Annotated in this window: 112 protein-coding genes and 5 tRNA genes (2 of these 117 cut by a window edge); 84 read left to right on the forward strand and 33 right to left on the reverse strand. The window is 59.7% G+C overall.

Going from position 1 to position 113,030, the window contains the following annotated elements:
* A protein-coding gene (locus D1222_RS10495; RefSeq protein WP_182481951.1) for a protein-L-isoaspartate(D-aspartate) O-methyltransferase crosses the window boundary here: on the forward strand, positions 1-490 show its 3' portion. The gene continues 155 nt to the left of window position 1, outside the view; only the last 490 of its 645 coding nucleotides appear in the window; its start codon lies off the left edge, out of view; it ends in the stop codon at positions 488-490.
* A gap of 8 nt (positions 491-498) precedes the next feature.
* On the opposite strand, the gene D1222_RS10500 is transcribed toward D1222_RS10495, so the two are convergent.
* Positions 499-852, reverse strand: a complete 354-nt coding sequence (locus D1222_RS10500) for a Kazal-type serine protease inhibitor family protein (RefSeq protein ID WP_119454223.1) — start codon at positions 850-852, stop codon at positions 499-501.
* Positions 853-955: 103 nt separating this feature from the next.
* On the reverse strand, positions 956-1,873 hold the full coding sequence (locus D1222_RS10505; protein WP_119454224.1) for an SDR family NAD(P)-dependent oxidoreductase: 918 nt from the start codon (positions 1,871-1,873) through the stop codon (positions 956-958).
* Between the two features lie 146 nt (positions 1,874-2,019).
* Here D1222_RS10505 and D1222_RS10510 point away from each other — a divergent pair, with 146 nt between their 5' ends.
* Positions 2,020-2,388 (forward strand): VOC family protein, encoded by a 369-nt coding sequence (locus D1222_RS10510; protein WP_119454225.1) that lies wholly within the window; start codon positions 2,020-2,022, stop codon positions 2,386-2,388.
* Positions 2,389-2,470: 82 nt separating this feature from the next.
* On the opposite strand, the gene D1222_RS10515 is transcribed toward D1222_RS10510, so the two are convergent.
* Positions 2,471-2,740 carry a hypothetical protein gene (locus D1222_RS10515; protein WP_119454226.1) on the reverse strand — a complete coding sequence of 90 codons (270 nt, stop codon included), beginning with the start codon at positions 2,738-2,740 and terminating at the stop codon, positions 2,471-2,473.
* A gap of 151 nt (positions 2,741-2,891) precedes the next feature.
* Between D1222_RS10515 and D1222_RS10520 the strand changes: the two genes are divergently transcribed.
* From D1222_RS10520 to D1222_RS10530, 3 genes are all read left to right on the forward strand, one after another.
* Positions 2,892-4,175: a NupC/NupG family nucleoside CNT transporter gene (locus D1222_RS10520; RefSeq protein ID WP_119454227.1), complete on the forward strand. Its 1,284-nt coding sequence runs from the start codon at positions 2,892-2,894 to the stop codon at positions 4,173-4,175.
* A 242-nt stretch (positions 4,176-4,417) separates the two neighbouring features.
* The gene (locus D1222_RS10525; protein ID WP_267896091.1) at positions 4,418-6,370 is read left to right on the forward strand and encodes a TonB-dependent receptor; all 1,953 of its coding nucleotides are present in this window, start codon (positions 4,418-4,420) and stop codon (positions 6,368-6,370) included.
* Between the two features lie 158 nt (positions 6,371-6,528).
* Positions 6,529-7,137, forward strand: a complete 609-nt coding sequence (locus tag D1222_RS10530; RefSeq protein ID WP_119454229.1) for a glutathione S-transferase family protein — start codon at positions 6,529-6,531, stop codon at positions 7,135-7,137.
* Positions 7,138-7,295: 158 nt separating this feature from the next.
* On the opposite strand, the gene D1222_RS10535 is transcribed toward D1222_RS10530, so the two are convergent.
* From D1222_RS10535 to trmFO, 3 genes are read right to left on the reverse strand one after another with little or no spacing between them, the layout of a single operon-like run.
* On the reverse strand, positions 7,296-8,039 hold the full coding sequence (locus D1222_RS10535) for a class I SAM-dependent methyltransferase (RefSeq protein ID WP_233348680.1): 744 nt from the start codon (positions 8,037-8,039) through the stop codon (positions 7,296-7,298).
* Between the two features lie 16 nt (positions 8,040-8,055).
* A complete protein-coding gene (locus D1222_RS10540) occupies positions 8,056-9,027 on the reverse strand; it encodes an NAD-dependent epimerase/dehydratase family protein (RefSeq protein ID WP_119454230.1) in 972 nt (323 codons plus the stop codon).
* A 6-nt stretch (positions 9,028-9,033) separates the two neighbouring features.
* Positions 9,034-10,446, reverse strand: a complete 1,413-nt coding sequence (gene trmFO / locus D1222_RS10545; protein WP_119454231.1) for a methylenetetrahydrofolate--tRNA-(uracil(54)-C(5))-methyltransferase (FADH(2)-oxidizing) TrmFO — start codon at positions 10,444-10,446, stop codon at positions 9,034-9,036.
* Between the two features lie 139 nt (positions 10,447-10,585).
* Between trmFO and D1222_RS10550 the strand changes: the two genes are divergently transcribed.
* The 5 genes from D1222_RS10550 to D1222_RS10570 all read left to right on the forward strand — a co-directional run bounded on the left by D1222_RS10550 (position 10,586) and on the right by D1222_RS10570 (position 17,763).
* Complete coding sequence (locus D1222_RS10550; RefSeq protein WP_182481952.1) at positions 10,586-11,953, forward strand: MATE family efflux transporter; 1,368 nt, start codon at positions 10,586-10,588, stop codon at positions 11,951-11,953.
* A gap of 45 nt (positions 11,954-11,998) precedes the next feature.
* Positions 11,999-13,462, forward strand: a complete 1,464-nt coding sequence (locus D1222_RS10555) for a pyridoxal phosphate-dependent decarboxylase family protein (RefSeq protein WP_233348682.1) — start codon at positions 11,999-12,001, stop codon at positions 13,460-13,462.
* An 84-nt stretch (positions 13,463-13,546) separates the two neighbouring features.
* The gene (locus D1222_RS10560; protein WP_119454233.1) at positions 13,547-14,896 is read left to right on the forward strand and encodes a TldD/PmbA family protein; all 1,350 of its coding nucleotides are present in this window, start codon (positions 13,547-13,549) and stop codon (positions 14,894-14,896) included.
* Positions 14,883-16,001: an inositol monophosphatase family protein gene (locus tag D1222_RS10565; RefSeq protein WP_119454234.1), complete on the forward strand. Its 1,119-nt coding sequence runs from the start codon at positions 14,883-14,885 to the stop codon at positions 15,999-16,001. The genes D1222_RS10560 and D1222_RS10565 overlap by 14 nt, the downstream gene beginning before the upstream one ends.
* Position 16,002: 1 nt before the next feature.
* Complete coding sequence (locus D1222_RS10570; protein ID WP_119454235.1) at positions 16,003-17,763, forward strand: ABC transporter ATP-binding protein; 1,761 nt, start codon at positions 16,003-16,005, stop codon at positions 17,761-17,763.
* Here D1222_RS10570 and D1222_RS10575 read toward each other — a convergent pair.
* Genes D1222_RS10575 through D1222_RS10585 form a run of 3 tightly spaced genes read right to left on the reverse strand, consistent with a single transcriptional unit; the run spans position 17,760 to position 20,842 of the window.
* Positions 17,760-18,428: a DsbA family oxidoreductase gene (locus tag D1222_RS10575; RefSeq protein WP_119454236.1), complete on the reverse strand. Its 669-nt coding sequence runs from the start codon at positions 18,426-18,428 to the stop codon at positions 17,760-17,762. The genes D1222_RS10570 and D1222_RS10575 overlap by 4 nt on opposite strands.
* A 27-nt stretch (positions 18,429-18,455) precedes the next feature.
* Positions 18,456-19,451: a 4-hydroxybenzoate octaprenyltransferase gene (locus tag D1222_RS10580; protein WP_119454237.1), complete on the reverse strand. Its 996-nt coding sequence runs from the start codon at positions 19,449-19,451 to the stop codon at positions 18,456-18,458.
* Between the two features lie 26 nt (positions 19,452-19,477).
* Positions 19,478-20,842: an NAD-dependent succinate-semialdehyde dehydrogenase gene (locus tag D1222_RS10585; protein ID WP_119454238.1), complete on the reverse strand. Its 1,365-nt coding sequence runs from the start codon at positions 20,840-20,842 to the stop codon at positions 19,478-19,480.
* A 58-nt stretch (positions 20,843-20,900) separates the two neighbouring features.
* On the opposite strand from D1222_RS10585, the gene D1222_RS10590 reads away from it, so the two are divergent.
* From D1222_RS10590 to D1222_RS15975, 5 genes are all read left to right on the forward strand, one after another.
* On the forward strand, positions 20,901-21,662 hold the full coding sequence (locus D1222_RS10590) for a 16S rRNA (uracil(1498)-N(3))-methyltransferase (protein WP_233348684.1): 762 nt from the start codon (positions 20,901-20,903) through the stop codon (positions 21,660-21,662).
* A 10-nt stretch (positions 21,663-21,672) separates the two neighbouring features.
* Complete coding sequence (locus tag D1222_RS10595) at positions 21,673-23,052, forward strand: glutamate--cysteine ligase (RefSeq protein WP_119454240.1); 1,380 nt, start codon at positions 21,673-21,675, stop codon at positions 23,050-23,052.
* A 123-nt stretch (positions 23,053-23,175) separates the two neighbouring features.
* Positions 23,176-25,002: a peptide MFS transporter gene (locus D1222_RS10600; protein ID WP_119454241.1), complete on the forward strand. Its 1,827-nt coding sequence runs from the start codon at positions 23,176-23,178 to the stop codon at positions 25,000-25,002.
* 142 nt (positions 25,003-25,144) lie between these two features.
* Positions 25,145-25,564, forward strand: coding sequence for an energy transducer TonB (locus D1222_RS10605; RefSeq protein ID WP_119454242.1), 420 nt, complete (start codon positions 25,145-25,147; stop codon positions 25,562-25,564).
* 62 nt (positions 25,565-25,626) lie between these two features.
* On the forward strand, positions 25,627-26,013 hold the full coding sequence (locus D1222_RS15975) for an energy transducer TonB (protein WP_182481953.1): 387 nt from the start codon (positions 25,627-25,629) through the stop codon (positions 26,011-26,013).
* On the opposite strand, the gene tldD is transcribed toward D1222_RS15975, so the two are convergent.
* Positions 26,010-27,413 carry a metalloprotease TldD gene (gene tldD / locus D1222_RS10615; RefSeq protein WP_119454244.1) on the reverse strand — a complete coding sequence of 468 codons (1,404 nt, stop codon included), beginning with the start codon at positions 27,411-27,413 and terminating at the stop codon, positions 26,010-26,012. The two genes, D1222_RS15975 and tldD, sit on opposite strands and share 4 nt — an antisense overlap.
* Before the next feature lie 50 nt (positions 27,414-27,463).
* Positions 27,464-28,015, reverse strand: a complete 552-nt coding sequence (locus D1222_RS10620; protein WP_233348686.1) for a tetratricopeptide repeat protein — start codon at positions 28,013-28,015, stop codon at positions 27,464-27,466.
* Between the two features lie 153 nt (positions 28,016-28,168).
* Between D1222_RS10620 and coxB the strand changes: the two genes are divergently transcribed.
* The 9 genes from coxB (at position 28,169) to D1222_RS10665 (ending at position 36,931) form a co-directional block, all read left to right on the forward strand.
* Positions 28,169-29,119, forward strand: a complete 951-nt coding sequence (coxB, locus tag D1222_RS10625; RefSeq protein WP_119454246.1) for a cytochrome c oxidase subunit II — start codon at positions 28,169-28,171, stop codon at positions 29,117-29,119.
* Between the two features lie 20 nt (positions 29,120-29,139).
* Positions 29,140-30,819, forward strand: coding sequence for a cytochrome c oxidase subunit I (gene ctaD / locus D1222_RS10630; RefSeq protein WP_233348688.1), 1,680 nt, complete (start codon positions 29,140-29,142; stop codon positions 30,817-30,819).
* Positions 30,820-30,906: 87 nt separating this feature from the next.
* Positions 30,907-31,872 (forward strand): heme o synthase, encoded by a 966-nt coding sequence (locus tag D1222_RS10635; protein ID WP_119454247.1) that lies wholly within the window; start codon positions 30,907-30,909, stop codon positions 31,870-31,872.
* Entirely contained in the window at positions 31,872-32,135 is a 264-nt protein-coding gene (locus D1222_RS10640; RefSeq protein ID WP_119454248.1) for a hypothetical protein, read from the forward strand. The genes D1222_RS10635 and D1222_RS10640 overlap by 1 nt, the downstream gene beginning before the upstream one ends.
* Complete coding sequence (locus D1222_RS10645; RefSeq protein WP_119454249.1) at positions 32,132-32,680, forward strand: cytochrome c oxidase assembly protein; 549 nt, start codon at positions 32,132-32,134, stop codon at positions 32,678-32,680. The genes D1222_RS10640 and D1222_RS10645 overlap by 4 nt, the downstream gene beginning before the upstream one ends.
* A gap of 71 nt (positions 32,681-32,751) precedes the next feature.
* Positions 32,752-33,627, forward strand: coding sequence for a cytochrome c oxidase subunit 3 (locus D1222_RS10650; RefSeq protein ID WP_119454250.1), 876 nt, complete (start codon positions 32,752-32,754; stop codon positions 33,625-33,627).
* 161 nt (positions 33,628-33,788) lie between these two features.
* Positions 33,789-34,484, forward strand: a complete 696-nt coding sequence (locus D1222_RS10655) for an SURF1 family protein (RefSeq protein WP_119454251.1) — start codon at positions 33,789-33,791, stop codon at positions 34,482-34,484.
* Positions 34,481-35,866, forward strand: coding sequence for a threonine synthase (thrC, locus tag D1222_RS10660; RefSeq protein WP_119454252.1), 1,386 nt, complete (start codon positions 34,481-34,483; stop codon positions 35,864-35,866). The genes D1222_RS10655 and thrC overlap by 4 nt, the downstream gene beginning before the upstream one ends.
* Positions 35,867-35,905: 39 nt before the next feature.
* A complete protein-coding gene (locus tag D1222_RS10665; protein ID WP_119454253.1) occupies positions 35,906-36,931 on the forward strand; it encodes an EAL domain-containing protein in 1,026 nt (341 codons plus the stop codon).
* Positions 36,932-36,935: 4 nt separating this feature from the next.
* Here D1222_RS10665 and D1222_RS10670 read toward each other — a convergent pair whose 3' ends face one another.
* Positions 36,936-37,496 carry a YqgE/AlgH family protein gene (locus tag D1222_RS10670; RefSeq protein ID WP_119454254.1) on the reverse strand — a complete coding sequence of 187 codons (561 nt, stop codon included), beginning with the start codon at positions 37,494-37,496 and terminating at the stop codon, positions 36,936-36,938.
* Between the two features lie 117 nt (positions 37,497-37,613).
* Between D1222_RS10670 and D1222_RS10675 the strand changes: the two genes are divergently transcribed.
* The 3 genes from D1222_RS10675 (at position 37,614) to D1222_RS10685 (ending at position 39,686) form a co-directional block, all read left to right on the forward strand.
* The gene (locus D1222_RS10675; protein WP_119454255.1) at positions 37,614-38,096 is read left to right on the forward strand and encodes a peroxiredoxin; all 483 of its coding nucleotides are present in this window, start codon (positions 37,614-37,616) and stop codon (positions 38,094-38,096) included.
* A 142-nt stretch (positions 38,097-38,238) separates the two neighbouring features.
* Positions 38,239-39,204 (forward strand): SPFH domain-containing protein, encoded by a 966-nt coding sequence (locus D1222_RS10680; protein WP_119454256.1) that lies wholly within the window; start codon positions 38,239-38,241, stop codon positions 39,202-39,204.
* A 2-nt stretch (positions 39,205-39,206) separates the two neighbouring features.
* The gene (locus tag D1222_RS10685; protein WP_119454257.1) at positions 39,207-39,686 is read left to right on the forward strand and encodes an NfeD family protein; all 480 of its coding nucleotides are present in this window, start codon (positions 39,207-39,209) and stop codon (positions 39,684-39,686) included.
* Between the two features lie 3 nt (positions 39,687-39,689).
* On the opposite strand, the gene xseA is transcribed toward D1222_RS10685, so the two are convergent.
* Entirely contained in the window at positions 39,690-41,129 is a 1,440-nt protein-coding gene (gene xseA / locus D1222_RS10690; RefSeq protein WP_119454258.1) for an exodeoxyribonuclease VII large subunit, read from the reverse strand.
* Between the two features lie 6 nt (positions 41,130-41,135).
* Positions 41,136-41,588 (reverse strand): hypothetical protein, encoded by a 453-nt coding sequence (locus tag D1222_RS10695; protein WP_119454259.1) that lies wholly within the window; start codon positions 41,586-41,588, stop codon positions 41,136-41,138.
* Between the two features lie 155 nt (positions 41,589-41,743).
* On the opposite strand from D1222_RS10695, the gene purD reads away from it, so the two are divergent.
* The 4 genes from purD to D1222_RS10715 all read left to right on the forward strand — a co-directional run bounded on the left by purD (position 41,744) and on the right by D1222_RS10715 (position 45,708).
* Positions 41,744-43,033: a phosphoribosylamine--glycine ligase gene (gene purD, locus D1222_RS10700; RefSeq protein ID WP_119454639.1), complete on the forward strand. Its 1,290-nt coding sequence runs from the start codon at positions 41,744-41,746 to the stop codon at positions 43,031-43,033.
* Between the two features lie 79 nt (positions 43,034-43,112).
* The gene (locus tag D1222_RS10705; RefSeq protein ID WP_119454260.1) at positions 43,113-43,544 is read left to right on the forward strand and encodes a PA2169 family four-helix-bundle protein; all 432 of its coding nucleotides are present in this window, start codon (positions 43,113-43,115) and stop codon (positions 43,542-43,544) included.
* Positions 43,545-43,708: 164 nt separating this feature from the next.
* A complete protein-coding gene (locus D1222_RS10710) occupies positions 43,709-44,797 on the forward strand; it encodes a phosphotransferase family protein (RefSeq protein ID WP_119454261.1) in 1,089 nt (362 codons plus the stop codon).
* A gap of 8 nt (positions 44,798-44,805) precedes the next feature.
* The gene (locus tag D1222_RS10715; protein WP_119454262.1) at positions 44,806-45,708 is read left to right on the forward strand and encodes a hypothetical protein; all 903 of its coding nucleotides are present in this window, start codon (positions 44,806-44,808) and stop codon (positions 45,706-45,708) included.
* 6 nt (positions 45,709-45,714) lie between these two features.
* Here D1222_RS10715 and D1222_RS10720 read toward each other — a convergent pair whose 3' ends face one another.
* On the reverse strand, positions 45,715-46,566 hold the full coding sequence (locus D1222_RS10720) for a hypothetical protein (protein WP_119454263.1): 852 nt from the start codon (positions 46,564-46,566) through the stop codon (positions 45,715-45,717).
* 54 nt (positions 46,567-46,620) lie between these two features.
* Between D1222_RS10720 and D1222_RS10725 the strand changes: the two genes are divergently transcribed.
* Complete coding sequence (locus D1222_RS10725; RefSeq protein WP_119454264.1) at positions 46,621-47,508, forward strand: OmpA family protein; 888 nt, start codon at positions 46,621-46,623, stop codon at positions 47,506-47,508.
* Here the strand turns inward: D1222_RS10725 and D1222_RS10730 are convergent.
* The 8 genes from D1222_RS10730 to D1222_RS10765 form a co-directional block, all read right to left on the reverse strand.
* Positions 47,505-48,842, reverse strand: a complete 1,338-nt coding sequence (locus D1222_RS10730) for a cytochrome P450 (protein WP_119454265.1) — start codon at positions 48,840-48,842, stop codon at positions 47,505-47,507. The two genes, D1222_RS10725 and D1222_RS10730, sit on opposite strands and share 4 nt — an antisense overlap.
* 47 nt (positions 48,843-48,889) lie before the next feature.
* The gene (locus D1222_RS10735; RefSeq protein WP_119454266.1) at positions 48,890-49,768 is read right to left on the reverse strand and encodes a pseudouridine synthase; all 879 of its coding nucleotides are present in this window, start codon (positions 49,766-49,768) and stop codon (positions 48,890-48,892) included.
* Positions 49,769-49,790: 22 nt separating this feature from the next.
* Positions 49,791-50,195 (reverse strand): DUF4345 family protein, encoded by a 405-nt coding sequence (locus D1222_RS10740; RefSeq protein WP_119454267.1) that lies wholly within the window; start codon positions 50,193-50,195, stop codon positions 49,791-49,793.
* Between the two features lie 54 nt (positions 50,196-50,249).
* Positions 50,250-51,206 (reverse strand): lysophospholipid acyltransferase family protein, encoded by a 957-nt coding sequence (locus tag D1222_RS10745; RefSeq protein WP_119454268.1) that lies wholly within the window; start codon positions 51,204-51,206, stop codon positions 50,250-50,252.
* Positions 51,203-52,207 carry a tetraacyldisaccharide 4'-kinase gene (gene lpxK / locus D1222_RS10750; RefSeq protein WP_119454269.1) on the reverse strand — a complete coding sequence of 335 codons (1,005 nt, stop codon included), beginning with the start codon at positions 52,205-52,207 and terminating at the stop codon, positions 51,203-51,205. The genes D1222_RS10745 and lpxK overlap by 4 nt, the downstream gene beginning before the upstream one ends.
* A complete protein-coding gene (locus D1222_RS10755) occupies positions 52,204-53,475 on the reverse strand; it encodes a 3-deoxy-D-manno-octulosonic acid transferase (protein ID WP_119454270.1) in 1,272 nt (423 codons plus the stop codon). Before D1222_RS10755 ends, lpxK begins: the two co-directional genes overlap by 4 nt.
* Before the next feature lie 46 nt (positions 53,476-53,521).
* Positions 53,522-54,226: a lysophospholipid acyltransferase family protein gene (locus D1222_RS10760; protein ID WP_119454271.1), complete on the reverse strand. Its 705-nt coding sequence runs from the start codon at positions 54,224-54,226 to the stop codon at positions 53,522-53,524.
* A 40-nt stretch (positions 54,227-54,266) separates the two neighbouring features.
* Positions 54,267-54,341, reverse strand: a tRNA-Val gene (locus D1222_RS10765).
* A gap of 502 nt (positions 54,342-54,843) precedes the next feature.
* Between D1222_RS10765 and D1222_RS10770 the strand changes: the two genes are divergently transcribed.
* Positions 54,844-55,092, forward strand: coding sequence for a hypothetical protein (locus D1222_RS10770; protein WP_119454272.1), 249 nt, complete (start codon positions 54,844-54,846; stop codon positions 55,090-55,092).
* On the opposite strand, the gene D1222_RS10775 is transcribed toward D1222_RS10770, so the two are convergent.
* Positions 55,089-55,775 (reverse strand): HAD hydrolase-like protein, encoded by a 687-nt coding sequence (locus tag D1222_RS10775; protein ID WP_119454273.1) that lies wholly within the window; start codon positions 55,773-55,775, stop codon positions 55,089-55,091. The genes D1222_RS10770 and D1222_RS10775 overlap by 4 nt on opposite strands.
* Positions 55,776-55,854: 79 nt before the next feature.
* Here D1222_RS10775 and glmU point away from each other — a divergent pair, with 79 nt between their 5' ends.
* The 5 genes from glmU to D1222_RS10800 all read left to right on the forward strand — a co-directional run bounded on the left by glmU (position 55,855) and on the right by D1222_RS10800 (position 62,291).
* Positions 55,855-57,207 (forward strand): bifunctional UDP-N-acetylglucosamine diphosphorylase/glucosamine-1-phosphate N-acetyltransferase GlmU, encoded by a 1,353-nt coding sequence (glmU, locus tag D1222_RS10780; RefSeq protein WP_119454640.1) that lies wholly within the window; start codon positions 55,855-55,857, stop codon positions 57,205-57,207.
* Positions 57,208-57,217: 10 nt separating this feature from the next.
* The gene (gene rpiA, locus D1222_RS10785) at positions 57,218-57,916 is read left to right on the forward strand and encodes a ribose-5-phosphate isomerase RpiA (protein WP_119454274.1); all 699 of its coding nucleotides are present in this window, start codon (positions 57,218-57,220) and stop codon (positions 57,914-57,916) included.
* A 55-nt stretch (positions 57,917-57,971) separates the two neighbouring features.
* On the forward strand, positions 57,972-59,372 hold the full coding sequence (gene gor / locus D1222_RS10790; protein WP_119454275.1) for a glutathione-disulfide reductase: 1,401 nt from the start codon (positions 57,972-57,974) through the stop codon (positions 59,370-59,372).
* A 134-nt stretch (positions 59,373-59,506) separates the two neighbouring features.
* Positions 59,507-60,892 (forward strand): class II 3-deoxy-7-phosphoheptulonate synthase, encoded by a 1,386-nt coding sequence (locus D1222_RS10795; protein ID WP_407646744.1) that lies wholly within the window; start codon positions 59,507-59,509, stop codon positions 60,890-60,892.
* A 73-nt stretch (positions 60,893-60,965) separates the two neighbouring features.
* On the forward strand, positions 60,966-62,291 hold the full coding sequence (locus tag D1222_RS10800; RefSeq protein ID WP_233348691.1) for an MATE family efflux transporter: 1,326 nt from the start codon (positions 60,966-60,968) through the stop codon (positions 62,289-62,291).
* A 14-nt stretch (positions 62,292-62,305) separates the two neighbouring features.
* Here D1222_RS10800 and D1222_RS10805 read toward each other — a convergent pair whose 3' ends face one another.
* The 3 genes from D1222_RS10805 to D1222_RS10815 form a co-directional block, all read right to left on the reverse strand.
* Positions 62,306-62,572, reverse strand: a complete 267-nt coding sequence (locus D1222_RS10805) for an HU family DNA-binding protein (RefSeq protein WP_119454277.1) — start codon at positions 62,570-62,572, stop codon at positions 62,306-62,308.
* 95 nt (positions 62,573-62,667) lie between these two features.
* A complete protein-coding gene (locus tag D1222_RS10810; protein WP_119454278.1) occupies positions 62,668-63,576 on the reverse strand; it encodes a hypothetical protein in 909 nt (302 codons plus the stop codon).
* Between the two features lie 24 nt (positions 63,577-63,600).
* A complete protein-coding gene (locus D1222_RS10815; RefSeq protein ID WP_119454279.1) occupies positions 63,601-64,623 on the reverse strand; it encodes an NADP-dependent oxidoreductase in 1,023 nt (340 codons plus the stop codon).
* Positions 64,624-64,798: 175 nt separating this feature from the next.
* Between D1222_RS10815 and D1222_RS10820 the strand changes: the two genes are divergently transcribed.
* The 4 genes from D1222_RS10820 to gltX are packed head-to-tail and all read left to right on the forward strand — an operon-like array spanning position 64,799 to position 69,913.
* Complete coding sequence (locus tag D1222_RS10820) at positions 64,799-65,716, forward strand: Gfo/Idh/MocA family protein (protein WP_119454280.1); 918 nt, start codon at positions 64,799-64,801, stop codon at positions 65,714-65,716.
* A 3-nt stretch (positions 65,717-65,719) separates the two neighbouring features.
* Positions 65,720-66,877, forward strand: coding sequence for a DegT/DnrJ/EryC1/StrS family aminotransferase (locus tag D1222_RS10825; RefSeq protein WP_119454281.1), 1,158 nt, complete (start codon positions 65,720-65,722; stop codon positions 66,875-66,877).
* Positions 66,878-66,899: 22 nt separating this feature from the next.
* Positions 66,900-68,558 (forward strand): NAD+ synthase, encoded by a 1,659-nt coding sequence (locus D1222_RS10830; protein ID WP_119454282.1) that lies wholly within the window; start codon positions 66,900-66,902, stop codon positions 68,556-68,558.
* Positions 68,558-69,913 carry a glutamate--tRNA ligase gene (gene gltX / locus D1222_RS10835; RefSeq protein WP_119454283.1) on the forward strand — a complete coding sequence of 452 codons (1,356 nt, stop codon included), beginning with the start codon at positions 68,558-68,560 and terminating at the stop codon, positions 69,911-69,913. The genes D1222_RS10830 and gltX overlap by 1 nt, the downstream gene beginning before the upstream one ends.
* 12 nt (positions 69,914-69,925) lie before the next feature.
* Here gltX and D1222_RS10840 read toward each other — a convergent pair whose 3' ends face one another.
* Positions 69,926-70,486 carry an LOG family protein gene (locus D1222_RS10840; RefSeq protein WP_119454284.1) on the reverse strand — a complete coding sequence of 187 codons (561 nt, stop codon included), beginning with the start codon at positions 70,484-70,486 and terminating at the stop codon, positions 69,926-69,928.
* Between the two features lie 97 nt (positions 70,487-70,583).
* Here D1222_RS10840 and D1222_RS10845 point away from each other — a divergent pair, with 97 nt between their 5' ends.
* Positions 70,584-72,425, forward strand: a complete 1,842-nt coding sequence (locus tag D1222_RS10845; RefSeq protein ID WP_233348693.1) for an ABCB family ABC transporter ATP-binding protein/permease — start codon at positions 70,584-70,586, stop codon at positions 72,423-72,425.
* Between the two features lie 11 nt (positions 72,426-72,436).
* Positions 72,437-73,603 carry a phosphatidylserine decarboxylase gene (locus tag D1222_RS10850; protein ID WP_119454286.1) on the forward strand — a complete coding sequence of 389 codons (1,167 nt, stop codon included), beginning with the start codon at positions 72,437-72,439 and terminating at the stop codon, positions 73,601-73,603.
* Here the strand turns inward: D1222_RS10850 and D1222_RS10855 are convergent.
* Positions 73,600-73,800, reverse strand: coding sequence for a DUF2842 domain-containing protein (locus D1222_RS10855; RefSeq protein ID WP_182481954.1), 201 nt, complete (start codon positions 73,798-73,800; stop codon positions 73,600-73,602). The two genes, D1222_RS10850 and D1222_RS10855, sit on opposite strands and share 4 nt — an antisense overlap.
* Positions 73,801-73,891: 91 nt before the next feature.
* On the opposite strand from D1222_RS10855, the gene D1222_RS10860 reads away from it, so the two are divergent.
* The gene (locus tag D1222_RS10860; protein ID WP_119454288.1) at positions 73,892-74,932 is read left to right on the forward strand and encodes a COX15/CtaA family protein; all 1,041 of its coding nucleotides are present in this window, start codon (positions 73,892-73,894) and stop codon (positions 74,930-74,932) included.
* Here D1222_RS10860 and D1222_RS10865 read toward each other — a convergent pair.
* Positions 74,892-75,914 (reverse strand): hypothetical protein, encoded by a 1,023-nt coding sequence (locus D1222_RS10865; RefSeq protein WP_119454289.1) that lies wholly within the window; start codon positions 75,912-75,914, stop codon positions 74,892-74,894. The two genes, D1222_RS10860 and D1222_RS10865, sit on opposite strands and share 41 nt — an antisense overlap.
* Before the next feature lie 36 nt (positions 75,915-75,950).
* On the opposite strand from D1222_RS10865, the gene rplM reads away from it, so the two are divergent.
* The 3 genes from rplM to argC all read left to right on the forward strand — a co-directional run bounded on the left by rplM (position 75,951) and on the right by argC (position 78,037).
* Positions 75,951-76,415 (forward strand): 50S ribosomal protein L13, encoded by a 465-nt coding sequence (rplM, locus tag D1222_RS10870; protein ID WP_119454290.1) that lies wholly within the window; start codon positions 75,951-75,953, stop codon positions 76,413-76,415.
* Positions 76,416-76,419: 4 nt separating this feature from the next.
* Entirely contained in the window at positions 76,420-76,905 is a 486-nt protein-coding gene (gene rpsI / locus D1222_RS10875) for a 30S ribosomal protein S9 (protein ID WP_119454291.1), read from the forward strand.
* 88 nt (positions 76,906-76,993) lie between these two features.
* Positions 76,994-78,037 carry an N-acetyl-gamma-glutamyl-phosphate reductase gene (gene argC, locus D1222_RS10880; RefSeq protein ID WP_119454292.1) on the forward strand — a complete coding sequence of 348 codons (1,044 nt, stop codon included), beginning with the start codon at positions 76,994-76,996 and terminating at the stop codon, positions 78,035-78,037.
* On the opposite strand, the gene D1222_RS10885 is transcribed toward argC, so the two are convergent.
* Positions 77,995-80,019, reverse strand: a complete 2,025-nt coding sequence (locus tag D1222_RS10885) for a PHA/PHB synthase family protein (protein ID WP_233348695.1) — start codon at positions 80,017-80,019, stop codon at positions 77,995-77,997. The genes argC and D1222_RS10885 overlap by 43 nt on opposite strands.
* Positions 80,020-80,112: 93 nt before the next feature.
* Between D1222_RS10885 and D1222_RS10890 the strand changes: the two genes are divergently transcribed.
* The 14 genes from D1222_RS10890 to D1222_RS10955 all read left to right on the forward strand — a co-directional run bounded on the left by D1222_RS10890 (position 80,113) and on the right by D1222_RS10955 (position 89,674).
* The gene (locus D1222_RS10890; RefSeq protein ID WP_119454294.1) at positions 80,113-80,544 is read left to right on the forward strand and encodes a hypothetical protein; all 432 of its coding nucleotides are present in this window, start codon (positions 80,113-80,115) and stop codon (positions 80,542-80,544) included.
* 47 nt (positions 80,545-80,591) lie between these two features.
* Entirely contained in the window at positions 80,592-81,821 is a 1,230-nt protein-coding gene (locus D1222_RS10895; protein WP_119454295.1) for an LL-diaminopimelate aminotransferase, read from the forward strand.
* Positions 81,818-83,104: a homoserine dehydrogenase gene (locus D1222_RS10900; RefSeq protein WP_119454296.1), complete on the forward strand. Its 1,287-nt coding sequence runs from the start codon at positions 81,818-81,820 to the stop codon at positions 83,102-83,104. Before D1222_RS10895 ends, D1222_RS10900 begins: the two co-directional genes overlap by 4 nt.
* A 36-nt stretch (positions 83,105-83,140) precedes the next feature.
* Positions 83,141-84,097: a class II fructose-bisphosphatase gene (gene glpX, locus D1222_RS10905; RefSeq protein WP_119454297.1), complete on the forward strand. Its 957-nt coding sequence runs from the start codon at positions 83,141-83,143 to the stop codon at positions 84,095-84,097.
* A 3-nt stretch (positions 84,098-84,100) separates the two neighbouring features.
* The gene (gene recJ / locus D1222_RS10910; protein WP_119454298.1) at positions 84,101-85,885 is read left to right on the forward strand and encodes a single-stranded-DNA-specific exonuclease RecJ; all 1,785 of its coding nucleotides are present in this window, start codon (positions 84,101-84,103) and stop codon (positions 85,883-85,885) included.
* Positions 85,886-86,030: 145 nt separating this feature from the next.
* Positions 86,031-86,105, forward strand: a tRNA-Glu gene (locus tag D1222_RS10915).
* 99 nt (positions 86,106-86,204) lie between these two features.
* On the forward strand, positions 86,205-86,723 hold the full coding sequence (locus D1222_RS10920) for a cold-shock protein (protein ID WP_233348697.1): 519 nt from the start codon (positions 86,205-86,207) through the stop codon (positions 86,721-86,723).
* 61 nt (positions 86,724-86,784) lie between these two features.
* Positions 86,785-87,270: a DUF192 domain-containing protein gene (locus tag D1222_RS10925; protein WP_119454299.1), complete on the forward strand. Its 486-nt coding sequence runs from the start codon at positions 86,785-86,787 to the stop codon at positions 87,268-87,270.
* Positions 87,257-87,688, forward strand: a complete 432-nt coding sequence (locus tag D1222_RS10930) for a PaaI family thioesterase (protein WP_119454300.1) — start codon at positions 87,257-87,259, stop codon at positions 87,686-87,688. The genes D1222_RS10925 and D1222_RS10930 overlap by 14 nt, the downstream gene beginning before the upstream one ends.
* A gap of 45 nt (positions 87,689-87,733) precedes the next feature.
* A tRNA-Pro gene (locus D1222_RS10935) sits at positions 87,734-87,810 on the forward strand.
* 20 nt (positions 87,811-87,830) lie between these two features.
* On the forward strand, positions 87,831-88,136 hold the full coding sequence (locus D1222_RS10940; RefSeq protein WP_119454301.1) for an ETC complex I subunit: 306 nt from the start codon (positions 87,831-87,833) through the stop codon (positions 88,134-88,136).
* A 15-nt stretch (positions 88,137-88,151) separates the two neighbouring features.
* Positions 88,152-88,228, forward strand: a tRNA-Arg gene (locus D1222_RS10945).
* A gap of 41 nt (positions 88,229-88,269) precedes the next feature.
* Positions 88,270-89,511 (forward strand): pyridoxal phosphate-dependent decarboxylase family protein, encoded by a 1,242-nt coding sequence (locus D1222_RS10950; RefSeq protein ID WP_119454643.1) that lies wholly within the window; start codon positions 88,270-88,272, stop codon positions 89,509-89,511.
* 88 nt (positions 89,512-89,599) lie between these two features.
* Positions 89,600-89,674 (forward strand) — tRNA-Phe (locus tag D1222_RS10955).
* 432 nt (positions 89,675-90,106) lie between these two features.
* Here the strand turns inward: D1222_RS10955 and D1222_RS10960 are convergent.
* Complete coding sequence (locus D1222_RS10960; RefSeq protein WP_119454302.1) at positions 90,107-90,490, reverse strand: hypothetical protein; 384 nt, start codon at positions 90,488-90,490, stop codon at positions 90,107-90,109.
* Between the two features lie 123 nt (positions 90,491-90,613).
* Positions 90,614-90,952, reverse strand: coding sequence for a hypothetical protein (locus D1222_RS10965; RefSeq protein WP_119454303.1), 339 nt, complete (start codon positions 90,950-90,952; stop codon positions 90,614-90,616).
* 377 nt (positions 90,953-91,329) lie between these two features.
* Between D1222_RS10965 and D1222_RS10970 the strand changes: the two genes are divergently transcribed.
* The 22 genes from D1222_RS10970 to D1222_RS11075 all read left to right on the forward strand — a co-directional run.
* A complete protein-coding gene (locus D1222_RS10970) occupies positions 91,330-91,704 on the forward strand; it encodes an NADH-quinone oxidoreductase subunit A (RefSeq protein ID WP_119378118.1) in 375 nt (124 codons plus the stop codon).
* A complete protein-coding gene (locus tag D1222_RS10975) occupies positions 91,705-92,274 on the forward strand; it encodes a NuoB/complex I 20 kDa subunit family protein (RefSeq protein WP_119378117.1) in 570 nt (189 codons plus the stop codon).
* Between the two features lie 20 nt (positions 92,275-92,294).
* Positions 92,295-92,912 carry an NADH-quinone oxidoreductase subunit C gene (locus tag D1222_RS10980; RefSeq protein ID WP_119454304.1) on the forward strand — a complete coding sequence of 206 codons (618 nt, stop codon included), beginning with the start codon at positions 92,295-92,297 and terminating at the stop codon, positions 92,910-92,912.
* Positions 92,905-94,113 carry an NADH-quinone oxidoreductase subunit D gene (locus tag D1222_RS10985; protein WP_119454305.1) on the forward strand — a complete coding sequence of 403 codons (1,209 nt, stop codon included), beginning with the start codon at positions 92,905-92,907 and terminating at the stop codon, positions 94,111-94,113. The genes D1222_RS10980 and D1222_RS10985 overlap by 8 nt, the downstream gene beginning before the upstream one ends.
* Positions 94,113-95,138: an NADH-quinone oxidoreductase subunit NuoE gene (gene nuoE / locus D1222_RS10990; protein ID WP_119454306.1), complete on the forward strand. Its 1,026-nt coding sequence runs from the start codon at positions 94,113-94,115 to the stop codon at positions 95,136-95,138. Before D1222_RS10985 ends, nuoE begins: the two co-directional genes overlap by 1 nt.
* Positions 95,138-96,442 carry an NADH-quinone oxidoreductase subunit NuoF gene (nuoF, locus tag D1222_RS10995; protein WP_119454307.1) on the forward strand — a complete coding sequence of 435 codons (1,305 nt, stop codon included), beginning with the start codon at positions 95,138-95,140 and terminating at the stop codon, positions 96,440-96,442. Before nuoE ends, nuoF begins: the two co-directional genes overlap by 1 nt.
* 14 nt (positions 96,443-96,456) lie before the next feature.
* On the forward strand, positions 96,457-96,837 hold the full coding sequence (locus tag D1222_RS11000) for a hypothetical protein (protein ID WP_119454308.1): 381 nt from the start codon (positions 96,457-96,459) through the stop codon (positions 96,835-96,837).
* Between the two features lie 4 nt (positions 96,838-96,841).
* Positions 96,842-98,941, forward strand: a complete 2,100-nt coding sequence (nuoG, locus tag D1222_RS11005; protein ID WP_119454309.1) for an NADH-quinone oxidoreductase subunit NuoG — start codon at positions 96,842-96,844, stop codon at positions 98,939-98,941.
* Between the two features lie 9 nt (positions 98,942-98,950).
* Positions 98,951-100,027 (forward strand): NADH-quinone oxidoreductase subunit NuoH, encoded by a 1,077-nt coding sequence (gene nuoH / locus D1222_RS11010; protein ID WP_119454310.1) that lies wholly within the window; start codon positions 98,951-98,953, stop codon positions 100,025-100,027.
* Positions 100,024-100,509: an NADH-quinone oxidoreductase subunit NuoI gene (gene nuoI, locus D1222_RS11015; RefSeq protein ID WP_119454311.1), complete on the forward strand. Its 486-nt coding sequence runs from the start codon at positions 100,024-100,026 to the stop codon at positions 100,507-100,509. The genes nuoH and nuoI overlap by 4 nt, the downstream gene beginning before the upstream one ends.
* A 61-nt stretch (positions 100,510-100,570) precedes the next feature.
* Positions 100,571-101,161, forward strand: coding sequence for an NADH-quinone oxidoreductase subunit J (locus tag D1222_RS11020; RefSeq protein ID WP_119454312.1), 591 nt, complete (start codon positions 100,571-100,573; stop codon positions 101,159-101,161).
* 3 nt (positions 101,162-101,164) lie between these two features.
* Positions 101,165-101,473, forward strand: a complete 309-nt coding sequence (nuoK, locus tag D1222_RS11025; protein ID WP_119378107.1) for an NADH-quinone oxidoreductase subunit NuoK — start codon at positions 101,165-101,167, stop codon at positions 101,471-101,473.
* A 7-nt stretch (positions 101,474-101,480) separates the two neighbouring features.
* The gene (nuoL, locus tag D1222_RS11030; RefSeq protein WP_119454313.1) at positions 101,481-103,634 is read left to right on the forward strand and encodes an NADH-quinone oxidoreductase subunit L; all 2,154 of its coding nucleotides are present in this window, start codon (positions 101,481-101,483) and stop codon (positions 103,632-103,634) included.
* Positions 103,634-105,127 carry an NADH-quinone oxidoreductase subunit M gene (locus tag D1222_RS11035; RefSeq protein ID WP_119454314.1) on the forward strand — a complete coding sequence of 498 codons (1,494 nt, stop codon included), beginning with the start codon at positions 103,634-103,636 and terminating at the stop codon, positions 105,125-105,127. The genes nuoL and D1222_RS11035 overlap by 1 nt, the downstream gene beginning before the upstream one ends.
* A gap of 9 nt (positions 105,128-105,136) precedes the next feature.
* Positions 105,137-106,561, forward strand: coding sequence for an NADH-quinone oxidoreductase subunit NuoN (nuoN, locus tag D1222_RS11040; RefSeq protein WP_119454315.1), 1,425 nt, complete (start codon positions 105,137-105,139; stop codon positions 106,559-106,561).
* Positions 106,558-107,319 (forward strand): biotin--[acetyl-CoA-carboxylase] ligase, encoded by a 762-nt coding sequence (locus tag D1222_RS11045; RefSeq protein ID WP_182481955.1) that lies wholly within the window; start codon positions 106,558-106,560, stop codon positions 107,317-107,319. The genes nuoN and D1222_RS11045 overlap by 4 nt, the downstream gene beginning before the upstream one ends.
* On the forward strand, positions 107,303-108,088 hold the full coding sequence (locus tag D1222_RS11050) for a type III pantothenate kinase (RefSeq protein WP_119454317.1): 786 nt from the start codon (positions 107,303-107,305) through the stop codon (positions 108,086-108,088). The genes D1222_RS11045 and D1222_RS11050 overlap by 17 nt, the downstream gene beginning before the upstream one ends.
* The gene (locus D1222_RS11055) at positions 108,078-109,757 is read left to right on the forward strand and encodes a ribonuclease J (RefSeq protein ID WP_119454318.1); all 1,680 of its coding nucleotides are present in this window, start codon (positions 108,078-108,080) and stop codon (positions 109,755-109,757) included. Before D1222_RS11050 ends, D1222_RS11055 begins: the two co-directional genes overlap by 11 nt.
* Before the next feature lie 8 nt (positions 109,758-109,765).
* A complete protein-coding gene (gene mce / locus D1222_RS11060) occupies positions 109,766-110,197 on the forward strand; it encodes a methylmalonyl-CoA epimerase (protein WP_119454319.1) in 432 nt (143 codons plus the stop codon).
* A complete protein-coding gene (locus D1222_RS11065; protein WP_119454320.1) occupies positions 110,197-110,439 on the forward strand; it encodes a DUF1467 family protein in 243 nt (80 codons plus the stop codon). Before mce ends, D1222_RS11065 begins: the two co-directional genes overlap by 1 nt.
* Before the next feature lie 113 nt (positions 110,440-110,552).
* On the forward strand, positions 110,553-111,872 hold the full coding sequence (gene proS / locus D1222_RS11070) for a proline--tRNA ligase (RefSeq protein ID WP_119454321.1): 1,320 nt from the start codon (positions 110,553-110,555) through the stop codon (positions 111,870-111,872).
* Positions 111,872-113,030 carry the 5' portion of a lipoprotein-releasing ABC transporter permease subunit gene (locus D1222_RS11075; protein ID WP_119454322.1) on the forward strand. 110 nt of this gene lie beyond the right edge of the window, so only the first 1,159 of its 1,269 coding nucleotides appear in the window; its start codon is at positions 111,872-111,874; the stop codon falls past the right edge of the window. The genes proS and D1222_RS11075 overlap by 1 nt, the downstream gene beginning before the upstream one ends.

The following is a 113,030-nucleotide window of genomic DNA, read 5'->3' on the forward strand; positions in this document are numbered from 1 at the left end:
GCCACTGCCTTGCGGTCAGGTACTGCCCAAGCCGCTGACTGTGGCGCAGCTGCTTACTGCGCTGGAGATGACGCCGGGCGGCAAGGAAAACTATCTGCTCATCGGCGCCGGGAGCGGCTATACCGCCGCGCTCATGTCGAAACTCGCCGGCAAGGTCTGGGCAGTCGATCGCTTCAAGACGCTGGTCGATGCAGCGCGGAGTAATCTGGAGGCGCTCGGCATCCGGAATGTCAGCCTTCGTCAGGCAGACGGGTTTGTTGGCTGGCGCGAGCATGCGCCTTACGACCGCATCCTTGTCACGGGCGCAGTCACGAAAATCCCTGAAGATCTTTTCGCGCAGCTCGCTGCGGGCGGGAAAGTCGTTGCGCCGGTAATCGGCGTCGACGGTCGCCAGACCCTTCGCATCGTCACCAAGGTCGGCGCACGTAGTCACTCACCGCTTGCCGAGCCGCTCTTGCCACTCGTTGAAGGACTGGCTGAGGCGCTTTAGCACCCGTCTCAGCTTGCGGGACACTCACCCTGCGAGGCGATGCTGACGCCGGCTGCGGCCGCCGTGCAGGCATTGCCATATGTCTTGCCATCGCAGCCGCAGACTGGGTCGTACTGCTGGGTGCAGATTTCAGGGCGACGTACGCAAGTGCCTGCGCTGTCTGCCACGCGCTTGCAGGAGCCAGCGCTGTGTTCGCAATACAGGCCCTCGGCGCAGGCCAGTCCGGCGATGCCGCCGCACATCTCGCCTTCCGCTCGCGAACGGTCCGGTACGGGGGCCGAAGGGCCACCGTCAGACGGGACTGGAGCTGGCTGGCAGGCCGCGAGCAGGAACAGGCTGGCGGTCAGAAGGGCAAGGCGCATGTCATTTCCTCCGAAACGGTGTGGCTGAAAATGATTGGGCCACGCCTGCAGCCTGAATGCAAGCTGCGGGCGTGGCCCATAATCTTCTTCTTGTCTGGCTGAACTAGCCTTTTGCGCCCTCAGCGAGGAGGCGGAAGATGTTCTGACCGTGCTCGCCGCCAGCGTTGAAATGCGTCTGGGTCGACTTGTCGGTGATCTGGTCCCACTTGGCGGCAACAGCTTCGGCGGTGAGGGCGTCGCCCTGTCCAACGAATGCACCATTGGTTTCGACGATTTCCGCCATGGAGAACGCGCCAGCGCCAGCCGACAGGACCATGCCGGTCGGGGCGTCGTCCTTGACGAGGTTCATCACGCCCGGCGTGACATATTCCGGCTTCAGCTGCTTCAGGACTTCTTCAGGCATCAGGCCTTCGGTCATGCGGGTTGCAGCGACTGGGCAGACAGCGTTGATCTTGATATTGTTTTTTGCGCCTTCAATCTTCAGCGTGTTCATCATGCCGACGAGGCCGAGCTTGGCGGCGCCATAATTGGCCTGACCGAAGTTGCCGTAGAGGCCGGTCGAGGATGTCGTCACCACGATGCGGCCGAAATTCTGCTCTTTCATGATGTCCCAGGCCGCCTTGATCGGCTTGAAGGAGCCCATGAGGTGGACGTCGACGACGAGCTGGATGTCTTCCATCGTCATCTTGGAGAAGGACTTGTCGCGCAGGATGCCTGCATTGGCGATCAGGATGTCGATGCGGCCCCACTTGTTCATGGCGTCGTCGATCATCTTTTTCACGCCGGCATCGTCGGTGACCGAAGAACCGTTCGCGATGGCTTCGCCGCCGAGCGCTTCGATTTCCTTGACGACTTCATCGGCGGCTGCCGAGCTGCCGCCCGAGCCGTCCATCGATGCGCCGAGATCGTTCACGACGACCTTTGCGCCGCGGCGGGCGAGTTCGAGCGCGTGACAACGGCCAAGACCGCCGCCTGCACCGGTGACGATAGCGACTTTGCCGTCAAAACGAATGTCTGCCATGGGGTATCTCCTGACTGAGGTAAAACTTGACGGTCAGCCTTGCAGCACCCGCTCACGTAAACGTCAAGCATTCGCGCTGGGGAAGTGCTTGCTGGCGCGGGCCCGGCATGCTGCAACAGCGCTCAAGATCAGCAAGGAGGACTGACATGCTCGCTTATGTGACGCTCGGCTCGAACAATATCGAGAAAGCCCTGGAATTCTATGACGGCTTCATGCCGACGATTGGCGCAAAGCGCTTCTTCGACAATGGCCGTCTCTATTTCTATGGCACCGGCCCCGGCCAGCCCATGCTGGCCATTGGTGGCCCTTACGACGAAAAAGCTGCCACGGTTGGCAATGGCGTGATGCCGGCGCTGGCCTGCGCCGACAACGAAACTGTCGACAAGGCCTATGCGAAAGCCATCGAACTAGGCGCGACGCCAGACGGCGAGCCCGGCAAGCGCATGCCGACCTTCTATGGCGCCTATTTCCGCGACCCGGATGGCAACAAGATTTGCGTCTGCAAGCTCGGCTAGTCACTGGACTCTTGCCGCAAACGAAAGCCGCGGGGCCGATATGGCGCCCGCGGCTTTTTGTTGGTCTGGTTTCAGTAGGCAATCAGGCCGCTTCGACCTTTTGCTCCAACTTGTCATCGTGGAGGAGGCGCTTCACCGCCTCATCGATATAGCGCAGCAGCGGCTTGCCATCGGTCTCCGGCTGACGGTTCGCCCAGTCGCTATGGGCCTGGCGAAGCTCATTCAGCTTTTCCATCTTTTCATCGAGGGCAGCTGATGAGTTCATCACGCCGTCGACTTTGTCAGTCGTGACCGGGCGTGGCTCCATATTGACCTTCTGGTCGCGTAGCGGGGTGAAAGTCTTGCGTTTCATGTTCGCTCCTTCGTTTCCAGTGTTTGCTTACCCCTGAACAACGTGCTGGCAGACGCACCGTTCCGACAGATGATCTGACTCCCAGGTCTGGTGGATGTGAGGGACGCGCGATAAGGCAGTTAAGGATAGAGGGCATCAGGGAGTTAGCCGGATGGAATGGGGCTGGGACAATGCGCGCGCACTTCTGGGGATCGCGCTGATCTTCGCAATCGGCTGGGGCCTGTCTGAAAAGCGCAGCCAATTTCCATTGAGGCTCGTTCTGGGCGCGGTGGCCATGCAGTTCGCCTTTGCGCTCCTGCTGTTCGGTATTCCGTTCGTACGAAGCCTTCTTTTCAAGGCGAACTTCATCGTAGACGCGCTTCAGGAAGCGACACGCAACGGCACCAGCTTTGTGTTCGGTTATGTTGGCGACAACCAGGCCGCCAGCGCGATCATGACGGGCGATGCGCCGCCGCTCTTTTTCTTCCAGATCCTGCCGGTGGTGATCGTGGTCGCCGCGCTGTCTGCGATCCTCTGGCACTGGCACATCCTGCGCTGGATCACGAAAGGCTTTGCTTTCATCTTCCGCAAGCTGATGGGGCTTGGCGGGGCAACCTCGCTCGCTGTGTCAGCCAACGTCTTCATGGGCATGACCGAAGCTCCGGTCCTTGTGAAACCATACATCAAGGGCATGACGCGGTCCGAAATCTTCATTCTGATGACGGCAGGTTTCGCGACGATCGCTGGCTCGGTGCTGGTGATCTATACGACTTTCCTAGACGGCGTGATGGCCAATCCGCTGGCCCAGCTGCTGACCGCGTCGATCATTGCCGCGCCTGCAGCGGTCGCCATGGCGCTGGTCATGATCCCTGAGACGACGGACCCGTCAGAGCGCGCGCATGAGCCGGACTTCAAATACAATTCGACCATGGATGCGTTCGCGACGGGCGCCGCTGATGGCCTGCAGATCGTCCTGAATATCGCGACGATGCTGATCGCGGCGCTGGCGCTGCTCTGGCTCGTGAATGCCGGTCTTGGTGCACTGCCTGCGGTAGGCGGTGAGCCGCTCTCGATACAGCGTGTCCTTGGGTGGATCTTCTCACCGCTCATGTACATGATCGGTGTGCCTTGGAGCGAAGCGCCGCTTTCCGGCTCGCTCATGGGCATCAAGACGGTGCTGACCGAGTTTGTCGCCTTCATCGAACTCGGCAATGTGCCGGTCGAAGCGATGGACCCGCGCACCCGCATCATCACGGCGCACGCCATCTGTGGCTTTGCGAACTTTGGCTCTATCGGCATCCTGATTGGCGGCCTGAACATCATCTGCCCTGAACGCCGCTCGACCTTCCTAGAGCTGGCCTGGAAAACGCTGATCGCTGGTACGCTCGCGACCTGCCTGTCCGGCGCGGTGGTCGGTGCCCTGCCGGTGCAGCTGTTCACAGGTGCAGCAGGCTGACGCAGCGTGTGGGGTCGTCAGGCATGGGCCTGCGACCTACACTCTGGAACTCGTGTGTTTCTGATTTCCCGGGTTCTTTCATGCCGTCACGCCTCCTGCTTGCAACAACTGCCAGCCTTGCCCTTGCGCCTTTAGCGGGCGCGCAGGAATCTCGACGGCTGCCAACTTGCGATGAAATCGATCCGCCTTACTGGGGCGAAACCACCAACGGATATCACGTCATATACTGTTGGGGGCAGAAGCTGTATGATCCCGTTCTTGTCTACGGGGACCGAACAGTCTGGCAACCAGGAAGCGTCGCCACTCTTGACGAGGACGTCATCGCCACGGTGAATGCAGATCATCCCGCGCAGATTCTCAATGAGCTGCCGGGCGTGAATGTGCAGATGAATTCGGGGCAGGAGCATCTGATCGCGCTTCGTTCGCCTGTACTGACGGGCGGCGCAGGGCAGGGAAGCTTCCTGATCCTGCAAAATGGTGTGCCGACGCGCTCGCCGGCCTTTGGCAACGTCAATTCGCTGTTCGAAATCCACCATGAGGTGGCAGAGACAATCGAGATTGTGCGAGGGCCGGGGTCGGCCAAATATGGTTCGAACGCGGTGCATGGCCTGATCAATGTGATCCTTGGTTCGCCGCAGACAGGCACCTATGCCGATGCGCGCCTCTCCGGATCGACGCTCAACCGATACAAGGCGGACATTACCGGCAATCTCGACGACACGGCGCGGGTGTCGCTCTCGCTTCAGGACGATGCAGGCTGGCGCGATTTTACCGGCGTCGAGCAGCAAAAGCTGTCGGCGCAGTACGCGTTCAACGTCGCCGGCTGGGATGGGCTCGCCTTTATCAGCGCATCCAACCTCAATCAGGAAACGGGTGGCTTCATTGAGGGGTACAAAGCGTATCGTGACGATGACATTGTTACGCAGAACCCGAACCCCGAAGCTTACCGCGATGCGCAATGGGTCATGGGCGCCGTTCGCCTCTCTCGCGAAATTGGCCCCGGTGAGCTGACATTGACGCCATTCTATCGCTGGCAGGAGATGGAGTTTGCCCAGCACTTCCTGCCGAATGGCGGCATCGAAGAGAATGGGCACGACGCGTTCGGCCTTCAATCCAAGTATGAGTTTGCGGCGAGCGACGCTGTGATGCTGCGCATCGGCGCTGACGCGGACATTGCGTCGGGCTGGCTGAAGGAAACCCAGCTGGAGCCGTTTGGCTTCTTCCCGGGCGATCGCCGTTTTCCGGTAGGCGTGCATTATGACTACACCGTCGACACGACCGTGCTGGCCTTGTGGAGCGAGGCCGAGTGGGCCGTGTCCGATGAGCTGAGCATTCTCGCGGGGCTGCGCGGTGAAACGCACGATTACGACTATAAAACGGACGTACCGCCTGGGCCGAACGGCCGGTTCCTCGTGCCAGCTAACCGTGAAGACAGCTTTGATCTGTTGACGCCAAAACTCGGTGCGATCTGGGCTCCGGGAGACGGATCTATCAGCTACTACGCCAACTATTCGCGCGGCGAGCGGGCACCACAAGCGTCTGATCTCTACCGTCTTCAGAGCCAGCAAGGCATTGCCGAAGCCGAAGTCGAAACGATGGACAGTTTTGAAATTGGCCTTCGCGGCACGGCGCTCGGCGGAGACATGTTCTTCGATATCGCGGCGTACTCTGCCGAGAAAGAGAACTTCTTTTTTCGCGATTCCGACGGGCTGAATGTCACGGACGGATCAACCCGCCATACCGGCGTCGAAGCGCAGGCGAACTGGTTGGTGAACGAAGCGTTCACCATATCGGGCACGGCGAGCTATGCCGAACACACTTATACATTCGACCGCATTGTGGCTGCGGGCTCCGAAGTGATCCGCGATGGTAACGAGGTGGACACTGCGCCGAACTGGCTCGGCGACATCCGCCTGACGTGGCATCCCACAGAGCGGTTCGAGGCTAGTCTCTCGGCTGACTATATCGGTGAGTACTATGTCGATCCTGGCAATACGCAGACCTATCCGGGGCATACATCAACGCATGCGCGCGCATCCTACGCCTTTACCGAGACGCTCGAAGGTTTCGTGATTATTCGCAATCTGTTCGACGTCAATTATGCGGACCGGGCTGATCTTGCTTTTGGCAACAATCGCTATTTTCCGGGTGAGCCAATGAACGCGACGTTTGGGGTCAGGAAGCGGTTTAACTAGCTGACTGGCCCGTTTTTCGACCTCCCAGCTGTCGCTGGGGACGCGGGGTGTGTTTGCCGGTTTGAGGCTCCTCTGACTCGATAGATCCCTCCGTCACGGAAGGCTTCGCATGCCGCCCGTAGCGCGCTACACCTCTCGGCAAATCGAGGAGGAAACCCATGAAGCTTTATCACAGCCCGCAAGCGCCGAACCCCGAACGCGTCACGAACTTTCTGAAAGCGAAGGGCAAGCTTGGTGATGTCGAGGTCGAGGAAATCTCGATCATGAAGCAGGAGCACAAGACCGACGATTATCGGAAAGTTTCACCTTTCTCGCAGGTGCCGTCACTTGTGCTGGATGATGGCACCACGCTCACCGAGAGCCGCGCCATCTGCACTTATTTCGAGGGAATTTTTCCTGAGCCGAACCTGATGGGCGCGGACCCGAAGGAGAAGGCACTCATCGAGATGTGGGACCGGCGCGTCGAGCTGATGCTCTTCATCCAGTTCGCGACCTGGTTCCGCAATACACACCCGGCTATGGCGCCGCTTGAAGTGCCTCAACTGCCGGAGGCTGGCGCGAAGGCCGAGAAGGGTGCACGCGCCATGGCGAAACGTATTGATGCGCATCTGGGGGAGAACGACTTCCTCGCGGCGGGACGCTTCTCGATCGCTGACATCACACTCTATTGCTTCACGGGCTTTGCTGGCGTGATGAAGTGGAAGCCGCACGAAGAGTTCGAGAACATCGGCAAGTGGCGTGAGCGTGCGAAGGCGGAGATTGGTTAGCATTTCAGCGGCTGCGCCCGCGTGGTTCGACTTCGCTCACCATGCGGGCGGTTTCAATGTGGGACCTTGATCAGCATGGTGCGCGTCCTTCGATGAACGCAGGACGAGTGTCGAACCACCGGAATTACAAGACTTTAGCCGACTGGGTGGTGCAGGGCTCAGACCGTCCGCACCAGCCGGTAGCCGCAATCGAGTGCGTCCAGTTTCATCAGATGCCCGAACCGGGCGTGCCAGGTGCCATCCTTGAGGTCACTCTCAAGCCGGGCCAGCCCTTCGGACACATCGCCGATCTTCCAGAAGGAGGACATGGCCCGGCGGATGCGTTCATCGAGATAAGCGGCAGGCCGTCTCCAATAGGCGGCGAGAAACCCGTCGGTGCAGTCATGGGGGATGGGGACGGGGTCGATCACGGCTTCGCCCAGCCAGTCTGCATAGCGGTCCATTGGCGGCATGGCGGCTTCATCTAGCGTCAGCAGCGCCGGGAAATAATCGAACAGCCAGAACCCCTTATGGCCAGCATCGAAGGTCAGGAAGACAACTGGCCCGCGCGTTACCCGGCGCATCTCAGCGCAGCCTTTGGCCTGATCGCTCCAGTGATGGATCGTCAGTACGGCCATAGAGGCGTCGAAGCTCTTTTTTGCGAAGGGTAGGGCCTCTGCATTGCCCTGTATGGCGACGGCATCAGAAAGCTGGCGCTGGGCGATCATCTCTGCCGAGGGCTCAATCGCGGTCAGCTTACGGCCTTCGGGCTCGTATGAGCCGCTTCCTGCGCCAACATTGAGAATGGTTCTGGCGTCACCGAGCGCTGCATGGATCTGGCGGGCAATCCGCAGGTCGGGTTTGCGAAGCTGTGCGTAGTCGACGCCGATTGTGTCATAGAGCGCTGTCATGGTCGCGCTCATAGCACTGCTTTTCGGATCAGTCTCGCCAGATCAGATCGGCGCCCTCGACGCTTGGTGATGGATAGGCGGCATCGTGGGCGAAGGGCAGGTCCTCGCCTCGGCGAAGAGCATTGAGAATGGCCGCAAAGTCTGTCTGAAACTTGAAGCCAAGGTCGCGCTGAAAAGCAGACGCGTCGTACACCCGGCCAATTGAGGTGGGCAGCTTCCAGCCACGCGCGGCATAGAGGTCGGCTGCGTCAGGAAAGTAATGGGTGATGACTGGCGCTGCGGCTTTCAAGTCAGCGCAGTCCTGCCGCGAGAAGGGCGTCGGGGCTGAGACGATATAGACGCCAAAGCCGATGTCCGGCGCTTTCTCAAAGGCGGCCAGATGGGCGCGGGCGGCATCTTCCACCGTCAGGCGGCGGTTCAGGAATTCGTTTGCTTTCAGGTTTTCGGGAGGCGGGTCGGTCAGCGTGTCGTCGTCTTCAGGGAAGAAACGGGATGTGCGAAGGACCAGGCAAGCGAGCCCTGTCTGCTGATGGACCTCGTGGCAGAGGTTTTCGGCCGCGAGCTTGGTGACGCCATAGATATTACGCGGCGCAAGCGGGGCGTGGCTTTCATTTAGCCATGTCGCCTGGTCGCTCAATTCTGAGCGGATCGCCTGCGAGATCATCAAGGACGTGGTGGAGGTGAACACGAACCGGTCGTGGCCAGCTTCGACAGCAGCTTCGAGCAGGTTCAGCGTACCCGTTACATTAACGTCAATGAAAGCCTGTCTCGGGAAGCGTGCAATGTCCGGCTTGTGAAGGCCGCCAGCATGAATGATCGCTTCGATCCCGTGATCTGAAATGACGCGGTTTACGAAAGGCCGGTTGGCGATCGTGCCAATCTCGCTGGTGTACGCTCCCGGTGCGACGTCGAGGCCGGTGACCTTGTGGCCACTTTCCTCAAGCAAGGGGGCGAGGTGGCGCCCCAGCCAGCCAGAAGACCCGGTCAGCAGGACCCGCATGGCAGGCTACTCGGCCGCCACCGGCTCTCGCTGAGCAGCCAGCCAGGCGTCGATATCCTGCAGCGCCCGAACTGCCTGCACGCCCTTCTTGGCGCGGCCCTTGGCCTTGCCGCGGAGGCGTCGGCCTTCCTCATCCTTTTTGGGGATGGTTTCCGGGTCTGGATCGGGAAAGAGGCCGAAATTAATGTTCATCGGCTGGAAGCTCTGCTTGCCTTCAAGGTGGCCGCCCGTGATGTGGCCGACGAGAGCGCCGAGCGCAGTCGTGGGCGGTGGCGGCGCGAGCTCTTGGCCGAGCCGCTCAGCGGCAGCGAACCTGCCAGCCAGCAGGCCCATGGCGGCGCTTTCGACATAGCCTTCAACGCCTGTCACCTGACCTGCAAAACGAAGCCGCGGCATCGACTTCATGCGCAACTGGCTGTCGAGCAGCTTTGGAGAATTGAGGAAGGTGTTGCGGTGAATACCGCCGAGGCGGGCGAACTGGGCGTTCTCCAACCCCGGGATCATGCGGAAGATGTCGGCCTGCGCGCCATACTTCAGCTTTGTCTGGAAACCGACCATGTTCCAGAGCGTGCCGAGCGCATTGTCCTGGCGGAGCTGGACGACAGCGTATGACTTCACATCCGGGTCGTGTGGGTTGGTGAGACCGACCGGCTTCATCGGACCGAAACGGAGCGTTTCGCGGCCGCGTTCGGCCATGACTTCGATGGGGAGGCAGCCCTCAAAGTATGGCGTGTCTTTTTCCCAGTCCTTGAACTCGGTTTTCTCGCCAGCAATTAGCGCGTCAATGAAGGCGTTATACTGCGCCTCATTCATACCGCAGTTGATGTAGGCGGCTTTCTCACCGTGTGGGCCGGGCTTGTCGTAACGGCTCTGGCGCCACGCCTTGTCCATGTCGATGCTGTCGAAATAGACGATGGGCGCGATCGCGTCGAAGAAAGCGAGATCTTCCTCGCCCGTATGTGCGCGGATGGCTTCAGCGAGCTTGATCGAGGTGAGCGGACCTGTCGCGATGATGACGCTGTCCCAGTCTTCTGGCGGGATGTCGTCGACGGCTTCGCGCACGATCGTGATGTTGGGGTGCGCTTCGAGCGTCGCTGTCACATCTTCCGAGAAACCTTCACGGTCGACTGCCAGCGCGCTGCCGGCCGGCACAGAATGCTCACCGCCCTTGGTGATGATCAGGCCATTGGCGCGGCGCATTTCCTCGTGCAGAACGCCGACCGCGTTGGAGGTGTGATCGTCGGACCGGAAAGAGTTCGAGCAGACGAGCTCTGCCAGCTTGTCGGTCTGGTGTGCTTCGGTGCCGCGTACGCCGCGCATCTCATGGATGATGACGGGCACGCCCATATTCGCAGCTTGCCAGGCCGCTTCGGACCCGGCCATGCCGCCGCCAATGATGTGGATCGGTTTGATGCTCATGTCCCGCGATGTGCTGCTTCATGGGCGCAAGGTCAAGCTGACGCGGGCATCATCGCTGGACGCGGCAGCGCGGCGTCATAGCTCCGCTGCGGTGCCTGCCGGTCGCTGCAGGCCGAAACGACGTTTGAAAGGCAGGCTTTTGCAACTCACCGACGGCTCCGTGCGCGCATCCTTTTCGAAGGTCTGGATTCCGATGATATCGGGCGTTCTGGCGGTGAAAGCGATCGGTGTCTCCGATGCCTATTTTGTCGGGCAGCTGGGTGAGGAGAAGCTGGCGGCGATTTCCTACACCTTTCCGATTGTGATGACGCTGATCAGCCTGGCGATCGGATTGAGTGCGGGCGCTTCATCTGTCCTTTCCCGAATGATTGGCGCCGACGCGTCAATTGACGAACAGGCAGAACTTACGACAGGCGCAATCGGTATGGCGGTCATCATTTCCGTCGCGCTGTCTGTCTTCGGTTTTCTCTTTATCGGGCCGATCCTGAGCCTTCTCGGCGCTGAGGGGCAGATCCATGAAGACGCCAAGGCCTTCATGATGATCTGGTTTGCAGGCGTGGTTTTCCTCGTCGTCCCGGTCGCAACAAATGGTCTGCTGCGCGCGACAGGAGACGGGGTGAGCCCGGCAATCCTGATGAGCTCGATCGCTGTGCTGAACATTGCGATCAACCCTGTCTTCATTTTCGGGCTCGGCCCGGTCCCCGAATTCGGGATGCAAGGTGCAGCCGTCGCCACCATCACGGCGCGAGGGGTGTCCACGATCGGCGCGTTCTATCTGCTCTGGCGAAAGGATTTGCTCGCAGCCTCGATCGGGTCGTTGAAAAAAGGGCTTGCTCGCTGGCAGCAAGTCGCGCGCATTGGCTTGCCGGCCTCGCTCTCTATATCGGTGAATCCGATCGCGCTTTCGATTGCCACGGCCGCTGTTTCGACGATTGGTTCTGCAGAAGTCGCCGCTTTCGGTCTAGTGACGAAGATTCAGTCTTTCTCGGTCGTTCCGCTGCTCGCCCTGTCTGCGGCTTCAGCGCCATTTGTCGGCCAGAATAGCGGCGCTGGCGAAACGGAACGTTCGCGCGAAAGCCTCTGGTTCTCAGCGCAGGTCTCCATTGTGTGGGCAGTCATTCTCGCTGTTTTCTTCTATTTCGGAGGTGAGTGGCTCGTTTCCTTCTTCACCGAGTCTGAGAAAACGCGAGAGGTGGCCGCGCTCTACCTTGCTATCGTGCCACTTTCTTATGCAGGCTATGGGGTCATCATCTCGCTGACGGCCGCGCTCAACGGCCTCGGGCGTTCTGTGAGCGGCCTCTTCATCGGTGCAGGCCGGGCGATCGGCTTGTTAGCGAGCGGTGCTTGGATCGGTGTCCTGACGGGTGGGTTCCTGGGCCTCGCGATTGCGACCTTCATAGCCAATGCAGCGTCCGGACTGATCGGTCTTTTCATCATCAGGCGACATGAGCTGAAAGAACTTGATGCAGACCGCGGCACATCACCTGATTGCTATGAGAGCGACTAGAGAAGAGTGAATGGCTTCGCGCCATTCCAATGCATGGATGATGATTTGACCGACCTTAACGCAAAAGCCTCCCTTGAGCCTGAGGACTGGACCGCTTTCAGGCGCCGGGCCCATGAGACACTGGACCGGGCGCTGGACAAGCTTGAGCAGGCCGGGACCGGAAGGGTATGGACGCCGGTTCCTGAGAGCGTGGATGCGCAGATCGAGAAGGCCCTCAGTGCTTCGCCCCTCGGGGCTGATGCGGTCAATGACGTGCTAAGGTCGATATTGCCTTACGGGGTGGGCAACACGCACCCCCGCTTCCTCGGCTGGGTGCATGGTAGCGGCACGCCGTTTGGGCTGCTTCCCGCAATGATCGAAGCTGCGATCAACGCCAATTGCGGCGGGCGCGACCACGTTGGCCTGCGGGTGGAGCGCGCGCTGTCCGACTGGGTCGCTCAGCAGTTTGGCTTTCCGAAGACGGCCAGCGGCCTGGTGGTGACCGGAACGTCCATGGCGACGGTCGTCGCCATGAAGGTAGCGCGGGACGCGGCGCTTGGCTTTGCGTCTCGAGAGGCTGGAGTCGATGGTTCGAAGCTCGTCGCCTACAGTTCGGCAGAGGCGCACGCTTGCAATGCTCGCGCGCTGGACATTCTGGGTCTTGGGACTTCTGCGCTGCGCAAAGTGCCTGTGAACGATGCGTTCCAAATGGACCTTTCGGCGCTCAAGGCGGCCATCGCAGAGGACCGGGCTGCAGGTCTCGTTCCCTTCGCCATCATCGGGACAGCCGGTACGGTGAATACAGGCGCAATCGACGAGCTGAGCGGCATTGCGGATATCGCCGAGGCCGAAGGTCTCTGGTTCCATATTGATGGTGCGTTTGCGGCTTCCGGGATTTTGAGTGAAGACGTCGCCCCCAAGCTGCGCGGCATCGAAAGGGCCGACTCGATCGCCTTTGATTTCCATAAATGGCTGCACGTGAACTATGATGCGGGCTTCGTGCTGGTGCGGAATGAGGCGCTGCACCGCCAAGCCTTTTCAACACGTCCGGACTATCTGAAGGCAACTGAGCGAGGCCTCGCTGCCGGAAACCCGTGGCCAGTAGAGTATGGGCCGGAGCTGTCGCGCGGCTTTCGCGCATTGAAGATCTGGGCACATATTGCAGAGTTTGGCCCTGAGCGGCTTGGCGCCGCCATTTCTGACAATTGCCAGCTTGTCCGCACGCTGGCCGATCTCGTTGATGCGACCGCATCATTCGAACGCCTGGCAACTGTAGAAACCTCGATCTGCTGCTTCCGCTACGTGGCCGATGGTCTGTCAGCTGGCGACCTCGACGCGCTGAACGAGGAAATCGTCATCAGGCTACAGGAGACGGGTGTTGCTGCGCCTTCGACGACGCGGGTGAACGGGAAACTGGCCATTCGAGTGAACATCACCAACCACCGCACGCGTGAATCTGACCTCCATCTGCTCCTCGACGCCATCAAGGCGCTCGCGCCAGAGGCATTGGAAAAGCTCGGCAAGGCATAAGCGCGCCGGTACTTGCAATCGTGCCTGCAAAAGCTGTCAGCTTGGACGTTGCCGCTCACCCAAGAGAGGGTTACCTCAACCAGCATGACATCAAGCTTCAAAACGCCCCCGCAGGACATTCTCGCCAAGCTGATCGACCAGTGCCTCGCTGCCGGTGCCACGGCAGCTGATTGCTCTCTGGCTGTATCGGACGGCGTGAACGTCGATGTGCGTGACGGCAAACTGGAAAACGTCGAGCGCAGCGAGTCGCAGGGTGTGTCGCTGCGTGCGCTATTTGGTCAGCGCCAGGCGCATGTGTCGGGCTCAGACCTTTCAGATGACGCACTGAAGACGATGGCAGAGCGCTGCGTTGCGATGGCGAAAGCTGTACCGGAGGACAAGTTTGCGGGGCTTCCTGATGCGGAGCTGCTGGAGACGAACCCGCCTGAGCTCGATCTCGAAGGTGACGGCGAAATTCCACTCGAGCGCCTTGAGGCAGATGCGATCGAGGCAGAGGCTGCAGCACTTGCCGTGAAGGGCGTGAAGACGGTTGCAGGCTGCGGCAATGGCTGGAGCCGGTCGGAGCGTTGGGTGGCGGCGAGCAACGGGTTTTCGTCCTATCTGGCAGGTGGGTCCACCGGTCTTGGACTGGCAGCCGTTGCAATGCGCGATGACGCCATGGAGCGCGACTATGACAGCTGGAGCGTGCGCAAGATGGCTCATCGGCCGTCACCAGCAGAGATTGGCCGCACAGCTGGCGAGCGCGCTGTCGCGAGGCTCGGTCCTCGCAAGGTGAAGACGCAGAAAGCGGCGGTCATCTATGACAAACGTGTTTCTTCCAGCCTTATCGGTGCGTTTCTGTCAGCGATTTCCGGCCCATCTGTTGCGCGGGGCGTAAGCTTTCTGAAGGATCGCATGGATCAGAAGGTCTTTGCCGATGGCCTGAACATCATCGATGATCCTTTCCTTGAGCGAGCCCTCGGTTGCCGCAATCATGATGGCGAGGGGCTCCCGGTTGCGAAGTCAGCACTGGTTGAGGACGGCGTTTTGACCCGGTGGCTGCTCAACACATCTTCGGCGCGCCAGCTTGGGCTGCAGCCGAATGGCTTTGCGGCGGGCGGCTTTGGCAACCCGCCGGGCGTTGGCACATCGAACACGCATATCGAAGCAGGGGCGAAGTCGCCTGAAGCGCTGATGTCGGGAGCGGGCAAAGGCCTGCTCGTGACCGACATGTTCGGCCCTTCGATCAATCCGAATACGGGCGACTATTCGGTTGGGGTGGCCGGCTTCTGGTTCGAGAATGGAGAGATCCAGCATCCGGTATCAGAGGTGACGATTGCCGGGGACCTGCCCGCCATCTTTGCAAGGCTGATCCCGGCATCAGACCTCGAATTTCGCGGCCGCATCAATGCGCCGAGCCTTCTGGTTGAGGACATGTCGATTGCAGGCAACTGACACGCCCTTCAGCGATGATTTCATGCTTCTGCAGGAAGCCGTGATCGAGGCTGGAAACATGGCGCTTGCCCGCTTTGAGCGGGGTGACACCAAGGCCTGGGAAAAGACGCCGGGTCATCCCGTGACCAATGCCGACCTTGAAGCCAATCGTATCATCAAGCGCCACCTGACTGGCAACCGTCCGGACTATGGCTGGCTGTCGGAAGAGACCGCGCTCTCACGCGACACCCATCTCAGCGATGTTGTATGGTGCGTTGACCCGATCGACGGCACGCGCGCTTTCATGGGCGGCGAGCCTTACTGGGCGATTGCGGGTGCGCTGGTGAAAGATGGCCGGGCGGTCTGCGGCGTGGTTCATGCGCCTGCCCTGGGTGAGACCTATGCAGCTGAGCGCGGCAAGGGTGCGTGGCTGAATGGGCAGAGACTGCTCACCAGCAGCTGCGATGAAGAAACCGGCTGCAAGATGATCGCCTCCGAATCGATGCTGACCCATCCGGCCTGGCGCGTGCCGTGGCCAGAGATGAAACTGGCCCGCCCGAAGCCGAATGCGACGCTCTTGCGGATGTGCTGGGTTGCAACCGGCGAGTGGGATGCGACGCTGGCACTCTGGCGAAAATCTGACTGGGATCTTGCCGCAGGGACAGTGATCGTTGAAGAGGCGGGCGGCGTTGCGTCAACTCATCTTGGTGAGAGCTTCAGGTTCAATCGCAGTGAACCCGCCCAGCGTAGTCTCATTGCGGCTGGAAAGCGCCTGCATCCTCTGTTAGTGGAGCGCGTCAAAGGCGTCCGACTGCCTGATCCGAACTGGACGGTCAGGCCATATGACAGGGCGAACGATACGGAGCAGACGAAAATGGCCGATACGCCAGATACCAAGCAACTACTTCACCTTGTCATCGGCGGTGAGCTGAAAGACGTTCGCGGCATCGAGTTCGAAGACCTTTCCAAGCTGGACTTTGTCGGGGCGTTCCCGAGCTACAAAGCGGCCTATGACGCATGGAAGAACGCGGCGCAACGAACCGTGGACCATGCGGAGATGCGTTATTTCATCCTGCACGCACACAGGCTGCTCGACCCTGAAACGGGCTCCCACCATCACGTCTGATATGGCGAACGGGCCAGAGCGCAGCCACAGCCTTTTCAGGCTGATCAAGGAGCGGTTCAGGCCTCACCTGAAGTGGTTCGCTGTCGGCACGGCCTGCGCGGCCGTGACCGCAATTGCGGCTGCGTCATACGGCTATCTTCTCAAGCTGGTTGTCGAAGGGCTTGAAGACCTGGCGGGTCCGGAGAGCGTGACTGTGCCATCCAGCCTGTGGTGGCTGATCGGCATTATCGGGTTTGCGGCGGCGATCAGGTCTCTGTCGCTCTATGGCATGACGCTGGCCAACAATACCGGCGTGCAGCGTGCCATCGTCGATATTCAGGCAGACCAGTTCAATTCGCTGACCGAGGGGGACTTTGCGCGCCTGTCTGCGGACCGTTCTGGCGGCTTTGTGTCGCGCTTCATCAATGATGTGAACGCGCTCCGCGATGCGGGCCTGCGACTTGCGAACAACCTTACCAAGGGCGTCCTTACAGTCATTGGCGTGCTGATCACCATGTTCATCATGGACTGGAAGCTGACGCTGATCCTGATCCTCGTCTATCCGATTGCGTTTGGACCGGTGATCAGCCTTGGTAACCGTGTTCGGAAACGCTCCAAGCAGGCGCAGAAGCAGATTGGCGAAGTCGCCTCGCTCCTGTCTGAGAGCTTCCAGTCTGCACGCGTGGTCAAGGCGTACGGACTTGAAGAGTACCAGAAGGGCAGGGCGAAGCGCGGCTTCGTCGAGCGCTCCCGTCTCTTCCTGAAGGTCCTCACCGACAGAGCGGCCGTGGATCCGATCCTTGAGATCACCGGTGGTTTGGCGCTGGTCGGTATTCTCGCCCTGACCGCGTGGCGTATTGCTGATGGCGACACTTCGCTCGGCAATTTCGTCGGCGTTATTGGCGCGGTCGCAGTCGCGGCACCGGAAGTACGTGCGCTCGGTACGCTCAACGCGGTCGCGCAGGAGGGCGGCGCCGCTGCCGATCGCGTGTTCGAAATCATTGATGCCGAGCCGCAGATCAAAGACAGGTCTGACGCCCGCACGCTCGAGAATGCGCGGGGCAGCGTCGAATTTCAGGATGTGCACTTTGCGTACCCTGACGGGTCACAGGCGCTTAAGGGCCTCAGCTTTTCAGCCAATCCGGGCGAGACAGTTGCGCTGGTCGGTCCATCCGGAGCCGGAAAGTCTACTGTATTCAACCTGTTATTGCGTCTTTATGAGCCGGCTTCCGGCTCCGTCATGGTCGATGGCTCGGATGTCCGCGCCTATACGGGCGCGAGCCTTCGCAGGTCCACTGCTCTCGTCGCTCAGGAAGCGTTGCTGTTCGACGATACAGTCGCCGCCAACATCGCGCTTGGCCGGATGGGCGCGAGCCGCGAAGAGATCAAGGACGCTGCCCGCGCAGCAAGCGCGCATGAGTTCATTCTGGGGCTTCCGGGCGGCTATGAAGCGCCATGCGGCGAGATGGGGCGCAACCTCTCGGGCGGTCAGCGTCAGCGTATTTCTCTGGCCCGCGCTATCATCCGGCAGGCTCCGATCCTATTACTGGATGAAGCGACATCAGCGCTCGACGCTGAGAGCGAAGCCAAGGTTCAGGCCGCGCTCTCTGAATATGCGAAAGACCGCACAACGCTCGTCATTGCGCATAGGCTTTCGACGGTGCGTTCAGCCGACCGTATTATCGTGCTGGATGACGGCAAGGTGGCCGAGGAGGGCACCCACCAGGAGCTGCTACGCCAGGGCGGTCTCTACAAGCAGCTGGTCGAGCTTCAGCTGAGCTAGCCGTAGCTGCGCTGTTGCGGCATCTGTTTCGCCGAAGCACTCAGGAATTTCGCAAGCTTCTCTGCGCTCTCGGCACCCTGCACAGCGATACGGCGCATGGCGATGTATGTCGGCACGCCGCCAATCCCCATTTCGCGGAAAAGGTTTTCCTCGTCGCGGGTCGCCTGGGCATCAGCGTCGGAATCGAGCAGGCCAGCGATGATCTCGCGGTCGAGACCAATCGATTCGCCTACGTCCGCGAGGACCTCATGGTCGCCGATATCGCGCGCATGCTCGAAATAGGATGAGAAGAGCGCTTCCTTGGCCTCGATGCCTTTGCCTTGTCCCTGTGCCCAGCGAACGAGGCGGTGCGCGTCGAAGCTGTTCGGCCTGTGGCGAAGCTCACCGAAATTGAAGGGGATGCCTTCTTCCTCGCCATACTGGACGAGCGCTTCGCGCATGGAGGCCCAGCGATTGTCTTCGGTCTCGGGCCCAAACTTACTGGCCATGTAATCGCGGTAATTGACGCCGCCCTGAGGGATGGTCGGATCGAGTTCGAAGGGCCGGAAGATCAGTTCCACATCGACATCATCGACAAGGTCGATTGCATTGCGGATGCGTCTGAGGCCTAGCCAGCACCACGGGCAAACGAGGTCCGATACCATTTCTATGGTTAGCTTGGTCATCTCTTCCTCCTTGGGTTGGCGTCGTGCCTAGATGATGGCGGAGAGCGTGAAGCCTGCCACCAGTATCAGCGCGGCCCATGCGTTCGACTTGAACACCATCAGCGCATGGTCGTCGTCCTGGTTCATCTTATACACCTGCCAGATGGCGTGGGCGAAAAAGCCGATCACGGCCAGCACGCCAAGCGGCATGCCGCCATTTGCGGCGACGGCGCCACCGAAGAATGCCGTGGCTGCGAGATAGAAACAGAACGCGCCAAGGATGGTCTGCTCGCCCAGAAGGCGTGCCGTCGAGCGGACGCCGATGAGAGCGTCGTCCTCGCGGTCCTGCATGGCATAGATCGTGTCATATCCAACGGTCCATGCCGCGAAGCCGAGATAGAGCAGGATGGTGCCGAATGAGACATGAGTTGCCATCGCTGCGGCCACCAGCACGCCCCAATTGATGGTGAAGCCGAGCCAGACCTGCGGCCACCATGTCACACGCTTCATGAACGGATATGCCGCAATCAGCGGCAGGGCGAGCAGGGAGACGATCTTTGCGTCGGTCGGAATGCACAGCCATGCAATGAACGCAATCGCGACCTGAATGCCGAGGAATATGTAAGCCTGGGTGACAGTGACATCGCCAGCGGGGAGGGGCCGGTTCGCTGTGCGGGCTACAGCGCCGTCAAAATCCTTGTCCGTGATATCGTTCCAGGTGCAGGCCGCACCCCGCATCGTCACCGCGCCGACAATGATCAGGACATCCCACCAGATATCGATCCACGCAAAGCCCGTCTCCATTCGCGTATAGGCCAAAGAGGCCAGCGCCGGGAGCATGACCAGCCAGGTGCCGATAGGGCGATCCAGACGCGCGAGCGCCGCGTAAGGACGCAGCGTGTCCGGGAGGGATGTCAGCCAGTCGGGAAGCGCGCTGTCTGCAGGTGTGTTGGCGCGGTTGTTCTCAGCGCTATCAGCGGCCTCTGGCTGCGCGCCGGTTTCCGGAGTTTCAGGCGTTGTATCTGATGTCGTCGGATCGTTCATGGGCCCGGTATAACCGCAATCGCGCGTCAGGCGATAGACACGGTTTTGCGATTAATGAAGGCGCGAATGCCATCGCTGGCGAGTTCGCGGCCATACCCTGATGACTTCACGCCGCCGAATGGAAGTCGTGGGTCACTCGCCACCTTCGCATTCACGAATGTCGAGCCAGCATCGAGATCCCGTATTGCTGTTTCGATCTCTGTCTTTTCGGTCGTGCAAATGGACGAGCCGAGGCCGAATGGGCTGTCATTTGCGCGGTCGATGGCCTGCGAAAGGCTGGAAACCTTCCAGAGGGAGGCGACGGGGCCGAACATCTCTTCATGAGCTGCAGGCGCGCTTTCCGGAGCTTCCTCGAGTATCTGCGGGGCGTACCACCAGCCCTTGTCCGGTAGTGACGGTGTTTCGAGTAGGGGTTTTGCCCCTGCTGCGACTGACTTGTCGACCTGTTCGGCGAGGTCATCGCGAAGTGACTTCATGGCAAGCGGCCCGATCTTCGTATCGTCTGCCAGAGGATCGCCAATCTTGAGGGCTTTCATCCCTTCCACGAACCGGTCGCGGAACTCGTCATAGATGTCTTCATGCGCGAAGAAGCGCTTGGCCGCGATGCAGGACTGGCCATTGTTCTGCACACGGGCGTCAATGGCGGTTTCGACGGCGCTCTCAATATTGGCCGATGGCATGACAATGAACGCATCGGTGCCGCCAAGCTCCAGCACGGTCGGCTTAATCTCGTCTCCGGAAATCGACGCGACCGAGGCACCCGCTGGACCAGAGCCGGTCAGCGTCGCTGCACGCACGCGTCGGTCGCGCAGAACATTCTCGACGCCATCCGAGCCGATGAGCAGTGTCTGGAAGCATCCATCCGGAAAGCCGGCTTCCCGGAATACGTCCTCAATGTTTAGGGCGCAGCGCCACACATTCGAGGCGTGCTTCAAGAGGCCGACATTGCCCGCCATCAGCGCCGGAGCGGCAAAACGGAAAACCTGCCAGTATGGGAAGTTCCAGGGCATGACAGCGAGAACGGGCCCGATGGGAAGGTGGCGCACGAAAGACTGGCTGGCGTCCGTCTTGATCTTTTCGTCCTCGAGATAGGCTTCGGCGTGCTCGGCATAGTGGCGGCAGACCCAGGCGCATTTTTTCAGTTCCCCTTCTGCCTGCGCAAGTGGTTTGCCCATCTCGCGGCTCATCGCCGGGGCCCAGTCGTCAACGCGGCTCTCGATCACTTCCGCAGCTTTTTCCATCAACTTTGCGCGCTCATCAAAGCTCGTCAGGCGCCAGTGGGCGTATCGTTCATCTGCCTTTGCGAGTGCCGCATCCACGTCAACCTGACTGTGCGGTTCGAATGTTTCGATGATTTCTTCGGTGGCGGGATTGATGGAGCTGACACTCATCGTGCGGCCTCGCTGGTTTTGGCTTAACTCTCTGACAACAGAAGCCTATATGGTCGCCATGAGTTCCGTTCCCAGACTGTTCATCGATGCAGGCCTGTCTTCCGGAGAGAAGGTCTCGCTTAGCGACAATCAGGCAAACTATATCTTGCGGGTCATGCGGCTAGGTGAAGGCGCGCCTGTGCGGGTTTTCAACGGGCGCGACGGCGAGTGGATTGCCGCCGTTGTTCCAGAAAGCGGCAAGCGAGCGTCTATTGTCCCGGAGAGGCAGACGAGGCCGCAGGTAGAGACGCTGGATCTCACGCTTTTCTTTGCGCCGCTGAAAAAGGCGAGGACCGATTTCGTTGTCGAGAAAGCTTGTGAGCTTGGTGTGCGGCGAATCCAGCCCGTGATGACCGAGCGCACCCAATCGAGCCGCGTACGCCGTGACAGGCTGCAGTCTGTTGTGATCGAAGCCGCCGAGCAGACTGAACGGATGGATGTGCCCGAGGTCTTTGACGATGTGCCGCTTCAGGCCGCGTTGGAGGACTGGCCGGCCGGAAAGCCGCTCTATTATTGCGATGAGGCTGGCGATGCGCGGCCGATGCGTGAAGTGCTCTCCGACGCGAGCAGCGGCGCAGCGGGAATTCTTATCGGACCAGAAGGTGGTTTCTCTCCGAAAGAACGTGAATGGCTTCGAAAAAATGAGCAGATTCAACCGGTAACGCTCGGTCCTCGTATTCTCAGGGCAGAGACGGCCGTGGTCGCTGCGCTCACCCTATGGCAATCTTGTGTTGGCGACTGGCAGGAACATCCCTATCTGCCTGAAACCGAAAACGGCTAGAGGGGCCGGCATGACGACACCTACGTCAGACATCGACGAGAACGCCCCGCGTATCGAGTCAAAATCAGAGCTCGTCGAATGGATGGAGCAGGGCTGCGCGCCCAAGTCCGACTGGCGGATTGGCACCGAACACGAGAAGTTCGGTTTCATTCGCGACGGGTTGAAACCGCTTCCATATGATGGCGATGTCTCGATCCGTGCCATGCTCGAAGGCCTAGCCGACAAGTTCGGCTGGGAGCCGATTTCCGAATCAGGCCTGCTGATCGGTCTCAAGAAGGACGGTGCCAGCGTCAGCCTGGAGCCGGGCGGTCAGTTCGAGCTGTCCGGTGCGCCTCTGGAGCATATCCACCAGACCTGCAACGAGGTCGGCGACCATTTGAAAGAAGTGAGAGAGATCGCTGATCCGCTCGGCATCGGTTTCCTTGGCATGGGCTCGTCACCGCTGTGGACGATGGCCGAAACGCCCATGATGCCGAAGGGCCGCTACGCCATCATGCGGGACTATATGCTCAAGGTTGGGCGCCTCGGCCGCGAGATGATGTTCCGCACCTGCACGGTTCAGGTGAACCTCGATTTCGCCTCTGAAGCCGACATGCTGAAGAAATTCCGCGTGTCACTGGCTCTGCAGCCGCTGGGCACAGCTCTTTTTGCCAACTCGCCATTCACCGAAGGACGTCCGAACGGCTTCCTGTCCTACCGCTCTCACATCTGGACCGATACCGATCCGGACCGGTCCGGCATGCTTCCTTTCATGTTTGAGGATGGCGCTGGCTTTGAGAGGTATGTTGACTACGCCCTTGATGTGCCAATGTATTTTGTCCGCCGCGGCGGCAAGTATCTCGACGCCTCTGGTAAGAGCTTCCGCGATTTCATGGATGGCAAGTTGGACCTGCTGCCTGGCGAGAAGCCTGCCATCGACGACTTCGTCGATCACCTGTCGACCATTTTCCCGGAAGTGCGTCTGAAGCGCTTCCTTGAGATGCGCGGCTCTGATTCCGGTCCCTGGAGCCGGCTCTGCGCGTTCTCCGGCTTCTGGACGGGCATCCTGTATGAGCAAAGCTCGCTCGATGCGGCATGGGACCTGGTGAAAGACTGGACCGCAGCAGAGCGCGAGGCCATGCGTCAGTCTGTTCGGGTGCTTGGTCTTCGCACGCCGGTGCCTGGCGGCGGAACGCTCCAGGACCTCGCCAAGCAGGTTCTGTCGATCAGCCGGAATGGTCTCAAGGCGCGCGCCAAGTACAATAGCTCTGGCGACGACGAGACCGGCTTCATTGCTGAACTCGACGAGATTGCAGAAAGCGGGCTTACGCCAGCTGACCGGTTGCTCGAGCTCTATCATGGGGAATGGGGCAGGCGGGTCGAACCAGCCTTCGAAACGCTGGCCTACTAGCGGGCCTTTGCGTCTTTCTGATTACAAATGGCACATCATTGCTTGAGCCAGACCAAACTGCATGATCAAAGTGTGCGCTGACGAGGCGTGAGATCACGCGTGGAGAGGTTGAGGGTCTAGCTGATGTTTTCTGTTCTATTGTCGCTTCTGGCAGTGCCGCCACTCGGTTTCACGATGTGGCAGCTCAGGAAACATCCCAAGGGTCTCTATATCCTGTTCTTCGCAGAGATGTGGGAGCGTTTTTCCTATTACGGGATGCGCGCACTCCTCATCTTCTATCTCACCTGGCACTTCCTGTTCGAAAGCAGCTTCTCGCTAACGCTCTATGGCGCCTATGTGGCGCTGGTCTATCTCGGGCCTCTCCTCGGCGGCTGGCTGGCTGACAAGTATATCGGTTTCAGGAAGGCTGTGACCTTCGGTGCGATCCTGCTTGTGGCAGGTCACGGCCTGATGGGCCTGCATGGCCCAGCAGCGACCGAGACGCTCAACGTTGACGGAACTGTCTATGAGCTGGAGCGCCCTGAATACAGCGAGACGCGCGATCGTTTCATTGTCATCGACGGCGAGGAGATCGCCATTGATGGCTTCGTACAGCCTGAAGAGGGCTCAACGACGCGCATCGTCACCTTCCAGCAGGACGGCGCTGAAACGACGCTCACCGGTACGCTTGAAGAAGAGCGCAACCCGCTTTTTGCGACCATCCTGTTTGCCGCTCTCGCGCTGATCGTGGCGGGTGTTGGCTTCCTCAAGCCGAACATCTCGACCTGCGTAGGTGCGCTTTATGACCAGGGCGACCGCCGGCGCGATTCGGGCTTCACGCTGTACTATATGGGCATCAATCTCGGCTCATTCCTGTCGGGTATCTTCTGTGCCCTTGCTGCCGCGACGCTCGGCTGGTGGGCGGGCTTTGGCCTTGCTGCCGTCGGTATGCTCGCCGGCCTCCTCGTCTTCGTCTGGGGCCAAGGCTGGCTGGAAGGCCGCGCAGATCCGCCAGCAGATGTCGATCTGAAGACGCCGGTCTTTGCAGGCCTCAACCGCGAATGGCTGGTCTATGCAGCGGGTCTCGGCTTTGCAGTCGCAGCATTCTTCCTGCTGCAGATTGCCAGCATCATGACGATTGCCATGCACGTCGTTTTCCTCGTCGTGACGCTCGGCATTGTCATCTATATGCTCGTCAAGCTGGAGTCCGACACCCGGAACGCAATGATCGGTCTTCTCATCCTTACTGTGTCTTCAGTGCTGTTCTGGGCACTGTTTGACCAAGGGCCGACATCGCTGAACCTCTTTGCAGCGGCGCACGTCGACAATCAGGTTGGGGGCGAGCCTTTCCCGGCGCCGGTCCTTCAGTCGGCCAATCCGCTCTACATCATGTATTTCGCACCGCTGATCGCGGTCCTCTGGACCTGGCTCGGCAATCGCGGGATTGAGCCGAACAGCTTCATCAAGTTCGGTCTCGCCATGGTCCAGATCGGTGCAGGTTTCTTCGTGCTCAATCTCGGCATTCAGACCGCTGTGCCGGACGCCGACGGTGCGCTTCGCATCTCGGTGCTGTTCATCATGCTGATGTACCTGCTTCACACGACGGGTGAGATCTTCCTGTCTCCAGTGGGCCTCTCGGCTGTGACCAAGCTGTCGGCCAAGCAGATTGTCGGCTTCATGATGGGCTACTGGTTCCTCGCTTCGTCCTACGCGAACGTGATCGCAGCGGGTATCGCCCAAGCGACGCAGGTGCCTGAAGGCGCACCAGCTGAAGAAAGCCTCGCGGCATATAACGCGGTCTACCTCCAACTTGGCGGCGCGGCCGTTGGTCTCGGTGTTGTGCTGATCGTGCTCAGCCCATGGCTCCGCAACCTGACCAAGCATGCAGAGCGCAGCCACGGCCCCGGCGACAAAGAGCGCCGCGCCGAAGTGGACCCGTCTGGTGTCTCAATGGACCGGACGCAAAGCTAATCCTTCCTTCGCGTTGAAAATGATTGTCCCCGCAGGGTTCGCCTTGCGGGGATTTTCTTATTGAGGCGGGAAGCTTCAAGGTTGCGGCCTCAACGACAGCGCGATAGCGTCATGGTAGCGTTGTTGGGCGGGGAGTAGATTAATGAGGCGACTGGTATTGAGTGCGGCGTTTGCCGCTACAGCAGGTATTGCTGCGGCTACACCAGAAGACCGGGATGCGCAGCCGATCAATCCACCTGTGCCGAGCTATCCGATTGAAGCAGCAATGATGAATATGCCGGGTGCCTGTTTCGTGCGCTTCGATGTCGATGTTGAAGGACTGCCGGTGAATATTACCGCGACCTGCACAGACGCGATTTTCTGCTCTGAATCAAAGCGGGCCATAAGCCGGGTGTTCTTTGCGCCCAAGATTGTCGATGGCGAGCCCGTCATGCGCACCGATGTCGTCTACCCGCTGGAGTATCAATTGCAGGTCTGGGATCCGGAGCTTCAGCGTAATGTTCCGAAGGCCACCAGAGCCGATGCTGAACAGCTACCATGTGAGCCGGTGGCGGTGTCGTGAGAGCGAGAGGCTTACGCGTCGTCGTGTCTGCGGCGTTCGCATGCATTGCAACGTCAGTGGCAGTGGCTCAGGATCGCGATGCGCAACCGCTTACGTCCCCACAGCCATCCTACCCGTTTCTGGCATCGCTTTTTAATGTTCAAGGCGCGTGCGAAGTTCGCTTTTCAGTCGACGAGGAGGGGTTGCCGTTCGGGCTGACGACGCAGTGCACGCAGCCGATTTTCTGCCACGAGGCTGAACGTGCGGTTTCACGCGTGAGATTCTTGCCCAAACTCGTCGACGGCATTCCGACGGTTCGGCGGAATGTTATTTATCCCTTGGAATTTCGATTTTGGCAGTATGACCCTGAGACAGATACTTGGTCGGATCCTATAGATTACGACGATCACGATGCTGCCGAAGTCAACTACGGCCCAGTAGCACCATGCAAGGAAATTCCTGTCTCTTAGCCTGCGCCGCCCACTGTAAGCGCATCGACCTTCAGTGTCGGCTGACCGACGCCAACTGGGACGCTCTGGCCTGCCTTGCCGCAGGTGCCGACACCGTCATCCATGGCGAAGTCATTGCCGATCATGGACACTTTGTTGAGTGCTGTCGGGCCGTGGCCGATCAGGGTCGCATTCTTCACCGGTGCGATCACGTCGCCATTTTCGACGAGATAGGCTTCTGTGCACTGGAACACGAAATTGCCTGACGTGATGTCGACCTGGCCACCGCCAAAGTCGACAGCCCAGATACCGCGCTTGATGGATTTGACGATCTCGTCGGGGTCATCCTTGCCGCCCAGCATGACCGTATTTGTCATGCGCGGCATGATGCCGGCGTCATAGCTTTCGCGCCGTCCATTGCCTGTTGGTGCCATGCCCATCAGACGGGCATTCTGGCGGTCTTGCATATAGCCTTTCAGAATGCCGTCCTCGATCAGGACGTTGCGCTGGGTCGGCGTGCCTTCATCATCGAAAGAGAGTGAACCGCGCCGGGCGTCGAGCGTGCCGTCATCGACGACGGTGACGCCCTTGGCGGCGACCTGCTGGCCGATCTTGCCGGAATAGACACTGGTCTGCTTGCGATTGAAGTCGCCTTCGAGCCCGTGGCCAACTGCTTCGTGTAGCAGGACCGCGGGCCAGCCCGGGCCGAGAACAACTTCCATTTCACCCGCAGGTGCAGGGATGGAGTCGAGATTGATTTCCGCCTTGCGAAGCGCGCGTTCAGCCATTGCCTGCCAGCGCTCTGGTTTGATCCACTCTTCATATTCGGCGCGGCCACCAGCACCTGAGGTGGCCGATTCGCGGCGACCATTTTTTTCCAGCGTGACAGCAATGTTCAGCCGGACGAGAGGACGGACGTCATGAAAGGTTTCGCCTGCTGGCCGCAGGATATCGATTTCCTGATGGCTGCCAGCGAGTGAAACTGAAACCTGAACAACGCGCGGGTCCTTTGCGCGAACCCAGGCGTCGATTTCGGCGAGCAGGCCGGTCTTCACCGTGAAGCCAGGAGCTTCTGTCGGGTCGATAGGCTGGTAGAGCTTTCGGTTAGTGGGAACTGGCCCAGCTGCGAGGGAGCCAGAATAGCCGCGCTTGGCAGCTGAGGCGGTCTGCGCAGCGCGGCGAATCGCGTCGAGCGTCAGTTCACCGGCATGTGCATTGCCGCTAGCTTCTCCGGCAACCACCCTGAGGCCAAACCCCTGCGATGTGTCGAAGGCAGCAGACTTCAGCCTGCCATCGTCGAACATAAAGCTCTCAGAGCGTGCGCGCTGAACATAGATGTCGCCGTCGTCAGCCCCTTCACAGGCTTGGGCCAGGATACGGGTGGCTTCTGAGCGGTCGAATGGAAGATCTGTTTCAAGCATATGAAGACAATGGCCATTCGCCGCCCAGCCTGCAAGCGGGCAGGGGAGAGTTACTGCTGCTGAACCTCAAACCGGCTCAATTGGCGCTGTGCGAGGTCCCAGCCGGGTTTCAGCTCCAGAGACCGCTGGAAGTCATAATAGGCGCCAGGCACATCGCCGGTGTTCTCCCGAGCGATGGCGCGGTTGTAGTAGGCCGCAAACATATCGTTTGTATTGAGTTCAATAGCGCGATTCAGAGATACGAGTGCATCCGAGAAATTGCGCTGATAGATATGAGCTGCGCCCTCGTTCAGATAGGCAGCGCCAAGATCAGGCAGGATCGAGGTCGCGTTTGCATAGTCGCTAAGAGCTTGCTCATACTCGCCTTCGCGCATGCGTATGACGCCTCTATTGACGTAAGTCGCAGCTCGGTTCTCGCGCGTTAGCGTTTCCTCGCGGAGTGCACGCGAACAGGTCTGTTCTGCGATGCGATAGACGTAGTTACCGCTTTGGGCCTCATTGTAGCAATCTCGCGCAAGACCGCCGCCAACGACGAAGACCTGAGCGCTTGCGCTGGCGGCCGCGAACATGGCGACCGTGCCGGTCAGAAAGATACGTAACATGCCGGATACCTCCCTTTGGATGGGCTCAATATAGCGCTGCCCAGATACAAAGCGAAGCGGCTGCGACATATTTGATTTTGCTGAAGGGGCGGGTGGACGCAGCCCTACGCGACGGCTATTGCAAGGCTCGAATAATTACCAAGGAGTCGGGTTGTGCGTTTTCTCGTCGCTCTTCTTTCGATCCTTCCTTTCAGCGCCGCAGCCTTTGCCGCTGTGCCTGAGGAAGGCGGAATAAATCTTCAGACTGCTGCGACGCGAATCATGGAGCGTCTGCACTGGTTTCATAACTACCTGCTGGTGATCATCACGCTGATCACCCTGTTTGTGCTGGCGCTGATCGTCTGGGTTTGCGTCAAGTATAACAAGCGCGCCAATCCGGTCGCCCGAAAGTTCAGCCACAACACGCCGATTGAGATCGTCTGGACCGTTGTTCCTGTGCTGATCCTCGTCGCGATTGCGGGTCCGTCCTTCTCGAATCTGTTCTATCAGGAAAACCAGCCTGACCTTGAAGCGATCGCGACTGCTGAAGGCGACAACCCGAACATCTATCCTGATGCAGCCGCTCAAGGCTGGATCACGGTCAAGGCGCAAGGCAACCAGTGGAACTGGACCTATTCCTTCCCGGATGAGCTGGATGATGGCGGTTATCCCGTCGAGTTCGTTTCCAACCCGCTTCAGCGCGGCCTTTCGAGCGACAATCTCGATGAAGCGCTTGGTCCACGTAACCTCGCGGTCGACTATCCGCTCGTCCTGCCAGTGAACCGCTATGTGCGCTATCAAACGGCTGCATCAGACGTCATTCACTCCTGGACCGTTCCAGCTTTCGGCGTGAAAACCGATGCTGTTCCCGGTCGCCTCAATGAGGGCTGGTTCCTCGTCGAGGAAGAGGGCACCTATTACGGTCAGTGCTCCGAGCTTTGCGGCAAGGATCACGCCTATATGCCGATCGAGGTCCGCGTTGTTGATCAGGCGACCTATGACAGCTGGATTTCGACCCTTCGCTCTGGTGATTTCGAAGGCGCGTTCGGTGCGCTCGACCAGGCTCAAGTTGCAAGCAATTCCGACCGAGCAGATGCTGAAACGCGTCTCGCCCGCGCCGAGTAGAACCCAAGAGGATTTCTGACATGGCAATGGATCAAGTTTCGACCGTCCATGACGATCATGCCCACGATCACAAGCCGGGCTTCTTCACCCGTTGGTTCCTGTCCACGAACCACAAGGACATCGGTACGCTGTACCTCGTCTTTGCAATCATTGCGGGTATCGTAGGTTACACCCTTTCCGGCATCATCCGTCTTGAGCTGGCTCAGCCGGGTATTGGACCACTCACCAGCCTGATGGAGTTCTTTGGCTACACTGGCGATCAGGCCATTGAGCACGCCAAGCACTTCTACAACGTCGTGATCACCTATCACGGCCTCATCATGATCTTCTTCATGGTGATGCCGGCGCTTATCGGCGGCTTCGGCAACTGGTTTGTTCCGCTCATGATCGGTGCGCCAGACATGGCGTTCCCGCGCATGAACAACATCTCGTTCTGGCTCACCGTTGCGGCCTTCATCATGGCGTGTATCTCCATGCTGATCCCGGGCACTGGTCAGTTCCTTGGTTTTGGTGGTGGCTGGGTGCTGTATCCGCCGCTCTCCAGCGCGACCGGTCACCCTGGTCCGTCGATGGATCTCCTCATCCTGTCGCTTCACACGGCCGGTATTGCGTCCATTCTTGGTGCCATCAACTTCATCGTGACCATCCTGAACATGCGTGCGCCGGGCATGACCCTGCACAAGATGCCTCTGTTTGCGTGGTCGATGCTGGTTACCGCCGTCCTGCTGCTTCTGGCTCTGCCGGTTCTCGCAGGTGCACTCACCATGCTTCTGACCGATCGTAACTTCGGTTCGCAATTCTTCGATCCGTCCGGCGGCGGCGACCCGATCATGTTCCAGCACCTGTTCTGGTTCTTCGGTCACCCGGAAGTGTACATCATGATCCTGCCGGCCTTCGGCATTATCAGCCACATTGTTTCGACCTTCTCGAACAAGCCAGTGTTCGGCTATCTCGGCATGGCCTACGCTATGGTCTCGATTGGCGCGATCGGCTTCATCGTGTGGGCGCACCACATGTACACGGTCGGCATGCCAGCTGACATGAAGGCCTACTTCGTGGCTGCAACCATGGTGATCGCGGTGCCGACCGGGATCAAGATCTTCTCCTGGATCGCGACCATGTGGGGCGGCTCCATCGATTTCTCAGTTCCTATGGTCTGGGCGATCGGCTTTATCTTCCTGTTCACCGTCGGCGGTGTGACGGGTGTGGTGCTCGCGAACGCAGGCATCGACCACATCCTGCACGACACCTATTACGTCGTGGCTCACTTCCACTACGTGCTGTCGCTTGGCGCAGTGTTCGGTCTCTTTGCAGGCTGGTACTACTGGTTCGAGAAGATGTTCGGCGTGAAGTACAATAAGGGCATCGGTTACGCGCACTTCTGGACGATGTTCATTGGTTCGAACCTGCTGTTCTTCCCGCAGCACTTCCTCGGCCTGAACGGTATGCCGCGCCGCTACATCGACTATGCGGACGCCTTCTCCACCTGGCACTTCTGGTCATCGATGGGCTATGCGGTCACGCTGGTCGCGACGCTGATCTTCTTCGTCGGTGTGGTTGAAGCTGCTATCCGCCGCCGGAAGGGTGTTGGTAATCCGTGGGGCGAAGGTGCCACCACGCTGGAATGGACGCTGCCTTCGCCGCCGCCATTCCACCAGTTCAACGAGCTGCCTGAAGTGAAGCCAGAAGGTCACCACTAAAGGGCCGTTGAACGACTGAAACAGAGCGGCCCTTCGCGTTCAGTGTCGCGAAGGGCCGTTTCCATCTTGATGGAGCACATGAAACAGATGTCGCATGTCGATACAGCCGATATGACCCAGGACGCGCCGCGATATGCGACCGCCAGTGATTATGTGCAGCTTATGAAGCCGCGCATCATGATGCTGGTTGTCTTTACCGGGCTTGCTGGCCTCGTCAGCGCGGTCGGCGTCACGGGTGTTTCTGTAAACCCGCTCATGGCTGCAATCGCGACGCTTGCAATCGCGCTCGGCTCCGGCGCCGCTGGCGCGATCAATATGTGGTATGACGCCGATATCGACGCGATTATGAGCCGGACATCGACGCGTCCGATCCCATCAGGTGCCGTGCCGCGCGATGAGGCCATCGCGCTTGGTCTCGTGATGAGCGGGGTCTCCGTTCTTCTCATGTGGCTGGCGTCCAATGCTGTCGCCGCTGCGCTCCTCGCGCTTTCCATCGCCTATTATGGCTGGTTCTACACGATGCTTCTTAAGCGTCGGACGCCGCAGAACATCGTTATCGGTGGTGCGGCGGGCGCATTCCCGCCTGTCATTGGCTGGGCAGTCGTGACGGGCAGCGCGCCGCTCGATGCCTGGCTGCTGTTCGCAATCATTTTCTTCTGGACGCCTCCACATTTCTGGGCGCTCAGCCTGCTCGCGCACGGTGAGTACAAGAAGGCCAACGTTCCTATGCTGCCTGTGACCCATGGCGCAAAGGTAACCCGCAACCAGATTATGGCCTACACGCTGCTTCTGGCGCCGCTGGCCCTCGCGCCGGTGCTGACCGGGCTCGGTGGTCTCGTTTATGGCATCTCGGCAGCGCTTCTGGGTGTTGTTTTTGTCAAGCTGGCCGTCGACGTGTGGCGTAGTGATGCCGGTGCAGTGCCGGTGCAGCCAGAGGGTGCAAAAGAAGCCAAGCGTCTCTTCGCATTCTCGATCCTTTATCTGTTCCTGCTCTTCGCCGCGCTGATTATCGAGCACGGGTTTGGAGCATATATTTCGGTGCCGGGCCTCTGATGAGCGAAGCACCTCAAACCCCGCCAAGGCTCGATGAAGACGCCCGCCAGGCCCAGAAACGCCGTAACTGGTGGCTTGCGCTTGCCCTGTTCGCCTTCGTCATTCTCGTCGGTGTGACCACTGTTGTGCGCCTCGCGGACTCTGAGCTTGGCCCCGATGGCGGCTTTTACTGGAGCAATCCTCCGCAAAGCGACAGCCGGCCCATGCCTGACTTGCCGGAAGGTGACGAGAGCCAACCGGCAGAAGACGGAGGCGACCAATGAACAATCGTACGCTAGCTCTTGGGTTTGGCGTTGCCGCTCTCGGTATGCTCGGCCTCGCTTTTGCGTCGAAGCCACTCTACGACACGTTCTGCCGCGTCACGGGCTTTGGCGGCACAACGCAGGTTGCCGACGCTGCACCAGAAGAAATTCTCGATCGAACTGTGAATGTGCGCTTCGATGCAAACGTGATGAACGCGCCTGTCCAGTTTCGCGCGCTTCAGACCAGCATGGACGTTCATCTCGGCGAACATGGCCTCGCCTTCTTCGAGGTAACGAACACTGCTGATCACGATGTTAGCCTGATGGCGTCGTATAATGTGACGCCCCACAGGGCTGGCATCTACTACAACAAGCTGGAATGCTTCTGTTTTGAGGAACGCATCGTTAAAGCGGGCGAAACCAAGAAGCTGCCAGTCGTCTATTTCGTCTCACCGGAAATGGACGCAGATTCAAATCTCGCGGATGTGCGGACTATCACGCTGTCCTATACCTTCTACGAGACAGACAAATTTCGGGGTGCGGCCAAATCGGCTGCACTTAACTAGACGGTTGCGACTCCATTGGCCTGCGGGCTAAAAGGCGCGAAGAATTAGATGGATGATAGGGATTCCGGGCAATGGCACATGATGAAGTGAAACATGACTATCACCTCGTGAACCCATCTCCCTGGCCACTGCTGGGGTCGATGGCGATGGTTGTGCTGGCGGTAGGCGCCGTATCATACATGAAGGGGCTTTTCGGTATTCCGGAAGGTTCGCCTTGGCTCATGCTGATTGGCCTCGGCTTTGTCGGCTATGTGATGTTCGGCTGGTGGCGCGAAGTCATCAAGGAAAGCAAGGCAGGCGACCACACGCCGGTCGTCTCCATCGGTCTCAAATACGGTATGGTCCTCTTCATCGCGTCGGAGATCATGTTCTTCGTTGCGTGGTTCTGGAGCTTCTTCGAATTCGCCATCTTCCATGGTGCGCGCGTTGGTGACTCCTTTGATGCAGCAAACCCGCTTTACGCTGAGGCGCTTCAGGCAGTTGGCGGCCAGTGGCCACCCGCAGGCGTTGAGCTCTTTGACCCATTCCATCTGCCGCTCATGAACACGCTGGTTCTGCTGCTTTCGGGCACGACCGTCACGGCAGCCCACCACGCTCTGCAGCACGATAACCGCAAGACGGCTATCAACATGCTGGCAATCACGGTTCTGCTCGGCATCTTTTTCACCGGTCTCCAGATCCTCGAATACTCGCATGCTGGCTTCAGCTATGACGGCACGCTCTACGGCTCTGCGTTCTTCATGGCGACCGGCTTCCATGGTGCACACGTCGTCATCGGGACGATCTTCCTCGCGGTCTGCCTCATTCGTCTGATGACAGGCGGCATGTCGGCCAAGAAGCACCTGGGCTTTGAGTTCGCGGCCTGGTACTGGCACTTCGTTGACGTCGTGTGGCTGTTCCTCTTCGCATTCGTCTACGTCATTCCTTACCTGGTGCTCGGCCACTAGGAGGACTGATTGGCTGGCAATTTGTCACCGATAGAAGCCGGGCTCGCTTGTCGATGCCCGGCTTTTTGCAAGGCGCCTCTTCTTGCGGCAATTGCGGTCGCAGGCCAGCGAAAACGAACCGCAGTGAATTCCGATCAAGTCGCGCACGCCGGGTCCGCCCCATGACCTTCAAACCCATGCCACTTCTATCGGTGCTGACAATTGCCAGCCTGATCATTCTCGTCATGCTCGGTAACTGGCAGTATGCGCGCTACGCTGAAAAGAAAGCGCAGGGGCAGGTCGAAAACGATCCGTTCCAAACGTTGAGTGTCGAAGTTGATACGTCGAATGCCGGGTTTGCTCAGCAAGTGTACGGCATTGTCGACGGCGAGGCGATCTGGCGACGCTATGTGCCCGGACGCATCAACGGGGAAGGCCCGGTCGTCCTGCTGCTATGGGACGCCGTCGCTGGCACCGATCCGATACCGCTTCAGATTTCTGACCTCAGCGACTTTGAAGGCCGTGCCAACGCGTTTGAGCGCCCGGCACAGAGAGGTGGCCTCGCAGGTGGCAGCAATCCTGAGCGCGACCTCTGGTATGGTTTCAATGCAGAGCTGATGCTGGACAATCTAGGCTATGCCCAAGAGTCCGGCCGCGTTGTGGAGCCCGACACCATGCGCGTCGTTCTCGGCGCTGACATGTCGCGTTCGCGCACGACTGAAAATCCATATGCCATGCTGACCGGGCGGGACCCATTGCCGCCTGAACGCCACTTCGGCTATGCGCTCACCTGGTGGGGAATGGCGATCGGCCTGATTGGGGTCTACATCGCTTTCCATCGCTCTCAGGGGCGGCTGAAGTTCGGAGGCAAATCGTGAAATTCATTTCCACGCGTGGTCAGGCAGAGCCGGTCGGTTTTGTCGATGCATGCCTTTCAGGCCTTGCGCCTGATGGTGGTCTTTACGTGCCTGAAAGCTGGCCAGTCATCGAGCGTGCAACAGCCGATGAGAGCTATGTCTCGGTCGCCAGCCGGGTAATCTCTGCATTTGCGGGCGATGAGCTTGCAAGCAAAACAATTGAAGGCATTTGCGAGCGGGCCTATTCCAGCTTCTCGCATAAAAGCGTCGCCCCGCTCGTTCAGTGGGGCGCAAACCGCTTCATCATGGAGCTTCATCACGGGCCAACGTTGGCGTTCAAGGACGTCGCGATGCAGCTGATCGCCCAGCTATTCGATGAGGTTCTCTCCACGCGTGGCCTTCGGATGAGCGTCACTTGCGCAACATCGGGTGATACGGGCGGTGCAGCCGCTGCAGCTTTTGCCGGGGCGTCGCAGGTCGACCTCTTCATTCTGCACCCCTATGAGCGGGTTTCTCCAGTCCAGCGCCTGTTTATGACGACGACGGGCGCGGACAATGTGCACAACATCGCAATCGATGACGATTTCGATGTCTGTCAGGCCATCGTAAAATCCCTTTTTGCTGACCGCGACTTCGTCAATCAGACCTACCTGTCGGGCGTGAATTCGATCAACTGGGCGCGCATTGCGGCTCAGGCCGTCTATTATGCGACGACCCAGGCAGCGCTGGGCGCCGACCGCTCTCTTCGGTTTGTCGTGCCAAGCGGCAATATGGGCGACGCGCTGGCCGGCTATGTGGCTGCACGCTGCGGTCTTCTTTCAGGGTTTGAAGCTGTCTGCGCCGTCAATGGCAACGACACGCTGCGTGTCCTGTTCGAGGAGGGGCGCATGCTGCGCAAGCCCGCTCTTGCAACGCCAAGTCCGGCCATGGACATCTCCGTGCCGAGTAATTTCGAGCGTCTCGCTTTCGAGGTAAGCGGCCGTGACCCGGAACTGGTGCGCGGACTTTATGACAGCTTCGCCCAATCCGGCGCTGTTGACCTTCCCGACCGTATCTCCGGCCCGCTGGGCTGCAGCGGCCTCTCTGCGGCGGCGGTTTCTGATGCAGAAACACTAGACGAGATGAATAAGGTCCATGATGAGACCGGCTGGCTCATCTGCCCGCATACGGCGGTCGGCACGCATGTTGCGCGGCGCAAGCCCGTCAGCGGCGATGTTACAGATGTGGTTCTTGCAACGGCGCACCCGGCAAAATTCCCTGAGACCATCAAGGAAGCGGTTGGACGCGCGTGCCCGCTGCCGGATCGTGTTGCAGGTCTGGCCGACCGCGTCGAACGCTTCGAGCGCCTGCCGTCAAACGTGTCCGATGTTCGCCGCTACATCCTCGAAAATCGCCGCGCCTGACGCTCGCCAGCGTCTGCGAATGGGGCTAGGTTCGGTCCGATGTTGTCGGCTGACCCTCTCACGCTAGGCGAATGGTCATGGGATGCGCAGTCCTCGCGCCTCGCCATTCATATCGACGCGTCTACAGGGTATCAGGAGATTGACGGCGTCTGGACCCTGCAATCGGTTTCCAAAGTACTGGCAGGCCTTAGCCATCAGAGGCTTCATCAGCTTTTTTCTGACGGGGCATCTGGTACGGACCCGGTCTCCTGCCGCCTGAAGCTTTCGACAGGCAAATCGCTGACCCTGACAGGGCAATTCAAAGCGGATGGGTCGGCGTCGGGCGTGCTGATGCGCCGGGGTGAAGCGGAAGAATGGCTGGCCGACCCGTCAGGCGCAGAGCTGGAGGCCGCGTTCCAGCCAATCGTATCGCTCCACACCGGAGAGATTGGCGGTTTCGAAGCTCTGGCACGTTGGCCGAGAGCGAGTGCTGGCCACCCTTACAGCCCTGAAGACAGAGGGCTCGCAACGTCCATGTTGATGCGCGCCAGCGAGGCCTTGTCTGCGTGGATACGCGATAGCGGCCGGCAAGACCTCTTTGTGAACGTCAACGTGACAGCGCCAGACCTTGCTGAAGAAACGCTTGTCGCGTTGGTGGGCGACCTCATCGCGGGCCACGACTTTTCGCCGGGTCAGTTGCGAATTGAGCTGACAGAACAGGCAGCACTACGTGACCCGGAGACGGCCCTTCGGACGGTTGAAGCATTGAAGGACGCCGGGGCAGGCGTCGTGCTTGATGATTTCGGCACCGGCCATTCGTCCTTTGAGTGGCTGGAAGCCTTGCCTGCGGATGGCCTCAAGGTGGATGCGGACCTCATCAGAAAGCTTGAGCGCCCGCGCATGCAGACCATCCTGAAGGCCGTTACCGGACTTGCCCACGAGCTCGGCTTGAGCACGACGGCTGAGGGCGTCGAGGATCTGGAGACCGTGGGACGTCTGAAATCACTTGGTTTTGACTTCGTGCAGGGGTTTGCTTTCTCAAGACCGCTGCCTGCGGCGCAGGCCGGCAAGCTCCTGAAAGCCTAACCCTTTAGGCGTTCCCGCCCGCGCTGTGCAGCCGCGCAACATCAATGCCGATCAGTTTGAGCGCGGTTGACCATTTGGAGGCGTGGCCTGGCCCGAAAACGAGATCCGGGATCGGGTCGCTGACGATCCAGGCATTGTCGGCGATTTCGGTCTCAAGTTGTCCCGCGCCCCAGCCAGAATAGCCAAGCGCCATGATCGATTCCCGTGGCGCTTCGTCAGATGCGATGGCGACCAGCACATCACGCGTCGCCGTCAGGCAGAAGTCATGATTGATGGCCAGCGTGGCCCCCTCACAGTGGAAGTCATCGGTGTGGACCACAAAGCCCCGATCCGTCCCGACTGGGCCGCCATTCAGCACGGCGCTGTCTGGGATCTTGATATCCTGCTCGATGCCAAGCTGCGACAGGAGCTGGGGCAAGGTGAGGTCATCAATCGGCTTGTTGAGGACAATACCCATCGCATATTCGGGCTCGTGCGCGCAGACGAGCACAACCGACCTTGAAAACCGGGAGTCTCCGATTGAGGGCATGGCAATCAGTAGCTTGCCAGTCAGATCGCTCATCATGATCTGGTCACCTTTCCTTGGATGAAAGCTGACTCAGGCCCGGTGATTTATCAAGGTTCGATTGAAAGCTTGCCCGCACTTGCATAAGAAGCGAGCAGTTTCGCAAGGAGAAATTCAATGACGATCAAGCAAGGCGATAAACTTCCAGACGCCGTCCTGATGGAAATGACGGGCAATGGTCCTGAGCCACGCAAGACCGACGACATCTTCAAGGGCAAGACCGTCGCGCTCTTCGCCGTTCCAGGCGCTTTCACGCCAACCTGTTCAGCCAAGCACCTGCCGGGCTTTGTAGAGAAGTCCGAAGAGCTGCACGGCAAGGGTGTCGATGACATTGTCTGCACGTCGGTCAACGATGTCTTCGTGATGAATGCCTGGGGCGAGTCGGCCAAGACCGGCGGCAAGGTCCGTATGTTGGCGGACGGCAATGGCGCTTTCGCAAAGGCCATGGGCCTTGAGATGGATGCCAGCGGCTTCGGTATGGGTGAGCGGTCCAAGCGCTATTCCATGCTGGTGAAGGACGGCGTCGTCGAGCAGCTCAATGTCGAAGATGGCGGCGAATTCAAAGTGTCTTCGGCCGACTATCTTCTTGGCCAGCTCTAAGCCGAATTTAGGTCAGCAACACAGCTGACTCGGTCTATAAACGGCGCATGCCTTCGAGGTGTGCGCCGTTTTTCAATTTAGTCTTATTGAAAAACGATGAAAACGCCCCGATATCAGTCCTAGGTTAAGGAGGAAAGCCTGGATGGAACCATCTGTCATTGTCGTCATAGTCATTGCTGCAGTCGCGCTCATCGTGCTGGTTTCGGCCATCAAGGTCGTGCCGCAGGGATATAATTTCACGGTCGAGAATTTTGGTCGCTATACCAATACCTTGTCGCCCGGACTTCACTTCATCATTCCGTTCTATCAGCGCGTTGGCCGCAAGATGAACATGATGGAAAGCGTGCTCGACATTCCAACGCAGGAAGTGATCACCAAGGACAATGCGATGGTGTCTTGTGATGCTGTCGTCTTCATTCAGGTGATCGACCCGGTTTCGGCGGCCTACGAGGTCAACAATCTCCAGAACGCTATTCAGAACCTGTCCCTGACGAACATCCGGACGGTCGTCGGCTCGATGGATCTCGATGAAGTCCTGTCGAACCGCGACGAGATCAATGCGCGGCTTCTTTCAGTTGTCGATGCGGCGACGAACCCGTGGGGCGTGAAGGTCACCCGGATCGAAATTGCCGACCTGACACCGCCGGCTGATATCACTGAGGCCATGGCCCGCCAGATGAAGGCCGAGCGCCTGAAGCGTGCCGAAATCCTCACTGCGGAAGGCGACAAGCAGTCTGCCATTTTGAAGGCCGAAGGCGCCAAGCAGTCTCAAATCCTTGAGGCAGAGGGCCGCCGCGAAGCTGCGTTCCGCGACGCAGAAGCACGTGAGCGCGAAGCAGAGGCTGAGGCCAAAGCGACCGCCATGGTGTCTGAAGCCATCGCCAAGGGCGATGTGAACGCGATCAATTATTTCCTCGGCCAACAATACGTCATGGCCTTCGAGAAGCTCGCAACGTCGCAGAGCAACAAGACTGTGATCATCCCGGCTGAGTTCAGCTCCATCCTCGGCACGATCGAGGGCATTCGTGGCCTCACTGAGAGCGCTGGCAAGTCGCTTGCCGCCAACGCAGGCGGTGCAGTCCCAACAACCCGCAGGCGGGAGGAATAGTCGTGGACGCACTCATTGACCTGATCTGGCCCCTCAGCGCCTGGCACTGGCTTGTCCTCGCGCTGGTCCTCCTCGCGATCGAGACGATGCTTGGCACGTTCGACCTGCTCTGGGTCTCGATTGCGGCCGGTGCAACGGCAGTGTTTTCAGCGTTCGCAATCATTGGAAGCCATAGCTGGCAGGGGCAGTTCCTGTTCTTTGCTGTCGCGGCTGTTGGACTTGTCGTGCTTGGACGAACTGTCTTTGCGGACATGCGCAAGAAGGTTGCCGAGCATCCAACGCTGAACCGGCTGATGAGCCGCACCCTCGGTCAGCGCGCCACCGTGATCGCTGCTTTCGCGAACGGCCAGGGCAGGGTGCGCCTTGGCGACACCGAGTGGCCAGCCGAGACGACTGACGGCAGTAACCCGGACACGGGCGCGTCCGTCATTGTCGATGGGACTGAGGGCAACGGCCTCAAGGTGAAGCCAGCAAGCGCCTAGACCCTAGAAAAGATCGCCCTGTGGCGGTTCTTTGGCAGGCTTTGAAGGTGTTGGAGGGGACTTCGGTTTGGCGGCGCTTGGCTCGGACTTCCTGGTTGGCTTTGCCTCGCCTTCGATTACCGACGCGTCGACCAAGCCGTCGCTCAGCGTGATGCTCAGATGGTCGCCCGCCGACACGGTTTTCGACGACCGCAGAATTGCGCCATCTGCATTCCTTACCACGGAAAAGCCTCGAGCCAGCGTCGCCTGATAGGAGAGTGCTTCAAGCAAATTCGCGCCAGCCGAGAGTCGTTGCTTTCGCGTATCGATCAGGCGTTTCAGTGCAGGGCGCGCGCGCTTGGCCGTGTCCAGAAGCCGACGGCGGGCATCGCGCGCATCCTTGCTGAGCGGATCAGTGCGCAGGCGGCTTCCTGTCCGCGCGAGCTCAATATGCTTTGACTTGATGGCGCTAGAGAGCCCGCCGCGTAAGCCGGCGTCGAGGTAGTCGAGGCTCTGGCGCTTTTGCGCGATGAGGGTTTCAAGCTTCGGCAGGCGTGAGGCCCTTAGCCGGTCAGCGTCATGGCGAACCCGGCGCGACAGGGCCCGGGTCAGGCTTTGCGCGCGCTCTTCAATCGCCATCATCAGATCAGAGCGCACCGGTACAGCAATCTCTGCCGCGCCCGTAGGGGTCGGCGCGCGCGCGTCGGACACGAAGTCGATGAGCGTGGTATCCGTCTCATGGCCGACTGCGGAAATCAGGGGGATCTTACTCTCGAATGCCGCGCGAACCACGTTTTCTTCGTTGAATGGCCAGAGGTCCTCGATCGAGCCGCCGCCGCGTCCGACAATCAGCACGTCCGGGCGATCGCCCTCTGGCATGGCGTTGAAACCGCGAATGCCCGCTTCAATCTGCGCGGCGGCGCGGTCGCCTTGCACCAGCGCAGGCCAGAGAATGACGCGTACCGGAAAGCGCTCGCGGATCCGGTGCAGGATATCGCGGATGACAGCACCTGTCGGGCTGGTCACCACGCCGACCGTCCTTGGCAGGAAGGGAAGTGGCTTCTTGTGCCGCTCATCGAACAGGCCTTCAGAGGCGAGCTTCTTCTTGCGCTCTTCGAGAAGCGCCATGAGCGCGCCAGCGCCAGCCGGGCGCATGAAGTCGGCGATGAGCTGATAGTTCGATCGTCCCGGATAGGTTGAGAGCCGGCCTTCCGCGACGACCTCCAGTCCTTCCTCCGGCTTGAACGGAAGGCGCTGCACCGAGCCCTTCCACATCACCGTATTCAGGACAGCCTTGTCGTCCTTGATGTCGGCGTACATGTGCCCCGAGCGCGCAATTGTGACTCGCCCGAGCTCACCGCGCACACGCACATGATCATAGGTCGTTTCAATGGTGCGCTTGAGCGCCCCGGCGAGTTCGGAGACAGAAAGCTCAACGAAGTTTGACGGGGGTGTTTCACTCACGCCTGATCAGTCCTCGGTATTGCGGCCGATCTGGCTCTCGCTGGCAGCTGCTGGCTGGATGGCCGCTTTCAGGGCGCCAGAGATGCGCGTCATCATGAATGTGCCAGAGCTTTCTGCTGGATCGTCAAAGAACCAGACGCCGCTGATGACGCAGCATTCGGGATCCGTATCGCCCTGATAGCGCAACAGCTCCAGGCTGCCGTCCGGTCCTGCCGTTTCGATCTTGGTAAATCTGACGTCCAGCCCACGCCGCTCGCCGATAATCTCAGAGGTGCACTCACCGTCCGGTTCCATGCTGGTGATATCATCCTCAAGCACAGAGCCTGTGATGGTGCCCTCATCCTCGGAAATCCACGCCGTAAAAGGTACGGCGTCATCGGTGAGGTCATAGGCGTAGAAGCCGGTCCAGAGGCCGCTAAGATCGTGGCTGGGCGTGCGGGCGGAATAGGGTTTGGTCATCTAACCTGAGCTTGCCTCGCGACAGGCGCTATCATCAAGGGCTGATCTCCAGTCATCCCACAATTATTTGTCGCGGCTCTCCAGCCGGTCGCCGCCGTCAGTCAAGCGGGCAAGAAGCCTTGATCCATCGGGAAATCGCGTTCATCACCCCTGCCATGAAAATTCTCATTCTTGGTTCTGGCGGACGCGAGCATGCGTTGGCCTGGAAAATCGCACAGTCGCCTCTGGTGGACGAAGTTTTCTCAGCGCCCGGCAACCCCGGCATGGACAAGATCGGCCCGTGTTTTGATCTCGATCCAACCGATCTGCACGCGGTTCAGGAACTGGCGCTGCAAATCACACCTGACCTCATCATCATCGGCCCTGAAGCGCCGCTGGCGGCAGGGGCGTCTGATGCGTTGCGGGCCCGCGGCTTCGATGTGTTCGGGCCAAGCCAGCAGGCTGCGCAGCTCGAAAGCTCCAAGGGTTTCGCCAAGGACCTGATGCAGAAGTACGGCGTGCCCACAGCTGCATATGGTCGCTTCAGCGACCTGACGGAGGCGCTTGATTACCTTGAAACAGTCGACGGACCCTATGTGATCAAGGCGGATGGGCTGGCGTCCGGCAAGGGCGTGGTCATCGTCGAGTCGCAGGAAGAGGCGGAGAACACGGTTGAGGAATTCATGACCGGCAAGTTCGGCGAAGCCTCTGCCGAAATCGTCATCGAAGAGTTCATGACCGGCGAGGAAGCCTCCATCTTCGTCATGACGGATGGGGAGGGCGCCATCTACCTTCCCGCCGCGCAGGACCATAAGCGCGTCGGTGATGGCGACGTGGGACCGAATACGGGCGGCATGGGTGCCTACGCGCCCGCGCCAGTCGTCGATGCGCGCATCATGGAACTCGTCCAGACGCTGATCGTCGAACCCATGCTGTCAGGCATGGCAGAAGACGGCATGCCGTACCAGGGCGTGCTCTATGTCGGCATCATGGTGACCGAGAGCGGCCCGAAAGTCGTCGAGTTCAACGCACGCTTCGGTGACCCTGAGTGTCAAGCGCTAATGGCGGGCCTGCCGGGTGACATCGTCCCGGCGCTGCTTGTCTGTTCGACGGGCGGCTTGGTCGGCAGCCACGCGTCGCTTTGCGAGATGATGGGTCTCTCTGATTTTACCCCCAGCGCGACTGTCGTGATGGCGGCTGAAGGCTATCCAGATAAGCCTGTGAAAGGCACCACTATCAAAGGGGTCGATGCTGCGGATGCGATTGAGAACGTGACCGTCTTTCATGCTGGCACCGACATCAACGAGAAGAATGAGATGATTGCGACTGGCGGACGCGTGCTCGGCGTGACTGCGACGGGCGAAAGTCTGAAAGCTGCCATCGATAAGGCCTATGAGGGGGTCGCCGCCATTGATTGGCCGGGCGGCTTCTTCCGCAAGGACATTGGGCACCGCGCACTCAAATAGCGGGTTTTCTGCATCGGCCGGGCAACTGCAGGTTGGCATCCATCGTTATTCTCCTGTTCGCCACAAAGGAGATGACAGAATGTCGAACCCCAATATTGAAGTGCTGAATGACGTGACCAAAACCCTGATCGATAGCCAGAAAGGCTATGAGAAGGTTTGCGAGGTTGCAGACGAAAACCACGGTCTTCGAAACAAGTTCAAGACGCTCGCCTATGAGCGCAGTGAACTTGTGACGGCATTCCAAGCCAGGGTCCGTGACCTTGGCGGAGAGCCGGAAACCGAAGGCGGCACCGCAGGTACGCTGCACCGCGGCTGGGCAGAATTCACATCACTATTCATGAGTGACGAGAAAGCCGCCCTCGAAGCGGTAGACGATGGCGAGGATTATCTCGGCGACCGCATTGATTCGAAGTTGAAGAACTCTGATCTTGATCCGGAGACTATCGAGCTTCTCAAGCGCGCCAAGAATTCGGCCCGGCAGGGTGAAAATTTCGCAGACGCTCTCACCTGATCCCATCAGGTGAGCACATACCATTACGAATGGAGGGGCTGGCCATGTGCTGGCCCCTTTTCGTTGGGCGGTGCAACTCACGTCGATATTACCCTGCGAGACGCTTGTTCAGCGCTCGTGTTTCGCTAGGTTGCCGGCAGACAAGATGATCAGGGAGTAGAGCCATGGCCGAGGCCGATAACGCGCAGGATATGTTCAGCGGCACGAAAGAGGTCGCCGAATCTCACAAGTTCGACGAGGCCAATCTTGCCGCCTGGATGGAAGCCAATGTCGAAGGCTATGAAGGCCCGCTGACGGTCAAGCAGTTCAAGGGCGGCCAGTCCAACCCGACCTATAAGCTCTTCACGCCAAGCAAGACCTACGTCATGCGGCGCAAGCCTCCCGGCAAGCTGCTCCCATCGGCACATGCGGTGGACCGTGAGTTCAAGGTCATCAATGCGCTTTATCCTACCGGTTTCCCTGTCGCTCGCCCGTACGGACTCTGCATGGACGAAGACGTCATCGGCACGATCTTCTACATCATGGACAATGTGGACGGCCGCATCCTCTGGGACCAGACGCTGCCGGACTATGAGCCAGCACAGCGCCGCGCGATCTATGAGGCGAAGGTCAAGACGTTCGCGGACCTGCACAACACCGACTACAAGAAGGTCGGCCTGCAGGATTTCGGCAAGGAAGGCGACTATTGCGCCCGCCAGATCCATCGCTGGACGAAGCAGTATAAAGCATCCGAGACGATGCACATTCCAGAGATGGAACAGCTGATCGACTGGCTGCCGAAAAACCTGCCGAAGAACGAAGACGTTACCATCGTCCATGGCGATTATCGTCTCGACAACATGGTCCTTCACCCGACTGACCCGAAAGTCATTGCAGTGCTCGATTGGGAGCTGTCTACGCTGGGCGATCCTCTGGCGGATTTCTCCTACCACCTGATGAACTGGGTGATGCCGGGCAATGACGAATCGCGTGGCTCAATCGCCAATATCAAGGACCTTAAGGCCCACGGCATTCCGACGCTCGAGGAATATGTGGACATGTATTGCCAGCATACGGGCCGCGATGGCATGCCGGACCTCAACTACTACTTCTCCTACAATGCCTTCCGTCTGGCGGGCATTCTTCAGGGGATCGTCGGACGCGTACGTGATGGCACGGCATCCAATGCAAATGCTGCCTCGAACGCTGAGCGCGTCGTACCTCTCGCCAAGTTTGCGGCTGAGCGTGCGCGCATGGCCGGCATGGAAGGGTAGGGGCGCTTATGACGAAGGTGATCGAGGGACCGCTCCGCAAACCAGCCCAGATGCTGGCTGACCAGTCCTATGATGGGCACAGCTCCATTCATGATGATGCCGAAGCCGAGAAGCTTGGTATTCGGGCCGGGCCGATCGAAGGGCCGACCCATTTCAGCCAGTTCTCGCCTCACTTGGTCGATCTGTTCGGCAAGGAATGGTTTGAACGTGGCTGTTTCTCGACCCACTTCCAGAACATGGTCGTTGAAGGCGAAGAGGTGCGCGTCTTCATTGAGCCGAAGACCAACACCTATGCCTACTGCCGCGCCGAAAAGGCGGATGGCACGCCTGTACTCGAAGCGAGCGCCACGCTCGGCCCGGATCACGGCGAAACACTGCTGGCGGCCCGGATGGCGAAGCTGCGGCCTGCAGGCGACCTCGTCATCCTGGCCGATATGGAAACGGGTATGACCGGGCCGGACAATGAGCTGGTCAAGATGGACCCTGACCAGCATATGGGCGACCTCTATCCCTTCTCACTGACCGAGAAGCTGGAGAAGATCACCGAGCCGATGGACTGGTACAGTGACGCGTCTGCTTCTCCGTGGGGCAGGACGATTGTGCCGACAGAAATGGTGTCGGTGCTGGGCAACTATACCGGCGGCATGGTGAAGTGGCCGGTCAAGCGGCCATCCATCGGTCTGTTTGCCGATCTCGAGATCAAGATGGTCAACGGGCCGCTCTTTGTCGGAGAGACCTACCGGCTGAAGCGTGAGGTCGTTGCGCTCTCGCAGAGCCGCCGCGTTGAGAATTACTGGGTGCTGACGAGTTTCTACGATGAAGGTGGGTCAGAGTTGAAGGCGCAGATGCTGCTCAATCATGGTGTCATGAAAGCCAGCTATCCCGATTACCCCAAGGAGCTGCTCGCCTGAGGCGTGCTATTCGCAGGCGGTATAGTCGGAATCGAAGATATAAGTCTGCGACCCGATCGGCGTCGTGATATCCTTGTAAATATTGTTCGCCGGATCGTCCCAGGATTGGATGAAACGCTCCATATGCGTGATCCGGTCGCCGAGATATTTCTGTAGGTGAGCTGCGTCGATCATGCCCCAGTATTCGTCTGGGTCGACGCGGCAACCATGGGCCTTCGCGTCCGTGTACATGCGATCGTGCACGGTCTGTATGTAGTCGCGGTCCACACTCTGACCTTCGAGATGGGCAGTCATGTGATCCTTGCCGCTCCGGTACAGCGTGTACGGAAAGTTGTAGCCCATGGCGGCAGTCATGAGGTCCGTCTGGCCCGGTTCTTCTCCATTGCGCTGCCAACCATACCATTCTGGGAAGCTGAGCATCACCATTCCGTGCACGGATATGTGTGCGGTATTGTCGATGCGGAGGTCATCGATGCCCGGCACGAGCACCATTGCGCAGGCGGACATGCATTGGCCTGCTATGGTTACAGGCTCGCCGCGCTCGTCCAGAATGCGGCTCATGATGCGAGCTGTCGCGACGTTCCCGCCCGGACTTGAGATGATGATCTGGTCGGCAGGTGGGAGCTCTGCCAGCGCGAGAAACTCAGCCGGGAAGATCGCCGCATTATAGCAGATGGTCTGACTGCCCTCAATGAAGCCGACTCCGTCCATTGAAAGGCAGTCTTCAACAAGTTGGTCGAGTTCAGCATCATTTTCGTCGAAGACCGGAGCTTCCGCACCTGTCTGTGCGTTGGCAAAAAGGCTGATACAAACAGCACCAATGGAAAGCGCGATATTGCGCCGGGAGGGACATGCCATGGCGTCGAGGATCTTTCTATTAACGGTGTGCCCGAGGCTGGGAGAGTAGAACATATGCAACAACCGACAACACGATTGAGCATGGCGTCGATTGTCGCTGCCGCTGGACTGGCCGCTTGCGACGGAGCGGTCGTCGGCGAGGCGGGTACGCAGCTCAGCGCGCCGAGCGCTTGCGTTGAGCTTGCGGAGGGAAGCTACCAGTTCGCTGACGGCCTTTTCATCCCAGCCTCAGGTATTCCAGAAGAGGACAGTGCGAGCGACGGTCGTCCAGCGTCGCCGCTGCAATGGGCGGGACGGGTGCAGGATGACCTTCGCCAGGACGGTTATGAATGGATATCGCTGCGCACCCGCAATGGCATCGCGCTTGTTGGAGGCACTGTCTCAGATGAAGATGAGAAGCTTGCCGCGCTAGAAGCCGCAATTTCGGCGATCGAAGGTGACGTGATCGCGGAAGATGCCACGCGAGTGATCGTCGATAATATCGCTCTTGAGGGTGAACCGGCCCCGGTCGGGGCGCCGGTTGCCAGCCTGCCGGCCAATCCATCTGCGGCAGCCTGCACCGCGGCGTTCGGGGGCGTTCTTCAAGGGCGCACACTGGAGTTTTCAGCCAGCAATCGTGCAATTTCAGACGAGACAATGCCCGTGGCAGCCGCGATCGCAGGAACGGCGCTGCTCTGTGATCAATACCAGATCGAGATTGGCGCCCACACCGATGCGCGAGGCGCCGAATCCTTCAACCAGCGCCTCTCTCAGACACGAGCAAACACCATTCGCGACTATCTGATAGACGTCGGCACGGCGTCAGCGTCGCTTAGCGCGATCGGTTATGGTGAAGGCCAGCCAATTGATACATCCGAGACCACCGAAGCCTATGCCCGCAACCGGCGGATTGAGTTCAGCGTCAGCGACGCTGAACCCGCGGCCCGGAATGATGACGACTAGAACTTGTAGCGCACCGGAATGGATTTCGGCCCGCCGACGAAGTTTGCGCGAATGAAGCTTGGCTCACCGGCAAGCTCAATCGACTTCACGCGGGAGAAAAGCTCCTCATAGATCGCCTGCATTTCAAGACGGGCGAGGTGCATGCCAAGGCACATATGGCCGCCATGACCGAAAGAGATGATCTTGTTCGGGCTGCGATCAACGCGGAATTCGAACGGGTCGTCGAACACGTCTTCGTCGCGGTTGCCGGAAGGATAGCAGAGCAGCAGGCTTTCGCCTTTCAGGATCTTGCGCCCACGCAGCTCATAGTCTTCCTGGGCCGTGCGCATGAAGTGTTTCACCGGTGTTGTCCAGCGAATGGCCTCGTCCACGGCTGTACGGGACATGCCCTTCGGATCGTCCATCATTTTCTTGAGCTGTGCCGGATTGTTCAGCATGCCCAGAACGCCGCCGCCTGTAGATGCGCTGGTCGTATCGTGGCCAGCTGCCGCGACGATGATGTAATAGCTCATCGCTTCAAGCTGACCGATTGGTTCGCCATCGACCGTGCCGTTGGCGATGACTGTTGAGACATCGTCCTTCGGGTTCGCGCGGCGGTCCTGCGTGATGTTCGTGAAGTACATGAAGAATTGCGCGAGCGTTTCCTGAATGGAGGAGAGGCCCTTGTCTGCGTCGGCGCCTTCTTCCGACAGGCTCTTGTCGCGCATCAGATCAGGGTCCTGCGCGCCAAAGATTTCCTGCGTCAGCTTCAGCATCATCGGCTCATCTTCGACCGGGACGCCGAGGATCTGCATGATCACGCGAAGCGGGTAGTGGAGCGCGACGTCCTGCTGAAAGTCGCATTCGCCGCCCATATCCTCCATTCGGTCGACGAACTCCTTGGCGATAGTCCGGATGGCTTCTTCGCGCGTCTTCACCTTGTGCGGCATGAACCAGTCCTGCGTCAGGTGGCGCAGCTTGTAGTGCATCGGATCGTCGAGCTGGACGAGCGTCTTGAGGAGGTGCGGTCCGCCGGTCTGGGCATAGACGCGCTCTTCTGCCGTTTCATAGCTCAGCATCTCGCGCTCGCCATTTGTGAACAGCTTGTTCTGGCGGCTGACTTCCATGATGTCCGCGTGTTTCGTGACAGCCCAGAATGGACGGAAAGCTTCCGGCTCGCACCAGGCGACCGGGTCCTCGGCGCGAAGACGCGCAAATGCGGTATCGAGCTGCTCCATATGAGCGTAGACGTCCGGGCTCACGATCAGGTCGCTCGTGGCTCGCGCCGCTTCGCTCATCTGGCGAGACGGATCTTTCTTGGTCTCAGGCGGCTGGGCAACAGCAGTGTCGGACATGAGGGCCTCCCGTTCGTCGTCTGGTTGTATGAACCAGCATTATCCGACTAACGGCGTCTGTTAAGGCCTTTCTTTGCGTCAGGTTTGTGCTTCTTTTGCTCTGGCTTGCGCCGGGCAGGCTGCGCTGGAAGCATAGGGCCAAGCGTTTCCATCAGCGTCTGATAGGGCACTTCCTCTACAGCGCCGGGTGCGAGATCACCCAGTTCGAAGGGCCCGTACTCGGTGCGGATGAGCCGATTCACTTCCAGCCCGACCGATTCCAGGGCGCGGCGCACTTCGCGCTTCTTGCCTTCGGTCAGTTCCACCTTGATCCAGTTATTCGTGCCGGTTTCGCGCTCCAGCTCAGCAATGATCGGCGCATAGGTGACGCCGTCTACGGTGACGCCGTCTTTTAGCGCTTCGATCTTGTCAGGCGTGACCCGGCCATGTGCTCGGGCGCGGTAGCGACGGCGAAAAGCATTGCGTGGCAGCTCAAGCGTACGCGCAAGTTCACCATCGTTCGTCAGAAGCAGCAGCCCCTCGGTCGTCAGGTCGAGACGGCCGACAGTGACAGTGCGCGGCAGGTGCTTCGGAAGCTCTTCAAAGATTGTGCGCCGCCCGGCAGGGTCATGGGTCGTCGTGATGAGGCCGGACGGTTTGTGATAGCGCCACAGCCGCGTGCTTTCCGGGGCTTTTACCGGTTTGCCGTTGACCTTGATGGATTCCTTGCCGGTCACCTTGAAGGCAGGGGAGGTCAGCTTGCGTCCGTTGACCGTGACCTTGCCTTCCTCGATCAGCGTTTCGCTCTCGCGGCGCGATGCGATGCCAGCGCGCGCAAGCCATTTCGCGATGCGTTCGCCGCCCGACCAGTCGGGGTCGACATGTGATGAGGTCTGGTTCGGTTTGGTCCGTCTGCCGGGCCGGGGCGTCTCTCGACGATCCGTCATGTGCTGTTCCTCTAGAAGGGCATCAGCCTAGGTGAAGAACCGGCGACGCAATTGCAAGAGCCAGTGCGAACTCCACAGCAATCCATATCGGCATCATCCCCGGCGCGCGGTTCTCTTTCGCGTCGGCGAGATAGGACACAAGACGGCCAAGCCCTGCGCCAAACCAGCCCGCGGCGATCGGCATGATGGCGAGAAGTGCGAGTGGGCCATTGAGCCGAAGCAGAATGACCAGCGCCGTGACGTGCAGCATGAAAAGCAGGCCGCCATAGGTCGCGCGGAACTCTGAAAACCCACCGGGGCGGTCAGGATGCGGATCGGGAACGAGGCGCACGACGCCTTGCGCCCATTTCGGAGCGAAGAGCGCGCCAAGGCCGATCAGGGCGCAGAAGACGAGCGCCGCCGCTGATAATAAAACGAGAGGTGACATGGATACTCCTTGGCGCCTTACCGACGAACTGAACGATCCGGCTAATTGAGCTAGCTAGACGCCCGCTTTTTTCCAGGCCGATTTCGGCCATCTTCTGTGCTGCCAGAACCATTGCTCTGGATGAGCGCGTACCTGCGCCTCGATGAAGTTTGTGATCTGCCCGACGCAGTCGCGGACCGCATCGTCGCCCTCAAGGCCGTTTCGAGGGCGGATCGGCTCATGGATGGTGGTCTGAAAGCGGGCCGGGCCTGTGCGGACCGTAGAGACAGGAATGATCGGCACGCCATATTTGAGTGCAAGCCGTGATGGCCCCGGAGCTGTCATCGCCTCATGGCCAAAGAAGGGGACGCCGAGCCCCTTGTTGAATTTTTGATCATTCATCAGCGCGACCGAGCGGCCAGCAGAGAGCGCCCGCATAAGCTCGCGTGTGCCGAGGCCCTTCGGTGTCAGCACACCAATGCCGTAATCATGGCGGACCTTGTTGATACGCCAGTCGATATGGGGGTTGTTGAGCGCGCGATAGGTTACGAGGCAATCGACAGGCCGCCGGCAAATGACTGCGGCCATGACTTCCCAATTCGCAAAATGCCCGGAGATGAAGACAGCGCCCGTTTCGCTGGTCTCGATCGCATCAAGCCGTTCTGGATGAACGACGTCGACCCGGTCGCCCTCATATGGGTGAATCTTCGGCAGATGTGGTAGTTCGCCAGCCGTGCGTCCCACGCTTTCCCAGCTCGCTTCTGCGACCTTGTCGACCTGATCTTCAGTCCAGTCCGGGAAGGCCATGCGGAGGTTGCGTTTGACGGTCTTGTTCTGGCTGAGGAGAGGCGCAATGCGCTTCACGAGCCACCCGGCAAAATTCGAAGCGCGATCTGGCCCCAGCGCTTTCATGGGCCACCAGTAGATGACGTCCCACGCAATCGCTTCCAGCCGCCAGGCAAGGCGCTGGCGCCATGTGGACCGGTTATCGATGTCCTTCGGTCTTATATATTGCGGGCCGCTGTCGCTCATGATCGTAGCGCGTCTGTAACAGGGCTGAGAAGTTTAGCTAGTTCCTCGGGCCGTTCGAACTGTGCGGTCACGGGCAAGGTTATGATGCCTTCGCGTTGCTCAGGCGTAAGGCGCACGAAGTCCTTTTCCGTCGTGATGAGTTGGGCACCATGATCACCGGCGAGGGCCCGCAGATAATTCAGGTCGCGGTCGCTATAGGTATGGTGGTCGCCGAACGGAACGGCATCGAGCGGGGGCGTCCCAAACGCCGCCAGCGTATCAAAGAATTTTTCCGGGCGGCCAATTCCGGCGAAGGCGACATAGGCCCCCGGCGGAGGCGCAGCGACAGGTTGGATGCTGGCGCGTACGACCGATCCATCGAAGCCTGCGATTTCAGTGGGCGGATCACCATCGCCCATAAGAATGATGGCATCTGCCCGGGCAAGGCCTGCCTTCACTGGTTCGCGGAGGGGACCTTTCGGGATGACGTGGCCGTTTCCAAAACCTGCGACGCTATCGACAACAATAATAGAGAGGGTCTTCGCCAGCCCGGGGTTCTGGAAGCCATCATCCATGATGATGATGTCTACGCCATCGGTTTCCATGGCTTGACCGGCAGCGACGCGGTCGGCCCCGATCCATGCCTCGCCTGAGCGCGATAGCATGAGGGCTTCGTCGCCAACCTGAGACGCGTCATGAACGGCCGGGTCCACGCGAAGCGGACCTTTCTGCTTGCCGCCATATCCGCGCGATAGCGTGGCGGCGCGAACATCGCCCCGCATGCGCGTGAGATAGTCGCGTATGGCGGCGACGACCGGGCTTTTGCCACTGCCACCTGCCGTCAGATTGCCGACACAGATGACAGGAATGCCTAGCGCCGTTGGGGTGGCGTTTCTGATGCGTCGCGCGGTGACCTCAGCATAGATCGCGGCAAGCGGCGTCAGGAGGAGCCGCGTAACAGGCGCGCCCTCTCTGGACTTCGGATCGACGTCGCGGTCCCAGAAGCGTGGAGAGCGCATCATGCGGCGGGCTGCGCCAGCAAGCTCTGGAGCGCGGCAAGTGTCACGCGCATGGGTTCTTCAGCGCGTGACTCGAGCGAGTCCTTCAATGCCTGCGAAGGCTCCGGCAGAGGAAACGCGCGTTGTAGCGCACTTTGATCAGCGACGATCTGGAATCCCGGGTCGCCTTCCAGTGTCGCGGCAAGGTCGGAAAAATTGTGAATGTGCGGCCCGGTGAAAACCGGACGGCCAATCCGAAGGATCTCGACCGGGTTGTGACCGCCAATGCCCTCCGCATGGCCGCCGCCGAGATAGACGCTGTCAGCAACACTGGCGAACAGGGTCACTTCTCCAAGTGTGTCGCAAAGAAGGACGGCGTGTCCTGTCTCGGGCGCTTCATCGCGCGACCGCACCGAATAGCTGACCCCGCGCGCTTCAAGCAGGTTGATGATGGCGTCGCGGCGTTCTGGGTGGCGCGGAATGATCACCAGCGCAGGGCGCGGTTCAATTCCCTCCACGGCGTCGAGTATCCAGTTCTCCTCGCCCTCATGCGTAGACACAGCCACGAGACACCGGCGCCCCCCGACAAACGCGGACCTTATGGTCTGGGCATCGGCCTCATTCGCCTTATTGACTGAGAGTGACAGTTTGAGGCTGCCGGGGCAGGGCACGGTGCTGTCGGTGATCTTTCCCAGACCGTCAGCCGTTTGCCTGTCTGCGGCGATAATCGTGTCGAAGCTTGAGAAGACTTCACGGGCGAACCCCTGCCACGAACTCCACCCCTTGAAAGACTTCGCCGTCATGCGGGCATTGATCAGGGCAAGTGGTATCTCGCGGTGACTGACCTCCAGTATGAGGTTTGGCCAGATCTCCCCCTCCGCGAAGACACAAAGGACCGGCTGCCAGATGTCGAGAAACCGGGCCGCGATATCAGGTGTATCCAGCGGGGCCACCTGGTAGCGGCTGCGTCCGGAAAGGGCGACCGAGCTTGCCATGCGGCGGGCGATCAACTCTGCGGCGGTCTGGGTCTGGCTCGTGAAAAGGAAATGAAGGTCAGGATTGGATGCGCCCAGCTTCTCAGAAAGTTCCAGCAGCAGCCTCGTTTCGCCAATGCTGGCACCATGCATCCACACAAGGTGAGCAGGCGTGAGGTCAACATCTGATCGGGCAAACCTCTCTGGAATGCGGTCAGCATTTTCCTTGCCGCGTCTGGCCCGTCGGCGCAGCAGCGACCCGAGTAGGGGCTGCGCCGCGCGCGTCGTGGTTCTGTAAAGGATGCGGCCCATGCTCATCTGGTGAAGATAATCTGCTCTACGGGCTTCGCCAGACGCTGAACTGCTAGCGCTTTGCGACGATGGCAGCTGCCCGCTCGTGAGCTTCGCGCATCGCGGCTTCTATCTGGCGCAGTCTTTCTTCCTTGCCGACGTCCCGGTTCACGCTGAGAGGTGACCCAAGGACCATGGCCCCTTTCGTAAAGGGAAGAGGAATCATGAATCTGTCCCAGGTGTCCAGCCTGAAGACCGGTCTGCAATCGAGCGCATAGGGGATGATGAGGGCGTCAGTCCGCTGCGCCATGATGAGCGTACCCGGCTGTACGGTTTCGGCGGGGCCGCGGGGACCGTCTGGTGTGATGCAGACGACGCTGCCAGAGCGAAGGCGGCGGCTTGTTTCCGAGACGGCCGCAGCGCCGCCCTTATTCTTGTTCTTCTTCTTATGAGACGATGAGCCACGAACCGCCTCCAGTCCAAGGTGCTCTATCGCCTTGGCGACCGCTTCGCCGTCTTTCGACAGCGAGATGAGCATGGACGTCGGATACTCCTTCTTAGGCAATTTCCGCGCGATCTTGCTCCAGATGACAGGGAGAAGCAGGACCCGTGAGTGCCAACCGGCGACGAGAAGTCCGCTTTCACCTGCCCAAGCCTGTTTGAAGGTGTCTTCGCCTTCGACCGTCCAGCGGATCGTGCGCGCGCACAGAACCATATAGGCCCAGATAAGGTAGCCAAGCGTAGCGGATACGATGGGGGAGCGCAGGAGCGACTTCATATGACAGGCTGTCTCCCGCTTCGGTCGCCTGGAAATAGGATGGTGGGCGATACTGGGTTCGAACCAGTGACCCCTGCCGTGTGAAGGCAGTGCTCTACCACTGAGCTAATCGCCCGAAAACAGGAAGCGCGGTCATATATCGGGGGCTGTTTTGGGTCAACGCGATAAGACATCAACCTCGAAAGAAGCCTGTTTTTCAGAATACTTACGCAAAACTGTTATGCAAAACTGCAATCAGCTAACGCTGCGTCAGCCGGGTGCGACACATTGGGGTTGGGCCGAAAAGACTCTTGACGAAGGTCAAATATGCCCGCTCCCGCTTCAAAAGTAGCCTCAACGAGCAATTTAGTTGCATTTGAAAAGGTTCAAGGGGCGCAAATTTGCGGACGAATGGCGAAGATGAACAGCTGTTCAGTATGAACAGCCATTCATCTTCAAATCTAAACCTAATTTCATAGTCGGAAAGGGTTGTGAATCGGCGCTCAAGTTGTCATTTAACCGACACGAACGGGGTCTGACATAGACATGTCCCTCGTTGAATAAAACGAGCAACAAAGAAGGACAGACGGGCTGGAGCTAAGCCTCCGAGCCTCAATAAATAGTCTGGAGAGATTGAAATGAAAGATTGGTGCAACAACGAAGGTGCAAAACGTCTTCGTGAGAAAATTCGCGAGTACTGGGCAGAGCGCGGCTATGAAGTTGACGTTGACCTGGTCGATGCTGGTTTCGTTCCTGCCATGCGCAGCGCACGTACCGACCTGCGCAGCAACATGGTGAACGGCATGCCACGCCGTCGTATTGCAAAGACGCAGGAAGAAGTTCGTACGACCTATCGTCCGAACGACGCTGTCGTCGAAGCTGCCTAAGCCATCGCGATCGACCGGATAGCGGACATTACCTCGCTATAGGATGATGCGCGAAAAGCTGTGTCGTCCCAGCTATCGGGTGATGGACCATATCCAAAAGTAACGTACACGAAGGGCAGTCCGGCATTCCGGGCTGCCCTTTCGTCTGTCTGGCTGTCGCCAATCATGACGGCCTTTTCGGCAATGCCTCGGGCGCGATCGACCGTATACAGAATATGGTCGCCTGACGGCTTCTTTTCTGGAACGCTGTCGGCGCCGCAGATGATTGCAAAGCGGTCTGTCAGACCAAGGGCCTCAATCAGTGTCTCGGCGAGGTGCTGGGTCTTGTTCGTGCAGACTGCGAGCGTCGCGCCCATCTCTTCCAGTTCGCCGAGTGAGCGTGTGACGTCCTTGAACGGCGCGCTGCGTTCGCAGATATTCGCCTCATAGTATTGCAGGAAAGACTGCCAGAGCGGTTCGAGAGCTGCTGGTTCGAGGGCCGCCCCCTGAAACGCAAGTCCTTTCTCGATCATCGCCTTCGCGCCTTGGCCGATCATGTGGCGAATGCTCTCGAAAGGGACCGTCTCGAAACCCGCCTCGGACAGGCAATGGTTCAGGGCGAGATGAAGGTCGGGTGCGGTGTCGACCAGCGTGCCATCAAGGTCAAAGACAATCGTCCAGCCGGAAAGTGTGTCGGAAGTCATGCTTGCTTGTTCTATCCTCTCGCATCGAGTCGTTTGATGGTTTAGGCGACAAGGCAAGGCAGAACGAGACTTTTTGATCATGAAAGACCGGGCGGCGCTCATCCTGGCTGCGGGCCAGGGCACTCGAATGAAGTCAGACCTTCCAAAGGTGCTCCATCAGGTCGGTGGCCGCGCCATGTTGGACTGGTCGATAGACCTGGCGCGCCAGTCCGGCTGTAGCCGCATCATCGTTGTTGTCAGTGCCGGCTCGCAGGTGCTGCAGGATCACGTGACCAAAGTGCTGGGTGAAGGCGCCTTCGTCATTCAGGATCCGCCAATGGGGACCGGGCACGCAGTTCAGGCCGGCGAGCAGGCCCTTTCAAGCTTCGATGGCGATCTGATCGTGCTGTACGGCGATTGCCCTCTCATCCCCGAAACAGCTGTGAATGATCTGTTCGGCGAACTCGCGAACGGTGCTGATCTCGGTGTGCTCGGCTTTGAAGCCGAAGAGCCCGGTGCCTATGGCCGCCTGATCCAGCGTGCCGATGGCAGGCTGGAGGGCATCGTCGAAGCAAAGGAGGCGAGCGAGGAACAGCTCGCCATAACGCTTTGCAATTCGGGTGTGATGGCCGGGGCAAGCAAGTTCATGTTCGACCTGCTCTCAAAGGTCACCAATGACAACGCGAAGGGTGAGTATTACCTCACTGACATTGTCGGACTGGCGAACGAGGCAGGACGTGTTTGCCGCGCAGTAACCTGCGCTGAGGAAGACGTTCTGGGCGTTAACTCACGCGTTGAACTGGCACAGGCCGAAGCGGTCTTTCAGAAGAAGCGCCGTAATGCGTTACTGCGGGACGGGGTCACCATGACGGCGCCCGAAACCGTTTTCTTTTCGCACGATACGAAGATCGCAAACGACGTTGTGATTGAGCCAAATGTCGTGTTCGGCGCAGGCGTCGAAGTGGAGACCGGGGCTCGCATCCGCGCTTTCTCGCATCTCGAGGGCGCTGTTGTACGAACCGGCGCTGAAGTCGGTCCGTATGCCCGGCTTCGTCCAGGCGCTGAAATCGGCGAAAAAGCGCGGATCGGCAACTTCGTCGAAGTGAAGAACACAAGCGTCGGAAAGGGCGCAAAGGCCAATCATCTCGCCTATCTAGGCGATGGCTCGGTTGGCGCAGGCGCGAATATCGGCGCCGGTACGATTTTCTGCAATTATGATGGCTTCCTCAAATATCGCACCGAGATCGGCGCTGATGCCTTTATCGGATCTAACAGTGCGCTGGTTGCACCAGTGACAATCGGAGAACGGGCGATCGTCGGATCCGGGTCGGTCATCACTGAGAATGTATCAGACGATGCGCTGGCGCTCGGCCGCGGTAAGCAGGTCGAGAAGCCGGGCTGGAGCAAGGGCTTCAGAGAGCAGAAACAGCGCGAGAAATCCTCGAAGCGTTAGGAGACTGAAATTGGCATTTGAACGCGAGAAGGAAAACGCGGCGACGGCCGCGATCGAGTTTGTCGAGGACGGCATGACGATCGGCCTTGGCACGGGCTCCACAGCGAAGTTCTTCGTCGAGGCGCTGGCTGACGAAATTGCCGATGGTCTGGTCGTGCGCGGCGTGCCGACGAGTGAAGAAACGCGCCGTCTGGCTGAATCGCTGGGCGTCCCGCTTGTGCCAGTTGAACAGGTCGACCGTATTCATCTCACCGTCGATGGCGCCGATGAAGTCGATGAGCATGCCCAGCTGATCAAGGGCGGCGGCGCCGCACTGTTGCGCGAAAAGATCATCGCGAATGCCAGCGACCTGATGGTTGTCATCGCAGACCCTTCCAAGCAGGTCGAAGTGCTCGGCTCTTTCCCGCTCCCGGTTGAGGTGACGCCGTTCGGTTTCACCATCACCGCCAAGAAAGTCTACGACGCGCTCAAGACGTCCGGTATTTCGCGGCCTCGCATCGATGTGCGCCGGGGTAGCGGCGACAAGCCGCTCGTGACCGATGGTGGCAACTATATTCTCGACTGCGCGTGCTCGGTCATCCCAGACCCGGCCTATGCGGCAGAACTCCTGTCCGTCATACCGGGCGTTGTAGAACACGGCCTCTTTATCGGCCTCGCCCGCACCGTGATCATTGGCAGCGATGAAGGTGCTTCAATATTTGAATATTGAGGCCACTGCCGCCACCTAGGCTGGCAGAGTTCAAAGTACCAAAAGGAATTTCTCGATGGCTGAAGCTGAATACGACTTCGACCTGTTCGTCATTGGTGCGGGGTCCGGCGGTGTTCGCGCCGCCCGGATTGCTGCCCAGGCAGGTGCACGCGTGGCCATCGCTGAAGAGTACCGCGTAGGCGGTACCTGCGTCATCCGCGGCTGCGTCCCCAAGAAGTTCATGGTCTATGCGAGCGACTATGGCCGCAAGATCGAGGAAGCCCGCCAGTATGGTTGGCAGGTCGAAGAGAAGGGGTTCGACTTCCCCGCTTTCATGTCCGCGATGAACGCGGAGGTCGACCGTCTGTCGGCGATCTATTTGCGCAATCTGGCCAATGCAGGCGTCGACGTCTTTGAAGAACGCGCCGAACTCAAGGACGCGCACACCATAGTCCTGAAAGAGAGCGGCAAGACGTTTACCGTCGACAAGGTCCTCATCGCGACAGGCGGCACGCCGTGGCGCCCGTCACCGGAAGAGCTTCCCGGTGTCGAGCATACGATGACGTCGAATGAAGTCTTCCTGCTGGACGAGCTTCCAAAGCGTATCGTTATTGCGGGCGGCGGCTATATTGCCTGCGAGTTCGCGCATATTTTTGCGGGTCTCGGTGTCGAAACCTGTCTCGTTTATCGTGGGGACACCGTGCTCAATGGCTTTGACTGGGATGTCCGCACCGCCGTCCACGAAGGACTCAAGGAAGCGGGCGTGCGCGTCATCACCTCGGCCATTTTTGAAGAGATCCGCGAAGTTGAGGGCGAAGAATGCCCGTACTGCATCAAGCTCAGTAATGGGATGGAGATCAACGCCGACAAGATTGTGATGGCGGTAGGCCGGCGCGCGGCAACCGACGGTCTTGGCTGCGACGCAGCTGGCGTGAAGCTGACTGATAAGGGCGCCGTCATCGTGGACGACAGCTCGCGCACCAGCGTTCCGAACATCTTTGCCGTCGGTGATGTGACAGACCGTATCCAGCTGACGCCTGTCGCCATTCGCGAAGGCCATGCCTTTGCTGACAGCATATTCGGCGACAAGGACTGGCATTTCGAGCATGACAATGTCGCCTCGGCTGTCTTTACCCAGCCGGAAGTCGGTACGGTCGGCATGACAGAAGCCGAAGCCCGTAAGGCGCTCGACAATGTCGATATCTACAAGACCAAGTTCAGGCCCATGAAGACGATGCTGCTCGATGACCCGGAGCGGGTCATGATCAAGCTTGTCGTCGATGGCGACACTGATCGCGTTGTCGGTGTTCATATCGTCAGCCCAGATGCGGGTGAGATGATCCAGATGATCGGGATCGCTGTGAAAATGGGCGCAACGAAAGCGCAATTTGACGCGACCTGCGCCGTTCATCCGACCATTGCAGAAGAGATTGTGACGCTTCGACAGAAATGGGTGCCGGAAACAGAACCGGCCTGATCGCGCGCGGTAAATTCTTGCGGGCTTTGCACAGACTTGGCCCGCGCACTGCAATGATTGCGATACAGCAGCCTTATCTGTGGTAAAACTTGCCCATTCGAACGGAGGCCGCTAATACGCCCCGCTCTGGAGATATGAATATGACCTGGACGCCAAACAGCTGGAGGGCAAGGCCCGCCAACCACATCCCGGATGACTATCCGGACGTTGACGCACTCGCGAATGTCGAGGCACGCCTGAAGGCGTTCCCGCCGCTTGTCTTTGCGGGCGAAGTTCGCAGGCTGAAACAGCAGCTCGCGACGGTGTCGAAGGGCGAGGCATTCCTGCTTCAGGGCGGCGATTGCGCCGAGAGCTTCAAGGAATTCAGCGCCGACAACATTCGCGACACGCTGCGCGTCATGTTGCAGATGGCGGTCGTTCTCACGTTTGCTGCGTCCAAGCCAGTCGTGAAAGTCGGCCGTCTTGCGGGCCAGTTCGGCAAGCCGCGTTCTGCACCGATCGAGACAATCGACGGTGTCACGCTGCCATCCTATCGCGGCGACAATATCAACGGCATGGACTTCACGCCGGAGGCCCGGATGCCGGACCCTGAGCGTCTGATCCAAAGCTACTCGCAATCTGCCTCCACGCTAAACCTTGTTCGCGCCTTCTCTCATGGCGGCTATGCGGACCTTGCAAACGTGCATCGCTGGATGCTGGGCTTCGTCGATCGCTCGCCTCAGGCAGAGCGCTACAAAGCGCTAGCGGAGCGTATCACTGACGCGCTCTCCTTCATGGAAGCGTGCGGGGTGAGCTCCAAGACCGTGCCGCAGATGGCGCAGGTTGATGTCTACACCTCGCATGAGGCGCTTCTGCTCGGCTTCGAGGAGGCAATGACGCGCGTCGATTCAACGTCCGGCGACTGGTACGACACATCCGCACACATGCTCTGGATTGGTCACCGTACACGCCAGGTCGATCACGCGCACGTCGAGTTCTGCAAAGGCATCCATAACCCGCTCGGCATCAAATGTGGTCCAGGCATGGAAACCGATGAGCTGCTTCGCCTGATCGAAACGCTCAATCCGAAGGATGAGGCTGGCCGCATTACGCTGATCTCGCGCTTCGGCTCCGAAGGTGTGAAGGAAGGTCTTCCGCCGCTTGTCCGCGCGATCAAGAAGAGCGGTCGCAATGTCGTCTGGTCATGTGACCCGATGCACGGGAACACGCTGAAAACCGATAGCGGTTTCAAGACCCGTCCGGTCGACCGGATCCTGTCCGAGGTCAGCCAGTTCATCGATATCGTTTCGAGCGAAGGCTGCTATCCGGGCGGCGTCCACTTCGAGATGACCGGTCAGGACGTCACTGAATGCATCGGCGGCGCACAGGCAATCTCCGAAGCAGACCTGTCATCGCGATACCACACTCACTGCGATCCTCGCCTGAATGGCGAACAGGCGCTTGAACTTGCCTTCCTGATCGCAGAGAAGCTCCAGCTCATGAAAGAGGCGGTAAACGCCGAGGCTCGCCAGGCGAGCTGACTGGGGAGAAAACGCCATGCGTCGCAGGCGGGTTTGGCCCGCCTGGGCGCGGCCATCTGACATAGCAGACCTCTTGCGGCTTTCAGGGCCGATCGCTGTTTCGCGCGCGGCGATGATGCTGATGGGCCTGACGGACGTCATCGTCCTCGGCCAGAATGCACCGGAAGAAGTGCCATTTGTCCTGAATTCGTGGCTGCCGATCGGCGTGTCGCTAGGCCTGACCATGGGCCTCCTGATGGGCGTGTCAGTCCTCACGGCTGAGCTCGCGGGCATAGGGCAGGGCAAGGATACCGGACGCATATTCAGGCGCGGTATTCGCTTCTCGCTATGGTTCGGGGCAATCCTGACGGTAGTCATCTTCCTGACGGCCGGGCCGATGTTCCGCCTGTTCGGGTTCGATGATGAGGTCGCGGCCGGCACAGCATCCGTGACCAGAATTCTCGCGCTAGGCCTGATCGGCCATATGCTGACCCATGTGGCCGGGTCCTATCTGGAGGCGCTCCGGCGGCCGCTGATCGTCACGGCGATCATGTATGCGGGCGTCCTGGTCAATCTGGTGATAGATCTTGCGGTCGTCGCTGGATGGTGGGGTATGCCCAAGCTCGGCGCTGATGGTGTTGCGATTGCAACCACGGGGACACGCTGGTTCCTTGTCATAGTCTTTCTGGTCGCCGTCTGGAAAATGACGCCCGCGTTCAGGCCGTCCAGCGAAGCGCCAGCAGAGGAGGGCAAGCGTATGTTCTCCGTCGGGTACGGCACAGCGGTCTCAAATGTTGCTGAGTGGGGCGGCTTCAACTCGACCTTCATTATCGCCACGCTGATCAGCACCGCCGTGAACACGGTTTACGGCATGGCGATCCACGTCATCGGTTTCTGCTTCATGGCTTTCCTCGGCCTTGGAACGGCGACCAGCGTCCGCGTTGCGGAGGCGTATGGACGCAAGAATGCAGATCAGGTCCGCGAAGCCTCGCGTCTGGGCATAGTTGCGACAGTGCTGATCGGTCTGCTGTTAGGTCTGCTTGTCTGGACGTTCCGCGAACAGCTGGCGTCAATCCTGATCCGGTCGGACGCAGAAGTTGCCGGTGTCGCGATCCATGCGGCGCTCGTGCCTATCATCGGCTTCACCTCGCTCGTGATCGTATTCGACGGGCTTCAGAACGTCGCCTCCATGGCGATGCGCGCACAGAATGTTATCTGGCCGCCGACCTTCATCCACCTTGGCTCATACTTCCTGCTGATGCTACCGCTGACCTGGTACTTCGGGATGGAGCGCGGGGGCGGAGCCATGGGCATGATGCAGGCAGTCCTGATCGCGTCGCTAATTGCGGGTCTCGCCCAAACCGTTCTGCTGGAATCAAAAGCGGCGCGTCAGCTGAAGCCAACGCGCCGCCCCAAATAGGTTCCTGGCGGGACCTAGATGTCTTTCAGAGCCGAAGCAGGCTTGAAAGCACCAGACGTCTTTTCAGGGATCTGGATCGTTTCGCCGGTTGCCGGGTTACGGCCTTCACGAGCGCCGCGGGTCTTGGCGTGGAAGGTACCAAAACCAGCGATAGCGACCTGCTTGCGGTCCTTCACTGCGCCGGAAATGGTGTCGAAGACTGCGTCCACCGCTTTGCCGGCGTCTGCTTGTGACATGCCAGCAGATTCTGCGACGGCTTTCGTAAGTTCACCCTTATTCATTGGGCACTCCTCTTTGTTAACGGCGATTTTGTGCCGTGAGAGTTTTCTACACGATTCGAATGGGGTGGATATGCTGTAAACCCAATAACCACGGGCTATTTCAGCAGAATCCACCCCTCTTCGCCCTCAATCTGTGCAATTTCTTCGCTTGAGAGGGCTTCAGGAGGACCGAACAGGGCGCCAAGGCGACCGGCCTCGTCCAGACTGTAATAGTGGCGGGCGAGTGCCTCGACCTGCGCCTGATCCATCACCTCGCCGGTGCGCGGCTTAGCATCGACGAGCGACGGATAAACCTCCGCGAAGACGACATCGGTGCCATCGAGCGTTTCTGCATCCATAGGCGCAAGACCAGTTTCAAACGGCCAGATCTTGCTATTCGGCAGGGATTGGCGGAGCGCATGCACCGTCGGAATTCCGAGGAGCGACTGGCTGCCCACCGAGCCAGCACCATAAAGCTGCCAGCTCGACTTCGGCTTTGCCTTATAGTTCTCGCGAACCCAGCTTTCGACGCGCCGATACTCGTTGAGCGCAATGTCCTCGAAATTGCCTTTTGTGGAGGTAAGCGTCGTCAGCCGGTCACGGGCGGGTGCACCCCAGAAGGGCAGCGGGCCCTTGCTCATGGCGTAGTTCAGGCTGGCAGCCACGGCAAAGCGCGTATTGCTGTTATCGTCAGTCTCTTTGACCTTCGATGCCAGATGGTCGTGCATGGCCTGCCAGGCTGGCTTGTCCTTCGTCAGGCCAGCCAGCTCAGCCGTTCCTGCCGGATAGCCAAGACTGAAATCAAAGCCGACCAGAACCTTGTCGCCGCGCTTTACGAAACGCTCAACAAGACCGTGTATCAGCTCTCGCGCTTTCTTCCGCGTGGACGGGTTTGCGGCCTGAAACTGGAATTTCAGGCGCGCGTCACGTGCAAGTGCGCCGATCCAGACGGAATTGGCACCAAGCGCGGGTTTGCTCGCCGCGCTCCAGTCCACGATGATGTAAGCGTCGAAGAGACGCGCCATGACTTACCTCCATTGGGGGCATGCTCAGGCGAGTTTGACGAGCATCTTCCCTGTATTGCGACCCTGGAAAAGGCCGAGAAACGCTTCGGGCGCCATCTCGATACCCTCCATCACAGTTTCCTCGAACTTCATGTCGCCATTCTTGATCCAGGCGGCCATGTCTTTAAGGAATTGCGGCTGCATATCTGCGTAGGTCGATACAATAAAGCCCTTGAGTGTCAGCTGTTTGCCGACAACCTGAATAATGTTGCTTGGGCCGGGCTGAACGTCAGTGGCGTTGTACTGGCTGATCATGCCGCAGATCGCAAAACGACCCATAGGGCGGGCGCATTCGATGGCCGCCTGAAGGTGATCGCCGCCAACATTGTCGAAGTATACGTCAATGCCTTTAGGGGCCGCCTTCTTCAGGGCGCCCAGCAAGCCTTCATAACTATCATGCGCCTTGTAATCGATCACATGATCGGCGCCGAGCTCCTTGACGAGATTGCATTTTTCCGCGCCGCCGGCAGAGCCAATAACGGTGCAGTTCTTGATCTTCGCAATCTGCACAACTGTTGAGCCGACAGCGCCTGCAGCACCCGAAACGAACACCGTGTCGCCTTCCTTGAGATCAGCGACCCGAAGGATGCCTGCATAGGCAGTCAGACCGGGCATGCCTGCGATTCCAAGCAGTGCTGACTCAGGCAGGCCGGTCTGCGGCACCTTGTTGGCCATGTTTTCTTCAGGCTTGCCGGTCCACACGTCGCGCCAGCCAGCCATCGAAACGATCAGGTCACCCTCTGCATAGTCGGGATGCGCTGAGGCTTGCACATGACCGACCGCGCCACCTGTGAGGAGTTCGCCAATCTGGAAGGGCGGCACATAGCTTTCGCGGTCGTACATCCGGCCGCGCATATAAGGGTCTACAGACATCCAGCTGTTACGGACCTGGATCTCGCCACTCTTTGGCGCTGGCGCTGAGACATCGACCGTCTTGAAGTCGTCCATCTTGGGCATACCCACTGGTCGCTTTGCCAGGGCCCAGCCAGTTCCATTCAAATCAGCCATGTCGCGTTTCCTCTTATTTTTGATAGGTTTCGGACGGGAACATGGGTCAACATCCTGCCTCTGTGAAGGTGGGGACGAAAGAATTCGCAAGAGTCTTTGACCCGACAATCTGTGCCGTTCGCTTGCGTGCAATCGCACTCGAATGCGAAGGGGCAACCAATCTGGAGTAAATTACATGTCCCTCAAAACAGGCTTGATCGGTGCCGGTGTGTTCGGCGGCTATCATGCGGGCAAGATCGCTGAAGCGCAGACCACTGACTTTGTCGGTGTGTTCGATCCCGATGCCGCGCGCGCGGCTGAGCTTGCTGAAAAGCACGGCGTTAAGTTGTTTGCCTCGCAGGCTGAGCTTTTCGCCGCTGCCGACGCGGTCCTCATCGCGTGCCCGGCTATCTATCACGCCGAAACCGTTGAGGCCGCACTGGCCGCAAGCTGCCACGTGCTCGTCGAGAAGCCGCTGGCCCTCACAGGCGAGACCGCAAAAGCGCTCGCCGCAAAAGCCGATGCGGCCGGACTTGTTCTGCAGGTTGGCCATCAGGAACGTCTCGTTCTGAAGGAAATGGGCCTGTTCGACCTGCCTGAGACGCCGACCGAGATCGAAGCATGGCGTGAAAGCCCGCCGGCGCCAACCGGCCGCGCTGGCGATGTCTCTGTCATCTTCGATCTGATGATCCATGACCTCGACATGGTTGCGTGCCTGATGGGGCGCGCTGACAAGATCGAAGGGCAGGGCGCGATCATCCATTCCGGCCACATCGACGAAGCCACAGCCACGCTGAGCTTTGCGAATGATAGCCGCGCCGTCGTTTCATCCAGCCGCGCGGCAGAAGAGCGCCGCCGCAAGATGCGCCTCGCCTTCAAGAGCGGTGAGATCGAAATCGACTTCCTGACGCGCGAAGTCCGCAACACCACCCCGTTCGAAGTCCGCGCAGACGTCTCGCAATCCCTGCCTGACCCGCTAGGCGCGGCAGACCATGCCTTCTTCGCTGCTTGCCGCGGAGAAGGGCCTGTCCTTGTGCCGGGGCGCGAAGCAGTCGAAGCTGTGCGCGTGGCCGAAGCCCTAGAAACAACAATAAAGACAACCACCGGAGCCTGACCCATGGCCGCTGCCGAAAAAATTACCCCGACTGGCGATGCACCGATCCAGTTCTTCGACCTGAAGTCCCAGCAGGCCTCGATCCGTGGCGCGCTCGAAGAGCGCTGGACGACCATTCTCGATCACGGCCGCTATATTGGTGGGCCGGAAGTTGATGAATGCGAGCAGAAGCTCTGTGAGTTCACGGGCGCAGCTGACGCTGTTGTCGTTGGTTCGGGGACGCAGGCGCTCGTCATGCCGCTCATCGCGCTCGGCTATGGTCATGGAGACGCGGTCTTCATCCCGGGCTTCACTTATAACGCCACGGCGAATGCCGTCCTGCTTGCAGGCGCAACGCCGGTCCTGGTCGATATCGATCCGAAGACGTTCAACATGGACGCTGAGGACCTCGAGCGCAAAATCCAGCGTGTGAAGGCTAACCGCAATCTTCGCGCCCGCGCCGTGATGCCTGTCGACCTCTACGGCCTGCCAGCTGACTACCCGGCCCTTCAGGCTGTCGCTGACACCCACAATCTCCGCATGGTGGCCGACGCTGCTCAGGCCTTTGGCGGCCGTCAGGACGGCAAGTGGATCGGGACGCTGGCGGAAATCACGGCAACCAGCTTCTACCCCACCAAGACACTAGGCGGCTACGGCGATGGCGGCGCAATCCTCGTGCGGGACAAGGAAGTCGGCGACCTGCTTCGTTCGATCCGCTGGCACGGTACAGGCGACAATCGCAAGGAATCGATCCGCGTCGGCATCAATGGCCGCTGCGACTCGATCCAGTGCGCTGTCGTCTCCGAAAAGCTCGGCATCTTTGAAGATGAGCGCCAGCGCCGCATCGCGTCAGCGAAAATCTATGATAAGCGTCTTGTGGGGAAGGTCGAAGGCCAGATCGGCGCTGCAGGCGACGAGTCAGCCTACGGTCTCTACACTGTGCGCGTGCCAGAGCGTGATTCCATCCGGGCCGCGCTGCAGGAAAAAGGCGTACCGACGGCGATCTATTACGACACGCCAATCCACCAGATGCCGGCCTTCGAACAGTTCTCACCTCCGGGCGGTCTGCCGGAATGTGAGCGTGCCTCGAAGGAGGTTCTCAGCCTGCCAATGCACCCATACCTGTCGGAAGATCAGATCCACCGGGTTTGTGACGCACTCCTTGGTGCTTTGCAGCGCTGACAGTTTCTCTTAAGTGGGCGCCATGACAGACGTGCTCAAAATACTGGCGGTCCAGTTCAACCCCATCGTTGGTGACATCAACGGCAATGCGAAGCTTGCACGCGAGGCGCTTGAAGCGGGCGCGCGGGACGGCGCTGACCTCGTGGTCTTCAGCGAGATGTTTATCCTCGGCTATCCGCCGGAAGACCTCGTCCTGAAGCCGAGCGCAGTTGAGCTTAGCATGAAAGCGGTCGCTGATCTCGCTAAGGACGCGGCCAGCCTTCCCGCCTTTATCATCGGCTCGCCCTGGGCCGAAGATGGTGAGCTCTACAATTCAGAACTCTTCTGCCGCGATGGCGCCATCGAAGCGCGATATGACAAGCAGGAACTTCCCAATTACGGCGTCTTCGATGAGCAGCGTCTCTTCACCAAAGGCAAGTCACCCGCCTGTATCGTTGAAGTGAAGGGCGTAAAGATCGGTCTCGCCATCTGCGAGGATGTCTGGTTCGACCGCGTGCCGAATGCAGCAAAGGCAGCGGGCGCCGAACTTCTCGTCATCCCCAATGGGTCACCGTGGCGCCGCAGCATCCACAGTGAACGTGCCGAGGCCTTCGACCGCTGGAGCAGACTCGGCCTGCCTTACATCTTCGTCAATCAGGTTGGCGGTCAGGATGAGCTGGTGTTCGACGGCGCCTCCTATGCGACGAACTCAACTCACTCAAAACGCTGCGGTCTCGTTGGCCAGTTCGACACCGGTATGTCCATGGTCGAGTTCGACCTCGAGACACGCAAGCTGAAGCTCCCTGATGCGGGCTGTGAGCTCGACCCTGACGGTTGGCACATGGAATACCGCGCCGCCACACTGGCGCTCGGCGACTATGTGAACAAGAACCGGTTTCCGGGTGTCGTCCTCGGCATGTCCGGCGGCATCGACAGCGCGCTCACGGCCGCCATCGCGGTTGATGCGCTAGGGCCCGATAGGGTCTGGTGCGTGATGATGCCGTCGAAATACACCTCATCCGAAAGCCTCGAAGACGCAAAGAAATGCGCAGAGCTGCTCGGCGTTCGCTATGACATCGTCAACATTGCGCCCGGTGTGGGCGCGATGGACGAGATGCTCGGTGACCTCTTCGCCGGGCGCGAAAGCGACACGACGGAAGAGAACATCCAGTCCCGCCTCCGCGGCCTGACCTTGATGGCGCTCTCCAACAAATTTGGACACATGGTCGTGACGACCGGCAACAAGTCCGAAATGGCGGTTGGCTATGCGACGCTCTATGGCGACATGTGCGGCGGCTACAATGCGCTGAAGGACTTCTACAAGACCGAAGTGTTCGAGCTCTCCCGGTGGCGCAATGCAAACCATCCAAAAGGCGCGCTTGGCCCGTCGGGTATGGTGATTCCCGAACGCATCATCACCAAGCCGCCATCGGCAGAACTGCGCGAGGACCAGAAGGATGAGGACTCGCTTCCATCCTATGACGACCTCGATGACATCCTGCGCGGCCTTGTCGATGAAGAGGCCGATATCGACGACATCCTCGCCCGTGGGCATGATGAGGCAACTGTAAGACGTATTGAGCATCTCTTGTACATTGCCGAGTACAAGCGTAGGCAAGCGCCGCCCGGCGTCAAAGTCGGCGGCAAGAATTTCGGCCGCGACCGTCGCTATCCGATTACCAACCGTTTCAGGGATGATTGATGACCGCACCTGTCGTCCGTTTCGCGCCTTCGCCAACTGGCAAGCTTCATGTCGGCAATGTCCGCACAGCTCTCATCAACTGGCTCTTTGCTAAGGGGCAGACCGGAGGAGAGCAGGGCCAGTTCATCCTGCGTATCGATGATACCGATACCGAACGCTCGACGCAGCCCTACGAAGATGGCCTCAAGGCCGACCTGACCTGGCTCGGCCTCGTCTGGGATGACACCTTCAACCAGTCCAAACGGTTCGATCAGTACGATGCCGCCGCCGACAAGCTTCGCGGCATGGGTCTGCTCTATGCGTGCTATGAGACCGCCGACGAGCTTGATCGCAAGCGCAAGATCGCGCTCTCACGTGGTCGCCCGCCCGTCTATGACAGATCGGCGCTGAACCTCACCGATGAGGACAAGGCTAAGCTCGAAGCTGAAGGCCGCAAGCCGCACTGGCGCTTCAAGCTGTCCGGTGACCGCGTTGAATGGAATGACCTCGTTCGCGGTCCGCAAAGCATTGACACGTCCAGCGTTTCTGATCCGGTTCTGATCCGCGAGGACGGCTCGTATCTATACACACTTCCATCCGTCGTCGATGACATCGAGGCGAAGATCACTCATGTCGTGCGCGGCGAGGATCACGTCACCAATTCCGGCGCCCAGATCGAAATCTTCAAGGCGCTTGGCGGTACCGCGCCCGACATGGCGCACACCCCGCTTCTGGTCGATGCCGAAGGCGGCGCATTCTCCAAGCGCCTCGGCTCGCTCAGCATGGATACGCTGGAAGCGCGCGGCATCCTGCCGATGGCGATCCTGTCTCTGCTCGCCAAGCTCGGCACCAGCGACAATATCGAAGTGCGCAGCGATCTTGCGACGCTCGCGGCAGAGTTCGACTTCTCGAAAATCGGCCGCGCACCCGCAAAGTTCGACGAGAAAGACCTTCTCGCCCTGAACGCAGTCCTCGTGCACGACCTGCCATTCGAGGCTGTACGCGCAGACCTTGAGCGCATCGCGCCGGATGCGGCCAATGAAGCTTTCTGGCTGGCCGTCCGCGAGAATTGCGAGACCGTTCACGACGCAAAGCCATTCGCTGACATCGCCTATGGCACGATTTCATCTGTCATCGATGATGAAGACGCCGACTTCATTGCCGAAGCGCGCAATCGTCTTCCGGAAGGTGAGCTTACCAGTGAAAGCTGGAAGGCCTGGACGACGGAGCTGAAAGAGGCGACCGGCCGCAAGGGGAAGGGGCTCTTCATGCCGCTTCGCAAGGCGTTGACCGGTCAGGAACACGGCCCGGACATGTCAGTGATCTTCCCGCTGATCGGGCGCGAGGCAGCCGAACGCCGGCTTTCCCGCGCCTGAAGCAGGCACTGATCAGGAAATCGCCACAACCCGGTCGCGAAGGGCAGAGATCGCAAGCTCTGGCGTGCTCTCATGCACCAGTGCGCTGCGGAAGCTTTCCGGCGTGAATTTGCCATCGATGATGTGGTTCATCAGCTCAAAGAATGGCGCCCAGAAGCCATCCTCATCAAGGAAGGCCATTGGCTTTGCGTGAAGGCCAAGGCGCGCCCAGCTCAGCATCTCGACAGCTTCCTCCAGCGTGCCAATGCCACCGGGCAGCACGATGAAAGCATCCGACTCGTCGAACATCATCTGCTTCCGCATGTGCATGTCATCGACGATGCGGTGTTCGACTTCATCGAAGACGCGTTCCTTCTGGAGCAGGAATTTTGGCATGATGCCCAGCACTTCCCCACCAGCTTCGTGAGCAGCGCGCGCGCAAGCACCCATCAGGCCGACACCGCCGCCGCCATAGACCAGCTTCAGGTCCTGATCCGCGAGCGCGCGGCCAAGATTGCGGGCAAGGGTCAGATAGCCGGGGCGTACATCGTCAGATGACCCGCAATAGACACAGATTGATTTCAGCTTCGCCATTTCAGTCTCATTCGTTTTCAAGCGCGTTTAGGCTACTGCGTGGATTCGTTCCAGCCTCGCCCTGTTCGCCGCGCACATTTCGTCCCATATGGCAGCCATGACCGCACCCACTTCTTCGCAGCCAGACCGCGACCGGATCGAGAGCGCCGATGGTGGCCTTGGTAGCGCGATCGTCAAGATCCTGAAACTCCTCGCCCGTCCGGAGATGAAGAAGTGGCGCCCCATCATGGTGGTCGCCATCATCCTGACGCTTGGCGCCGCCGTGCTGGAAGTTGTCTCGCCCATCATCCTCGGCGATGCGATCAACCGGGTTGCGGGGGAAGACGGCGTGGAGGCTGCCCCGCTCGCAATTGCGATAGGCTGGATCGCGCTGGCCATCGGTCTTCGCTTTCTGGCGGCCGCGCTACCCCAGGCGCGTGACGCGCTCTTCAGCCCGGTAAGTCAGGATGCACAGCGCATTGCCTGCGTCGACGCCTTTGGTCACGCGCAATCACTTTCCCTCGGCTTCCATCAGACACGTCGGTCCGGCGCGCTCAACCGCGTCATTGAGCGGGGCGCGAGCGCGATCGACTACCTGATCCGGTTTCTCGCCTTCAATATCGGCCCGACTTTCGTCCGCCTCGCGCTCGCCTCCATCGCGCTTGGCGCCGCCTATGACTATCGGCTCGCGCTGATCGCCGTGGTGACGATCATTCTCTATGTGATTGCCACCGTCATCATTACTGAATGGCGCGTGCGCCAGCGCCGGCGCATGAACAAGGCTGACACAGAGCTTCGCGCCGTCTCCATCGACACGCTGACAAACTTCGAAACGGTGAAAGCCTTTGCGGCTGAAAAGCGTGAGACAGGCCGCTATGACACCGCCATGCGCCGCTACAACAAGCGCTACGTCGAAGCGGTCCGCAGCATGTACCTGCTGAACGGTGTGCAGGCCTTCATCATGAATGCCGGCCTGCTGGCCGTTCTGGCGCTTTCTGCCTGGAACTACAGCCGGGGCACGATGCAGATCGGTGACCTCACCGCGGTCATGCTCGTCCTGCTCAGCCTCTACGCTCCGCTCAACATTCTTGGTTGGGCATGGCGAGAGATCAAACAGGGCGCTGTCGATCTCGAAAAGCTCCACGGCCTCCTCGCCATGGTGCCTGAAGTGCAGGACAGGGCAGGTGCGATAGAGCTCGATAAGCCGGAAGGCGCGGTGAGCTTCGATAATGTCAGCTTCACGCACGATGCCCGCACTGTGGGCGTCGCCGATATCAGCTTCGACGTTGCACCCGGGCGTAAGATCGCCTTCGTCGGGACATCCGGGGCTGGGAAGTCGACGCTCTTGAAGCTCTTATTCCGCTTCTACGATGTACAGACCGGCAGCGTGCGTATCGACGGCACAGACGTACGCGACATGACGCAGGCCTCTCTTCGGCAGGCTCTGGGCCTCGTCCCGCAGGATGTTGTCCTGTTCAACGACACGATTGCCGCAAACATCGCCTACGCCAATCCAGAGGCCTCCAACGAAGCGCTCGAAGATGCCGCGCGCCGCGCGCAGCTTTTGCCCTTCATCGAAGCGCTGCCAGATGGCTGGCAGACCGAAGTTGGCGAACGCGGCCTCAAACTCTCTGGCGGCGAGAAGCAGCGCGTCGGCATAGCTCGCGTCATTCTCGCTGACCCGGCCGTGCTTGTCCTCGATGAAGCGACCTCCGCGCTCGACAGCGCGACCGAAGCTGCCGTACAGGACGCACTTGATGAAGCGTCGCGCGGGCGCACAACACTCATGGTCGCGCACCGCCTGTCGACCGTGCAGAACGCCGACGAAATCGTCGTTCTCGAGCAGGGCCGGATACTGGAGCGCGGAACGCACGGCGAACTTTTGCGCTCTGATGGCAAGTATGCACAAATGTGGGCGCATCAGGTTGCGCGGGACCGCCTCGCAACCGCCGCCGAATAAGAGGAACTACCATGGCAGACCGTGACGCGTCACTTTCTCACAAGACCTTCCCCTGGTTCAGGAGCGGTTTTGATCTTGAGGGCGTTGTCGGATTTCTGGCGGCCTGGTTGCTCGGGATCCTGCTCGCCATGCTCTGGGAGCCGCTCTTCTGGCTCGGCTTTATTCCCGGCGTCATCATTCTCTTTGCGACGCGCACGGCAGAACGTGTCACACCGCAGTCAGTGGACCATGTGACGTCGCCTTGCGACGGCGTCGTCGTTTCAGTGGAAGAGACCGAAGCGCCTGAAGGTCTCCGCATGGCAGGTCCAGCCGTCCGCATCCGCATCGCGTCCTCGCCCGTCTCTACCAACAATGTTCACGCGCCAATCGCGGGCGCCATTGATCGTATCGAGTGCACTGAGGGTGAGCCCAAGGCCGTCATCGCCATGAAGGCCGAATCCGAAGGGCTCGCGCGCCTCTCTGCGGTCTTCAGCAATGACAATATCCGCGCCGGGTTCGTTTTTGCATCCGGCGGTCTCGGCCCGCGCCTTGTTACCAAGTCTGACGCTGGCGACCGGGTCGCCAAGGGCAAGACTGTCGCCACGCGCCGCCTTGGCGGCTGGTGTGATGTCTACATTCCGGCGCGCTCACCGGGTGCCTGCATTGTTCAGCCGGGCCGCACCCTCACGGGCGGCGAAACCATTCTCTGGGATCTCTCGCTGACCAGCGTCGCATCCGAAACACAGAATGATTACGCGGCGCAGGCAACGGCCGGGAGCTATTCCGACAACACAGCCACGGTCGCAACGACTGCCGCTGCCGCAGTAGCGTCGCCTGAAGTCATGCCCGAGGAACTCGTCGAGGCAGACGCTCCTGTAGACGAAGCGGACCTGCCGGAAAGCGAAGCCTATGCTGCCGACTCGCAACCGACGCCGGAGGTCATTCCAGCCCCGGTAGAGGCCGAAGCCGAGGCGGCTGTGCAGGCGACTGAGGAAGACTGGATCACTGAGCCAACGCCGGAGACGCTGCCGCCAGAGGTCGCAGAAGAGGTTTCAGAAACACCTGACTTCGAGCCGGACGCTGACACATCGTCAGATGCTGAAGGCGATGATGGCGAAGATCCGTCCACCATGTTCGAGCGGCTTCGCCAGCAGGCACGTCGGCTTGCCGGTGAAGATGACGATCAGGAAAACCGCTAGTCCTGGCCCGGCTCTGCGCTGTTCATCCAGCGCAGGACCGGCCGCACAGGCAGGATCCAGGCGACGCCTGCAATGATATAAAAAGGCAGTTCGAGCCAGAACGGCCAATCGGTCATGTGGCTGCCGATTGTCCCGACCAGAAAGATCCAGATTGCAATGATGGCAAGGATTGCGATGGCCGCGAGCGGTTTGCGCATGATGGGTTCTGGTCCTGACTTCAATACACCTGCGACCGCGTGACGGCTTGCGAATTTGCGGCGTACGCTCAGATAGGTCGCCATGACACAAATGGCAAAGTCCCCGTACGCAGACAAATGGATCCGGCGCTGGCTCGTCGTGATCGCGCTGATGGTCTATGCGATGATCCTGATCGGTGGCATGACGCGCCTCACCGATTCAGGTCTCTCCATCACTGAATGGGATGTCATCAAAGGCTCTATCCCGCCGCTCAACCAGCAGGACTGGGCGGAAGAGTTCGCGAAGTACCAACAGACCACCGAGTTCCAGCAGCAGAACTACAATATGACGCTGGCGGAGTTTGAGTACATCTACTGGTGGGAGTGGGGTCACCGTCTGTTCGGGCGGCTCATCGGCCTTTTTGCTGTCGGCGGTCTCGTTTTCTTCCTGGCCCGCAAATGGATTGGGCGGGCGCTCACCACACGGCTCGTCATTCTGATTGCGCTTGGCGGCCTGCAGGGCGCGATTGGCTGGTGGATGGTGTCCAGCGGGATTGGTGAAACAGACCGTCTGGATGTCGCGCCGTACAGGTTGATGACGCACTTCGTTCTCGCGCTCGTCATCATTGGTTACACAGTCTGGCTGTGGCTGGATCTTGGCCGCACGCGCCGCGTCACCGCTTCCCAACTTCTTTCTTCACTGTCGATCGTGTTGCTCGCCCTGGTTTCTATCCAGATGGCATCCGGCGCCCTCGTGGCAGGTCTCGATGCCGGGCGGACCTATACTGACTGGCCGCTCATGGACGGCGCATTTGTGCCAGCGTCATATATTCAGGAAGGTCTTGGTATCCGCAGCCTGTTCGAAGGGCTGGCGGCGACCCAGTTCAATCACCGGGTGCTCGCCTATGTCCTCTGGGGCGCGGCTCTGGGCGGGGCAGTCCTTGCCTTGGGCAAACCTGCCGCCAAACCCTTTGCTTTGCTGGCTACCCTTGTCACAGCTCAGGCCGCTTGGGGCATCTACACACTCGTCAGCGGCGCACCGCTAAAGCTTGCCATCATCCATCAGGCGCTCGGCGTGATTGTGTTCATCGCCGCCGTGCGCCTTGTCTGGATCACTCGGTCGCCGTCGGAACCTCAATCGGCGACATCGTAATACGGCTAGGGTCGATCATGACGACCCGGTGATCGTCGCCGCTGACCGTGCCGCCGACAATGATGACGCCTCCGGGATAGCCACCGCCGCGCGCATCGCCCGTTGCCGCCAGTGACGTAAACATGCTCGGCACTTCGACCGTGATGCCTTCACGGATATCGAACGTGGCCGGCTCGCTATCGCCGACGGCCAGTTTGAGACGTCCATTGCCTTCAGACAGGATAAGCGTTTCGCGTCCCAGACGGCGAAGGCTTGCTGCCGCATCAACAGGGGCCGAAAACGCCGTCGCCTCATCAGCGCTGATAACGCAGGCCGTGATCGGGCCGCTCGCGGTCTGCTCATCTTCGACTTCAAAGACAAGCTCGCCGCCTGATTCCCGAATGGCGCCATTATAAAGCGTGTCCGGCTCCGCTTCGGTCCAGTAGGCAATCCGGTGGGTGGAATCAGCATCGTCCGCAGGTGGGGCAGCACATATGCCAGCGGCTGGGCCGACCTGATCACCTTGCAGGTCATACTGGATCGGCGCGGCAACGCCGCCGCCATAGATCCAGACTTTCAGGCTGCCCTCTGCGTCAATGCCAGGAAAGATCGTGACCGGCGTGCCGGCAAGCATCGCATAGCGTCCTTCCGCGAGCGCGCGCGTGCCTTCTCCGGTCGTCTCGGTGATACGCTCACCATCGAAGTCGAAAATCTGGACGCTGCCATCATCATAGGCAACGGCAAAGGTCGATCCGGCACCGCCCGCAACACCGATGCTGGCAACCGGCGAATCGAGCTGGCGGGTCGACCAGACAGCGGGCAACATATTTATTGCTGCCGTATCAGTGGTTTCAGACACAGCGTCCTCTTCCTGGGCCGCTGGTTCGCCCTGTTCTGCAGGCTCTTGCGGGCCAGAGCAGGATGCAGCATAGAATAGCAGGAAACCGGCGATCCCTGCGTTGACAGGGAAGGTCTGCGCGCTTAAACGCGGGCGCTTGAACATATTCCAACACTCCGAATGAGAGGCTCCCGAGGAGCAATGAAGACTTATAACGCACCAGCTGACGTGGAGAACAAGTGGATCGTTATCGACGCAACTGATGTTGTGGTCGGTCGCCTTGCTTCATATGTCGCCAAACGCCTGCGCGGCAAGCACCGCGCTGATTACACTCCGCACATCGATACGGGCGACCATATCGTTGTGATCAATGCGGAAAAGGCTCGCTTCACCGGCAACAAGCTGCGTGACAAGACCTATTACCGTCACACCGGATACCCAGGCGGCATCAAGCAGACCACGGCAGAGAAGATCCTCGGCGGTCGCTTCCCAGAGCGCGCGATTGAGCTCGCTGTGAAGCGCATGATGCCGGGTGAAAGCCCGCTCGCCCGCCAACAATTCTCCAAGCTTCGCGTCTATGCAGGGTCTGAGCACCCGCATGAGGCCCAGAAGCCGGAAACCGTCGATTTCGCATCGATGAACGTCAAGAATCTGAGAGACGACTGATCATATGTCCGATACCGCCAATTCTCTTGAAGACCTGAAAACCGTCACCAGCGGCGAAGCTGCAACCGAGACGGTTGTCACTGCAGAACCAAAGATCGACGAGTTCGGCCGCTCCTACGGCACCGGCCGCCGCAAGTCCGCAACGGCTCGCGTCTGGCTGAAGCCAGGCACCGGCAAGATCACCGTCAACGGCAAGGACCAGGAGCAGTACTTCGCTCGTCCGGTTCTGCGCATGGTGATCGAACAGCCGCTGATCGAAACCGATCGCCGCACCGAGTTCGACGTCATCTGCACCGTCAAGGGCTCCGGCCTTTCCGGTCAGGCTGGCGCTGTGCGTCACGGCATTGCACGTGCACTCGTCAACTATGAGCCAGGCCTGCGTTCGGTTCTCAAGCCATTCGGCTTCCTGACCCGCGACCCGCGTACGGTTGAGCGTAAGAAGTATGGCCGTGCAAAAGCACGCCGCAGCTTCCAGTTCTCGAAGCGCTAGGTTCGCATTCAGAATCTTTTTCCCGAAAAGGGCGCTTCGAAACCGGAGCGCCCTTTTTCTTTGCCCGCTGACATGACAAAGAGGCCTCATGACCGATCAACCGTTGAAAGCCGCTATTCTGGGCGCGTCCGGTTATACCGGCGCTGAGACCGTCCGACTTCTGCGAAATCATCCGAATGTCACGCCCGTCGCTGCCACGGGCAATGCGCTCGCTGGCAAGACACTGTCGGATATCTTCCCGCACCTTCGCGGCAAGTACGACCTCGACGTCATTAAGGCTGAGGATGTCGACTGGGGCGGCATTGACGTCGCATTCGGTTGCCTTCCACATGGGACGAGCCAGGACCTGATCGAGACCCTGCCAGCCCATGTAAAGGTCGTCGATCTCTCTTCAGATTACCGGTTTCGCGATGCAGTGGCCTATTCGAAGGCGTACGGCCGCGAGCATATCGCGCCAAAGCGTACGGCCAATGCAATTTATGGCCTTAGCGAACACGCTGGCGATGCCATGAAAGGCGCAGATCTTGTCGCCTGTCCGGGTTGCTATCCGACAGCGATCCTCATGGTTCTGCTGCCGCTCATGAATCCCATGATCATCGACCGTGATGCGATCATTATCGACGCCAAGTCCGGTGCGACTGGGGCAGGGCGGGGCCTCAAGGAAGGCAACCTCTTCAGCGAGGTCACCGAAGGCTTGCATGCTTATGGGGTTGGTACCCACCGGCACACGCCGGAGATTGAGCAGGAGCTGAATCTGCGCGCGGGCCTCAATGATATCGAAGTGACTTTCACGCCCCATCTAATTCCGATGGCGCGCGGCGAGCATGTCACCTGCCATCTGCGCGGAGACGTCGATGCGATCCATGCTGCTCTCTCGGCGGCCTATGAGGGGCAGCCTTTTGTCAGCGTATTGCCGCTCGGCTCACCGCCGCCAGATACGCGTCATGTGCGCGGGACGAATGATTGCCGGATTGCCGTCTACCCTGACAGCGCGAAAGGCCGGGTGATCGTGATTGCCGTCATCGACAACCTCGTTAAAGGCTCAAGTGGTCAGGCCATCCAGAACCTCAACCTGATGATGGGGTGGGATCAGGCCTTGGGGCTCGACGCGCTCCTGCCACTCTTCCCCTGAGACGCAGTTTTTTTGGCCGGCTTCTTCGCGCCCGCCTTTGACTTCGCCGAAGTCGTAGAGCTGGTCTTTGCCTTTGCAGTAGCCGGCTTGGGCTTGGGCGAAGCCGCCTTTTTGGCCGCCGCTTTCGGTTTTGGGGCCGGGCGGTCAGGCTTGGAAGGCATCGAATACTCTGTCGCGGGCATCTTGCCCTGCGCGATGTCAGAAAGGCGCATCTTCACATAGGTGCCGGGTGCGTCGCCCAGGCCCTTGTCTTCAACTGGCTCAGCTGGTTGAAGATCGCCCGCCTTGGGCTCAAGCCATTCCCACCAGGTCGGCCACCATGAGCCCTTGGTCTCGTCAGCGCCGGATAGCCAGGCCTCTGGCGTCTTTGCCAAGCCCTCATTCGTCCAGTGCTGGTATTTCTCAGCGCTCGGATGGTTGATCACGCCAGCGATATGGCCCGACCCGGCCAGGATGAAATTAACGTCGCCGCCATACTTCTGGGCACCCCGATAGATGGAGTGCCACGGACAGATATGGTCTTCGCGGCTCGCCTGAATGGTGACGGGGATCGAGATGTCTCCCATGGAAACAGGCTCACCGAAGACTTTGAAACGTCCTTCGGATAGCTCGTTCTTTCCATACAGGTTTTTCAGATAGGTACGATGCGTTTCGCCCGGAATATTCGTTTGATCCGCGTTCCAGAACAGAAGGTCAAACGGGCGGGGCTTCTTGCCCATCATGTAATTATCGACGACGTAGCGCCAGACGAGGTCGACCGGGCGCAGCCAGTTGAATGTCTGGCCCATCATCTCGCCCGGCATAATGCCGTCATTCTCGTCAATGACAGTATCGATGCTACCGAGCGACTCCGGATCGGTAAATACCATCAGGTCGCCCGCATCGGAGAAGTCCGACTGGGACGCAAAGAACGTCGCTGATGCAACACGCTCGTCGCCCGTCTTTGCCATATGGCCGAGAGCGCCGGTCAGAAGCGAGCCACCGATGCAATAGCCGATCGCGTTCAGCTTGTCCGCGCCGGTTTGGGCGAGGGCTTCGTTCATTGCTGCGAATGCGCCGTGCTCGATATAATCATCCCAGGTGAAGTCGCGCGTAACAGCGTCAGCGGATCGCCAGGACACGACGAAGACGGTCAGCCCTTTGTCGACGAGCCAGCGGATCAGCGAGTTCTCCTCGCGCAGATCCATGATGTAGTATTTGTTGATCCAGGGCGGAAAGATTAGCAGGGGGCGCTCAAACACCTTCTCTGTGGTCGGCTCGAACCGGAGAAGCTCGATCAGCTTGTTGCGGAACACGACCTTGCCAGCCGCCGTCGCGACATTCTTGCCAATCTCAAACGGTGTTTCATCCGACTGGCTGATCGACAGGCGGCCGCCACCTTTCGCGATATCCGCGCGGGCATTCCGCAAGCCGTCGACGAGGCTCTGCCCGCCCGTTTTCAACATGGCGCGTAGCGCCGCCGGATTGGTCGCGAAGAAATTGGTCGGTGACAGCGCATCTATGGTCTGGCGCGTATAGAACTGGGCCTTGCGCTTGTCGCTTGGCGAAAGGTCAGGCGCCGCATCCAGCAGCGACATCATCCAAGATGAGTTCAGCTCATACGCCTTGCGCATGAACTCGAAAGCGGGGTTGGATGACCATTCCGGGTCGGAAAAGCGCTTGTCCTGTGCGCCGCTGATCTGGCCGAGCGTGAAGTCCTTCCAGAGGCTGATCCAGCCGGTCCAGAGCTCCAGATTGGCGTTCAGCAGAGCTTGCGGATTGCTCGCGAGCGATTGGCCCAGCCGCCCATACGTATTGCCGACGCCGAAAGGATCGGGATTGGACGTAAGCCCCTCGCCGGGATTGGCGGTTGCCAGCACTTCATTGAGAAGCGCCTGCGACTCGATTGCGGCTTCTGCGAGGGCCTGCCCGATCGCCTGCAATTGCTCAGGTGATTGATCGGCGAGGATCGCATTCAGTGTGCGGTTTTCGGGTTCGCTCATATCACTCGTGCTTTTCATCACCCTCTATCGCCATTCTACACAAACAGCGGTAGGGAATAAATGTTTCAGGATGAATGAAGAGTACCGAAGTTTATGACGAAAGCCTGGTTGATCCCCGTTTTTGCACTGTTCGTGGTCGGATGCACGACAACCGAGACGACTGGAAGCGGCGTCCAGCCGCCCGAATGGTACGAGCAGCGCCAGGCGGAACTTGCGGCACGCGGCTTTCCTCAGATCGCGAATGTGCCAACCGTGCCTCAAACCGAAACAGATGGCGATGAGAGCATCGACGCCGATTCAAAGCGCGCCAAGGATCAGGCCGTTCGTCGCCGCACAGCTCTTTATCAGGCTATCGTGAAAGACCCGCGCGCGGCACCGACCTATCTCACGCCGCAGGAAATTGCGGCCTGGGGGCAGGAGCAGCTGAGCAAGCTGGAGGGGCGGCCCGGCCCTGCAGATTTCCTGACAGATCAGGAAGTCGCTTCCCTGCGGGCAAGGTTTGACAGGCGCCGCGCCCGGCGCTGACACTTCCTTTCCATCGCTACAATAAATTTGCCCTGCGGAGTTCGGTCATGGCCGGAGAATTTTATAAGATCAGGCGTTTGCCGCCCTATGTTTTTGAACAGGTGAACCGTCGCAAGGCGGCACTGCGGGCGAATGGCGCGGATATTATTGACCTCGGCATGGGCAATCCAGACCTGCCGACACCAAAGCACATCGTCGACAAGCTTTGTGAGACCGCGCAGAAGCCGGACGTGAATGGCTACTCTGCCTCGCGCGGCATCAACGGCCTGCGCCGCTCGCTCGTGAATTACTATAAGCGCCGGTTCGACGTGACGCTCGACAAGGACCGCGAAGTCATCGTGACACTCGGTTCCAAGGAGGGCTTCGCCAACCTTGCGCAGGCAATCTCTGCACCGGGCGACGTCATCCTTGCGCCGGACCCGTCCTATCCGCTGCACTCATTCGGCTTCATCATCGCAGGTGCGTCGATCCGGGGCGTGCCTGCGCAGACGCCGGAGCAATATCTCTCCAATCTCGACCATGCGATCCGATACAGCGTGCCGCCGCCAACCGCGATGGTGCTCTGCTACCCGTCCAACCCGACGGGCGCTGTGGCCGATCTCGATTTCTACCGTGAAGCGGTGAAGATCGCCCGCAAGCATGAGCTCTGGATCCTGTCGGATCTCGCTTACAATGAGATTTACTTCGAAGACCCGCCACCATCCATCCTTCAGGTCGAGGGCGCTCGGGATATTGCCGTTGAGACGACGACACTGTCGAAGACCTATTCCATGGCGGGCTGGCGGATCGGCTTTGCGGCCGGCAATGAGCGCCTCATCGGTGCGCTTGGCCGCGTAAAATCCTATCTCGACTATGGTGCCTATACGCCAATCCAGGTCGCCGCCTGCGCAGCGCTGGACGGCCCGCAGGATTGCGTCGCTGAAGCCCGTGAGATCTACCGCGCGCGCCGCGACACGCTTGTCGACAGCTTCCGTCGCGCCGGTTGGGATGTGCCCAAGCCGACCGCTTCCATGTTCTGTTGGGCGCCAGTCCCTCAGCAGTGCAAATCCATGAGCAGTCTCGAATTCTCACTCGCGCTCATAAATGAGGCAGGCGTCGCTGTGGCGCCCGGTTCTGGCTTCGGGGAGCGCGGCGAAGGCTATGTTCGCATTGCGCTTGTTGAAAACGAGCAGCGCATCCGGCAGGCAGCCCGCAACATCAAGAGATTCCTTCAGACCCACGGCAAAGCAGCTGCGGACACTGAAGGCTCAGTACTAGAAGGAAAGGAGCTGTCGTGAAGACATTGAAGCTCGGTATCGCAGGGCTCGGCCATGTCGGCTGTGGTCTCGTTGACCTCGTACAGCGTCAGGAAAACCTGCGCCTTCCAGGTCAGGTCGAGATTACGGGCGTCACGGCACGCAATCGTAGCCGCAACCGGCCTGTCGAGACAGACTCCTATCGCTGGCTTGATGACGCGGCAAAGCTTGCGGCAGATGACTCCGTCGATGTCTTCGTGGAGCTGATTGGCGGCTCTGACGGTCCTGCCAAGGTCGCCGTCGAAACCGCGATCAAGTCCGGCAAATCCGTCGTGACCGCCAACAAGGCGCTGATCGCCATGCACGGCCAGGCTCTGGCAGAGCTTGCGCGTGAACATGGCGTGGACCTCTTGTTCGAAGCAGCTGTCGCGGGCGGTGTCCCGATCGTGCGGGTGCTGCGCGACTCTCTCGCTGGCGTCGAGATCAACCGCGTCACCGGTATTCTGAACGGCACCTGTAACTTCCTGCTGAGCGAGATGCTCGATACTGGCAAGTCTTACGACACTGTCCTGGCTGAGGCCCAGCGTCTCGGCTTTGCCGAAGCTGACCCGACGCTTGACGTGTCCGGCATGGACGCGGCGCACAAGGCCGCCATCCTTGCGGCCATTGCATTCTCTGCCGATCTCGACTTCTCCAAGGTGTCGGTGTCCGGCGTCGACGGCGTGGAGCTGCTCGACCTCGATCTCGCTGACCGGCTTGGCCTTCGAATCAAGCTCATCGCAGAGGGCAAGATTGCGGGCGACGGTGTTGTGTGCCGCGTCGAGCCATTCGCCCTGCCAAAGAATCACCCTCTCGCGCGCATCAATGGCAGCCTGAACACGGTCCGTGTGGAAGGTGAGCCGCTAGGTGCAGTTACCCTGACAGGCCCTGGCGCGGGCCCGGGACCGACGGCGAGTGCCGTCATGGGCGACGTGGCTAAGCTCTTCAATCCAATTGCGCGTCCGGCGTTTGGCCATGCTGAACACCATGCGCGCCGCAAGTTCGTGGTCGCGGAAGCCGATGAAACCGCTGCATATTTTGTCCGCGTGAAGCTGATGGACAAAGCAGGCTCGCTCGCAGAGCTGACTGAAGCTCTGGCCGATGCCGGTGTGTCGATCGATAAATTGCTGCAGGACTCGGCTGACGAGGACGGCGCTGCGCCGATCGCCATCGTGACGCATCTCTGCTCACGCAAGGAGATCTCGAATGCACGCGAGCGCTTGCAGTCATTGGCGTCCAATGTAGGAACTCCGCAGATAATGGCCATTGAGGCTTCATCAGAATAATTGGGAGGGGGCAGCCGATCTGGCTGCGAGGAGAAGATGACGAATAGCGTTCTTGTTCCGAGTCTTGCTGACGCCATGGTTCGCGTAACCGAAGTGGCGGCGATTGCAGCGCAGAAGCTCGCTGGCCTTGGCGATGAGAAAGCCGCCGATCAGGCTGCCGTGGACGCGATGCGCACGGCGTTCAATTCGGTAGACTTCAAGGGCCGGATCGTGATCGGCGAGGGCGAGCGCGACGAAGCGCCCATGCTTTACATCGGCGAAGAGGTCGGCACCGGAAATGGACCGGAGATCGATATCGCGCTCGATCCGCTCGAAGGCACAACGCTCACAGCCAAGAATATGGCGAATGCGCTGGCGGTTCTCGCAATTGCGCCGCGCGGCGGCCTTCTGCATGCGCCAGACACCTATATGGACAAGATCGCGATTGGCCCCGGCTATGAAAAAGGTGTCATCGACCTCGATGCGACACCCGCCGAGAACATCAAGTCCATGGCGAAAGCGGCTGGTCGTTCGGTCGAATCGATCACTGTCTGTGTTCTCGACCGTCCGCGGCATGCCGACATCATTGAAAGTATCCGCAGTGTCGGCGCCCGTATCAGCCTGATTTCTGACGGCGATGTTGCCGGCGTGATCAACACGACCAATCCGGACACCGGCATCGACCTCTATATTGGTCAGGGCGGCGCGCCAGAAGGTGTGCTCGCGGCAGCGGCACTGAAATGCGTTGGCGGTCAGATGCAGGGTCGTCTCTTCTTCCGCAATGATGATGAGCGCGCACGCGCCAAGCGCGTCGGCGTCACAGATTTCGACCGCAAATATGATCTCGATGAACTTGCGAGCGGTGAGACCGTCTTCTGCGCCACGGGCGTGACGAAGGGCGGACTTCTTGACGGCGTGGTCGTGCGTCCGGGCATTATTACAACCGATACGCTCGTCATGAGCTCGGCCGACGGCATGGTCCGCAAGATCCAGTCGCGCCACCGCACCGCTTAAGGGATGCCGGACGGCGGCCATCTGTTCAATGTCGGTCAGTCGCTGGGTGACCGGTACTGGTCGCTCGCCGAAGTCGACGACAATAAGGTCCGGCAGCTAAGTCTGTCACTCGGCACGCCTGACTTTATCTCCAGGCTGCTCTTTCTGCGGGGTGTCCAACCGGGCGAGGCACCCGGCTTTCTGGCCCCGAAGCTCCGTGACACATTTCCCGATCCGTCGACATTCAGGGATATGGAGAAGGCAGCAGGCCTGATCCTCGACGCCATCGCCGACGGCAGGAACGTAACGGTCTTTGCCGACTATGACGTGGATGGCGGCACCTCATCGGCGCTGCTCGCCCGGTATTTCCGCGCCTGGGGCAGAGAGCTGGGCCTGTACGTTCCTGATCGCCTGACCGAAGGCTATGGGCCTTCGCCGGCCGCCTTTCGTTATCTGAAAGAACAGGGCGCCGACCTCGTCATCACTGTCGATTGCGGCGCCGCGGCAACCGAGGCGCTCGAGGAAGCCAATCGCATCGGCTTGCCAGTCATCGTCATCGATCACCACCTGATGGGGCATGAGTGGCCAGAGGTCGCGGCGCTGGTCAATCCGAACAGGCCCGATGACACGTCTGGCTATGGCCACCTTGCAGCGGCTGGCGTGGTCTATGTCATGCTCGCTGCTCTGAACGCAGAAGCGCGCAAGCGAAATATCGCTCCGGCAGGCGGCCTGCCCAACATGCTCGACTGGCTGGACCTTTGCGCCCTCGGCACGCTTTGCGACATGTCGCCCTTGCGCGATGCCAACCGTGCCTTCGTCCATCAAGGGCTGAAAATCATGGCCCGTGACGGCAATCCCGGCCTCCGCGCGCTGGCAGACGTTGCCGGGATCGGCCGGATTGAAAGCGTGTATCATGCGACTTTTGTTCTCGGGCCGCGCCTCAATGCCGGCGGCAGGGTTGGTGACCCATGGCTTGCGGCAAAGTTGCTCGCGACAGACGACCGCCAGGAAGCGATTGAGCTCGCAGAGCGCCTTCATGGCCTGAACGATGAGCGTAAGGCTGTAGAGGCCCACATTCTTGAAATCGCAACGGCACAGGCAGAGCGCCAGCTGGAGCAGGACCCTGACCGTCATGCCCTCGTCGTCTCTGGCGAAGACTGGCACCCCGGCGTCATCGGCATCGTCGCAGGGCGAATCAAGGACCGCTTCCACCGGCCGACAATCGTGATTGGCTGGGGCAGGGAGCTTGGTCCGGTGGCCAAGGGCTCAGCCCGTTCTGTGCGCGGGGTGAATATCGGGGATGCGATCGCCCAGGCTGCACGCGAAGGGCATGTCCTTTCCGGGGGTGGCCATGCGATGGCAGGTGGCCTCAGTCTTGAGCCTGAACAGATCGAGCCGTTCTCGAACTGGCTGAACGCTCATCTCAGTGCATTCTCTGATGAAAGACATGCCGCACGGGAATTGAAGGTCGATGCGCTGCTCGACGCTGGCGCCATCTCACCGGAGACGTTTGACCTCATCGCGCAGCTTGGCCCGTTTGGTCAGGGCGCGCCGGAGCCATATTTTGCGCTGACGGATATGGAAATCACGCATGCACGGCCAATCGGCGCCAATCACCTGCGTCTGACCGCCGAAAGCACTACTGGGCGAGTTGAGGTGCTGAGCTGGCGCAGTGTGGGCACACCGCTTGGCGACGCCTTGCAGGCACGCGGCCGGTTTCACCTGGTCGGACGCCTGAAATGTGACGAATGGAATGGCCGCCGCCGCGCCCAACTGGAACTCGTGGACGCCGCGCCATCGGTTGTCTGAACCCGGCATTTCCTTGCATGGCGGGGCATTCCGGGATGGTGGTCACCCATCGAAAAATCGCTCAACTGCAAAAATCTGATTTGTCCGCATAGAGCCGCTTGCAAGCCGCGCGACTGGCAGCTATATCGCGCGTTCCAAACCGAGCGCTCCCTTCGTCTATCGGTTAGGACGCCAGGTTTTCAACCTGGAAAGAGGGGTTCGATTCCCCTAGGGAGTGCCATTTTTTGAACAATTTCGCGCAAAACACGATTTGTTATCCCCTTCGGGGATGACATTCCGATTCGGCTTTTCTACTATTCTTATCGGGAATGGTGGGTTGATGAGCGCGTTGAAACCAGAAATCCAGAATATAGAGCCTTCAACCTCTGTGAGGGTGATTGGCGCTATCAAATGGTTTGACCCTGCAAAGGGCTATGGTTTCGTCATTCCGGATTCCGTGACGTCTTCCGAACTATCCGGCGATGTGATGATCCATATATCCGCGCTGCGGGCATATGGCGAATCCGACGCGGACGAAGGCGCCCGAATCATTTGTGACGCAGTGGCTGGCGAGCGCGGCTGGCAGGTCGACCATATCATAGAGATGGACCGCCCCCGCGAAGTCGTCGCCAAGGAAAAGGGGAAAGCCCCAGATCCTGAAGATGTTGTGGTGAAATGGTTCAGCACGGAACGTGGATTCGGTTTCGTAAACCGGGTCGAGGAGGAGGGGGATGTCTTCATCCACATCTCTGTCCTGCGTCGTAGCGGTATTTCGTCGGCAGAACCGGGCGAGCAGTTCACCGTGACGATTTCCGAAGGAACGCGCGGGGCCTATGTGAGCGCCGTCCTTACAGAATAGATACATCGCTGGCTTCCAAGACGTGTTGTGCGTGCGAAAGGTGCGGGCTAAACCCGCTGGCATGAAAACACTTCTCGCCATTGCGGCCCTGAGCTTCAGCACGCTGGTGCTGCCGTCTTCCACTGCTTTTGCGCAGACGGCGCCCGCCGATCCGCTTGAGACATCGAGCGTCACCATCGACTCGGCGAATGGTAGCCACCAGTTCGACATCGAGATCGCCGATGAGAGCGATGAGATTTCCTACGGCCTCATGAACCGCGAATCGCTGGCGCCAGATGCGGGCATGCTGTTCGACTTCGGCAATCCGCGTGAGCCGGCGATGTATATGAAGAACACACTGATCCCGCTGGACATGCTTTTTATCTCGTCGACCGGCTCTGTCGTCATGATTGCCCGCAACGCTGTTCCGGGCTCCCTACGAACGATTTCGCCGGGCACACCTGTTAAAGGCGTCCTGGAGATCAATGGCGGCCGGGCAGCAGAGCTTGGCATTGAGCCGGGCGATACCGTGCGTCACGCAATCTTCGGCAACGATGCCGCAGAGTAGCGAAGTCCACCGCGACCCGCCTGCGGGTTTCGAGATATCTTCCTCCCGCGGTCCGTTCACCATGCGAAACGGACCTGTCTGCCGCGCGACCGAAAAAGGCGACATGCGCAGCGGCATCTGGGTTCTGGATCGCCACTGCAACAGCATGGGTTTTATGCATGGCGGCATGGTGAGTTCATTCGCAGATGGCGCGCTTGCCTGGGCCGTCTGGTATGAAACCCGGAAAATGTCAGTGACGCTGAAGCTCACCACCAGCTTTTACGGCACCATTCGTCCGGGCGACTGGCTTGAGGCGCATCCCCGCGTCATATCTAGTGATAACGGCGTTGTGCACGTCACGACAGACATGCTGGTGGGCACGGTTTTGGCCGCGCGGGCGGACGCAGTTTTCCGCGTGCTGCGTCGAACCGCTAAATAGGGCTTGCGGCGTCCCGCGCGTCTGCATAGAAGGGCAATCCGATGTCGGAGCGTGGCGCAGCCTGGTAGCGCACCTGATTTGGGATCAGGGGGTCGGAGGTTCGAATCCTCTCGCTCCGACCATCGATATACTGGAGGCGAACATGGACGCGCGGATCTATAAGCCCAGAAAGACTGCCATGCAGTCAGGCCGGGGAAAGACGCGCGAATGGGTTCTGGAGTTTCGTTCCGAGAATGCCCGCTTCGCTGACCCACTTATGGGCTGGACCAGCATCAACGACACGACAGGCCAGGTGCGTATGCACTTTGAGACGCGTGAGCAGGCGATCGACTTTGCAAAGCGCGAAAAGCTGACCTTCACTGTCGATGAGCCGCGTGAGCCAAAGCGTCTGGTGAAATCCTACTCCCAGAACTTCGCTGCCGATCGCAAACAGCCCTGGACGCATTAGTTCGGCGCGCTTTTCGGCCCCTTAGCTCAACTGGATAGAGCACCGGACTTCTAATCCGACGGTTACAGGTTCAAGTCCTGTAGGGGTCGCCATTGCTGGCGGAAGAATTATGCTGCCCGATTGGGAGGCAGCGATGAAATTACCAAAAACCGGAGCAAGCTGGTCCGAGCTGAAGTCCGAGATGTCGGCGCGCGGCGCAGGCGATGCCAAATGGCGTGATGGCAAGACGGCTGTCTATGTCTTCAATGCCGGCCCGGAGGTCGAGCAGGTCCAGAAGGAAGCCTACACCGCCTTCATGTCTGAGAATGGCCTTGGGCCGCTTGCCTTTCCGTCGCTTGCGGAGATGGAGAAGGAGGTCGTCTCCATGGCGCTGGATCTTTTGCATGGGCCAGAAGGCTCGACTGGCGCGATGACGTCTGGCGGGACTGATTCGATCACGATGGCGCTCAAGACAGCGCGCGATTTTGCCCGCTCGAAAGGCCAGTCGGGGCCTGCAAACATCGTCCTGCCGCAGTCGGCGCACCTTGCCTTCGACAAGGCCGCCCATCTCATGGACATTGAAGTGCGCCGTGCGCCTCTGAAGACCGATGGCAGCTATGAGGCTGACCCTGCCGCCATTGCGGATCGGGTTGATTCGAACACTGTCATGATTGTCGGCTCCGCGCCGAATTTCCCGCATGGAATCATTGACCCGGTTGCGGCGCTGTCTGAGCTCGCCATAGAGAAAGGCGTCTGGCTTCATGTCGATGCCTGCGTCGGCGGCTTCCTTGCGCCATTTGCGCGGATGAATGGCGTGCCTGTGCCGGCCTTCGATTTTGAGCTGGATGGCGTTCAGTCGATGAGCGCTGACCTTCACAAGTATGGATACGCTGCCAAAGGCGCGTCGACCGTGCTTTTCCGGTCTGCTGACCTCTATCAGCATATGCCGTTTGACTTTGCTGGCTGGTCTGGCGCGCCGATGAAGACCCCGACTCTGGCCGGGACGCGGCCAGGCGGGGCGATCTCTGCAGCGTGGGCTGTGATGAATCATCTGGGCGTCGAGGGATATTGCCGCCTCCAGGGCAAGGTCTGCGCCGCGCGCGAGAAAGTAGAGCAGGGGCTGCGTGAGCGCGGGTTCGAGATTCTTGGCACGCCGCTCCTTGGCCTCATCGCGTTTCGTCATCCGGACCTTTATTCCTTCGCGCTCTATGGCGAGATCTACAAGCGGGGCTGGTTTACCTCGGTCACCAAGGAGCCACGCAGTCTCCATCTCATGCTGTCGCCCAAACACGCCGATATGATCGATGACTATCTGCGCGATCTCGACGCGGCGTGTGAGACTGTCCGGGCTGGTGAATCTGCCCCTGCAGAGACCGTTCAGCCGCGCTACAATTGAGGTTGGCTGCAGCTTGCTGCAAAAAGATCAAACAGGGGATTGGACAATGGCAAGTCCCGGCGTTATGACGCCGTTTCCCCAGTGACCCGCCCGGGTAGCTCAGGGGTAGAGCAGCGGATTGAAAATCCGCGTGTCGGTGGTTCAAATCCGCCCCCGGGCACCATTTTTCTTAGCTTCCGCATCGTCGCTGCGCGCCTCACATGAAGCGTGCTCTTTTGGTTTTGATCCCCGCTTCGCGATGGATCGGGCTCAGGGCTGCGTTTAACTCATCCCGCTCACCCCGGCGCAGGCCGGGGTCTCGTGAGGATGTTGAGCTTCCTTCAGTGATTTTTTGCTTCATCCTTCGACAGGCTCAGGATGAGGAAGCGCGTTCGGCCGCAGGCCCTCTCGGGCAGCGGTACTCGGATCCGGGGACACCTGCGCAGGCAGGTGTCCATGACGTGACATTGAGAGTGCTCGGTTCGGCTTAAAGGCTGCACTCTGGATACCTGCCTTCGCAGGTATCTTCGGGAGGTGGGTATTTGGTTTGAGGGGACGTAGGTGGCCGCGTGGTTCGACTTCGCTCACCATGCGGAGCTTGGGTTGATGGTTGTGGCTAGGGTGGGATGAGTGCGACGGATACGTAGGCAGGAGCCCTCGACATTTGCGATGTTTCGCTTGTTAGCTGTTTGACGGGCGCCTGCGATTTGGTGTCGCTTAAGCCCTGCCACACGTCCCAGATATCCAGCGACAACCGCTTCCAAGGCTTGCGCGGCACGAACATGGTCCAGTCATTCGGGTCTGGTTTGTCCGCGAAGGCTTGTAGCGTGATATAGATACGGCCCTTCCTGCAGACCGAGTAGCCGACAAGACCAGAGCGGTGCTCTGTGCGGCGGGCCGTAAGGTAGCGGTCGAGCCAGTACAGCTCCCAGAGGAAGATGGGCCAGTACCAGAGCTCGAGCTCTGCCAAGACATCAAGGATCCAGTCTCGGGCGATCATGCGGGGAATGTACCCCGTAGCCCTCAAGTGTCGGAAACTCTGGTGCAGGGGTGGTGTTTCTGACGGTGCACTGACGGTGTTTTTCCAGGATCTGCAAACAGTGCGGAAAACAAACCCACAGTCTCAGTCATATGCCAGATAGGCCAGCACCGAACATTCAGGCGACTCTTCATCGAGTGATCGAATAAAGTCGGAGATAACTAGAAGAGATTTCAGGTCGGCTCCCGGCTTCGCTCTCACTACAAAGGTGAAGAGCTTGCCCGGATTGTCCGCGCAAAGGTCGTGAAGCACTTCATAGAGATAATTTATGTTTTGCGCCAGATTAGGATCGCCCAGGGCGCGCGCCAGATCAGGCATCCAGCTGTTTTGCCGACCCTGTTCCGGGTCAATCTCAATTTCGGCCGAAAAAAACGCTTCGCGCTTCGACGCAGCCAAACCTGCTTCCGATGCTTTGCTGATCAACGGATGTATCGAGACGTAATTCAGGTCTGCAGTCCTAATGAGATCGCTTGTCCAGCGTACAGAGGGGGTGCATGGCCCGCAACTAGCAAGAAGGAACCAAGCCGCCCACGTTCCAATTTGAGTGACGTGCGCAACGCTTCGATTTCAGATCCTCAGGCATTTGTAATTGCTGAATTAGCGCCGGGTTCGTCCACTTGCAAATCCTTCGCATTTTCAGCTGGATGCCGGTTGCAGCCAGCGCGTCGCCTCGCCGCATGCGAGGGGGCAGAATTTTCTGTCAGCCGCGTTAGTTATGATGGGGATGGCATGTTGCCATCGCGCTGAAAGCGTCCTAACCCGACGCTTTCGACGCCCGTCCTTCGAGGAGCTCACCTCATATGACCGAGATTGAACGCTTTGCCCTCGACTATCTGCCAGTGATCCTGTTTCTGGGACTTGGTGTGATCCTGTCGCTGCTCTTCATTATTGGCGCTGCCATCCTGGCCCCGTCCAACCCGGACCCTGAAAAGAATTCGGCCTATGAGTGTGGCTTCAACGCTTTCGACGATGCGCGCATGAAATTCGATGTCCGCTTCTATCTGGTGGCCATCCTCTTCATCATCTTCGATCTGGAAGTGGCCTTCCTCTTCCCGTGGGCTGTCAGCCTCGGCACCATTGGCGTGTTTGGTTTCTGGTCCATGGTCGTCTTCCTCGGCGTGCTGACGGTAGGTTTCATATACGAATGGCGCCGTGGGGCGCTGGAGTGGGAATAGATGGCCGACGACTATAAGCCATATGCACTTGGAGCCGGCCGCGCCGGTGTCGAAGGCGGGCACGATGTGCGCGCTGACGACCCGTTCTTTGCCGGTCTTTCCGATCATCTTGCCGACAAGGGCTATTTCACCGCACGGGCAGACGACCTGATCGCCTGGGCGCGGACCGGTTCGCTCATGTGGATGACGTTCGGTCTGGCGTGCTGCGCTGTTGAAATGATGCAGGCAGGCAATCCGCGTTATGACCTTGAGCGCTTCGGCATGGCGCCGCGCGGCTCTCCGCGTCAGTCAGACGTGATGATCGTCGCCGGTACGCTCACCAACAAGATGGCGCCAGCGCTTCGCAAGGTCTACGACCAGATGCCGGAGCCACGTTACGTCGTTTCCATGGGCTCGTGCGCAAATGGCGGCGGCTATTATCACTATTCATACTCAGTCGTTCGCGGCTGTGACCGTATCGTGCCTGTCGACATCTATGTGCCAGGCTGCCCGCCGACCGCAGAGGCGCTCGTCTATGGTATGCTGCAACTTCAGAAGAAGATCCGCCGCGAAGGCTCGATCGAGCGCTAGGCGGAAAGGATTTACTGGTCATGAGTGAAGCCCTGAAAGAGCTTGGCGAGCATATCAGCGACTCGTGCGCTGATATGGTGAAAAGCTTCCATGTGAAGCATGGCGAGCTGACGCTGCTCGCTGAGCGCGATTCGATCCTGCGCCTTTCGAAATTCCTGAAGGACGACAATCAGTGCGTGTTCGAGACGCTGATCGATATTTGCGGTGTCGACTATCCAGAGCACAGCCAGCGCTTTGAGGTCGTCTATCACTTCCTGTCGATGCGCCTGAACCAGCGCATCCGTGTGAAGGTTTCAACCGATGAGAGCGCGGCTGTGCCAAGCCTTACCGGCCTGCACCCGAGCGCCGACTGGTTCGAGCGCGAAGCGTTTGACATGTACGGCATCCGCTTTGCCGGCCACCCGGACATGCGCCGTATCCTGACCGACTATGGTTTCGAAGGGTATCCGCTGCGCAAGGACTTCCCGCTGACGGGCTATACCGAAGTGCGTTATGACGACCTTGAAAAGCGGGTCGTCTATGAGCCGGTGAGCCTGGTTCAGGAGTACCGAAACTTCGATTTCCTTTCGCCGTGGGAAGGTATGACCAAAGACCTGCCGGGCGATGAAAAGGCGGAGAAGGAGGCTGACAATGGCTGATAGCGCTTACATTTCGTCCTCCGACGACGACCGCAAGTTTACGCTGAACTTTGGCCCGCAGCACCCGGCTGCGCACGGCGTGCTCCGCATGATCATGGACCTCGACGGCGAAGTCGTCGAGCGGATCGACAGCCATGTGGGCCTTCTGCACCGCGGCACCGAAAAGCTGCTGGAGTACAAGACCTACCTTCAGGGCCTGCCTTATTTCGACCGGCTCGACTATGTCGCGCCGATGAACCAGGAGCATGCCTGGTGCCTTGCGATCGAGCGGCTGCTCGGTCTCGAAGTGCCGCGCCGCGCCAAGTTCATCCGCGTGCTGTATTCCGAAATCGGCCGCATCCTGTCGCACATGCTGAACATCACGACGCAGGCGATGGACTGCGGTGCGCTGGCCCCGATCACATGGGGCTTTGAAGAGCGCGAAGTGCTGATCGGTTTCTATGAGCGTGCCTCTGGCTCGCGCATGCACTCTGCCTATTTCCGTCCGGGCGGCGTCCACCAGGACCTGCCACCTGATCTTCTCGACGATATCCTGCACTTCTGTGGCCGTTTCCCGGACGCGATTGCGCATATCGAGGGGCTGATCACTGACAACCGCATCTTCAAACAGCGCAATGTCGATATTGGCGTCGTGGATGAGAAGATCATCATGGAATGGGGCTTCTCAGGCGTCATGGTGCGTGGCTCTGGCCTCGCATGGGATCTTCGCCGTTCGCAGCCCTACGAAATCTACGACGAGATTCCGGGCGACGTCTTCAAGGTCGTTGTCGGCAATAATGGCGACAATTACGACCGTTATGTCTGCCGGATGGAGGAGATGCTCATCTCCTGCGACATCATGAAGTGGTGCATCGAGAACATGCCGGAAGGCGAAGTTCTGCTGGCTGGATCGAAGGTGTCGCCGCCGCGCCGCGGTGACATGAAGCGCTCGATGGAGGCGCTTATCCACCACTTCAAGCTCTACACCGAAGGCTTCCACGTGCCCGAAGGCGAGGTTTATGCCTGCGTCGAGGCGCCGAAGGGTGAGTTTGGTGTGTATCTGGTTTCTGACGGGACGAACCGACCATATCGCGCAAAGATCCGTGCGCCGGGCTATCCGCACCTCGCGGCCATGGATCACCTGTGCAAGGGGCATATGCTGGCAGACGTCTCTGCCATACTGGGTTCGCTCGACATCGTGTTTGGGGAGATCGACCGCTAATGGCACTTCGCCGTTTTGATCTTGAGGCTGGGGGCGAGACTTTCGCTTTCAAAGCCGAAACAGAGCCGACGATTGCGTTCTGGCTGGGCAAGTACCCAGAGGACAAGAAGCGTTCGGCTGTCATCCCGCTGCTGTGGCTGGCGCAGAAGGACAATAATGGCTGGCTGTCCGAGCCGGCCATGCGCACGGTCGCTGACCGTCTCGAGATGCCGTATATCCGCGTCTATGAGGTTGCGACCTTCTACACGATGTTCCGCCTCCAGCCGGTCGGCAAGAATCACGTCCAGCTTTGCGGCACGACGCCTTGCATGTTGCGCGGTGCCAACGACCTGAAGAAGGTCTGCGAGAAACGTATCGGCAAGAAGATGGCCGTGACCGATGATGGCCGCCTGTCCTGGGAAGAGGTCGAGTGCCTCGGCGCCTGCGTGAATGCGCCGATGGTCCAGATCAATGACTATTACTATGAGGACCTGACGCCGGAGTCTCTCGATGAGATCCTGTCGCGCCTTGCTGGGGGTGTCGACGTGCCTCCGGGGACGTTTGTCGATCGCCAGAACAGTGCGCCGATTGGCGGGGCGACGACGCTGAAAGAGGCGGCCCTGTTTGACGGTTCGCGAAATGGTGTGTCCGGGCTGCCGAACCTTCCAGAAGCGACGAAGGGCGATAACCCTGAGCCGGAAGCCAAGGGTGAGCCGGCCCGTTCGAAACCGACCAATACCGACCGCGAAGAGCCCTCCAAGGCGACGGTGGAAGCTGCCGACGAAGAGGTGGAGCTTGAGGGTGAGCGTCCAGCCGCATCTGAGGCCAATGCTGAAGGCGGTGATGATCTCAAGAAAATCAAGGGCATCGGGCCGAAAATTGAGAAACAGCTCAATGAGCTTGGTGTGAACACCTTTGCGCAGATCGCGGCATGGAGCGGCGATAATGTGAAATGGGTTGACGGGTATCTGTCTTTCCGGGGCCGGATTGAGCGGGAATCCTGGATCGAGCAGGCCAAGACACTTGCATCTGAGGACAAGAGCTAATGCTGCAGGACAAGGATCGCATCTTCACCAATCTTTACGGCGCGCACTCGCCAGGCCTTGAAGCGGCCAAGAAGCGCGGTGCCTGGCATCTCACGCGTGAGATGCTGCAGCAGACGCCGGAATGGATCTGCGACCAGATCAAGGCGTCCGGCCTTCGTGGCCGCGGCGGTGCTGGCTTCCCGACGGGCCTCAAATGGACCTTCATGCCGAAGGAAGTCCGTGACCGGCCGCACTATCTGGTCGTCAATGCGGACGAGTCCGAGCCGGGGACGTGCAAGGACCGCGAGATCATGCGCCATGACCCGCACCTTCTAATTGAAGGCTGTATGGTTGCGTCCTATGCGATGCGCGCGCATGCCTGCTACGTTTATCTGCGCGGCGAATACATTGCCGAGCGCGAAGCGCTCGAGAAGGCGGTGAAGGAAGCCTATGAGGCGGGCCTGATCGGCAAGAACAACAAGAATGGCTGGGATTTCGATCTCTACGTCCACCATGGCGCAGGTGCCTATATCTGCGGCGAGGAGACGGCGCTGCTCGAAAGCCTCGAAGGCAAGAAGGGCCAGCCGCGCCTGAAGCCTCCATTCCCGGCCAATGCTGGCCTCTATGGCTGCCCGACAACAGTGAACAATGTCGAGTCGATCGCGGTTGCGCCGACCATTCTGCGCCGCGGCGCCGAGTGGTTTGCGGGCTTTGGCCGTCCGAACAATACCGGCACGAAGCTGTTCTGCGTGTCCGGCCATGTGAACAAGCCGTGCAATGTCGAAGAAGAGATGTCGATCACTTTCCGTGATCTCATCGAGACCCATTGCGGCGGTATTCGTGGCGGCTGGGACAATCTGAAGGCGGTGATCCCGGGTGGCTCATCGGTGCCGATGGTGCCGGCCGAGCAGATCATGGACGCCTATATGGATTTCGACACGCTGCGGGACCTGCGTTCAGGTCTTGGTACCGCGGCTGTCATCGTGATGGACAAGTCCACGGACCTCATCCAGGCGATTGCGCGGATTTCCTACTTCTACAAGCATGAGAGCTGCGGCCAGTGTACGCCGTGCCGTGAGGGCACGGGCTGGATGTGGCGCGTGCTGGAGCGGATGGCCAAAGGGCAGGCAGAGATGTCGGATATCGACATGCTGCTCGACGTCGCAGGTCAAGTCGAAGGTCACACGATCTGCGCCCTTGGCGATGCTGCGGCCTGGCCGGTACAGGGCCTCATCCGCCACTTCCGCCATGAGATCGAAGACCGCATTTCCGAATACCGGGCGCCGCGCACCATGGTGCAGGGCGCAAACGTGGCAGCGGAGTAGGGCAGACACGACTGATGAGCACGCTCCGCAACATCCTCACGACCATCTGGTGCGCCGTGATCATCGGGACGAATACGTTCGCCCTGATCGTCATAGCGCAGTATTTCGGCGTGGATGTGCTGGCGCTGAATTCAGTTTTGCTGCCAGTGATGCATATGAGCGCTATGATCGTGCTCGGCATCCTGTCGCTGGTCTCGACCAAGTATCTCTGGGTGATCCTGGGGGTGTCTGTGCTGTCACTTGTGCTGACGCTTGCGCATGACATGCTCGTGATGCGGGTCTGGCGCCCGTCCACGATGCTGGACAGCCTGCTGGTGATCGTTCCGACCTATCTCCTTGCGCGCTGGAATTCGCTGTCGCGCGAGACGAAATTCAATCCCGTACAAGAGTTCTAAAGCGATGGCTGACGACCTTTTCAAACTGAACATCGATGGCAAGGACATTGAGGTGCCCAAGCACTACACGCTGATGCAGGCGTGTGAGGAAGCTGGCGCCGAGATTCCGCGCTTCTGCTATCATGAGCGCCTATCGGTGGCCGGCAATTGCCGTATGTGCCTGGTTCAGTGGAAGGGCGCGCCGAAGCCGATTGCGAGCTGCGCCCAGACCGTTGGCGACATGCGCCTCAACCCTGATGGCACTCCGCCGAACATCCTGACGTCAGGCGACTATGTCGAGAAGGCCCGTAACGGGGTGATGGAGTTCCTCCTCATCAACCACCCGCTGGATTGCCCGATCTGCGACCAGGGCGGTGAGTGTGACTTGCAAGACCAGGCCATGGCCTATGGCCGATCCGGCTCGCGCTATGCGCTGAACAAGCGCGCGGTCGAGAACAAGAATATGGGACCGCTGGTCAAGACGATAATGACCCGCTGTATCCAGTGTACGCGGTGTGTGCGCTTTGCGGCCGAAGTCGCCGGTGTCGAAGAGCTGGGCATGATTTCGCGCGGCGAGGATGCCGAGATCACGACTTATCTGGAAAAGTCGCTGTCGTCGGAGCTTTCCGGCAATGTCATCGACCTTTGCCCGGTCGGCGCGCTGACGTCGAAGCCTTATGCTTACAATGCGCGCCCATGGGAGCTGCGCAAGACCGAGTCGATCGACATCATGGATGCGATGGGCGCGGGCATCCGCGTCGACGCCAAGGGTGCTGGCGTGATGCGCATCATGCCGGTCATCAATGAAGAGGTGAACGAGGAGTGGCTGTCAGACAAGTCGCGCTTCGTCTGGGACGGCCTTGCCCGCCAGCGCCTCGACAAGCCTTATGTTCGCGAGAATGGCAAGCTGCGTCCGGCAAGCTGGAGCGAGGCGCTCCAGAAGACCGCAGAGGCGTTGAAAGCCTCGAAAGAGAAGACGGGCTTCATCGCAGGTGACCTCGTCGAAGTTGAACAGGCCCGCGCGGCGCTGGACCTTGCTCGCAGCCTCGACATTGCATCGACTGATTGCCGCCCGGCAGGCGCAACCTATGGCGCTGATGGTGTTCGTGAGAAGTACATTCTGAACCCGACGCTGATGGGCGTTGAGGAGGCCGATGCGCTCCTGCTGATCGGCACCAATCCGCGTGTGGAAGCTTCGGTCTGGAACGCACGTATTCGTAAGGCCTGGCTCTGGAATGATCTTCAGGTCGGTCTGGTCGGCGAAGGCGTCGACCTCACCTATGACTACGATCACCTCGGCACGGGCCCGGCAGACCTTGATGGCCTGCTGAAAGGCGACAGCGCTTTCGTCAAAGCTTTCAAGAATGCCAAGCGCCCAATGGTTGTCGTTGGTGAGCATGCGCTGGTTGGTGAGAATGGGCTGGATGTGCTGAACGCTGCGCACCAGATCGCGCTCGATGCAGGTGCAATCACCGAGGAGTGGAGCGGCTTTGGCGTGCTTCACAATGCAGCTGGCCGCGTCGGCGCGCTCGATACCGGTTTCGTGCCGGGCGAGGGCGGTCTTGATACGAAGGCCATGCTCGAAGGCGGCGTTGATACGCTGGTCCTTCTGGGCGCTGACGAACTCGACCTCAGCAAACTTGGCGATACGACCGTGATCTATGTCGGTTCGCACGGTGATCGCGGCGCATCGCGCGCCGACATTATCCTTCCTTCTGCGGCCTATACCGAGATGGAAGCGACCTATGTGAACACCGAAGGCCGCGTGCAGATGACCGGTAAGGCCGTCCAGCCGAAAGGCGAGGCCCGTGAGGCCTGGGCGATCTTCCGCGCGCTTTCCGAGCTCACCGGCAAGCCGCTGTCCTATGATTCGGCAGACCAGCTTCGCGAACAGATTCGCGAGCATAATCCGGTCTTTGCAGGTCTTGGCTTTGCCCCGGGCAAGTCCGGCCATGAGGCGCTGTCCAAGGCGCCTGAAAAGGCCAAAACCCTCGCCGGAGCGCGTCCTTTTGAAGCGCCCTTCGAAGATTTCTATCTGACCAACCCGATCGCACGGGCGTCAAAGACGATGGCGGAATGCTCGCTCATGAAGCGTGGCCTTGAAACGCCGGTAGCAGCGGAGTAGGCGAGCGCCATGAGTGCATTCATCCAGGAACATGGACTGCTTTTCGGCTGGCTGACCGTCATTGGTCAGATCCTGCTGTTTACGGTTGTCCTGCTGCTTTCGCTGGCCTTCCTCCTGCTCATGGACCGCAAGGTCTGGGCAGCTGTGATGATGCGCAAAGGCCCCAACGTTGTCGGGCCTTTCGGCCTGCTTCAGAGTTTTGCGGACTTCGGCAAATTCCTGCTGAAGGAAATCATCATTCCGGCGGGCGCGAACAAGACGGTCTTCCTTCTGGCGCCCATCCTGTCGCTGACACTGGCATTTGCCGCCTGGGCCGTGATTCCGGTTGCGCCAGGCTGGGTCGTTGCTGACCTTAATGTCGGCATTCTTTACCTGTTCGCCGTCTCCTCGCTTGGTGTCTACGGCATCATCATGGGCGGCTGGGCATCGAACTCGAAATACCCGTTCCTCGGCTCGCTGCGCTCTGCAGCGCAGATGGTGTCTTATGAAGTCTCTATCGGCTTCATCATCATCACGGTGATCCTTCTCGTAGGATCGATGAACCTCAGCGACATCGCGAACAACCAGTCGGGCGGCTTCTGGACCTGGCACGTGTTCAGCTTCAACAACATCATACTGTTCCCGGTGATGGTGGTCGTCTTCGTGATGTTCTTCATCTCGGCGCTGGCTGAAACCAACCGCCCGCCATTCGACCTTCCGGAAGCGGAATCCGAACTCGTAGCCGGCTATCAGGTGGAGTATTCCTCCACGCCGTACCTCCTTTTCATGATCGGTGAGTATCTCAACATCGTGCTGATGTGCTCGATGATGACGCTGCTCTTCCTTGGCGGCTGGCACGGGCCAATTCCGTTCGGCGAAGAGTTCGTCTCGAACTTCCCGGTCTGGATGGTCAATCTTGGTCACCTCGCCTGGTTCATGGCGAAGACCGTTTTCTGCTTCTTCCTGTTTGCACTCGTGAAGGCTGTCGTGCCGCGCTATCGCTATGACCAGCTGATGCGCCTTGGCTGGAAGATCTTCCTTCCGACCTCGCTGGCCGCCGTCTTCATCGTTGCAGGCTATGTCGTTTACACAGGAGTTCAGGCATGAACATCGTTCAGTCCCTCCGCGGCGCCATGATGACGGACTTCCTGCATGCCTTCAAAATCGGCATCCAGGAAATGTTCAAGCGCAAGGCGACCGTGAACTACCCGTTCGAGAAGAACCCGCTCAGCCCGCGTTTCCGCGGCGAGCATGCGCTGCGCCGTTATCCGAATGGCGAAGAGCGCTGCATCGCGTGCAAACTCTGCGAAGCGATCTGCCCAGCACAGGCGATCACCATTGAGGCGGAGCCGCGCGAAGATGGTTCGCGCCGCACGACCCGCTATGACATCGACATGGTGAAGTGCATCTATTGTGGCTTCTGTCAGGAAGCCTGCCCGGTAGACGCCATCGTCGAAGGGCCAAACTTCGAATTCGCGACCGAAACCCGCGAAGAACTGTATTACGACAAAGACCGTCTGCTTGCGAATGGCGACCGCTGGGAGCGCCTCATCGCACGCAATCTTGAACTCGACGCGCCGTACCGTTAGGGCGGGGCGCCTTCACTTTCCTGCAGCGGTCTGACCGCTGGCAACATTGGGGCTCACACCGGTGGAACTCATCGCCTTTTACATATTGGCAGCGATCGTGACGGTCTCGGCAGTCGCCGTGATTGCCGCCAAGAACCCGGTTCATTCCGTGCTCTGGCTGATCACGGCCTTCTTTACATCTGCGGGCCTGCTCGTCCTGATCGGGGCGGAGTTCCTCGCCATGTTGCTGGTCGTCGTCTATGTCGGCGCGGTCGCGGTGCTCTTCCTGTTCGTGGTCATGATGCTGGATGTCGATTTCGTCGAGCTGAAGCAGGGCACGCTGGGCTACTGGCCGTTTGCCGCCCTGGTGGGTGTCGCATTCGCGGCCGAGATTGCGCTGGTGACCTTTGCGCGCGCCACGACAGGTGATGAGATCAACGCCAATCCGGGCGCGGCAACAAACGCCGAGGCCATCGGGCAGGTGATGTACACCGAATACCTGCTGCTGTTCCAACTCTCCGGTATCATCCTGCTGGTCGCCATGATCGGCGCGATTGTCCTGACTCTGCGCCACAAGCCGCATGTGAAGCGCCAGAACATCGCCAAGCAGACCGCACGCACCCGCAAGGATGCGATCCGCCGCATCGACGTTGAGTCAGGCAAGGGGCTTTAGGTCATGGATATTACCGTCAATCACTTCCTGGCTGTCTCGGCTATCCTGTTCACGGTGGGTGTCGTCGGCATCTTCGTGAACCGCAAGAATATTATCGTCATCCTGATGGCGATCGAGCTCATCCTTCTGTCCGTCAATATCAACCTGGTCGCCTTCTCGGTGTTCTCGGGCACGATTGTCGGCCAGATCTTCGCCATGCTGGTTCTGACAGTGGCTGCTGCCGAAGCGGCCGTCGGGCTCGCCATTCTCGTTGTTTTCTTCCGCAATCGCGGCGACATCGCCGTCGAGAGCATCGACCTGATGAAGGGCTAGGCCGGATATGCTTCCTGATTTTGCACTTCTCTTCATCGTCCTGGCGCCGGGCCTCGCTGCCCTGATCGCCGGGGTGTTCCAGAAATATGTGACCGATACCGGCGCCATGGTGATCACGACCGGTACGGTCGGGCTTGCTGGCATCCTGTCGGTCATCCAGCTTTTCATGTTCGCCTTTGGCGGCGGTGTCGCGGAGGCGGTGCATACCGCAGCGCCAGCAGCCGGGGATCATGGGGCGGCCGTCGTCGCGCCGGTCCAGCACATCATCACGCTGCTGAACTGGATGGATGTTGGCCAATTCCAGGCTGACTGGGCGCTCCGCGTCGATGCGATGTCCATCGTCATGATGGCGGTCATCACGGGCGTTTCCGGCCTCGTCCACCTCTATTCATGGGGCTATATGAGCGAAGACCCGCACCGGGCGCGGTTCTTTGCCTATCTGTCGCTCTTTACCTTCATGATGCTCATGCTGGTGACGGCGGACAATTTCATCCAGCTCTTCTTTGGCTGGGAAGGTGTTGGTCTCGCGTCCTACCTGCTCATCGGCTTCTGGTATACGAAAGCAGCCCCGAACAGCGCTGCCATCAAGGCCTTCGTGACAAACCGCGTCGGCGACTTCGGTCTCGCGCTCGGTATCATGGGTGTGTTCGTGGTGTTCGGTTCGGTTGAGTTCGAGCCTGTGCTGAGCGCCATCCGTGAGAATGCGACCGTAACGCCGCTGGCGCTTGCTGAGGCTGCGCCGATCCGCGAGCTGATCGTGCCATTCCTCGGCCTCAACGTTCCGGCGCTTGAGCTGATCGGTGTGCTTCTCTTCATCGGTGCAATGGGTAAGTCGGCGCAGTTCTTCCTGCACGTCTGGCTGCCGGACGCCATGGAGGGCCCGACGCCGGTTTCCGCGCTCATTCACGCCGCGACCATGGTGACGGCGGGTGTCTATCTCGTCTGTCTCGTATCGCCGATCTATGAGTACGCACCGTTCGCTGCCGGCATGGTGACGCTGATCGGTGCTGTGACCGCGCTTTATGCGGCGACGGTCGGCATGGCGCAGAACGACATCAAGCGCGTCATTGCGTATTCAACGTGTTCGCAGCTTGGCTACATGTTCTTTGCCGCTGGTATCGGCGCCTATCAGGCCGCGATGTTCCACCTGTTCACGCACGCCTTCTTCAAGGCGCTTCTCTTCCTCGGGGCAGGCTCTGTCATTCACGGGATGCACCATGAGCAGGACATGCGCCGCATGGGCGGTGTCGCGAAGTTCATGCCGCTGACCTATGCCGCGATGATGATCGGTACGATTGCCATCATCGGTCTTGGTATTCCGCACACATCGTTCGGTTTTGCAGGCTTCTTCTCCAAGGATGCCATCATCGAGACGACGTTTGCGGCCGGATCGAACGGTGTGAGCTTTGGTGTGCTCGCCTTCATCTTCGGTATCGTGGCTGCGCTGCTGACCAGCTTCTATTCCTGGCGCCTCATCTACATGACGTTCCACGGCCCGCGTGAGGACTCGATCCCGGCAGAGGCGCATGGTCATGATGATCACGCTGCGCATGACGATCATGGCCATGATGACCATGGCCATCATGGCGACCCGCATGAGAGCCCGCTCGTCATGCTGATCCCGCTCGGTCTCCTGTCGCTCGGGGCGATCTTTGCCGGCTTTGTCTTCTACGACTCCTTTGTGGGTCACCATCAGGCCGAGTTCTGGGCTGGCGCGATCTACAACGCGGCGGACAACACCGTGCTGGCTGACAAGTACAATGTGCCGGAATGGGTGTTCTGGGCGCCGCTCTTCGTGACGGTGACCGGCTTTCTGATCGCGACCTTTACCTATTTCTTCAACCGGGGTTTCGGGGCGAAGATCGCGGCATCGGGCGGCCCACTGCACAGCCTGTTCGCCAACAAGTGGTACTTTGACGAGATCTACAATGCGACCTTCGTCAAGGGCACGAGCTGGCTGGGCGGCTTCTTCTGGAAAACCGGCGACAAGCGCATCATTGACGGCTTCGGCCCGGATGGCGTGACGTCGCTCGTTCGGTGGGGCTCGCGCCGTCTGTCGGCCATGCACACCGGTTATCTTTATCATTATGCATTCGTGATCATCCTTGCGGCCCTCGTCTTTGGCGCGGTGATCTTCTGGCGTGTCGGAGGCGCGGGCTGATGGGCAATTTCCCAATTCTGACAGCGGTCACCTTCCTGCCGCTGGCTGGTGCCTTGCTGATCATGCTTGTGCAGGCAGCCACGGGCAGCAATGGCCAGGATGAAGAGACGCGTGGGCGCCAGTCGCTCATGGCGGGCCTGATCTTCTCGGCGGCCACTTTCGTGGCGTCGCTGGTCATGCTGGCGAGCTTCGAGGTCGATGCGCCGGGCTATCAACTTGTCGAACAGGTGAGCTGGTTTGCCGGCATCCAGTACAAGCTGGGCATTGATGGCATGTCGCTTCTGCTGATCCTGCTGACGACGCTGCTGACGCCGATCAGCCTCATTGCGTCCTATGGCACGGTGAAGCACCGCCTGACCGAATATACGATCGCGTTCCTCGTCCTCGAGACCTTCATGATCGGCGTGTTCTGCGCGATGGACCTCGTCCTGTTCTATGTCTTCTTCGAAGCAGGCCTCATCCCGATGTTCATCATCATCGGTGTGTGGGGCGGGGCGGACCGTATCTACGCCTCGTTCAAATTCTTCCTCTACACGCTGCTCGGCTCGCTCTTCATGCTGGCGGCCATCGTCTTCATGTACCTGCAGGCTGGCACGTCCGACATCATGGTGCTGGAGACCTATGCCTTCGCACCTGAAGTGCAGACCTGGTTGTGGCTTGCCTTCTTTGCGTCATTCGCGGTGAAGCTGCCCATGTGGCCGGTCCACACCTGGCTTCCGGATGCGCACGTTCAGGCGCCGACGGCCGGTTCTGTGATCCTGGCAGGCGTATTGCTGAAGATGGGCGGCTATGGCTTCCTTCGCTTCTCGCTGCCGATGTTCCCGGATGCGAGTGAGTTCTTCCAGCCTATGATGTTCGCGCTGTCGGTGATTGCCATCGTCTATGCATCGCTTGTCGCTTTCCGCCAGACCGACATGAAAAAGCTGATCGCCTATTCGTCCGTCGCCCATATGGGTTTCGTGACGCTCGGCATCTTCTCCTTCACCGAGGTCGGCGTGCAGGGCGCGATCTTCCAGATGATCTCGCACGGGCTTATCTCCGGCGCGCTCTTCCTCATCGTCGGCATGGTCTATGACCGCGTTCATACCCGTGAGATCGCAGCCTATGGCGGCCTCGTGAACAAGATGCCGATCTATGCGGCCATCTTCATGCTGTTCACCATGGCCAATGTCGGCCTGCCTGGCACCAGTGGCTTTGTCGGGGAAATCCTGACCATGACAGGCGCCTTCCAGGCCTCCACCTGGGCAGCAGCTGGCGCGGCGCTCGGTGTGATATTCTCGGCTGTCTACATGCTGACGCTCTACCGTCGCACGGTTTTCGGCCCGGTTACCAACCCGGCGCTCGAAAACATCACCGATGTCGGCAAGAAGGACCTTGTCACCATTGTCCCGCTCATCATCGGCACCATCCTGCTTGGCGTCACGCCAAATCTCGTATTCGACATCACGCGCGAAAGCAGCCTGCGCGCGCTTCAGATGATCACCGGAGGATAGAGGCACATTATGCTCGACTTTCAGGCGATGATCTCTGCCATTGGCCCGGAGCTGCTGCTTGCGCTCGCTGGCCTGGCCGGTGTGCTTGCTGGCGCTTATATGGGCGACCGTTTCAACGGCCTGTCCTTCAAGCTGGGCGCGGCTACGCTCCTGCTGGCCGCACTCGTTGTCATCATGAACTGGGAAGGCGGCGAAGCCTTTGGCGGCCTCGTCACGACCGGCCCGTTCGTGAACTTTGCCAAATGTATCAGCTTCGTAGCCGGTGCCGTGACGCTGCTCATGGCTGAGGGTTTCCTCAAGCGCCATGAGACGATCCGTTACGAATACCCGCTTCTGGTGATCTTTGCCTCACTCGGCATGGGGATCATCCTTTCGGCGTCGAACCTGATGACGCTCTATATGGGTATCGAGACGCTCAGCCTTTCGTCCTATGTGCTGGCATCGTTCCACCGCGACTCGATCCGCTCTTCGGAAGCCGGCCTGAAGTATTTCGTTCTGGGCGCGCTGGCCTCGGGCATCCTGCTTTACGGCATTTCGCTGGTCTATGGTTTCACCGGGTCGGTCGACTATGGCGATATCGCGAGTTCTGAGCGCACGATTGGCCTTGTTTTCGGCATGGTGCTGATGATTTCCGGCATGGCGTTCAAGGTGTCGGCAGCGCCGATGCACGTCTGGACGCCGGACGTCTATGAAGGCGCGCCGAGCCCGGTTGTCGCCTTCTTCGCGACGGCGCCGAAAATGGCGAGCATGGTGGTCTTCGCAAACCTGCTCTTCACCGCGTTTTCTGGCGTGTTCGAAGACTGGCAGATGATCATCGGCATCATTGCGACGCTTTCGATGCTGATTGGCGCCTTCGGTGCGCTGATCCAGACGAACCTGAAGCGGCTTCTTGGTTATTCCTCGATCGCCAATATGGGCTATGCGCTGGTCGCTGTCGCGGCAGGTGCCGAGTATGGCGCGGCAGCGCTTCTGGTGTTCATGACGACCTATGTCATCGCATCCATCGGTCTCTTTGGCGGTGTCCTGTCGATGCGCCGCGAAGGCGGTATGGTCGAGAGCATTGATGAGCTCGCTGGCCTTGTGCGCCGCCGTACGGGTCTTGCCATCGCGCTGACGATCCTCGTGATTTCGGTTGCAGGTTTCCCGCTCGCCGTTGGCTTTATCGGTAAGCTGGTCGTGTTCCAGGCAGGCTGGAATGCCGGTCTCCTGCCGCTGCTCATCGTGCTGGTGCTAAGCTCCGTGATCGCATTCGGTTACTATCTCCGCATCATTCTGGTGATGTGGGTGAAGGAGCCAGCAGAGCGGTTCCAGCCGGTAGGTGCGACGGTGGCCCTTTCGGTCTATGCGGCCGCGGCTGCCTGTCTTGTTCTCTTCGTCTTCGTGTCGCCATTCATTGACTGGGCGACGCAAGCGTCGGCCGGGTTCATTCAGTGAGACCAGACGCACCAGTTCTCTGGTTCGACGAGATCGACAGTACGAATGAAGAAGCTCGCAGGCGGGCGCAGGCCGATGATTTCGGACCGGTCTGGATTGCCGGACGCAAGCAGACCGCTGGTCGTGGTCGCCTTGGCCGCCAATGGGATTCGCCAACCGGCAATCTGTTTGTCACCGCCCTGTTTGAAGAAGAGGGCGGGCTGGTAAAGGCGACCCGCTACCCCTTCGCTGCCGGGCTCGCCATACTCGATGCCGCGTCGGCCTTCATCGAAGGCGGTCAGCTTCAGCTGAAATGGCCGAATGATGTGCGCGCGAGTGGCCAGAAGCTTTGCGGTATTCTGGTTGAGGCTGGCACCACGACGGCGAAGTCCTGCTGGGTCGCGTGTGGCATGGGGGTGAATGTCCGGTTTGCGCCTGAAGGCGCAGGGCAGGCGGCAACGAGCCTGCTGGACCTTGGCGCACCTCAGATCGTCAACGCAGAGATGTTTCTCGACGCGCTTCGTCCTGCTTTCGTGAAACGCAGCGCGCAGGCCTCATCTGACTTTGAGAGCCTGCTCGCCGATTGGCAAAAGCATGCCGAAGGACTGGGCAAGCAGGTGACTGTCGGCAAAGGCGCTGACGCGCAGAGCGGCATCTTCAAGGGTGTCGGCCCAGATGGCGCGCTGCTACTTGCAAGTGCTGACGGGACGACGCACACGATCCGTGCAGGCGATGTGGAGCTGGTAAAGGAGATTGGCAGTCATGCTGCTCGCGATTGATGTCGGCAATACGAATACGGTCTTCGCGCTCCATGATGGCGAGGACTGGGTCGCCATGTGGCGCAGCGCCACTGACGCGCGCCGGACGGCTGATGACTATATCGTCTGGCTCGAGCCCCTGATGAATATGCGCAAGGTGTCGAGCTATGACATCGATGCGTGCGTGATTTCCTGCGTGGTGCCGCAGGCGCTGTTCAACTTCCGCAACCTTGCCCGCCGCTATTTCGCGACTGAGCCGCTGGTCGTTGGTGAAGCCTCGGTGGAGCTTGGTGTTCCCATTCGCATCCCGCGCCCTGAACAGGTGGGTGCTGACCGTCTGGTCGCCGCAATCGGAGCGCACATTGCTTATCCGGGCGCGCTGATCGTGATCGATAGCGGCACGGCAACGACGCTGGACATCGTCGGCCCGGATGGCGGGTTTGAAGGCGGCATCATCAGCCCCGGCATCAACCTCTCCATGCGCGCGCTGCACGATGCAGCGGCCCAGCTGCCGCGAATTGCCATTCAACGGCCAGAGAAGATTATCGGCGACTCGACCGTGGCCGCGATGCAGACGGGCGTCTTCTGGGGCTATATCGACCTCATCGACGGCCTTGTCAGGCGCGTGAAGGAAGAATACGGCCAGCCGATGACAGTCATTGCGACCGGCGGCGTTGCCTCGCTCTTTGAAGGTGCGAGCGCGACCATCGACCATTACGACCAGACCCTGATGGAGTCTGGGCTTCTGGAGATTTACCGCCGGAACCGGAAAGGATCCGATGCCAAATAAGGACACGCCCGAACTCGTCTTTCTTCCGCTTGGGGGCTGCGGCGAAATCGGAATGAACCTGAATGCCTATGGCTATGGCCCGGCGCATGACAGGCGCTGGATCCTTGTGGACCTTGGCGTGACCTTTGGCGACGACACCACGCCGGGCATCGACCTCATCACGCCTGACCCTGAATTCATCGTCGAGCATGCTGACCAGATCGACGCGATCTTCCTGACGCATGCGCATGAAGACCATATCGGGGCTGTTGGGCTGCTATGGCCGCGGTTGCGCGCGCCGCTTTATGCGACGCCGTTTACCGCCCATCTCGTCGCCGGTAAGCTGGCCGAGCGCGGGCTGAAACATGTCGATGTGAATGTGGTGCCTCTGGAGGGCGAGGTCGAAGCTGGGCCTTTCAAGGTCCGCTACATGACGCTGACGCACTCCATTCCGGAGCCGAATGCGCTCGCCATCGAGACGCCTGCCGGGACGATCCTACACACAGGTGACTGGAAGATCGACCCTGATCCGTTGATCGGCGAAGGCGTCGATGTCGATGGGCTGAAAAAGCTCGGAGACGAAGGCGTGCTGGCCATGATCTGCGACAGCACGAACGTCTTCGTCGATGGCGAAAGCGGCTCTGAAGCGACCGTGCGCAAGAATCTGATCGAGCTGATTGGCGGGCTGAAGGGCAGGGTGGCTGTGGCGACCTTTGCGTCTAACGTCGCACGCGTGTCGACCGTGATCGAAGCGGCGCGTCAAGCGGGGCGGAGTGTCTGCCTCGCGGGCCGCAGCATGCACAAGATCGTCGATGCGGCCGTCCAGACGGGCGTGCTGAAAGACCTGCCTGACCTCGTCAATGAGGCCGATGTGGGCAGCTTCCCGGCAGACAATATCCTGATCCTCTGTACAGGCAGCCAGGGCGAGGAGCGCGCTGCGCTGGGCCGGATTGCGGCCAATACGCACCGACATATCTCGCTGAATGCCGGGGATACGGTCATCTTTTCCTCGCGTGTCATTCCGGGCAACGAGAAGGGCATCTTCGAGATGCAAAATGCGCTGGCCGAAAAGGGCGTGCGCATCATCACCGACAAGATGTCGAAAGACGTTATCCACGTGTCCGGCCACCCGGCGCGTGATGAGCTGGAACGGATGTATCAGTGGGTGCGCCCGCGTATTTCCGTGCCGGTCCATGGCGAGCGGCGGCATATCGTAGAGCATGCAGGCTTTGCCCGCTCCATGCAGGTGCCCGAAGCTGTGACGCCCCGCAATGGTGACATGATCCGGCTTGCCCCCGGGAAAGCCGAAGTGATCGACACGGTGCCCCACGGCAGGCTGCACCTTGATGGTAACCGGCTGGTGCCTGCAGGCTCTGAAGGCCTGAAGGAGCGGATTGCGATCTCGAAGTTCGGCTATGTGTCGGCCAGCGTGTCCTTTGATGAAACGGGCAGCATTGCTGACGGGCCACATCTCGCGGTACGCGGCATGTCGGAAGAAGACGGTAGCCTCGCCGATGAGTCCGTCGATGCCATTGAAGCTGCCTGCGACGAGGCGCTCGATGGTCTTTCGCGCAAAAAGCGCCTAGATGACGACGCAGTTGAAACCACGCTGGTGCGGGCCATCCGCAAGGCGTGCGAGAGGACCTTCGGGCGCAAGCCGCTGGTCGATGTCATGGTTATGAGAGTGTGAGGGATAAAATGGCTGAAGACTTCAAACTGGGCCCGCTGAACCATGTCGGTGTTGCTGTGCCGTCGCTTCCCGATGCGATCGAGACCTACAAGACGCTGTATGGCGCGACCGACATTACCGAGCCGTTCGACATGCCTGCGCAGGGCGTGAAAGTCTGCTTTGTGAACCTGCCGAACAGCCAGATCGAGCTGATCGAGCCGCTGAACGAAGAAAGCCCGATCCATAACTTCATCCAGAAGAACCCGAAGGGCGGCCAGCACCATGTCTGCTTCGAAGTGGCTGATATTCATCAGGCCGTCGAGGTGATGAAGACGCGCGGCGCGACCGTGCTTGGTGAGCCACGTATTGGCGCGCATGGGACCCCGATTGTCTTCGTGCACCCCAAGAACTCGAACGGTGTCCTCGTCGAGCTGATGGAGACCCCGAAGGGCGACCACTAATGTCACTGGTCGGCGGTATCGTCATCTTCTGCATATCCTGGTGGATGTGCCTGTTCGTCGTCCTGCCGATTGGCGTGCGCGGCCAGTTCGAGGATGGCGAAATCCCGGAAGGCACTGAAGAGGGCGCACCGGCTGAGCCGATGCTGGCCAAGAAAGCGGTCTGGGCGACGATTGGCGCGGTGGTGTGCACGGCAATCGCCGGCATCATCGTCGTGCCATTGCTGCGCTTTTACGGCGCCTGAGCAACCCGGCGTGAAAAAGCGCTGCGTGCTTGCAGGCGCACACTAGCCAATTGCAGCGACTGACAATAACACAGGGGGCCGCGACCCGCCTTGTTAGGAGTGAGCCAGTCTCAATGCGCCTGTCCAGATATTTCCTGCCAGTTTCCAAGGATGTGCCAGCTGACGCGGCCATCGTTTCGCACCAGCTCATGCTGCGCACCGGCATGGTCCGCCAGAATGGCGCCGGTATCTATACCTGGCTGCCGCTCGGCTTTCGTGTCCTCAAGAAGATCGAGCAGATCGTCCGCGAGGAAATGGACCGGGCAGGGGCGGTTGAGCTGCTCATGCCGACGATCCAGCAGGCTGAGCTCTGGCAGGAGAGCGGGCGCTATGAGGCCTATGGCAAGGAGATGCTGCGTATCACCGACCGCCATGAGCGCGAGATGCTGTTCGGCCCGACCAATGAAGAGCTGATCACCGACGTCTTCCGCGCTTATGTGAAGAGCTACAAGGCGCTGCCGCTGAACCTCTATCACACGCAGTGGAAGTTCCGTGATGAGATCCGCCCGCGCTTTGGTGTGATGCGGGGCCGCGAATTCCTGATGAAGGATGCCTATTCCTTCGACCTCACCGAGGAAGGCGCGCGCAAGAGCTATCAGAAGATGTTCTGCGCCTATCTTAATGCTTTCGACCGGATGGGGCTGACCGCTATTCCGATGCAGGCCGACACCGGCCCGATCGGCGGCGACCTTAGCCATGAGTTCATCATACTCGCCGATACGGGCGAAAGCGCTGTGTTCTGTGACCGGGCGCTGCTGGATGTGCCAGCGCCGGGGCTGGACCTCGATTTTGATGGTGAGTTGTCAGACGTCATGGAAAAGCGCACGCAATACTATGCGGCGACCGAGGAAAAACATGACGAGGCCGAATTCGCCAAGGTGCCGGAAGACCGTCAGGTGTCGGCGCGCGGCATCGAGGTTGGCCATATCTTCTTCTTCGGCACGAAATATTCCAAGGCGATGAATGCCACTGTGCAGACCGCCGAGGGTGAGAATGTGCCGGTGCAGATGGGCAGTTATGGTATTGGCGTCTCGCGCCTGGTCGGCGGCATCATTGAGGCCTGCCATGACGAGAACGGCATTGTCTGGCCCAAAGCCGTTTCGCCGTTTGATGTTGGCCTCATCTCGATGAAGCCGAAGGACGAAACGGTCTCGGGCGTGGCTGACGGCGCCTACGCAGCGCTGCAGGCGGCCGGTCTCGACGTGCTCTATGATGAGACCGATGAGCGCCCGGGCTCGAAGTTCAACCGGATGGACCTCATTGGCCTGCCTTGGCAGATCGTTATTGGCCCGCGCGGTGTCGAGGCTGGCTTGGTCGAGGTGAAGAACCGCAAGACCGGCGAGAAGTCCGACATGACGCTGGAGCAGGCCATCGAGATGGTGAAGGCCGACTGATGGCGAAAGCTGCGCCTTTCGGCCAGGTGGAACGCGCGCTCGCCTGGCGCTATCTGCGCGCACGCCGCCAGCATGGCGGTGTGTCGCTCATCTCTATCATATCCTTCTTTGGCATCATGCTGGCCGTGACGGCGCTTATCGTCATCATGTCGGTTATGGCGGGCTTTCGCTCTACGTTGCTGAACGCGCTTCTTGGCGGGCAGGGGCATGTCTTCGTTTCCGTTGGCGGGCTGCCTGAAGCCGATGTCGACGTCCTGACGAATGAGATCATCGAACTCGAAGGCGTCGAGCATGCCTTCCCGATCATCGAGCAACAGGTGCTGGCGACGTCCGAATATGGCCGGACGGGCGCCATTGTGCGCGGTGTCCGGACCGAAGACATCGGAAACCTGCCTTATCTCGAAGGCGGCCAGTCGACGGCGGATGCAGCCGGTTTCGGCGAGGGGCGCAATGGCGGCGATGTGGTTCTGATCGGCGCCTTTCTTGCGCAGGATCTGGGGCTTCGCATTGGCGACAAGATCACGCTGATTGCGCCTGAGGGTGTGGCCGGGCCGTTCGGTGTCACGCCGCGCTCCAAGGCCTATACGATCGGCGACACGTTCACGACCGGCAGTGTCGAACTCGACAAGCTTTACGTGCTGATGCCGATGCAGCAGTCGCAGCTCTTCTTCAACAAGCGCAATGAGTATCAGGCCATCGATGCGCGGCTCTACAATCCGATGCGGACTGAGCCGATCATGGCAGAAATCCGGTCTCTGACAGGCGGGCTACGAGTCGAGGACTGGAAGCTGCGGCGCGCAGCTTATTTCAACGCGCTGAACGTCGAGCGCGGCATGATGCGGGTCATCATGCTAATCCTGATCACCATTACGGCGCTGAATATCATCACGGGCGTTGTGATGCTCGTGAAGAACAAGACGCGCGACATCGCGATCCTTCGCACCATTGGTACGCCGCGCGGCGCGATCATGCGGATTTTTATCATGATTGGCGCAATCCTTGGTCTGACGGGCGCGCTGATCGGCCTCGTGCTGGGCGTGTTGATCGTGCTGAATATTGGTGTGGTCGAAGGCTTCCTGAGCTCCATTCTCGGCCGCGATATCTTCGATGCCGAAGTCTATGGCCTCGATGGCCTGCCGGCAGAGCTCGATTGGGCGG

The organism is Henriciella algicola (genome assembly GCF_003576245.1).
In the GTDB taxonomy this organism is placed as follows: domain Bacteria; phylum Pseudomonadota; class Alphaproteobacteria; order Caulobacterales; family Hyphomonadaceae; genus Henriciella; species Henriciella algicola.

Excerpts from the sequence above, each read along its gene's own strand:
- D1222_RS10500 (WP_119454223.1), bottom strand. The coding sequence starts at position 852 with ATGCGCCTTGCCCTTCTGACCGCCAGCCTGTTCCTGCTCGCGGCCTGC.
- D1222_RS10505 (WP_119454224.1), bottom strand. The coding sequence starts at position 1,873 with ATGGCAGACATTCGTTTTGACGGCAAAGTCGCTATCGTCACCGGTGCA.
- D1222_RS10510 (WP_119454225.1), top strand. The coding sequence starts at position 2,020 with ATGCTCGCTTATGTGACGCTCGGCTCGAACAATATCGAGAAAGCCCTG.
- D1222_RS10515 (WP_119454226.1), bottom strand. The coding sequence starts at position 2,740 with ATGAAACGCAAGACTTTCACCCCGCTACGCGACCAGAAGGTCAATATG.
- D1222_RS10520 (WP_119454227.1), top strand. The coding sequence starts at position 2,892 with ATGGAATGGGGCTGGGACAATGCGCGCGCACTTCTGGGGATCGCGCTG.
- D1222_RS10530 (WP_119454229.1), top strand. The coding sequence starts at position 6,529 with ATGAAGCTTTATCACAGCCCGCAAGCGCCGAACCCCGAACGCGTCACG.
- D1222_RS10535 (WP_233348680.1), bottom strand. The coding sequence starts at position 8,039 with ATGAGCGCGACCATGACAGCGCTCTATGACACAATCGGCGTCGACTAC.
- D1222_RS10540 (WP_119454230.1), bottom strand. The coding sequence starts at position 9,027 with ATGCGGGTCCTGCTGACCGGGTCTTCTGGCTGGCTGGGGCGCCACCTC.
- trmFO (WP_119454231.1), bottom strand. The coding sequence starts at position 10,446 with ATGAGCATCAAACCGATCCACATCATTGGCGGCGGCATGGCCGGGTCC.
- D1222_RS10560 (WP_119454233.1), top strand. The coding sequence starts at position 13,547 with ATGACATCAAGCTTCAAAACGCCCCCGCAGGACATTCTCGCCAAGCTG.
- D1222_RS10570 (WP_119454235.1), top strand. The coding sequence starts at position 16,003 with ATGGCGAACGGGCCAGAGCGCAGCCACAGCCTTTTCAGGCTGATCAAG.
- D1222_RS10575 (WP_119454236.1), bottom strand. The coding sequence starts at position 18,428 with ATGACCAAGCTAACCATAGAAATGGTATCGGACCTCGTTTGCCCGTGG.
- D1222_RS10580 (WP_119454237.1), bottom strand. The coding sequence starts at position 19,451 with ATGAACGATCCGACGACATCAGATACAACGCCTGAAACTCCGGAAACC.
- D1222_RS10585 (WP_119454238.1), bottom strand. The coding sequence starts at position 20,842 with ATGAGTGTCAGCTCCATCAATCCCGCCACCGAAGAAATCATCGAAACA.
- D1222_RS10590 (WP_233348684.1), top strand. The coding sequence starts at position 20,901 with ATGAGTTCCGTTCCCAGACTGTTCATCGATGCAGGCCTGTCTTCCGGA.
- D1222_RS10595 (WP_119454240.1), top strand. The coding sequence starts at position 21,673 with ATGACGACACCTACGTCAGACATCGACGAGAACGCCCCGCGTATCGAG.
- D1222_RS10600 (WP_119454241.1), top strand. The coding sequence starts at position 23,176 with ATGTTTTCTGTTCTATTGTCGCTTCTGGCAGTGCCGCCACTCGGTTTC.
- D1222_RS10605 (WP_119454242.1), top strand. The coding sequence starts at position 25,145 with ATGAGGCGACTGGTATTGAGTGCGGCGTTTGCCGCTACAGCAGGTATT.
- tldD (WP_119454244.1), bottom strand. The coding sequence starts at position 27,413 with ATGCTTGAAACAGATCTTCCATTCGACCGCTCAGAAGCCACCCGTATC.
- D1222_RS10620 (WP_233348686.1), bottom strand. The coding sequence starts at position 28,015 with ATGTTACGTATCTTTCTGACCGGCACGGTCGCCATGTTCGCGGCCGCC.
- ctaD (WP_233348688.1), top strand. The coding sequence starts at position 29,140 with ATGGCAATGGATCAAGTTTCGACCGTCCATGACGATCATGCCCACGAT.
- D1222_RS10635 (WP_119454247.1), top strand. The coding sequence starts at position 30,907 with ATGTCGCATGTCGATACAGCCGATATGACCCAGGACGCGCCGCGATAT.
- D1222_RS10640 (WP_119454248.1), top strand. The coding sequence starts at position 31,872 with ATGAGCGAAGCACCTCAAACCCCGCCAAGGCTCGATGAAGACGCCCGC.
- D1222_RS10645 (WP_119454249.1), top strand. The coding sequence starts at position 32,132 with ATGAACAATCGTACGCTAGCTCTTGGGTTTGGCGTTGCCGCTCTCGGT.
- D1222_RS10650 (WP_119454250.1), top strand. The coding sequence starts at position 32,752 with ATGGCACATGATGAAGTGAAACATGACTATCACCTCGTGAACCCATCT.
- D1222_RS10655 (WP_119454251.1), top strand. The coding sequence starts at position 33,789 with ATGACCTTCAAACCCATGCCACTTCTATCGGTGCTGACAATTGCCAGC.
- D1222_RS10665 (WP_119454253.1), top strand. The coding sequence starts at position 35,906 with ATGTTGTCGGCTGACCCTCTCACGCTAGGCGAATGGTCATGGGATGCG.
- D1222_RS10670 (WP_119454254.1), bottom strand. The coding sequence starts at position 37,496 with ATGATGAGCGATCTGACTGGCAAGCTACTGATTGCCATGCCCTCAATC.
- D1222_RS10675 (WP_119454255.1), top strand. The coding sequence starts at position 37,614 with ATGACGATCAAGCAAGGCGATAAACTTCCAGACGCCGTCCTGATGGAA.
- D1222_RS10680 (WP_119454256.1), top strand. The coding sequence starts at position 38,239 with ATGGAACCATCTGTCATTGTCGTCATAGTCATTGCTGCAGTCGCGCTC.
- D1222_RS10695 (WP_119454259.1), bottom strand. The coding sequence starts at position 41,588 with ATGACCAAACCCTATTCCGCCCGCACGCCCAGCCACGATCTTAGCGGC.
- purD (WP_119454639.1), top strand. The coding sequence starts at position 41,744 with ATGAAAATTCTCATTCTTGGTTCTGGCGGACGCGAGCATGCGTTGGCC.
- D1222_RS10705 (WP_119454260.1), top strand. The coding sequence starts at position 43,113 with ATGTCGAACCCCAATATTGAAGTGCTGAATGACGTGACCAAAACCCTG.
- D1222_RS10710 (WP_119454261.1), top strand. The coding sequence starts at position 43,709 with ATGGCCGAGGCCGATAACGCGCAGGATATGTTCAGCGGCACGAAAGAG.
- D1222_RS10715 (WP_119454262.1), top strand. The coding sequence starts at position 44,806 with ATGACGAAGGTGATCGAGGGACCGCTCCGCAAACCAGCCCAGATGCTG.
- D1222_RS10720 (WP_119454263.1), bottom strand. The coding sequence starts at position 46,566 with ATGGCATGTCCCTCCCGGCGCAATATCGCGCTTTCCATTGGTGCTGTT.
- D1222_RS10725 (WP_119454264.1), top strand. The coding sequence starts at position 46,621 with ATGCAACAACCGACAACACGATTGAGCATGGCGTCGATTGTCGCTGCC.
- D1222_RS10730 (WP_119454265.1), bottom strand. The coding sequence starts at position 48,842 with ATGTCCGACACTGCTGTTGCCCAGCCGCCTGAGACCAAGAAAGATCCG.
- D1222_RS10735 (WP_119454266.1), bottom strand. The coding sequence starts at position 49,768 with ATGACGGATCGTCGAGAGACGCCCCGGCCCGGCAGACGGACCAAACCG.
- D1222_RS10740 (WP_119454267.1), bottom strand. The coding sequence starts at position 50,195 with ATGTCACCTCTCGTTTTATTATCAGCGGCGGCGCTCGTCTTCTGCGCC.
- D1222_RS10745 (WP_119454268.1), bottom strand. The coding sequence starts at position 51,206 with ATGAGCGACAGCGGCCCGCAATATATAAGACCGAAGGACATCGATAAC.
- lpxK (WP_119454269.1), bottom strand. The coding sequence starts at position 52,207 with ATGATGCGCTCTCCACGCTTCTGGGACCGCGACGTCGATCCGAAGTCC.
- D1222_RS10755 (WP_119454270.1), bottom strand. The coding sequence starts at position 53,475 with ATGAGCATGGGCCGCATCCTTTACAGAACCACGACGCGCGCGGCGCAG.
- D1222_RS10760 (WP_119454271.1), bottom strand. The coding sequence starts at position 54,226 with ATGAAGTCGCTCCTGCGCTCCCCCATCGTATCCGCTACGCTTGGCTAC.
- D1222_RS10770 (WP_119454272.1), top strand. The coding sequence starts at position 54,844 with ATGAAAGATTGGTGCAACAACGAAGGTGCAAAACGTCTTCGTGAGAAA.
- D1222_RS10775 (WP_119454273.1), bottom strand. The coding sequence starts at position 55,775 with ATGACTTCCGACACACTTTCCGGCTGGACGATTGTCTTTGACCTTGAT.
- glmU (WP_119454640.1), top strand. The coding sequence starts at position 55,855 with ATGAAAGACCGGGCGGCGCTCATCCTGGCTGCGGGCCAGGGCACTCGA.
- gor (WP_119454275.1), top strand. The coding sequence starts at position 57,972 with ATGGCTGAAGCTGAATACGACTTCGACCTGTTCGTCATTGGTGCGGGG.
- D1222_RS10795 (WP_407646744.1), top strand. The coding sequence starts at position 59,507 with ATGAATATGACCTGGACGCCAAACAGCTGGAGGGCAAGGCCCGCCAAC.
- D1222_RS10805 (WP_119454277.1), bottom strand. The coding sequence starts at position 62,572 with ATGAATAAGGGTGAACTTACGAAAGCCGTCGCAGAATCTGCTGGCATG.
- D1222_RS10810 (WP_119454278.1), bottom strand. The coding sequence starts at position 63,576 with ATGGCGCGTCTCTTCGACGCTTACATCATCGTGGACTGGAGCGCGGCG.
- D1222_RS10815 (WP_119454279.1), bottom strand. The coding sequence starts at position 64,623 with ATGGCTGATTTGAATGGAACTGGCTGGGCCCTGGCAAAGCGACCAGTG.
- D1222_RS10820 (WP_119454280.1), top strand. The coding sequence starts at position 64,799 with ATGTCCCTCAAAACAGGCTTGATCGGTGCCGGTGTGTTCGGCGGCTAT.
- D1222_RS10825 (WP_119454281.1), top strand. The coding sequence starts at position 65,720 with ATGGCCGCTGCCGAAAAAATTACCCCGACTGGCGATGCACCGATCCAG.
- D1222_RS10830 (WP_119454282.1), top strand. The coding sequence starts at position 66,900 with ATGACAGACGTGCTCAAAATACTGGCGGTCCAGTTCAACCCCATCGTT.
- gltX (WP_119454283.1), top strand. The coding sequence starts at position 68,558 with ATGACCGCACCTGTCGTCCGTTTCGCGCCTTCGCCAACTGGCAAGCTT.
- D1222_RS10840 (WP_119454284.1), bottom strand. The coding sequence starts at position 70,486 with ATGGCGAAGCTGAAATCAATCTGTGTCTATTGCGGGTCATCTGACGAT.
- D1222_RS10845 (WP_233348693.1), top strand. The coding sequence starts at position 70,584 with ATGACCGCACCCACTTCTTCGCAGCCAGACCGCGACCGGATCGAGAGC.
- D1222_RS10850 (WP_119454286.1), top strand. The coding sequence starts at position 72,437 with ATGGCAGACCGTGACGCGTCACTTTCTCACAAGACCTTCCCCTGGTTC.
- D1222_RS10855 (WP_182481954.1), bottom strand. The coding sequence starts at position 73,800 with ATGCGCAAACCGCTCGCGGCCATCGCAATCCTTGCCATCATTGCAATC.
- D1222_RS10860 (WP_119454288.1), top strand. The coding sequence starts at position 73,892 with ATGGCAAAGTCCCCGTACGCAGACAAATGGATCCGGCGCTGGCTCGTC.
- D1222_RS10865 (WP_119454289.1), bottom strand. The coding sequence starts at position 75,914 with ATGTTCAAGCGCCCGCGTTTAAGCGCGCAGACCTTCCCTGTCAACGCA.
- rplM (WP_119454290.1), top strand. The coding sequence starts at position 75,951 with ATGAAGACTTATAACGCACCAGCTGACGTGGAGAACAAGTGGATCGTT.
- rpsI (WP_119454291.1), top strand. The coding sequence starts at position 76,420 with ATGTCCGATACCGCCAATTCTCTTGAAGACCTGAAAACCGTCACCAGC.
- argC (WP_119454292.1), top strand. The coding sequence starts at position 76,994 with ATGACCGATCAACCGTTGAAAGCCGCTATTCTGGGCGCGTCCGGTTAT.
- D1222_RS10885 (WP_233348695.1), bottom strand. The coding sequence starts at position 80,019 with ATGAGCGAACCCGAAAACCGCACACTGAATGCGATCCTCGCCGATCAA.
- D1222_RS10890 (WP_119454294.1), top strand. The coding sequence starts at position 80,113 with ATGACGAAAGCCTGGTTGATCCCCGTTTTTGCACTGTTCGTGGTCGGA.
- D1222_RS10895 (WP_119454295.1), top strand. The coding sequence starts at position 80,592 with ATGGCCGGAGAATTTTATAAGATCAGGCGTTTGCCGCCCTATGTTTTT.
- glpX (WP_119454297.1), top strand. The coding sequence starts at position 83,141 with ATGACGAATAGCGTTCTTGTTCCGAGTCTTGCTGACGCCATGGTTCGC.
- recJ (WP_119454298.1), top strand. The coding sequence starts at position 84,101 with ATGCCGGACGGCGGCCATCTGTTCAATGTCGGTCAGTCGCTGGGTGAC.
- D1222_RS10920 (WP_233348697.1), top strand. The coding sequence starts at position 86,205 with ATGAGCGCGTTGAAACCAGAAATCCAGAATATAGAGCCTTCAACCTCT.
- D1222_RS10925 (WP_119454299.1), top strand. The coding sequence starts at position 86,785 with ATGAAAACACTTCTCGCCATTGCGGCCCTGAGCTTCAGCACGCTGGTG.
- D1222_RS10930 (WP_119454300.1), top strand. The coding sequence starts at position 87,257 with ATGCCGCAGAGTAGCGAAGTCCACCGCGACCCGCCTGCGGGTTTCGAG.
- D1222_RS10940 (WP_119454301.1), top strand. The coding sequence starts at position 87,831 with ATGGACGCGCGGATCTATAAGCCCAGAAAGACTGCCATGCAGTCAGGC.
- D1222_RS10950 (WP_119454643.1), top strand. The coding sequence starts at position 88,270 with ATGAAATTACCAAAAACCGGAGCAAGCTGGTCCGAGCTGAAGTCCGAG.
- D1222_RS10960 (WP_119454302.1), bottom strand. The coding sequence starts at position 90,490 with ATGATCGCCCGAGACTGGATCCTTGATGTCTTGGCAGAGCTCGAGCTC.
- D1222_RS10970 (WP_119378118.1), top strand. The coding sequence starts at position 91,330 with ATGACCGAGATTGAACGCTTTGCCCTCGACTATCTGCCAGTGATCCTG.
- D1222_RS10975 (WP_119378117.1), top strand. The coding sequence starts at position 91,705 with ATGGCCGACGACTATAAGCCATATGCACTTGGAGCCGGCCGCGCCGGT.
- D1222_RS10980 (WP_119454304.1), top strand. The coding sequence starts at position 92,295 with ATGAGTGAAGCCCTGAAAGAGCTTGGCGAGCATATCAGCGACTCGTGC.
- D1222_RS10985 (WP_119454305.1), top strand. The coding sequence starts at position 92,905 with ATGGCTGATAGCGCTTACATTTCGTCCTCCGACGACGACCGCAAGTTT.
- nuoE (WP_119454306.1), top strand. The coding sequence starts at position 94,113 with ATGGCACTTCGCCGTTTTGATCTTGAGGCTGGGGGCGAGACTTTCGCT.
- nuoF (WP_119454307.1), top strand. The coding sequence starts at position 95,138 with ATGCTGCAGGACAAGGATCGCATCTTCACCAATCTTTACGGCGCGCAC.
- D1222_RS11000 (WP_119454308.1), top strand. The coding sequence starts at position 96,457 with ATGAGCACGCTCCGCAACATCCTCACGACCATCTGGTGCGCCGTGATC.
- nuoG (WP_119454309.1), top strand. The coding sequence starts at position 96,842 with ATGGCTGACGACCTTTTCAAACTGAACATCGATGGCAAGGACATTGAG.
- nuoH (WP_119454310.1), top strand. The coding sequence starts at position 98,951 with ATGAGTGCATTCATCCAGGAACATGGACTGCTTTTCGGCTGGCTGACC.
- nuoI (WP_119454311.1), top strand. The coding sequence starts at position 100,024 with ATGAACATCGTTCAGTCCCTCCGCGGCGCCATGATGACGGACTTCCTG.
- nuoK (WP_119378107.1), top strand. The coding sequence starts at position 101,165 with ATGGATATTACCGTCAATCACTTCCTGGCTGTCTCGGCTATCCTGTTC.
- nuoL (WP_119454313.1), top strand. The coding sequence starts at position 101,481 with ATGCTTCCTGATTTTGCACTTCTCTTCATCGTCCTGGCGCCGGGCCTC.
- D1222_RS11035 (WP_119454314.1), top strand. The coding sequence starts at position 103,634 with ATGGGCAATTTCCCAATTCTGACAGCGGTCACCTTCCTGCCGCTGGCT.
- nuoN (WP_119454315.1), top strand. The coding sequence starts at position 105,137 with ATGCTCGACTTTCAGGCGATGATCTCTGCCATTGGCCCGGAGCTGCTG.
- D1222_RS11050 (WP_119454317.1), top strand. The coding sequence starts at position 107,303 with ATGCTGCTCGCGATTGATGTCGGCAATACGAATACGGTCTTCGCGCTC.
- D1222_RS11055 (WP_119454318.1), top strand. The coding sequence starts at position 108,078 with ATGCCAAATAAGGACACGCCCGAACTCGTCTTTCTTCCGCTTGGGGGC.
- mce (WP_119454319.1), top strand. The coding sequence starts at position 109,766 with ATGGCTGAAGACTTCAAACTGGGCCCGCTGAACCATGTCGGTGTTGCT.
- D1222_RS11065 (WP_119454320.1), top strand. The coding sequence starts at position 110,197 with ATGTCACTGGTCGGCGGTATCGTCATCTTCTGCATATCCTGGTGGATG.
- proS (WP_119454321.1), top strand. The coding sequence starts at position 110,553 with ATGCGCCTGTCCAGATATTTCCTGCCAGTTTCCAAGGATGTGCCAGCT.